General features: G+C 68.3%; 100 protein-coding genes, 2 tRNA genes and 2 pseudogenes (2 of these 104 running past the window's edge). 43 read left to right on the top strand and 61 right to left on the bottom strand.

Features of this window, described 5'->3' with window-relative positions:
• Nucleotides 1–1109, bottom strand: partial view of an aldehyde dehydrogenase gene (locus tag FO470_RS15760; protein WP_144343920.1) — the 5' portion only. 388 nt of this gene lie to the left of the window's left edge; the window shows 1109 of its 1497 coding nt (coding positions 1–1109); its start codon is at nucleotides 1107–1109; its stop codon lies beyond the left edge, outside the window.
• 250 nt (nucleotides 1110–1359) lie between these two features.
• Here FO470_RS15760 and hutC point away from each other — a divergent pair, with 250 nt between their 5' ends.
• Genes hutC through FO470_RS15720 form a run of 8 tightly spaced genes read left to right on the top strand, consistent with a single transcriptional unit; the run spans nucleotide 1360 to nucleotide 8203 of the window.
• Nucleotides 1360–2148, top strand: coding sequence for a histidine utilization repressor (gene hutC / locus FO470_RS15755; protein WP_144344079.1), 789 nt, complete (start codon nucleotides 1360–1362; stop codon nucleotides 2146–2148).
• On the top strand, nucleotides 2145–3464 hold the full coding sequence (locus tag FO470_RS15750; protein WP_144343919.1) for a UbiD family decarboxylase: 1320 nt from the start codon (nucleotides 2145–2147) through the stop codon (nucleotides 3462–3464). Before hutC ends, FO470_RS15750 begins: the two co-directional genes overlap by 4 nt.
• A gap of 14 nt (nucleotides 3465–3478) precedes the next feature.
• On the top strand, nucleotides 3479–4081 hold the full coding sequence (locus FO470_RS15745; protein WP_144343918.1) for a UbiX family flavin prenyltransferase: 603 nt from the start codon (nucleotides 3479–3481) through the stop codon (nucleotides 4079–4081).
• A gap of 12 nt (nucleotides 4082–4093) precedes the next feature.
• Nucleotides 4094–4837 (top strand): aspartate/glutamate racemase family protein, encoded by a 744-nt coding sequence (locus FO470_RS15740; RefSeq protein WP_144343917.1) that lies wholly within the window; start codon nucleotides 4094–4096, stop codon nucleotides 4835–4837.
• Nucleotides 4834–5949: an NAD(P)/FAD-dependent oxidoreductase gene (locus FO470_RS15735; protein ID WP_144343916.1), complete on the top strand. Its 1116-nt coding sequence runs from the start codon at nucleotides 4834–4836 to the stop codon at nucleotides 5947–5949. Before FO470_RS15740 ends, FO470_RS15735 begins: the two co-directional genes overlap by 4 nt.
• Complete coding sequence (locus FO470_RS15730; protein ID WP_144343915.1) at nucleotides 5933–6241, top strand: (2Fe-2S)-binding protein; 309 nt, start codon at nucleotides 5933–5935, stop codon at nucleotides 6239–6241. The genes FO470_RS15735 and FO470_RS15730 overlap by 17 nt, the downstream gene beginning before the upstream one ends.
• Entirely contained in the window at nucleotides 6231–7709 is a 1479-nt protein-coding gene (locus tag FO470_RS15725) for an FAD/NAD(P)-dependent oxidoreductase (RefSeq protein ID WP_246659613.1), read from the top strand. Before FO470_RS15730 ends, FO470_RS15725 begins: the two co-directional genes overlap by 11 nt.
• The gene (locus FO470_RS15720) at nucleotides 7709–8203 is read left to right on the top strand and encodes a TIGR02444 family protein (protein ID WP_246659620.1); all 495 of its coding nucleotides are present in this window, start codon (nucleotides 7709–7711) and stop codon (nucleotides 8201–8203) included. The genes FO470_RS15725 and FO470_RS15720 overlap by 1 nt, the downstream gene beginning before the upstream one ends.
• On the opposite strand, the gene FO470_RS19880 is transcribed toward FO470_RS15720, so the two are convergent.
• Nucleotides 8192–9505: a PAS domain S-box protein gene (locus FO470_RS19880; protein ID WP_144343913.1), complete on the bottom strand. Its 1314-nt coding sequence runs from the start codon at nucleotides 9503–9505 to the stop codon at nucleotides 8192–8194. The genes FO470_RS15720 and FO470_RS19880 overlap by 12 nt on opposite strands.
• A gap of 74 nt (nucleotides 9506–9579) precedes the next feature.
• Here FO470_RS19880 and FO470_RS15710 point away from each other — a divergent pair, with 74 nt between their 5' ends.
• Nucleotides 9580–10038 (top strand): RrF2 family transcriptional regulator, encoded by a 459-nt coding sequence (locus FO470_RS15710; protein WP_144343912.1) that lies wholly within the window; start codon nucleotides 9580–9582, stop codon nucleotides 10036–10038.
• A 151-nt stretch (nucleotides 10039–10189) separates the two neighbouring features.
• Nucleotides 10190–11227, top strand: coding sequence for an HPP family protein (locus FO470_RS15705; RefSeq protein WP_246659612.1), 1038 nt, complete (start codon nucleotides 10190–10192; stop codon nucleotides 11225–11227).
• A gap of 121 nt (nucleotides 11228–11348) precedes the next feature.
• Here FO470_RS15705 and FO470_RS15700 read toward each other — a convergent pair whose 3' ends face one another.
• The 4 genes from FO470_RS15700 to FO470_RS15685 all read right to left on the bottom strand — a co-directional run bounded on the left by FO470_RS15700 (nucleotide 11349) and on the right by FO470_RS15685 (nucleotide 15468).
• Complete coding sequence (locus tag FO470_RS15700; protein WP_144343911.1) at nucleotides 11349–12215, bottom strand: ABC transporter permease; 867 nt, start codon at nucleotides 12213–12215, stop codon at nucleotides 11349–11351.
• Nucleotides 12212–13063, bottom strand: coding sequence for an ABC transporter permease (locus FO470_RS15695; RefSeq protein WP_144343910.1), 852 nt, complete (start codon nucleotides 13061–13063; stop codon nucleotides 12212–12214). Before FO470_RS15695 ends, FO470_RS15700 begins: the two co-directional genes overlap by 4 nt.
• 91 nt (nucleotides 13064–13154) lie before the next feature.
• Complete coding sequence (locus tag FO470_RS15690) at nucleotides 13155–14336, bottom strand: ABC transporter substrate-binding protein (protein ID WP_186291991.1); 1182 nt, start codon at nucleotides 14334–14336, stop codon at nucleotides 13155–13157.
• 37 nt (nucleotides 14337–14373) lie between these two features.
• Nucleotides 14374–15468: an ABC transporter ATP-binding protein gene (locus tag FO470_RS15685; protein WP_186291990.1), complete on the bottom strand. Its 1095-nt coding sequence runs from the start codon at nucleotides 15466–15468 to the stop codon at nucleotides 14374–14376.
• Nucleotides 15469–15632: 164 nt separating this feature from the next.
• Between FO470_RS15685 and FO470_RS15680 the strand changes: the two genes are divergently transcribed.
• Both FO470_RS15680 and FO470_RS15675 read left to right on the top strand, forming a co-directional pair.
• Nucleotides 15633–17468, top strand: a complete 1836-nt coding sequence (locus FO470_RS15680) for a hydantoinase B/oxoprolinase family protein (RefSeq protein ID WP_246659611.1) — start codon at nucleotides 15633–15635, stop codon at nucleotides 17466–17468.
• Between the two features lie 20 nt (nucleotides 17469–17488).
• Nucleotides 17489–19543, top strand: a complete 2055-nt coding sequence (locus FO470_RS15675) for a hydantoinase/oxoprolinase family protein (protein ID WP_144343907.1) — start codon at nucleotides 17489–17491, stop codon at nucleotides 19541–19543.
• Nucleotides 19544–19649: 106 nt separating this feature from the next.
• On the opposite strand, the gene FO470_RS15670 is transcribed toward FO470_RS15675, so the two are convergent.
• Complete coding sequence (locus FO470_RS15670) at nucleotides 19650–21056, bottom strand: aminotransferase (protein WP_144343906.1); 1407 nt, start codon at nucleotides 21054–21056, stop codon at nucleotides 19650–19652.
• Between the two features lie 85 nt (nucleotides 21057–21141).
• Here FO470_RS15670 and FO470_RS15665 point away from each other — a divergent pair, with 85 nt between their 5' ends.
• Nucleotides 21142–22578: an aldehyde dehydrogenase family protein gene (locus FO470_RS15665; RefSeq protein WP_210244928.1), complete on the top strand. Its 1437-nt coding sequence runs from the start codon at nucleotides 21142–21144 to the stop codon at nucleotides 22576–22578.
• Nucleotides 22579–22602: 24 nt separating this feature from the next.
• Here FO470_RS15665 and FO470_RS15660 read toward each other — a convergent pair whose 3' ends face one another.
• Both FO470_RS15660 and FO470_RS15655 read right to left on the bottom strand, forming a co-directional pair.
• Nucleotides 22603–23301, bottom strand: coding sequence for a GntR family transcriptional regulator (locus FO470_RS15660; RefSeq protein WP_144343904.1), 699 nt, complete (start codon nucleotides 23299–23301; stop codon nucleotides 22603–22605).
• Between the two features lie 160 nt (nucleotides 23302–23461).
• The gene (locus tag FO470_RS15655; RefSeq protein ID WP_144343903.1) at nucleotides 23462–24085 is read right to left on the bottom strand and encodes a TetR/AcrR family transcriptional regulator; all 624 of its coding nucleotides are present in this window, start codon (nucleotides 24083–24085) and stop codon (nucleotides 23462–23464) included.
• Between the two features lie 76 nt (nucleotides 24086–24161).
• Here FO470_RS15655 and FO470_RS15650 point away from each other — a divergent pair, with 76 nt between their 5' ends.
• Complete coding sequence (locus FO470_RS15650; protein ID WP_144343902.1) at nucleotides 24162–24797, top strand: NAD(P)H-dependent oxidoreductase; 636 nt, start codon at nucleotides 24162–24164, stop codon at nucleotides 24795–24797.
• Between the two features lie 403 nt (nucleotides 24798–25200).
• On the opposite strand, the gene arsB is transcribed toward FO470_RS15650, so the two are convergent.
• The 7 genes from arsB to FO470_RS15605 all read right to left on the bottom strand — a co-directional run bounded on the left by arsB (nucleotide 25201) and on the right by FO470_RS15605 (nucleotide 31337).
• Nucleotides 25201–26256 carry an ACR3 family arsenite efflux transporter gene (gene arsB / locus FO470_RS15635; RefSeq protein ID WP_144343901.1) on the bottom strand — a complete coding sequence of 352 codons (1056 nt, stop codon included), beginning with the start codon at nucleotides 26254–26256 and terminating at the stop codon, nucleotides 25201–25203.
• A gap of 8 nt (nucleotides 26257–26264) precedes the next feature.
• Nucleotides 26265–26696, bottom strand: a complete 432-nt coding sequence (arsC, locus tag FO470_RS15630; protein WP_144343900.1) for an arsenate reductase (glutaredoxin) — start codon at nucleotides 26694–26696, stop codon at nucleotides 26265–26267.
• A gap of 10 nt (nucleotides 26697–26706) precedes the next feature.
• Complete coding sequence (locus FO470_RS15625) at nucleotides 26707–27249, bottom strand: arsenate reductase ArsC (RefSeq protein ID WP_144343899.1); 543 nt, start codon at nucleotides 27247–27249, stop codon at nucleotides 26707–26709.
• On the bottom strand, nucleotides 27242–27613 hold the full coding sequence (locus FO470_RS15620) for an ArsR/SmtB family transcription factor (protein WP_144343898.1): 372 nt from the start codon (nucleotides 27611–27613) through the stop codon (nucleotides 27242–27244). Before FO470_RS15620 ends, FO470_RS15625 begins: the two co-directional genes overlap by 8 nt.
• Nucleotides 27614–27852: 239 nt before the next feature.
• Complete coding sequence (locus FO470_RS15615) at nucleotides 27853–28638, bottom strand: sulfite exporter TauE/SafE family protein (RefSeq protein WP_144344075.1); 786 nt, start codon at nucleotides 28636–28638, stop codon at nucleotides 27853–27855.
• Complete coding sequence (locus FO470_RS15610) at nucleotides 28638–30323, bottom strand: bifunctional protein tyrosine phosphatase family protein/NAD(P)/FAD-dependent oxidoreductase (RefSeq protein ID WP_144343897.1); 1686 nt, start codon at nucleotides 30321–30323, stop codon at nucleotides 28638–28640. The genes FO470_RS15615 and FO470_RS15610 overlap by 1 nt, the downstream gene beginning before the upstream one ends.
• 72 nt (nucleotides 30324–30395) lie before the next feature.
• Nucleotides 30396–31337: an MBL fold metallo-hydrolase gene (locus FO470_RS15605; protein WP_144343896.1), complete on the bottom strand. Its 942-nt coding sequence runs from the start codon at nucleotides 31335–31337 to the stop codon at nucleotides 30396–30398.
• A 96-nt stretch (nucleotides 31338–31433) separates the two neighbouring features.
• Between FO470_RS15605 and FO470_RS15600 the strand changes: the two genes are divergently transcribed.
• Both FO470_RS15600 and FO470_RS15595 read left to right on the top strand, forming a co-directional pair.
• Nucleotides 31434–32087 (top strand): peroxiredoxin, encoded by a 654-nt coding sequence (locus FO470_RS15600; RefSeq protein ID WP_144343895.1) that lies wholly within the window; start codon nucleotides 31434–31436, stop codon nucleotides 32085–32087.
• Between the two features lie 4 nt (nucleotides 32088–32091).
• A complete protein-coding gene (locus FO470_RS15595; protein ID WP_144343894.1) occupies nucleotides 32092–32496 on the top strand; it encodes an ArsR/SmtB family transcription factor in 405 nt (134 codons plus the stop codon).
• Nucleotides 32497–32783: 287 nt separating this feature from the next.
• On the opposite strand, the gene FO470_RS15590 is transcribed toward FO470_RS15595, so the two are convergent.
• A complete protein-coding gene (locus FO470_RS15590) occupies nucleotides 32784–33173 on the bottom strand; it encodes a nuclear transport factor 2 family protein (RefSeq protein WP_186291989.1) in 390 nt (129 codons plus the stop codon).
• Between the two features lie 112 nt (nucleotides 33174–33285).
• Here FO470_RS15590 and FO470_RS15585 point away from each other — a divergent pair, with 112 nt between their 5' ends.
• The gene (locus FO470_RS15585) at nucleotides 33286–34365 is read left to right on the top strand and encodes a helix-turn-helix domain-containing protein (RefSeq protein ID WP_144343892.1); all 1080 of its coding nucleotides are present in this window, start codon (nucleotides 33286–33288) and stop codon (nucleotides 34363–34365) included.
• Nucleotides 34366–34415: 50 nt separating this feature from the next.
• Here FO470_RS15585 and FO470_RS15580 read toward each other — a convergent pair.
• The 10 genes and pseudogenes from FO470_RS15580 to FO470_RS15535 all read right to left on the bottom strand — a co-directional run.
• A pseudogene (locus tag FO470_RS15580) lies at nucleotides 34416–34625 on the bottom strand (IS3 family transposase); the annotation flags it as partial.
• Entirely contained in the window at nucleotides 34619–36988 is a 2370-nt protein-coding gene (locus FO470_RS15575; protein WP_144343891.1) for a tetratricopeptide repeat protein, read from the bottom strand. The gene FO470_RS15575 and the pseudogene FO470_RS15580, both read right to left, overlap by 7 nt.
• A gap of 8 nt (nucleotides 36989–36996) precedes the next feature.
• Entirely contained in the window at nucleotides 36997–37866 is an 870-nt protein-coding gene (locus FO470_RS15570; protein WP_144343890.1) for a hypothetical protein, read from the bottom strand.
• A gap of 87 nt (nucleotides 37867–37953) precedes the next feature.
• The gene (locus tag FO470_RS15565; protein WP_144344074.1) at nucleotides 37954–39612 is read right to left on the bottom strand and encodes an arylsulfatase; all 1659 of its coding nucleotides are present in this window, start codon (nucleotides 39610–39612) and stop codon (nucleotides 37954–37956) included.
• Nucleotides 39613–39893: 281 nt separating this feature from the next.
• Nucleotides 39894–40937: an HAD family hydrolase gene (locus tag FO470_RS15560; RefSeq protein WP_144343889.1), complete on the bottom strand. Its 1044-nt coding sequence runs from the start codon at nucleotides 40935–40937 to the stop codon at nucleotides 39894–39896.
• An 86-nt stretch (nucleotides 40938–41023) separates the two neighbouring features.
• The gene (locus tag FO470_RS15555) at nucleotides 41024–42775 is read right to left on the bottom strand and encodes an arylsulfatase (RefSeq protein ID WP_144344073.1); all 1752 of its coding nucleotides are present in this window, start codon (nucleotides 42773–42775) and stop codon (nucleotides 41024–41026) included.
• A gap of 221 nt (nucleotides 42776–42996) precedes the next feature.
• A pseudogene (locus tag FO470_RS15550) lies at nucleotides 42997–43307 on the bottom strand (DDE-type integrase/transposase/recombinase); the annotation flags it as partial.
• Nucleotides 43308–43367: 60 nt separating this feature from the next.
• Nucleotides 43368–43444: transfer RNA gene (locus FO470_RS15545), tRNA-Arg, on the bottom strand.
• Between the two features lie 171 nt (nucleotides 43445–43615).
• A complete protein-coding gene (locus FO470_RS15540; protein ID WP_246659609.1) occupies nucleotides 43616–44914 on the bottom strand; it encodes a glycoside hydrolase 5 family protein in 1299 nt (432 codons plus the stop codon).
• On the bottom strand, nucleotides 44907–46481 hold the full coding sequence (locus FO470_RS15535) for a sensor histidine kinase (protein WP_144343888.1): 1575 nt from the start codon (nucleotides 46479–46481) through the stop codon (nucleotides 44907–44909). Before FO470_RS15535 ends, FO470_RS15540 begins: the two co-directional genes overlap by 8 nt.
• Before the next feature lie 438 nt (nucleotides 46482–46919).
• On the opposite strand from FO470_RS15535, the gene rpmH reads away from it, so the two are divergent.
• The 5 genes from rpmH (at nucleotide 46920) to FO470_RS15510 (ending at nucleotide 51196) form a co-directional block, all read left to right on the top strand.
• Complete coding sequence (gene rpmH / locus FO470_RS15530) at nucleotides 46920–47054, top strand: 50S ribosomal protein L34 (RefSeq protein ID WP_013165198.1); 135 nt, start codon at nucleotides 46920–46922, stop codon at nucleotides 47052–47054.
• Nucleotides 47055–47119: 65 nt separating this feature from the next.
• The gene (gene rnpA / locus FO470_RS15525; protein ID WP_144343887.1) at nucleotides 47120–47521 is read left to right on the top strand and encodes a ribonuclease P protein component; all 402 of its coding nucleotides are present in this window, start codon (nucleotides 47120–47122) and stop codon (nucleotides 47519–47521) included.
• Complete coding sequence (yidC, locus tag FO470_RS15520; protein WP_144343886.1) at nucleotides 47518–49335, top strand: membrane protein insertase YidC; 1818 nt, start codon at nucleotides 47518–47520, stop codon at nucleotides 49333–49335. Before rnpA ends, yidC begins: the two co-directional genes overlap by 4 nt.
• A 4-nt stretch (nucleotides 49336–49339) precedes the next feature.
• Nucleotides 49340–50014 carry a ribosome biogenesis GTP-binding protein YihA/YsxC gene (gene yihA / locus FO470_RS15515; RefSeq protein WP_144343885.1) on the top strand — a complete coding sequence of 225 codons (675 nt, stop codon included), beginning with the start codon at nucleotides 49340–49342 and terminating at the stop codon, nucleotides 50012–50014.
• Nucleotides 50015–50122: 108 nt separating this feature from the next.
• Nucleotides 50123–51196, top strand: a complete 1074-nt coding sequence (locus FO470_RS15510; RefSeq protein ID WP_144343884.1) for an NAD(P)-dependent alcohol dehydrogenase — start codon at nucleotides 50123–50125, stop codon at nucleotides 51194–51196.
• A 197-nt stretch (nucleotides 51197–51393) separates the two neighbouring features.
• Here FO470_RS15510 and FO470_RS15505 read toward each other — a convergent pair whose 3' ends face one another.
• The 10 genes from FO470_RS15505 to FO470_RS15460 all read right to left on the bottom strand — a co-directional run bounded on the left by FO470_RS15505 (nucleotide 51394) and on the right by FO470_RS15460 (nucleotide 60025).
• Nucleotides 51394–51720: a helix-turn-helix domain-containing protein gene (locus FO470_RS15505; protein WP_144343883.1), complete on the bottom strand. Its 327-nt coding sequence runs from the start codon at nucleotides 51718–51720 to the stop codon at nucleotides 51394–51396.
• 132 nt (nucleotides 51721–51852) lie between these two features.
• The gene (gene ptsN / locus FO470_RS15500; protein WP_144343882.1) at nucleotides 51853–52317 is read right to left on the bottom strand and encodes a PTS IIA-like nitrogen regulatory protein PtsN; all 465 of its coding nucleotides are present in this window, start codon (nucleotides 52315–52317) and stop codon (nucleotides 51853–51855) included.
• Between the two features lie 135 nt (nucleotides 52318–52452).
• On the bottom strand, nucleotides 52453–53046 hold the full coding sequence (hpf, locus tag FO470_RS15495) for a ribosome hibernation-promoting factor, HPF/YfiA family (protein WP_144343881.1): 594 nt from the start codon (nucleotides 53044–53046) through the stop codon (nucleotides 52453–52455).
• A gap of 172 nt (nucleotides 53047–53218) precedes the next feature.
• Nucleotides 53219–54823, bottom strand: a complete 1605-nt coding sequence (rpoN, locus tag FO470_RS15490) for an RNA polymerase factor sigma-54 (RefSeq protein ID WP_144343880.1) — start codon at nucleotides 54821–54823, stop codon at nucleotides 53219–53221.
• A 54-nt stretch (nucleotides 54824–54877) separates the two neighbouring features.
• Nucleotides 54878–55828 (bottom strand): LPS export ABC transporter ATP-binding protein, encoded by a 951-nt coding sequence (gene lptB, locus FO470_RS15485; RefSeq protein ID WP_144343879.1) that lies wholly within the window; start codon nucleotides 55826–55828, stop codon nucleotides 54878–54880.
• Nucleotides 55829–56031: 203 nt separating this feature from the next.
• A complete protein-coding gene (locus FO470_RS15480) occupies nucleotides 56032–56694 on the bottom strand; it encodes an LptA/OstA family protein (protein WP_144343878.1) in 663 nt (220 codons plus the stop codon).
• A gap of 45 nt (nucleotides 56695–56739) precedes the next feature.
• Complete coding sequence (gene lptC / locus FO470_RS15475) at nucleotides 56740–57507, bottom strand: LPS export ABC transporter periplasmic protein LptC (RefSeq protein WP_246659608.1); 768 nt, start codon at nucleotides 57505–57507, stop codon at nucleotides 56740–56742.
• Nucleotides 57508–57661: 154 nt separating this feature from the next.
• Entirely contained in the window at nucleotides 57662–58294 is a 633-nt protein-coding gene (locus tag FO470_RS15470) for a ribonuclease D (RefSeq protein WP_144343877.1), read from the bottom strand.
• Between the two features lie 105 nt (nucleotides 58295–58399).
• The gene (ubiA, locus tag FO470_RS15465) at nucleotides 58400–59341 is read right to left on the bottom strand and encodes a 4-hydroxybenzoate octaprenyltransferase (RefSeq protein ID WP_144344070.1); all 942 of its coding nucleotides are present in this window, start codon (nucleotides 59339–59341) and stop codon (nucleotides 58400–58402) included.
• A 9-nt stretch (nucleotides 59342–59350) separates the two neighbouring features.
• Nucleotides 59351–60025 (bottom strand): hypothetical protein, encoded by a 675-nt coding sequence (locus tag FO470_RS15460; RefSeq protein WP_244616489.1) that lies wholly within the window; start codon nucleotides 60023–60025, stop codon nucleotides 59351–59353.
• 133 nt (nucleotides 60026–60158) lie between these two features.
• Between FO470_RS15460 and FO470_RS15455 the strand changes: the two genes are divergently transcribed.
• The gene (locus tag FO470_RS15455; RefSeq protein WP_144343876.1) at nucleotides 60159–60926 is read left to right on the top strand and encodes a 16S rRNA (uracil(1498)-N(3))-methyltransferase; all 768 of its coding nucleotides are present in this window, start codon (nucleotides 60159–60161) and stop codon (nucleotides 60924–60926) included.
• Between the two features lie 355 nt (nucleotides 60927–61281).
• Complete coding sequence (locus FO470_RS15450; protein ID WP_144343875.1) at nucleotides 61282–62406, top strand: carboxylate-amine ligase; 1125 nt, start codon at nucleotides 61282–61284, stop codon at nucleotides 62404–62406.
• A gap of 65 nt (nucleotides 62407–62471) precedes the next feature.
• Here FO470_RS15450 and FO470_RS15445 read toward each other — a convergent pair whose 3' ends face one another.
• Nucleotides 62472–63386 carry a LysR family transcriptional regulator gene (locus tag FO470_RS15445; protein WP_144343874.1) on the bottom strand — a complete coding sequence of 305 codons (915 nt, stop codon included), beginning with the start codon at nucleotides 63384–63386 and terminating at the stop codon, nucleotides 62472–62474.
• Nucleotides 63387–63497: 111 nt separating this feature from the next.
• Here FO470_RS15445 and FO470_RS15440 point away from each other — a divergent pair, with 111 nt between their 5' ends.
• Nucleotides 63498–64187: a L,D-transpeptidase gene (locus FO470_RS15440; protein ID WP_144343873.1), complete on the top strand. Its 690-nt coding sequence runs from the start codon at nucleotides 63498–63500 to the stop codon at nucleotides 64185–64187.
• A 118-nt stretch (nucleotides 64188–64305) separates the two neighbouring features.
• Complete coding sequence (locus tag FO470_RS15435) at nucleotides 64306–65676, top strand: glutamate--cysteine ligase (RefSeq protein ID WP_144343872.1); 1371 nt, start codon at nucleotides 64306–64308, stop codon at nucleotides 65674–65676.
• Between the two features lie 87 nt (nucleotides 65677–65763).
• Here the strand turns inward: FO470_RS15435 and FO470_RS15430 are convergent, their stop codons facing one another.
• Nucleotides 65764–66648 (bottom strand): LysR substrate-binding domain-containing protein, encoded by an 885-nt coding sequence (locus FO470_RS15430; RefSeq protein ID WP_144343871.1) that lies wholly within the window; start codon nucleotides 66646–66648, stop codon nucleotides 65764–65766.
• A 182-nt stretch (nucleotides 66649–66830) separates the two neighbouring features.
• Here FO470_RS15430 and FO470_RS15425 point away from each other — a divergent pair, with 182 nt between their 5' ends.
• Nucleotides 66831–67214 carry a DUF1127 domain-containing protein gene (locus tag FO470_RS15425; protein WP_244616487.1) on the top strand — a complete coding sequence of 128 codons (384 nt, stop codon included), beginning with the start codon at nucleotides 66831–66833 and terminating at the stop codon, nucleotides 67212–67214.
• A gap of 237 nt (nucleotides 67215–67451) precedes the next feature.
• Nucleotides 67452–68513, top strand: a complete 1062-nt coding sequence (locus tag FO470_RS15420; protein WP_144343870.1) for an LLM class flavin-dependent oxidoreductase — start codon at nucleotides 67452–67454, stop codon at nucleotides 68511–68513.
• A gap of 135 nt (nucleotides 68514–68648) precedes the next feature.
• Here FO470_RS15420 and FO470_RS15415 read toward each other — a convergent pair whose 3' ends face one another.
• Nucleotides 68649–70049 carry a glutamine synthetase family protein gene (locus FO470_RS15415; RefSeq protein WP_144343869.1) on the bottom strand — a complete coding sequence of 467 codons (1401 nt, stop codon included), beginning with the start codon at nucleotides 70047–70049 and terminating at the stop codon, nucleotides 68649–68651.
• A 191-nt stretch (nucleotides 70050–70240) separates the two neighbouring features.
• On the opposite strand from FO470_RS15415, the gene FO470_RS15410 reads away from it, so the two are divergent.
• The 8 genes from FO470_RS15410 to FO470_RS15375 all read left to right on the top strand — a co-directional run bounded on the left by FO470_RS15410 (nucleotide 70241) and on the right by FO470_RS15375 (nucleotide 78131).
• Nucleotides 70241–71416, top strand: a complete 1176-nt coding sequence (locus FO470_RS15410) for an ABC transporter ATP-binding protein (protein WP_144343868.1) — start codon at nucleotides 70241–70243, stop codon at nucleotides 71414–71416.
• A gap of 10 nt (nucleotides 71417–71426) precedes the next feature.
• Nucleotides 71427–72338 (top strand): ABC transporter permease subunit, encoded by a 912-nt coding sequence (locus FO470_RS15405; protein WP_144343867.1) that lies wholly within the window; start codon nucleotides 71427–71429, stop codon nucleotides 72336–72338.
• Nucleotides 72338–73159, top strand: coding sequence for an ABC transporter permease subunit (locus FO470_RS15400; protein WP_144343866.1), 822 nt, complete (start codon nucleotides 72338–72340; stop codon nucleotides 73157–73159). Before FO470_RS15405 ends, FO470_RS15400 begins: the two co-directional genes overlap by 1 nt.
• Before the next feature lie 136 nt (nucleotides 73160–73295).
• Nucleotides 73296–73577, top strand: coding sequence for an entry exclusion lipoprotein TrbK (trbK, locus tag FO470_RS19875; protein ID WP_144343865.1), 282 nt, complete (start codon nucleotides 73296–73298; stop codon nucleotides 73575–73577).
• A gap of 158 nt (nucleotides 73578–73735) precedes the next feature.
• The gene (gene mutL, locus FO470_RS15390) at nucleotides 73736–75688 is read left to right on the top strand and encodes a DNA mismatch repair endonuclease MutL (RefSeq protein ID WP_144343864.1); all 1953 of its coding nucleotides are present in this window, start codon (nucleotides 73736–73738) and stop codon (nucleotides 75686–75688) included.
• Nucleotides 75689–75709: 21 nt separating this feature from the next.
• A complete protein-coding gene (locus FO470_RS15385) occupies nucleotides 75710–76990 on the top strand; it encodes an NAD(P)/FAD-dependent oxidoreductase (RefSeq protein WP_144343863.1) in 1281 nt (426 codons plus the stop codon).
• A gap of 13 nt (nucleotides 76991–77003) precedes the next feature.
• The gene (locus FO470_RS15380; RefSeq protein ID WP_418655060.1) at nucleotides 77004–77525 is read left to right on the top strand and encodes a DedA family protein; all 522 of its coding nucleotides are present in this window, start codon (nucleotides 77004–77006) and stop codon (nucleotides 77523–77525) included.
• 84 nt (nucleotides 77526–77609) lie between these two features.
• Nucleotides 77610–78131, top strand: coding sequence for a macro domain-containing protein (locus FO470_RS15375; protein WP_144343861.1), 522 nt, complete (start codon nucleotides 77610–77612; stop codon nucleotides 78129–78131).
• Between the two features lie 80 nt (nucleotides 78132–78211).
• On the opposite strand, the gene ilvC is transcribed toward FO470_RS15375, so the two are convergent.
• The 4 genes from ilvC to FO470_RS15355 all read right to left on the bottom strand — a co-directional run bounded on the left by ilvC (nucleotide 78212) and on the right by FO470_RS15355 (nucleotide 82515).
• Nucleotides 78212–79231 carry a ketol-acid reductoisomerase gene (gene ilvC / locus FO470_RS15370; RefSeq protein WP_144343860.1) on the bottom strand — a complete coding sequence of 340 codons (1020 nt, stop codon included), beginning with the start codon at nucleotides 79229–79231 and terminating at the stop codon, nucleotides 78212–78214.
• A gap of 15 nt (nucleotides 79232–79246) precedes the next feature.
• A complete protein-coding gene (locus FO470_RS15365; RefSeq protein WP_144343859.1) occupies nucleotides 79247–79909 on the bottom strand; it encodes a TetR/AcrR family transcriptional regulator C-terminal domain-containing protein in 663 nt (220 codons plus the stop codon).
• Between the two features lie 186 nt (nucleotides 79910–80095).
• Nucleotides 80096–80611, bottom strand: a complete 516-nt coding sequence (gene ilvN / locus FO470_RS15360) for an acetolactate synthase small subunit (protein WP_144343858.1) — start codon at nucleotides 80609–80611, stop codon at nucleotides 80096–80098.
• A gap of 143 nt (nucleotides 80612–80754) precedes the next feature.
• Nucleotides 80755–82515, bottom strand: a complete 1761-nt coding sequence (locus FO470_RS15355) for an acetolactate synthase 3 large subunit (RefSeq protein ID WP_144343857.1) — start codon at nucleotides 82513–82515, stop codon at nucleotides 80755–80757.
• Between the two features lie 336 nt (nucleotides 82516–82851).
• Between FO470_RS15355 and dapB the strand changes: the two genes are divergently transcribed.
• The 3 genes from dapB to FO470_RS15340 are packed head-to-tail and all read left to right on the top strand — an operon-like array spanning nucleotide 82852 to nucleotide 84665.
• A complete protein-coding gene (dapB, locus tag FO470_RS15350; RefSeq protein WP_186291988.1) occupies nucleotides 82852–83667 on the top strand; it encodes a 4-hydroxy-tetrahydrodipicolinate reductase in 816 nt (271 codons plus the stop codon).
• Between the two features lie 19 nt (nucleotides 83668–83686).
• The gene (locus tag FO470_RS15345; RefSeq protein WP_144343856.1) at nucleotides 83687–84310 is read left to right on the top strand and encodes a 2,3-bisphosphoglycerate-dependent phosphoglycerate mutase; all 624 of its coding nucleotides are present in this window, start codon (nucleotides 83687–83689) and stop codon (nucleotides 84308–84310) included.
• A 13-nt stretch (nucleotides 84311–84323) separates the two neighbouring features.
• Nucleotides 84324–84665 carry an SMR family transporter gene (locus FO470_RS15340; protein ID WP_144343855.1) on the top strand — a complete coding sequence of 114 codons (342 nt, stop codon included), beginning with the start codon at nucleotides 84324–84326 and terminating at the stop codon, nucleotides 84663–84665.
• 13 nt (nucleotides 84666–84678) lie between these two features.
• On the opposite strand, the gene FO470_RS15335 is transcribed toward FO470_RS15340, so the two are convergent.
• Nucleotides 84679–85569 carry a methylated-DNA--[protein]-cysteine S-methyltransferase gene (locus FO470_RS15335; protein WP_144343854.1) on the bottom strand — a complete coding sequence of 297 codons (891 nt, stop codon included), beginning with the start codon at nucleotides 85567–85569 and terminating at the stop codon, nucleotides 84679–84681.
• A gap of 85 nt (nucleotides 85570–85654) precedes the next feature.
• Nucleotides 85655–86185: a DUF2244 domain-containing protein gene (locus FO470_RS15330; RefSeq protein ID WP_144343853.1), complete on the bottom strand. Its 531-nt coding sequence runs from the start codon at nucleotides 86183–86185 to the stop codon at nucleotides 85655–85657.
• A 22-nt stretch (nucleotides 86186–86207) separates the two neighbouring features.
• Here FO470_RS15330 and nth point away from each other — a divergent pair, with 22 nt between their 5' ends.
• The gene (nth, locus tag FO470_RS15325) at nucleotides 86208–87119 is read left to right on the top strand and encodes an endonuclease III (protein WP_144343852.1); all 912 of its coding nucleotides are present in this window, start codon (nucleotides 86208–86210) and stop codon (nucleotides 87117–87119) included.
• On the opposite strand, the gene FO470_RS15320 is transcribed toward nth, so the two are convergent.
• Complete coding sequence (locus FO470_RS15320) at nucleotides 87116–87781, bottom strand: sulfate transporter family protein (protein ID WP_144343851.1); 666 nt, start codon at nucleotides 87779–87781, stop codon at nucleotides 87116–87118. The two genes, nth and FO470_RS15320, sit on opposite strands and share 4 nt — an antisense overlap.
• Before the next feature lie 267 nt (nucleotides 87782–88048).
• Here FO470_RS15320 and FO470_RS15315 point away from each other — a divergent pair, with 267 nt between their 5' ends.
• Nucleotides 88049–89431 carry a flavin monoamine oxidase family protein gene (locus tag FO470_RS15315; protein WP_144343850.1) on the top strand — a complete coding sequence of 461 codons (1383 nt, stop codon included), beginning with the start codon at nucleotides 88049–88051 and terminating at the stop codon, nucleotides 89429–89431.
• Between the two features lie 236 nt (nucleotides 89432–89667).
• On the opposite strand, the gene pheT is transcribed toward FO470_RS15315, so the two are convergent.
• The 5 genes from pheT to FO470_RS15285 form a co-directional block, all read right to left on the bottom strand.
• Nucleotides 89668–92085 carry a phenylalanine--tRNA ligase subunit beta gene (gene pheT, locus FO470_RS15310; RefSeq protein WP_144343849.1) on the bottom strand — a complete coding sequence of 806 codons (2418 nt, stop codon included), beginning with the start codon at nucleotides 92083–92085 and terminating at the stop codon, nucleotides 89668–89670.
• A 21-nt stretch (nucleotides 92086–92106) separates the two neighbouring features.
• Nucleotides 92107–93207, bottom strand: a complete 1101-nt coding sequence (gene pheS, locus FO470_RS15305; RefSeq protein ID WP_144343848.1) for a phenylalanine--tRNA ligase subunit alpha — start codon at nucleotides 93205–93207, stop codon at nucleotides 92107–92109.
• Nucleotides 93208–93464: 257 nt separating this feature from the next.
• Entirely contained in the window at nucleotides 93465–93833 is a 369-nt protein-coding gene (gene rplT, locus FO470_RS15295) for a 50S ribosomal protein L20 (protein ID WP_144343846.1), read from the bottom strand.
• Nucleotides 93834–93864: 31 nt separating this feature from the next.
• The gene (gene rpmI / locus FO470_RS15290) at nucleotides 93865–94065 is read right to left on the bottom strand and encodes a 50S ribosomal protein L35 (protein ID WP_144343845.1); all 201 of its coding nucleotides are present in this window, start codon (nucleotides 94063–94065) and stop codon (nucleotides 93865–93867) included.
• Nucleotides 94066–94326: 261 nt separating this feature from the next.
• Nucleotides 94327–95259: an SH3 domain-containing protein gene (locus FO470_RS15285; protein WP_186291987.1), complete on the bottom strand. Its 933-nt coding sequence runs from the start codon at nucleotides 95257–95259 to the stop codon at nucleotides 94327–94329.
• 292 nt (nucleotides 95260–95551) lie between these two features.
• Between FO470_RS15285 and FO470_RS15280 the strand changes: the two genes are divergently transcribed.
• Nucleotides 95552–96358 carry an undecaprenyl-diphosphate phosphatase gene (locus tag FO470_RS15280; RefSeq protein ID WP_144343844.1) on the top strand — a complete coding sequence of 269 codons (807 nt, stop codon included), beginning with the start codon at nucleotides 95552–95554 and terminating at the stop codon, nucleotides 96356–96358.
• 115 nt (nucleotides 96359–96473) lie between these two features.
• On the opposite strand, the gene FO470_RS15275 is transcribed toward FO470_RS15280, so the two are convergent.
• Complete coding sequence (locus FO470_RS15275; protein ID WP_418655059.1) at nucleotides 96474–97430, bottom strand: complex I NDUFA9 subunit family protein; 957 nt, start codon at nucleotides 97428–97430, stop codon at nucleotides 96474–96476.
• A 307-nt stretch (nucleotides 97431–97737) separates the two neighbouring features.
• Between FO470_RS15275 and FO470_RS15270 the strand changes: the two genes are divergently transcribed.
• Nucleotides 97738–97822: transfer RNA gene (locus FO470_RS15270), tRNA-Leu, on the top strand.
• A 196-nt stretch (nucleotides 97823–98018) separates the two neighbouring features.
• Here the strand turns inward: FO470_RS15270 and FO470_RS15265 are convergent.
• The 8 genes from FO470_RS15265 to cysK form a co-directional block, all read right to left on the bottom strand.
• A complete protein-coding gene (locus tag FO470_RS15265; protein ID WP_144343842.1) occupies nucleotides 98019–99974 on the bottom strand; it encodes a sulfotransferase family protein in 1956 nt (651 codons plus the stop codon).
• A 412-nt stretch (nucleotides 99975–100386) separates the two neighbouring features.
• A complete protein-coding gene (gene trxA / locus FO470_RS15260) occupies nucleotides 100387–100707 on the bottom strand; it encodes a thioredoxin (RefSeq protein WP_144343841.1) in 321 nt (106 codons plus the stop codon).
• 81 nt (nucleotides 100708–100788) lie between these two features.
• Nucleotides 100789–104211 carry a double-strand break repair helicase AddA gene (gene addA, locus FO470_RS15255; RefSeq protein WP_144343840.1) on the bottom strand — a complete coding sequence of 1141 codons (3423 nt, stop codon included), beginning with the start codon at nucleotides 104209–104211 and terminating at the stop codon, nucleotides 100789–100791.
• Entirely contained in the window at nucleotides 104208–107252 is a 3045-nt protein-coding gene (gene addB / locus FO470_RS15250) for a double-strand break repair protein AddB (RefSeq protein WP_144343839.1), read from the bottom strand. Before addB ends, addA begins: the two co-directional genes overlap by 4 nt.
• Before the next feature lie 92 nt (nucleotides 107253–107344).
• Nucleotides 107345–108067 (bottom strand): nucleotidyltransferase family protein, encoded by a 723-nt coding sequence (locus FO470_RS15245; RefSeq protein ID WP_144343838.1) that lies wholly within the window; start codon nucleotides 108065–108067, stop codon nucleotides 107345–107347.
• Nucleotides 108064–109824: a tRNA (adenosine(37)-N6)-threonylcarbamoyltransferase complex ATPase subunit type 1 TsaE gene (gene tsaE, locus FO470_RS15240; protein WP_144343837.1), complete on the bottom strand. Its 1761-nt coding sequence runs from the start codon at nucleotides 109822–109824 to the stop codon at nucleotides 108064–108066. Before tsaE ends, FO470_RS15245 begins: the two co-directional genes overlap by 4 nt.
• Nucleotides 109825–109827: 3 nt before the next feature.
• Nucleotides 109828–112350 (bottom strand): sensor histidine kinase, encoded by a 2523-nt coding sequence (locus tag FO470_RS15235; RefSeq protein WP_144343836.1) that lies wholly within the window; start codon nucleotides 112348–112350, stop codon nucleotides 109828–109830.
• Between the two features lie 136 nt (nucleotides 112351–112486).
• Nucleotides 112487–113453, bottom strand: the 3' portion of a protein-coding gene (gene cysK / locus FO470_RS15230) for a cysteine synthase A (protein ID WP_144343835.1). 14 nt of this gene lie beyond the right edge of the window; 967 of the gene's 981 nt are visible here — the last part of the coding sequence; its start codon lies off the right edge, out of view; the stop codon is at nucleotides 112487–112489.

Genomic DNA, 113453 nt, shown 5'->3' with positions numbered 1-113453 from the left:
CCCTCGGCGCATTCCGCCTCGTCCGGCCGCTTGCCGCCGAGCACCAGCTCGGCACCCTCCTGCCGCGCGATGTCGATATAGCCGAGCACCTTGTCGTACTGCATGCGATTGGCGATCGGGCCGATCTGCGTGGCGGCGTTGCGCGGGTCGCCGATGCGGGCCGACTTGCTGAAGGCGGCGAGCTTCTCGACGAAGGCGTCGTGCACCTTGCGCTGGACCAGCAGGCGGGAGCCGGCGATGCAGGTCTGGCCCACCGCGCCGAAGATGCCGCCGACCACGCCGCGCACGGCATTGTCGAGGTCCGCGTCGTCGAAGACGATGTTCGGCGACTTGCCGCCCAGCTCCAGGCTGACGCGCTTCACGTCCTTCGCTGCCAGCGAATAGAGATGCGCGCCGGTGGCCGTCGAGCCGGTGAAGCCGACATGGCGGGTGAGCGGGTGGGTGACGAGCGGCTCGCCCACCTCCTTGCCATAGCCGGTCACGACGTTGATCACGCCGGGAGGGAAGCCCGCCTTCTCGACCAGCTCCATCAGCTTCAGCGCGGTGGCGGAGGTGTGCTCGGCGGGCTTCAGCACCACGGTGTTGCCGGCCGCCAGCGCGGCCGGAAGCTTCAGCGAGAGCAGGAACAGCGGCGCGTTCCACGGCACGATGCCCACGCACACGCCGAGCGGCTCGTGCCGAGAGAAGCTGAGGGCCGGCTTGTCGCAGGGGTGCACGGCGCCTTCGATCTTGTCGGCGAGACCGGCGTAATAATAGTACCAGTTCGGGATGTAGCGGATCTGGTGGCGCATCTCGGCGAGGAGGCGGCCATTGTCGCGCACCTCGATCTCGGCGAGTTCGTCGGCGTGCTGTTCGATGAGTTCGCCGAAGCGATGGATGATCCGACCGCGCTTGGAAGGGTGCATCCGTCGCCACGGGCCTTCGGTGAAGGCCTTGTGGGCGGCGCGGACGGCACGGTCGGCATCGGAGGCGTCACCGCGGGCGACGAGCGCCCACGGCTTGGCCGTGAACGGATCGATCGTCTCGAAATACTCGCCCGAAGCCGGCGCGACCCACTCGCCGCCGATATACATGTCGAGCTTCGGCAGCGCGTCCGTGCGCGATGTCATTCACACCTCTCCCATGACACTACCGCCGCCACACGACGGCGCAGGCACTCCCGCCGCAACGGATGCGCGGGCAACAAAACACTATTGATTGAGACCCATAATGATATCTCTTTGATCGAAACTGATATCATTATATGAGGCTGTCAAGGCGGTTTTGGATGTGTCCAAAGCCATTCCTGGCTGGACAGCGGGCTTTGAGCCGGCATATCGTTGTGAAAATGATATCTATTTCATGCCGCAAAGAGAGCCCATGAACGAGGTCGCCCCCGTCGATCAGCCCCTCTACGGCCGGATCAAATCCGCGATCGAAAAGCGCATCCGCGCCGCCGAATGGCCGGCGGACTTCCAGGTCCCGCGGGAGGAAGAGCTCGCCGAGGAATTCGGCGCCTCGCGCCTCACGGTACGCCGCGCCTTGCGCGAGCTGCAGACCGAGGGGATGCTGGTGCGCATCCAGGGACGTGGCACCTTCGTCATCGGCCCCAAGATGCAGTGCGCGGTCTTCGAGCTTCCGGACGTATCCGAGGAGATCGAGGACGGCGGCGGCGTCCATACGAGCGAAGTGATATCACTTCTCACGCTGCGGCCCGGCGACCCGCTCTCCAACCTGCTGCCGCTGCCCAATGACGGCGTGGTCTTCCACTCGCGCATCCTGCACAAGGAAGACGGGACGCCGATCCAGCTCGAGGACCGCTTCATCAATTCGGAGGAAGCGCCGGCCTATCTGGATCAGGACTTCACCCGCATCACGCCGCACACCTATCTGCTGCGCGAGACCGAGGTCACCTTCGTCGACAACACGATCCGCGCCATCCGGCCCGACGAGGAAAGCCGGGCGCTCCTGCAGATCGACGCCAACCAGCCCTGCCTGCTGCTCGACCGCCGCACCTGGCGCGGCGACGTCCCGGTGACGCGCAGCCGGTTCCTCTATCCGGGGGACCGCTATCGCCTGCGCAGTTCCCATGAAGCCACCACGGCCACCGCGCGGCCCCTGTCCGCCGGCCCGGCCACAATGAACCTGCCTCCCCGGAGAATTCGATGAGGGACTATATTGCGCGCCTGCGCGAGCGCGGCGACCTGCTCGTGGTCGACAAGGAGATCGACCCCTTTCACGAGCTCGCCGCCGTCACCCACGCCGCGCAGAAGCGCTGGGGCAAGCCCATCCTGTTCACCAATGTGAAGGGCACCCGCTTTCCGGTCGTCACCAATGTCTACGGTTCGCGCGAACGCCTCGCGGAAGTGATCGGCATCGACGCGAAGGATTTCTGCCGCCAGTGGAGCAACCTCGCCAATCTCGGCCAGGGCTCGGGCGAGCCCTTCGTCCACGCCGAGGATGATGGTCTCATCGAGGTGAAGCTCTCCGACCTCCCGCTGATCACCTATTCCGACCGCGACGCCGCGCCCTATTTCACCTCGGCGATGTTCATCGCCAAGGATCCCGAAACCGGGGTCGGCAACCTGTCCTATCACCGCTCGATGTATGTCAACGATCAGGAGCTGCGCTGCCGCCTCGCCCCGCGCCATCACCTCACCATCTACCACGAGAAGGCGGAGAAGATGGGCAAGCCGCTGGAAGCGGCGATGCTGATCGGCGCGCCGGCGACCTCCTTCCTCACGGCCGCCGCCCCCCTGCCCTACGACGTCGACGAGCTGGAGGTCGCCGCGCGGCTGAAGGGCAGCCCGATCGCCATGCGTAAGTGCAGACATATCGACCTCGAGGTCCCGGCCGATACCGAGATCGTCATCGAGGGCCGCTTCCTGCCCAACGAACGCCGCCCGGAAGGCCCGTTCGGCGAGTTCATGGGCTACTACGTGCCCGAGGGACCAAACGCAGTCTTCGAGGTGCTGGGCGTCACCGTACGCAAGGACGCGGTGTTCCACTCCATCCTGTGCGGTTCGGCGGAAGAGGTGCTGACGCTGGAGCTGTCGGTCTCGGCCAACATCTACCAGCGCCTGAGCGCCGCGCTGCCCGGCATTCTCGATGTGACGTGCCAGCCCTTCGTCACCCACGCCATCGTCAAGATCGACCCGCAGTTCGAGGGGCATGCGCGGCAGGTCATGCTGGCGACCATCGGCGCCGAGCCGATCTGGGCCAAGGTGATCACCGTCGTCGACGAGGACGTCGATATCTACAGCATGGACGACGTGATGTGGGCCGTGCTGACGCGCTGCCGGCCGGACAAGGACATGATCATCATTCCCGATACCCCGTCCTTCTATCGCGACGAGCAGAAGGACCACTGGGGCCGGCTGCTGATCGACGCCACCAAGCCGTTCCACCGGCGCGCCGAGTTCGAGCGCAAGAAGATCCGGCTCGCCGACACGGTGAACCTCGCCGACTGGTTCGCGAACGCCTGAGCGTGGACAGGGACATGAGCGGCACGCAGGAAAGACCCCGCATCGTCGTCGGCATCAGCGGCGCCTCCGGCGCCGTCTACGGCGTGCGGGCGCTGGAACTGCTGGAAGCGGCGGGCATCGAGACGCATCTCATCGTCACCCGCTCCGCCCATCTCACCCTCTCGCAGGAGCTGGGCCTCTCGCCGGCCGCGCTGGCGCGGAAGGCGAGCGTCGTCCACAACGTCGCCGATGTCGGGGCGACGATCTCCAGCGGCTCGTTCCGCACCCTCGGCATGCTGGTCGCACCCTGCTCGATCCGCACCATGTCGGAGATCGCCACCGGCGTAACGTCCAGCCTGATGAGCCGGGCCGCCGACGTGGTGCTGAAGGAGCGCCGCCGGCTGGTGCTCATGGTGCGCGAGACGCCGCTTCACCTCGGCCATTTGCGCACCATGACCGCACTCACCGAGATGGGCGCGATCATCATGCCGCCCGTGCCCGCCTTCTATGCCCTTCCGGGCTCGGTGGCGGAAATGGTCGACCATTCGGTGGGCCGGGCGCTCGATCTGTTCGACATCGACAACGACGCCTGCCGGCGCTGGGCCGGCATGCCCGCGGCGCGCCGGGCCGACGCGTAGGAGCACGGCGCGATGCCCCGCAGTCTTCTCACGCCGCGCCGGCCCCGGCCAGTCCACGGCACCATGATCGGCATCATGGTGCTCGACACCCGCTTCGAGCGGCTGCCCGGCGACATCGCCAACGCAGCAACCTGGCCGTTTCCCGTTCAGTTCCGCGTGGTGCGCGGCGTGCGCCCGCAGGATGTCATCGAAGGCAACCCGGCGGAGGCGCTGGCCCGCTTCTTCGAGGCGATCGACGATCTGGTGGCGACCGGCGTCGACGGCATCACCACAAGCTGCGGCTTCCTCGCCGCCGTGCATCCGGAGCTGAGGCGGCACAGTCCGGTGCCGATCGCGACCTCCAGCCTGATGCAGATCCCGCTCGCCCTGAGCCTCCTGCCGGAGGACCGCACGGTCGGCGTCATCGTCTCCGACAAGGCAGCCCTCAAGGACACCCATTTCCTCAATGTGGGCGCTCCGACCGGGCTGCCGCTCGGCGAGCTGGCGTTCGACGGGCCGATCCGCACCCATATGCGCACCAATGCGCCGCGCGCCGACGCCGCCGCGCAGGAGCGCGAGGTGCTGGATATCGTCGCGCGCATGCTGGAGGAGACGCCGTCCATCGGCGCCATCGTCTCCGAATGCGCCAATCTTCCTCCCTTCTCGGCCGCCATACGCGAGACGTTCGGCCTGCCGGTCTACGACATCGTCTCGCTGGTGGACTGGCTGCACGCCGGGTTGCGGCCCCGGCGGTTCGGGCCCGGCGCAGAGAGATGACCACCGGCCGGCAGCACGACCTGATCGTGGTCGGCGGCGGGCTGATCGGTTCCGCCATCGCCTGGGGGGCGGCGCGCACGGGTGCCGATGTCGCGTTGCTCGACGAGGGCGACGTCGCCCATCGCGCCGCGCGCGGCAATTTCGGCCTCGTCTGGCTGCAGGGAAAGGGCGTCGGCGCGCCCGCCTACATGCACTGGTCCCTGCGGGCCGGGCATCTGTGGCGGGATTTCGCGCAAGCGCTGGTCGACGAAACCGGCATCGACATCGGCTGGAGCCAGCCGGGCGGCCTGCAATTCTGCTTCTCGGAAACCGAACTCGACGCCCGGCGCCGCGTCGCCGCCGCGACACGCGCCGATGGCGGCGACATCGAGATCGAGATTCTCGACCGGGCGGCACTTCTCGAGCGCGTCCCCGCGATCGGTCCGCAGGTGGTCGGCGCCTCCTATTCCCTGCTGGATTCGCATGTGAGTCCGCTCTACCTGCTGCGTGCACTCCAGCAGGGACTTCAGACACGCGGAGGCACCTATTTCCCCACCGCCCGGGTCTCCGCCCTGCGCGCCGAGCCCGGCGGCTTCGCGGCCGACACGGCACGCGGCGTCGTCCGGGGCCGACGGATCGTCATCGCCGCCGGCCTCGGCGCGGCGGCCCTCGCCCCCCAGCTCGGGCTCTCCATGCCGGTGCGGCCGGAGCGCGGCCAGATCATCGTCACCGAGCGGGTGAAGCCCTTCTTTTCCTATGTCGGCAGCGGCGTGCGGCAAACGGCGGAAGGCTCCTTCCTCATCGGTTCCAGCCATGAGGAAGCCGGCTTCAGCGAGGAAACCGACGTGACCACCGCCGCGACGCTGTGCGCCGCGGCGGTGCGGGCCTTTCCGCAGATCGCCGACGTGAACGTCGTCCGGCAGTGGGGTTCGCTGCGCGTGATGACGCCGGACGGCAAGCCGATCTACGAGGAATCGCAGCGCCATCCCGGCGCTTTCGCCGCCACCTGCCACAGCGGGGTTACCCTGTGCAGCGCGCACGCCTTCGTGCTCGGCCCGGCCATCGCCACCGGCACGCTGCCTGACGCCGTGGCCTGTTTCCGGAGCGACAGATTCGATGTTCAGGCGCATTGAACCGGCACCGGCAGCCGGCACGCTGGTGTTCGACGGCCGATCGATCGCCTTCCAGGCAGGGGACAGCGTCGCCACGGCGCTCATCGCGGCAGGGGTGGAGCGCTTCCGCGATCACCCGCGCGATGCCGCGCCGCGCGCGCCCTACTGCATGATGGGCGTCTGCTTCGAATGCCTGGTCGAGATCGACGGACGCCAGAACCAGCAGGCCTGCCTCATTCCGGCGCGCGACGGCATGGTGGTGCACGTCCAGACGGGCGCGCGGCAGATTCCGGAGCGCGGCCATGACCGCTGACCGCATGGATACCGATCACATAGCCGCCGACCGGACGTCCCACGACTGGGACGCTGTCGTCATCGGCACCGGCCCGGCCGGCATGGCCGCGGCCGCGGCGCTCGCCGAGGGCGGGGCCCGCACGCTGGTCGTCGACGAGCAGCCGGAGATCGGTGGCCAGATCTACCGCGCCATCGAGCGCAACCGGAACCATTCGCGGCTCGCGCGCATTCTGGGTGCGGATTACCTGCGCGGCGCCCCGCTCGCCGAGCGCCTGCGCGCTAGCGGCGCCGAGATCTCGCTCGGCACGCTGGTCTGGCGCATCGACGAGGAGCGCGGCGTCTGGATCCGCCGGCACGGCGCGATCGAACGGGTGAGCGCGCGAGCCGTCGTCCTCGCGACCGGCGCCATGGAGCGTCCGGTGCCGACGCCCGGCTGGACATTGCCGGGGGTGATGGGAATCGGCGCACTGCAGATCGCGCTGAAATCCGGCGGCCTCGTCCCGGCCGGCCGGCTCGTCCTCGCCGGCAGCGGACCGCTGTTCCTGCTTTTCGCCCGGCAATGCCTCGCAGCGGGTGTCCGGGACATGGTGCTGCTCGACACCTCCGACAGCACGCATCTGTTGGGCGGGTTGCCGCTTCTGCCGCGGGCGCTGACGGGCGAGGGCTGGCGCTATCTGCTCAAGGGCGCCGGCCTGCTGGCGGCCCTGCGCCGTGCCGGCGTCCCCTTCTATCGCGGCGTACGCGACATTGCCCTGGAGGGCGAGCGTCATGTAACCGCGATACGTTTCGTCCATCGCGGCGGCGCGGCCCGGCTGGCATGCGACACGGTGGGGCTGCATGAGGGGGTGATCCCCCAGCAGCAGATCACCCGCTCCCTCGGCTGCGCCCATGAATTCAATCCGGCGCAGGGGAGCTTCCGGCCCGTACTCGGCGCTTCGGGAACGACGGACCTTCCGGGCATCCATGTCGCGGGAGATGCCGGCGGCATCATCGGCGCACAGGCGAGCGCGCATGACGGGAACATCGCGGCGCTGGCGATCCTCCGGGATATCGGCCGACTTGCGCCGGAGGCCGCGGAACGGCGCATCGCCGCGGAGACCCGTGCCAGGCACGCGCATCTCACGGTGCGCCCTTTCCTCGACCGCCTCTATCCGCCCCGCGCGGAAATTCTCGCCCCGGCGGACGACACCGTCATCTGCCGGTGCGAGAACGTGACCGCCGGCGCCCTGCGCGAGGCCGTCGGCCGCGGCGTCACCGGCCCCAATCAGGCCAAGGCGTTCCTGCGCTGCGGCATGGGCCCCTGCCAGGGACGGCTCTGCGGGCCGACCGCCACCGCCATCATCGCGGCAGCGACGCACCGGTCGCCGGAAGAGACCGGCTATTATCGCGTGCGCACCCCGCTTAAGCCCGTCACCGTCGGCGAGCTGGCCGGGCTCGCCGATCATGGCGCGCCGAACGCCGAACGCAACAGGGAAAGGCCCTCGTGATGACCACGTTTTGGGATTTCGCGCTGGATTTCTACGCCCGGCCCGGCGTCTCGGCCGCGTGTCTCACCCTGCAGGACGAGGCGGGTGCCGATGTCATCCTCCTCCTTACGGCCATCTATGCCGACATCCACGGCCGACCATTGGACGGCAATGCCGTGGAAGCGCTGCGGGAGGAAATGAAGGACTGGCGGGAGGGCGTCGTGCTGCCGCTGCGCGCGGCGCGCCGCCATCTCCGCGCGCCTCTTCCCGGTCGAGACGCGGAAAAGGAAAAGCTCCGCTCGGCCGTCAAGGCCGTGGAACTCAGCGCGGAGAAGTTGCAGCTCGCGCTGGCCGAAGCCTGGCTGCAGCGCCGCGCGCTACCGGCCGGTCGGCCCCTGCACGAGGTGATCGGCCATGTACTGGGTCCACGCGCCGCCTCGCCCGAGACAGAGGAAGCGGTCGAGCGGGCGCTCGCCACGATCCTCGCGGCACGCGCTCTCCCCTCAGCCCGGTGACGCCGCTTGCTCCTCCAGCGCCGCGACCCGCTTGCGCAGCGCCTTCGTCTCCTCGAACCGGGCGGTGACATCGCGGACCAAGGCGACCATGCCTGTCACCTTCCCGGCCGCGTCCTTCAGCAGCACGATGGTGAACTCGATCGAGATGCGCCGGCCGTCGCGGTGCAGGCCCGGCACGGCGAGCAGGTCGCCGGCGCCGTAGCGGCTCTGGCCGGAAGCCACCGTCTCGCGATAGCCCTCCCAATGCCGCGCGCGAAACGGCTCGGGAATGATGATGTCGAGCGACTGGCCGAGGGCTTCGTCCTCGGTGAAGCCGAAGATGCGCTCAGAGCCAGCGTTCCACAGCACGATGGCGCCTTCGGCATCGCTGGCGACGACCGCGTCGGCGGCGCTGTCGAGCAGCGCCGCGCCGATCGCCGCGCGCTCGAACCCGCCGATGGCCTGCGAGCGGCGCGCCGCCACTACCGCGCCGGAAGCAGGCGGGCTCTGCTGCGACGTCGCCTCGCCGAACAGGTCCTCGACATCGCCGAAGAACTCGTAATGCACCCGCTCCGGCGGCACGCCGCGCTGCACGAGGCCGGGCACGAAGCTGCGCAGGAAACGCAGCGGGCCGCAGACGAAATATTCCGCCGTGTCGAGCGGCGTGTGCCCGGCCAGCCAGTCGAGGCTCACATGGCCGGCGACGTCGAAGTCGCGCCCCGCCACATCAGCCGCGCGCGGCTGCGAATAGAAGAAGGTCGTGCGGATGCCGGCGCCCCCCGCCGCCAGCTCGCGCACATGCGGACCGAAGGCATGCGTCGCCCCGTCCCGCGTGCCGTGCACGAACAGCAGATCCCCCGCCCGCCGGTCGGCCGCTGCCGCCTCCAGCATCGCCACCATCGGCGTAAGCCCGACGCCGGCGCTGAGCATGACGACCGGGCGCGCATCGTCCGCCGGCAGGACGAAGCTGCCGTCGGGCGGCGCGACGCTCACCGGCGCGCCGGGCCGGGCCTCGTCATGGAGCCAGCGGGAGACCGTGCCCTGCGCCTCGCGCTTCACCGAGATCCGGTAGGTTCGGCCGTCGGGCGCGGAGGAGATCGTGTAGTTGCGCTTCTGCAGCCCCTGTCCCGGCACCTCCGCGAACAGTGTCATATGCTGGCCGGCGACATGCGGCCAGGGCGGGTTCCCATCCGTGGGCCTCAGCCGGAACGAGGTGATCGTCTCGCTTTCCGGATGGCGACTTTCGATGACGAACGGACGCGGCGCCCGCCCGAGATCGCCCGGCACCGGGAGCGTGTCGGTTGATGCCGTCGTGTCCGTCATGAGCTGGCCTCCCGATCAAATGATGTATATGGTATACATGTATTGGCTCGTTAGAAAAGCTCCAGGCACGCATCATGCGACTGACCCGCTACTCAGACTATGCGATGCGCGTCCTCCTCTACCTCGCGGCGCGAGACGACCAGCCCTGCTCGATCTCCGAAATGGCGGCGGCGTACGGCATCTCGCAGAATCACCTCATGAAGGTGCTCAACGATCTCGGCAGGGCGGGGTTCGTCGTCAGCACGCGCGGCCGCAACGGCGGCTTCCGCCTTGCGCGCCCCGCCGCTCAGATCAATGTCGGCCAATTGCTGCGGCATACGGAAGACGATCTGCAGCTGGTCGATTGCCCGAGCTGCGTCCTCTCTCCCGCCGGGTGCGGCCTGTCCTCGGTGCTGGACGAGGCGCTGATGGCGTTCCTCTCGGTGCTGGACGGCTACAGCCTCGCGGACCTGCTCACCCGCCGGCACGGCTTCGGCAGTCTCATCCAGTCCCTCGGCCGCGACCGGGCCTCCCCTCATCTGGCCCGGCAGTGATATCGCTTTCGCACCGTTCGCCTTCCGCGCCGGTCGGGCCGAGGGGCCCGGCAGGGCGTCTCGGCGGCCGGTCCTTCGCCGGGCCCCGCAGGCTTCCACTGCCAGCGGATGCCTCCAGTGCCTTTTCCTTACAGTGCCTTTGGAGTCGGTCTTGTCGGACTTTGCACGCATAAAGCTCTTCCGCCCCATTCTCGCGGGTGCCACGCTGCGCGACCGGCTGCTTGCCAGCCTCGGCGCCCTGATCGGCATCGGGCTCACCGCCTTCCTCACCGCCTTCGCGGCCGAGGACACGCGGCAGCTTCTGTGGATCGTCCCGCCGATGGGCGCTTCCGCCGTGCTGCTCTTCGCGGTGCCGGCGAGCCCGATGGCCCAGCCCTGGCCGGCCATCGGCGGCAACGTCATCTCCGCCTTCATCGGCGTCGTCATCGCCCATTTCATGCCGCTCTCGGCGCTGTCGGCGGCCCTCGCGGTGGGCGGCGCTATCGCCGCCATGTCGCTGCTGCGCTGCCTGCACCCGCCCGGAGGGGCGGCGGCGCTCGTCGGCCTGTTCGCCGGCGCCTCGTCGAGTTACCTCTTCCCGCTCCTCCCGGTCGGTACCAACGCCGTGATCCTGGTGGGAAGCGCGTGGATCTATCACCGGTTTTCCGGCCACGCCTACCCCCATGTGCCGGCCGCGCCGCCCTCGCCCGACACGCCGCCATGGACCTTCAGCCGCAGCGACGTGACGGAGGCCCTCGACGAACTCGGCGAGACCTTCGATATCAGCCCGGCGGACCTCGAGACCATCCTGCAGACCATCAAGCAGCGGGCGCTCGCGCGCTCCTACCGGCAGCTCGCCTGCCGCGACCTGATGACGCCCCACGTCATCTCGGTGGCCGCGTCGGCGTCCCCGGAAGAGGCGCGCGCGCGGCTCGTCGAGAAGGACGTGCGGCGGCTCCCGGTGCTCGACGACGACGGCCGCGTCGTCGGGGCGGTCGGCCTGCGCGAGCTCGTCCGGCCCGCCGCGACGGTCCGGGAAATCATGTCGCCGGCCTCGACCGCGGCGCCCACGCATCCCGCCATCGATCTCCTCGCGCGCTATGCGGAGGACCGCGTGCACGCTGTCTTCATCGTCGACCAGGACAGCCGCCCGGTCGGGGTCATCACCGAGGCCGACTGGCTGTCCGTGCTGACGCGCGGCCTGAAGTAAGGCGGGGCAATCCGGCGGCCGCGCAGCCGCGCGTGCCGCCGCCGCTATCGGGGCGGCCGCGGCAAAGCTCCGGCATTCATGGAAACCGGGCGCGAGACCTTCGGCCCACGCGTCTTCCCGCTTACCGGTCGGCCGCTCTCCCGAAGAGCATCCAGAACGAGACACCGATCAGCAGGAGACTGGCGAGCAGCACCAGCGTCGCGAGAGCGAAGATCAGCGGCACGTTGGAGGAGTGCGAGGTCGCCTGCGCCCATTCGAAAAGCGGCAGCGTCGTTGCCGTTCCGCGCAGCAGGATGGTTCGCGCGAGCTCGTTGAACGACAGCAGGAAGCCGAACAGCGCCGCCGAGACCACCCCCGGCATGATCAGCGGGAACTCGACATCGACGAAGCGCCGCCAGGGACCGGCCCCGAGATCGGCGGCGGCATCGTTCAGCCGCGTGTCGAAACGTGTGGTCGTCACCAGCAGCGCCAGCAGCGCGAAGGGATAAGCCCAGGCGAAATGGGCGAGGAAGACCGACCACCACCCCAGCCGCAGCCCGAGAAAGACACGCAGATAGAGGAAAAGCCCCGCCCCCAGCAGCACGCCGGGGATGAAGAGCGGCGCCAGGAAGGCGATGAGCAGGGCGCCACGCGCGCGCAGTTGCGGCAGTGCCCGTGCCACCAGCAGTCCCGAGGCCGCGCAGGCGAGGCCGACCACGGCGCCGCAGCCCATGCTGGCGAGCAGCGGGCCGACCCAGCGCCGATCGGTGAACAGCCGATCGTACCATTCCAGCGTGAAGGGCCCCGGCAGCCCGCCGAGCGGATCGGCGCTGACGGACATGATGCCGAGCCAAAGCATCGGCGCATAGGTGAGCGCGATCATGCCGAAGCCGCCGAGCGCAGCGAGCAGGCCGAGACGGTGCTCCAGCCGGCCGGCGCGAACGTGGACGGGACGAACCTCGGGCGGCGCGTCCGCCGCCATGCGCGTGATCGTGCCGGGTGCGCTCATCGCTTCATGCCCTCGAAGACGGCGGCGATGGAGCCGCCGCCGATGAGACGCAGCGCAATGAACAACGCCGCGAGGATGCCGAGCACCAGCGTGGAGAGCGCGGCGGCAACGGGATAGTTCAGCACCTGAAGCAGGCTGGAGATCGAGGCGCCGAGCATCGATACCCGTCCGCCGCCAAGGAGCTGTGGCACCACCGTCTCGCCCAGCAGCGGCACGAAGGTGAAAATGATGCCGGCGATGATGCCGGGCAGCGCCAGCGGTAGGATCACGTCGCCCAGCACCTTGGCCGGCGGTGCCCCGAGATCGCGCGCCGCCTCGATCAGCTCGTCGTCGATCAGCGAGATGGAGAGGAAGATCGGCAGCACCATGGTGGGAAAGGAGGGAGCCAGCAGGCCGAGATGAACCGAGAATTCGGAGAACAGCAGCCAGTCGACCGGCTGCTCGACGATGCCGAAATGCATGAGCGCCGTGTTCACGAGGCCGCTGCGCGACAGCACCGAACGCCAGACGATGGTGCGCGAGGCAAGGCTGATGAAGAAGGGAACGGTCAGCAGCGCCAGTACCATCGCCTTGAGCATGGATGAGCGCACGCCCTTGGCCAGCCACAGCGCGAAAGGCAGCGCGAGGCCCAGCTCGATGGCAGTCACGAGGCCGGCGATGCGCAAGGTGCGCAGGGTGACCTCGTAGCGGCCGGAATCGAAGACGGCGGCATAGGCGGCCGTGCTCAGGCCGGAAGAGAAGCTGTAGTCCTTCATTTCGAGAAAGGACCACAGCACCAGCAGCGCCACCGGCACCACGACAAAGACCGCCCATACGGCGATGAAGAGGATCAGGGTGGTGCGTAGCATCGGCCCGTGGATCGCAGGGGGTGAAGCGACTGGAACGCGCGGGCGGTGTTGCCGCCGCCCGCGCAATCATACGGCGTTAGCCGGCCCGGCATCAGGCCTGGCGGAAACGTTCCCATTCGGCCTCGATGGCCTGGAGGTTCGTCGGCGCGGCGTTCTGCCAGAACAGCGGGGCGGCGAACTTCTTCTCGATCTTGGCGATGTTGGCCTTGATCGACTCGATATCCTCCGCTGACATCTTCTGCGCCTCCGCGTAGGCGAGGCCCGCCTTGGCGTTGGCCGTCGCATAGCCGCGCAGAACGGCGATCTGCGCCGCATAGGCACCGCCGAGGAAGCCGGAGAGCGCCTTGGCGACGACCTCGGCGCGCCCGCCGGTGGCAGCCTCCTTCGGCACATAGGCGCAGATCATCCACTTGTTGTAGCCTTCCTTGGTGAAGGCGTAGCGCACGTCCTTGCCCTGCTTGCGCAGTTCCTTCACCGCCGGTTCCCAGCAGTTGATCGCCACCACTTCCTTGCGGGCCATCAGGTCGATGGATTCCTCGAAGGTCGACCAGAGCGCGCGGAACTGACCGGCCTTCTTGCGCGCGATGAGGAAGTCGACGACGGCCTTCGCCTCTTCCGGCGTCATGTTGGAGGGATCGCCGATCGCCTGCTTGCCGGCAACCTTGAGATAGGTGGCCGCCATCGGCAGGGACGTGAGCCAGGTATTCTCCAGCGCCACCTTTCCGAGCGTCTTGTCGCTCTCGAACAGCAGCGCGTAGGAGAGCGGCTCCTCCTCGCCGATCACCTCGGGATAATAGGCGAAGGAGTCGGCGTTCATCACCACCGGCATGCCGTATTGCTTGCCGTCGGGACCCTGTGCCAGCGGGGAGTTCATCACCGCCGCCGGTGCCTCGCTCCAACCCTTCACCTTGGCCGGATCGATGGGCGCGAAGAAGCCCTTGGCGCCGAGTTCATCCTCGATGCCGCCGTCCATCAGGAAGATGTCGATGCGCTCGCCGGCGGCATTGGCGACCACTTCCTGGCGGAAGATGCCGGGATCGGAATTAATGCCGGTGAACTCGACCTTCAGGCCGGTTTCCTTCTCGAAGGAGGACCAGTCATTGAGTGCCGCGGTTTCGACGCCCATGATCCGCACGGTGGACGCGGCGGCATGAGCCTGCCGGATCAGCGCCGGGGTGGTCAGCACGGCGGCGCCGGCGGCCGCGGCTTTGAGGACGGCACGGCGGCTGAGGCCCGGCCGGCCCTGCGGCGTGGTGAGGTCATGCCCGTTCATCTGCCTGTTCTCCTGGTTCTGGAAGGTTTTGTGGTCTTCATCCCTCTGCGGGGACGCATCTGGCATCGCCGGCGGACCAGCCGATCCGCACGGTATCGGAAGTGAGGTCTTCGTCGGTCCAGGCGCGGGCGTGGATCACGCCGACGCGGGTTTCCATTGCGACGTCGATGTATTTGCCCTTGTAGATCCGGGCGGTAATCCGCCCTTCGAAGCTGTCGGCGAACGCGGTCGTGCCGATGCGCAGCTTCTCGGCGCGCAGCAGCAGCGCCGCCGCCTGCCCGACGCGCGGGGGCTCAACGCCGGTCCAGAGGCCGTGGAAGATGCCGGCGGGCGTGGCGATCCCCGCTATGCCGTTGGCAAAATCGGCAACCGTGCCGTCGATGATGTTCTCGACACCCATGAAGGAGCCGGCGAAGCGCGAACAGGGCCGTTCGAACAGATCGCGCGGCGTGCCTTCCTGCGCGATGCGCCCTCCCCTCATCAGGATGACCCGGTCGCTCATGGTGAGCGCCTCTTCCTGGCTGTGGGTGATGAACACGAAGGTCATGCCGAGCCGGCGTTGCAGTTCCACGAGCTCGATCTGCATGTCGAGCCGCAGCCGCTCGTCGAGCGCGCCGAGCGGCTCGTCCAGCAGCAATACGTCCGGCTCGGTCAGGATGGAGCGGGCAAGGGCGACGCGCTGGCGCTCGCCACCGGAGAGCTGGTGGATGCGCCGGTCATATTTGTCGGTCAGCCGCACCGTGGCCAGCGCCGCCTCGGCACGGGTCCGGCGCTCGCTCGCGCCGACGCCCCGCAGCTTCAGGCCGTATTCCACGTTCTGCCCGACGCTCATATGCGGAAACAGGCCGTAATGCTGGAAGACGGTGGTGACGTTGCGCTTGTTCGGCGGCAGGCCGAGCACGTCCTTGCCGCCGATGCGGAGCGCGGCGACCGAGGTCGGATGGTCGAGCCCGGCGATGATGCGCAGGAGCGTGGTCTTGCCCGAGCCGCTCTGCCCGAGAATGGTAAGGAACTCGCCGCGCGCGGCGGTGACGGTTACGTCGTCCAGCCCCCTGACGGCGCCGAAATGGCGCGAGGCGCGGATGACCTCCAGCGCCGGCGCGTCGTTTGCTTTATCGGCAGGGCTGGGCATGGGCGCTTCCGAACAAGGGCAGGACCTCTCGATTTGGCGGCGTTCCGACGGCGGCGCGACAGGCATGACGAACGGTCGTTCCGTGCTTGAGCCGCCGCATCACTTCGCTTAGCATGACGCTATTCTGTGATCACTGATCGCAAAAAGCAACAAGAGGGATTTGCATGGCGACGAGAAATGCCCCCGCTGGCGGCATGGCGGGCGAAACCGTCACGACCATCGAGCCTTTCCTGCTCTCGGTGCTCTCGTCGCGGCTCTCCGCCATCGTGCGGGAAATGAACGCGACCCTGATGAAGTCGAGCCGCTCCGCGGTCATCAAGAACGCGCGCGACTTCTCCTGCGGCCTGCTGACCTACGATCACCGGCTGCTGTCGGTGGAGGACTGCATCCCCATCCACATCACCGCCCTCGACCTGACGACCAAGCCGATCACCGAATTCTTCGACGACATCCGGGAAGGCGATGCCTTCATCAACAACTGCCCCTACACCGGCAACACCCACCATGCGGACATGACCCTCTGCGTGCCGGTGTTCTGCGATGGCGAGCCGCTCTTCTGGACACTGGCCCGCGCCCACCATGCCGACATCGGCGCGCCGATCCCCACGACCTACCTGCCGGAAGCCAGGACCATCTACGAGGAAGGCATCCACCTTCCCTGCGTGCGCATCCAGGAAGGCTTCAAGGACAAGGCGGACATCATCCGCATGTGCCGGATGAAGATCCGCGTCTCCGATCTCTGGTACGGCGACTATCAGGCCCAGGTCGGCGCCTGCCGGGTCGGCGAAAGGCGACTCAAGGAATTGTGCGACCGCTACGGCCGCGCCACGGTGAAGGCGTTCATCGAGGAGTGGATGGCCTATGGCGAGCGCCGGATGATCGCCGAGGTCCGTTCGCTTCCCAAGGGTACATGGCGCTTCGAGACCCGTCACGACCCGGTGCCGAACGTCGCTGAGGACGGCATCCCGGTGCGCGTCACGCTGAGCATCGACCCGGACGAGGCGATGATCACCGTCGACGCCACCGACAATGTGGACTGCGTGCCGGGCGGGCTCAATCTCACCGAGGCGACGGCCCTGGCCGCCTGCCGCATCGGCGTGTTCTACAATCTCGATCCCGACCTGCCGCACAATGAGGGCAGCGCCTCGCGCATCCGCATCCTGCTGAAGGACGGCAGCGCGCTGGGGCGGCCCGCCTATCCGGTCGGCACCTCGGTCGCCACGACCAATCTGACGAGCCGCCTGATCACCGCGGTGGCGAGCTGCTTCTCGCAGATCGGCGAGCCACACGGCATGGGCGAGTTCGCCTATTCGCAGGCGCTCGGCGAAGCCGTCATTTCCGGCACCGACCCGACGCAGGGCGACCTGTCCAAGGGCGGGCAGCCTTATGTGAACCAGATCTTCCTCGGCTATGGCGGCAGTGCGGGCCTTTCCGGCTACGACGGCTGGCTGCTCTCGGGTGCCGGCTGCGACGGCGGGCAGATGTCCGTCGATTCCGTCGAGATCAACGAGGCCATGTACCCGATGCTCGTCGAGGAGCGGCGCGTGGCGGTCGATTCCGGCGGGCCGGGCGAGTTCGACGGTGCGCCCGGCATCGCCGGCACCTATCGCCCGCTGGTCGGCGCGATGACGGTCTACTGGGGCAGCGACGGCGACATCACCCCCGCGCGCGGCGTGCGCGGCGGCGGCGACGCGGCAACCTCCGGCAACTGGCATCGGAACCGCGACGGCGCGGTGACGCAGCTCGTGACCTTCGGCGACGTCACCATCGGCCCTGACGAGGCGGTGCTGTTCCGGGCCTGCGGCGGGGGCGGCTATGGCGATCCCTATGCGCGCGCGCCGGAAAGGGTGCTGCGCTCGGTCCGCCGGGGCTGGATCTCGCCCGAGCGCGCCCGCGAGGTCCATGGCGTCGTCGTCCGTCCGAGCCCCGCCATCGGCGGCTGGGACCTCGACGAGGCCGCGACCGCCGAACGACGCGCCAACCACTCCCCCTCCTCCTGACCATTCCGGCGGAATTTCCGATGAGTTTTTCCATCGCCATCGACATTGGCGGCACCTTCACCGACTGCATCGTCGAGGACGGGCAGGGTGAGCTTCACATCTTCAAGGCATCGTCGACGCCACCGGATTTCGAGACCGGCTTCATGAACGCCCTGAAGCTCGCGGCCGAGCAATTCGGGCTGGGCCTCGCCGACTTCCTCCGCCAGACCGGCCGCATCGTGCACGGCTCCACCGTTTCGACCAACGCGCTGGTGGAGCGCAAGTCGGCCCGCACCGGCTTCCTGTGCAATGCCGGGCACCCGGACATCCTCACCCTCCGTGAGGCGGTGCGCAAACCGGTCTTCAACTGGCGGCTCGACTTTCCCGATCCTTACGTCCTGCCCGCCGACACGGCGGAGATCCGCGGCCGCATCAGCGCGCGCGGCGACGTGATCGAGCCGCTGAACGAGGATGACGTGCGCGCCGCGGCCCTCCGGCTGAAGGCGCAAGGGGCCGAGGCGATCGGCATCTGCTTCCTCTGGTCGATCATCGACGGCAGCCATGAGCGGCGCGCCCGGGAGATCGTCCACGAGGTCTGGCCCGGCGTGCCGGTCACCTTGAGCCACGAGCTGAATCCCATAGGGCGCGAATATCGCCGCGCCATCTCCACCGTCATCGATGCCTCGCTGCTGCCCATCGTCAGCGACTATGTGACGAAGCTCACGGGCGCCTTGGAGGCCGCCGGCTTCCGCGACGAGCTGCTGCTCGCCAACTGCGTCGGCGGCATGATGCCGCCGGGCGACCTCATCGCGCGGCCGATCTTCTCCGTCATGTCGGGCCCGACGCTGGCGCCGGTCGCCGCCCAGCAGCTCACGCCGGAGCCGAACGTCATCGTCGTCGACATGGGCGGCACCACCTTCGACGTCTCGGCGATCCGCGACGGGCATTTCATCGTCTCGCAGGAGGCGATGATCGGCGACGACATGCTGGGCATTCCCAAGATCGACGTGCGCTCGGTCGGTGCCGGCGGCGGCTCCATCGCCTCCATCGATGCGGGCGGCATGCTCCATGTCGGGCCGCACAGCTCGGGAGCGCGTCCCGGCCCCGCCTGCTACGGGCGCGGCGGGCAGCGCCCGACCGTCACCGACGCCAATGTCGTGCTCGGCATCCTCGACCCGGACTATTTCCTCGGCGGACGGATGAAGCTCGACCGGCCGGCCGCGGAGCGGGTGATCGGCGAGATCGCGGACGGTCTCGGCGTGTCGCTGGAGGAGGCGGCCTATGCCATCTACACCACCAGCAACAATGTCATGGTCGGCGCCATCGAGGACATGACGGTGAAGGAGGGCATCGATCCGCGCGACAGCTTCATGGTGGTCGGGGGCGGCGCGACCGCGGCTCATATCTGCGAGATCGCCCAGGAGCTCGGCATCGGCCGGATGATGGTCCCGCGCTTCGCCGCCGGCCTTTCCGCCTATGGCGGCCTCATCTCCGACATACGCTGGGAAGAGCAGGCGACGGCGCTGACCTCCTCGGCCGCCTTCGATCCGGCGCGCATCAACGAGGCGGTGGCGCGCCTCACCGCACGTGGACGCGCCTTCCTGACCGAGGCGGGCGTGCCGGCGGAGCGCCAGCGCTTCGCGACCGTCTATCTCGGCCGCTACCAATACCAGTCCTGGGAGATCGAGGTACCCTTCGACCTGCCGGCGGCGGGACTGGGCGCGGACGACCTCGAACGCCTGGTGGCGGCCTTCCACGCCATGCATGAGCGCATCTATTCGGTGAAGGCCGAGACCGACGTGGTGGAATTCACCACCTGGAAGGTGCGGGCGATCGGGCTCGCGCCGGAACGGCCGGAGCGCGTCATCCGTCCCGCGCAGCAGGGCGCGCCGGCACCGAAGGCGCACCGGCGCGTCTATGTGCGCGAGGCGGGCGGGATCATCGACTGCCCGGTCTATGGCGGCGCCGATCTCGGCGCCGGCGCCCGTGTAACGGGCCCCGCCGTGATCGAGGAGCCGACCACGACGATCATGCTGCTGCCGCGCTGGAGCGCGACGGCCGACCGCGACGGCAATTACCGCCTCGAGCTGCACTGAAACGGAGCGGCCGCCGGCCGCTCCCCCTCTTCGAGGATCGACGCAAAAAGAAGGCCCCGGACATTGCGTCCGGGGCCTTTGCCTGGAGGGGGGCAGGCGCAGTGAATCAGTGCTTGCGGGAGAGCGCCCCCTCGCGCGCCAGCTCGTCCGCCACCGCGTCGACGGCGCGGCCGAGGCCCGTGACCAGTTCCTCGATGTTGGCGCTCGAAAGGGTGAGCGGCGGCGACATGGCGATCATGTTGCCGAGCGGGCGGACGATGACACCCTGCTCGTAGGCCTTGGCGACGATGCGCGCGCCGACCTTCAGCGACAGGTCGAAGGGGCGCTTGGTCGCACGGTCCGCCACCGTCTCCACCGCGAGCATCAGGCCGACGCCGCGAATGTCGCCGACCATCGCGTGATCGCCCAGCCGCTTCTGGAGCGCGCCCTTCAGCTCGGCACCCGCCTTGGCGGCGTTGCCGACGAGGTCCTCGCGCTCGACGATGTCGAGATTGGCGAGCGCTGCCGCCGCGGCAATCGGATGGGCCGAATAGGTGAAGCCGTGCGCGAAGGAGGCCACTTCGCCGGAGGTATCCTTCAGCACGTCCCAGATGCGGTTCGAGATCACGCTCGCCGAAATGGGCTGGTAGCCGGAGGACAGGCCCTTGGCCATGGTCATGATATCCGGCCGGATGCCGAAATGGGTGGTGCCGAAGGGCGCGCCGAGGCGCCCGAAGCCGCAGATCACCTCATCGGCGATCATCAGCACGTCGTGGCGGTCGAGCACTTCCTGCATCGCCTGGAAGTAACCCGCCGGCGGCACCAGCACGCCGCCCGTGCCCATCACCGGCTCGGCGATGAAGGCGGCGACCGTGTCCGGCCCTTCCTTGAGGATGAGGGCCTCCAGCTCGCTGGCGAGATAGGCGCTGAATTCCGCCTCGCTCATGCCTTCCGGCTTCTCGCGATACTGGTCGACCGAATGGGTGCGCAGGATCTGCGGCAGCGGCAGGTCGAAGAACTGGTGGCAGTAGCTCAGCCCGGTGAGGCTGCCGGCGCCGATGGTGACGCCGTGATAGGCGCGGTTGCGCGCGATGATCTTCTTCTTCGCGGGCTTGCCGCGCATGTTGTTGTAGTACCAGACGAGCTTGATGTTGGTGTCGTTGGCGTCCGAACCGGAATTGCCGAAGAACACCTTGCTCATATGGTCCGGCGCCCAGCGCAGCACGCGGTCGGCGAGACGGATCGACGGTTCGTTCGCCATCGAGGTGAACGAATGGAAGAAGGGCAGCGCCTCGGCCTGCCGCGTCATCGCCTCGACGATCTCCTGGCGGCCATAGCCGACATTGACGCACCAGAGCCCTGCGGCGCCGTCGAGATAGCGCCGGCCCTTGCTGTCGGTGACATGCACGCCGCTGGCCGAGCTCATGATGCGCGGCCCGTTGGCGAGATGGTCGCCGATGCTGGTGAAGGGATGGAACAGGCTGCGCTTGTCCATCTCCTCAAGTGACATGTTGTGGTGCGGTTCGAGGCTCATGCGCAGGCTCTCCGGCTGGACGGCATGTTGAAGCAGGTCGGAGGGCACTATAAAGTGTGATCACTGATCTCGCAATGAAGAGGGTCTGAACGTGCAGCGCAATTTCATCGGCGGGGCGTGGGTCGAAGGATCCGGTGCCCTGCGGAACGTGAATCCGTCCGACATTTCCGATGTGGTCGACGAGTTCTCCCTCGCCACGCCGGCCCAGGTCGCCGAGGCGATCGCGGCCGCGCGGGCGGCGCTTCCGGTCTGGGGCGCCATGACGCTGCAGGCCCGCAGCGAGGCTCTGGATGCCGTCGGCACGGCGATACTGACGCGCCGCGAGGCGCTCGGCCGCCTGCTGTCGCGCGAAGAGGGCAAGCCGCTCCCCGACGGGATCGGCGAGGTCACGCGCGCCGGCCAGCTCTTCAAGTTCTATGCGGGCGAGGTGCTCCGCCTCGCCGGTGAGCGCCTGCCCTCCATCCGGGCCGGCGTCGAGGTGGAGGTGATGCCCGAGCCTGTCGGGGTGATCGGGCTGATCACACCGTGGAACTATCCCTCATCCGTCCCCGCCAACAAGATCGCCCCGGCCATCGCCTACGGCAACGCGGTGGTACTGAAGCCTTCCGAACTGGTGCCGGCGAGCGCCGTGGCGCTGTTCGAGATCATGGAGCAGGCCGGTCTTCCGGCGGGGCTGGTCAATCTGGTGATCGGCGGGGCGGAAGTGGGCGAGGCGCTGGCCACCTCGCCGGAGATCAACGGCATCAGCTTCACCGGCTCGACCGTCACTGGACGGAAGGTAGCCGCCCATGCGGTGGCGAATGGCGCACGGGTGCAGCTCGAACTCGGCGGCAAGAACCCGCTCGTCGTGCTCGACGATGCGCCCTTCGACGTCGCGGTCGAATGCGCGGTGAACGGCGCCTTCTACCAGACCGGCCAGCGCTGCACGGCATCGAGCCGGCTCATCGTCACCGAAGGCGTGCATGACCGCTTCGTCGAGGCGGTGGCCGAGCGCGTGCGCAGCCTCAAGGTCGGCCATGCGCTGGAGGCCGGCACGCAGGTCGGCCCGGTGATCGACGAGCGGCAGCTCGCCAAGGACATGTCCTATGTCGACATCGCGCGCGGGGAAGGCGCGCGGCTGGTCGCCGGCGGCGAGCGGCTCAATCGCGACACCGAGGGATTCTATCTCTCGCCCGCGCTGTTCGCCGACACGCATCGCGACATGCGCATCAACCGCGAGGAAGTGTTCGGCCCCGTGGCCTCGGTGATCCGGGTGAAGGACTATGAGGAGGCGATCGAGGTCGCCAACGACACGACCTACGGCCTCTCCGCCGGCATCTGCACGACGACGATGAAATACGCCCACCATTTCCGTCGCCACGTGAAGGCCGGCATGACCATGCTGAACCTGCCGACGGCGGGTGTGGACTACCACGTGCCCTTCGGCGGCACGAAGGCGTCGGGCTACGGGCCGAAGGAGCAGGGGCGCGTCGCGCGCGACTTCTTCACCCAGACCAAGACGTCATACCTGCTGGAAGGCTGACCGTTGCGCCGGACGCCGGCCGGCTCATTTGCCGGTCGGCGGCTCCGTCGGCGCCTCGGCGAAGACGGCCACGCGCTTGAGGAAGACGGCGCCGCCGGCGACATCCTCCTCCATCGCCGCGCGGGCCGTCCGGCCATCCGCCCGGCGCAGCGCGGCGATCACCGCGTCGTAACGGTCGGTGTCGAGCTGGCCGCGGATGTCGGCCGCGTAATGGCGCATGAAAGGACCGATCTGCAGCCACAGCCGCTCGATCAGGTCTTCCAGCGCCGGCGCGCGCGCCGCCTTGAAGATGGCGAACTTGAACTGCTGGTTCAGGCGCAGATAGGCGTCGGCATCGTTCGCCTGGGCCGCCTCGTGCAGCTCTCCGGCGATCAGCTGGAGCGCCTCGATCTCCTCGTCGGTGATGACGCGCGCCGCCTTTTCCGTGGCAATGCCTTCCAGCAGCATGCGCAGCTCGATCAGTTCGTCGAACTGCTCGCGCGTCAGCAGCGGGATGGAGATGGTGCCGTTGGCGAGCGCCGTCACCGCCTTCTCCGCCGCCAATCGCGCGAACGCGGCACGTACCGGCATGGTGCTGACGCCGAAGGCCGATGAAATCGCGCGGACGGTCAGTTTCTGCCCGGGCTCGAAACGCGCAGCAATGATGGCGGAGCGAAGCTCGCGGTGCACGCGCTCATGGAGCGGATCCCTCTCGAGCTTTTCGAAAACTACCTGTTCGGTCATGAGATTCGAAGGGGCGCATCGCGCCTTGATGGGGGAATAGGCAACACATGCCACCTTTGTGATCACTAATCTAATCGGTTTCAAACGTGGATGCTACCCACCGGCAGCGATCGCAACAGCAAAGGTCCACCTTGCCCGTTCCGGTGGCCGGCACGGGCGCTCAGGAAGCCGCGATACCGTGGCTGCGGCCGACGAGCGCGAGAATCGTCCGGAACAATTCGCCTTCCGCCTCCTCCGCCGTGACATCGCCCTTCACGGCAGCGTCCGAAAGCGCGTCCGCGGCGCCGAGCATCGCCCAGAACGCCGCCGGCGCGATGCCGCGTGGACCCGTGAAAGGCGCGAGAAGGCCCCGGCATTTGGCGATGAAGGCCATCTGATAGGCGCGCTTGATCTTTTCGAGTTCCGCGGATCCGGCGAGCGCCGCCAGCACCCCCGGCATTTCCCGACCCTGGGTCAGCACGCATGCGACATAGGAGCAGGCGATGACCCCGGCCGTTGCGTCGAGGCCCGGCGCACTGGCCTGAATCGCGGCGTCCATCAACGCGGCCTGGCGTGCGTCGTAGTCCTGATAGAGGGCGATCAACAGGCCGTTGCGCGTTCCGAAGTGGTCGTAGACGACGGGCTTGGTGATACCCGCCTCCTCGGCGAGCCGTCCGAGCGTCAGCGCATCCGTCCCCTCCTCCCGCACAAGCCGCCAGGCGACGTGCATGAGCTGGCGCTGCCGTTCCTCGCGTGGAAGGCGGCGGCGCGGCGGGGGATCACGCTCCGGCGACGGCGTTGACATAGCTATATACCAAAAGTAACTTACTAAAAGTATATAACAATTACCCTGCCACGGCAATCGGACGGAAGTTTCTCCCATGCACGCGCTCATCGTGATCTCGCATCCCCATCCGGAATCACTGACACATTCGACGGCCCGCAAGATTGCCGAAGGCATTTCCGCGTCGGGCACGGAGCATTCGTTCGAGATTGCGGATCTCAACGCCGAGGGCTTCGATCCGCGCTTCAGCGCGGCCGACCTCGCGGCCCATCTGAGACAGGGACCGCCCCCCGCGGATGTCTCCCGCGAGCAGTCGCGCGTCGATCGCGCGGATGCGCTGGTCCTCGTCTATCCCGTCTATTGGTGGTCGATGCCCGGCCTGCTCAAAGGCTGGATCGACCGGGTGTTCGCCAATGGCTGGGCCTATGACGACAGCGCCTATGACGAAGGCGCCGATACCGGTCTGGTGAAAAAACTCGGTCGGCTCAGGGTCCACCTCGTCGCCATCGGCGGCGCGAGCCTGGGCACCTACACCCGGCACGGCTATCTCGGCGCCATGCGCACCCAGATCGATCACGGCATATTCGACTATTGCGGCGCGCAGGTTGCCGCGTCCGAATTACTCATTCCCTCCGCTACGGAACCGGCGGAGAGGCAGCTCGAAACCGCACGAGCGCTCGGACGCCATCTCTTTGCCAGGGACCGGCATCCGGACAGGCCGAAGGCCGTCTGAACCACGATCGCTGTCGCGATCGATCGGCCTCGAGTCCATAGAATCCGACGACCCGCCCCTCGGACTCGCGCCGGGCAAAGACCCATATCCCGATACGACCGGCGACTTGCGCCGGCCGATCAACGTCATGGCGGCAACGACGGACGCGGTCTCAGAGCCTGTTTCGATCAGCACGGAATAAAGGTGGAAGGTGAAGGCCGAGAACGCCGCGGAAGAGAACGCCGGCTGGCCCATCGCTCGAAAAACGATGCCATCCTAGCCCGCACCAGCATGCGGTAGATGAGAAGGCGAGCCGGACTGCCGATGGCCTCAAGTTGGCGAGCAGCTTGTTCGAGATTCATGGAAGTACGCTAGGCCGCAGGGGATAAGCGTCAAAGTTTATTTCGACGGTTATCGAAATTTGTCAGCGCGTCTCATGTGCGGCCTGCGGGACCGAACTCCCGCTCTCGTACCATCCCTTGGACCGGTTCACGATCCAGACGACGGACAGCATCACCGGCACCTCGATCAGCACGCCCACCACCGTCGCCAGCGCGGCGCCGGACTGGAACCCGAACAGGCTGATGGCGGCAGCCACGGCCAGCTCGAAGAAATTGGAGGCGCCGATCAGCGCGGAGGGCCCCGCCACGCAGTGCTTCTCGCCGGCGAGGCGATTGAGGAGGTAGGCAAGGCCCGAGTTCAGATAGACCTGGATCAGGATCGGCACCGCCAGCAAGGCGATCACCAGCGGCTGGGCCAGGATCTGTTCGCCCTGGAAGCCGAACAGCAGCACCAGCGTGGCGAGCAGAGCCACGAGGGAGAGCGGTTGCAGGCGCGTCAGCAAGGCATCGAGGCTCGCCTGCCCTCCCCGCGCCAGCAGCGCACGGCGCACGGCCTGCGCGACCACCACCGGCACGACGATATAGAGCACCACTGACAGCACCAGCGTGTCCCATGGGACGGTGATGGCGGACAGCCCCAGCAGAAGGCCTACGATCGGCGCGAAGGCGACCACCATGATCGCGTCATTGAGCGCCACCTGGGTCAGGGTGAAGTGCGGCTCGCCACGGGTCAGGTTCGACCAGACGAACACCATGGCCGTGCAGGGCGCGGCCGCCAGGATGATCAAACCGGCGATGTAGCTGTCGATCTGGTCGGCCGGGAGATAAGGGCGGAAGAGCCAGCCAATGAACAGCCAGCCGAGCGCGGCCATGGAGAACGGCTTCACCGCCCAGTTGATGAACAGCGTGACACCGATCCCGCGCCAATGCCGGGTGACCTCTCCCAGCGCGGCGAAATCGATGCGAAGCAGCATCGGCACGATCATCAGCCAGATCAACACCGCCACGGGCAGATTGACCCTGGCGATCTCCATCGCGCCGATCGAATGAAACACGCCCGGCAGAACATGACCGAGAGCGATGCCCACGACGATGCAGAGGGCGACCCAGACGGTGAGGTAGCGTTCGAAGGTCGACATGCCCGCTCCTATGCCGCCGCCACGCGGCGGCCGTCGGCATCCACGACCAGCTCGCCGTCTTCCTTGCGGAACGGGCCCCGCTGCGGAGCGGGGAGGATGTCGAGCACGGCCTCTGATGGGCGGCACAGCTTCACGCCGAGCGGCGTGATCACGATGGGCCGGTTGATGAGGATCGGGTGGGCCATCATGGCGTCGAGAAGATCGTCATCGGTGTGGCTCGGGTCATCCAGACCGAGTTCGGCAAAGGGTGTGCCCTTCTCGCGCATGATGGCGCGCACCGGCACACCCATGCGGGCGATCAGCCCCTTTAGTTCATCGCGGCTTGGCGGTGTCTTCAGGTACTCGATGATGGTTGGCTCGATACCGGCGTTGCGGATCAGGCCAAGCACGTTGCGTGACGTGCCGCAGGCCGGGTTGTGATAGATCGTTACGGACGACATCCAGGTTCCCCTAGGCCACGTTCGAGCGCGGGCTGGTCGCGCCTTCGCCGCGGCCGATCTCGTGCAGCTTGGCGCCGAGCGTCATGGTATCGAGGCTGCGGATCGGCAGGGCCGTGAAGGCGGCGATGCGATTCCTGAGATAACGGAAGGCGCGCGCGAAGGCGGCCTCTTTTTCGATGTCCGTGCCGGTCACGGCGGCGGGATCGTCGATCCCCCAATGCGCCGTCATGGGCTGCCCAGGCCAGACCGGACAGGTCTCCCCGGCCGCCGTGTCGCAAACCGTGAAGACGAAATCCATCACCGGCGCATCCGGAACTCCGAATTCGCCCCAACTTTTCGACCGTAGTCCGTCGGTCGGGTAGTCAAAGCTGCGCAGCGTGGTGAGCGTCAGCGGGTGCACTATACCCTTCGGCTGGCTACCGGCGGAGAACGCTCGGAACCTTCCACCACCTTCCTTCGTCAGGATGGACTCCGCCATCAGCGAGCGGGCCGAGTTTCCGGTGCAGAGGAACAGGACGTTGTAGACATGGCCGGATGACGTGAGATCAGGCATCGCTCGCCTCCCTGGCGGCATTGCTCGCTGGTGTGCAGCAGGGCTCGAGATCGGCGATCAGGGGAACGCACACCTCTGGCCTCCCGCCGCAACAATCCTTGAGGATGAAGGCGGCGAGCTCGCGCGCAGAGGTCAGCCGTACCCGGTAGATGATTTGGCGGCTCTGCCGTTCCGCCTTGATCAGGCCGGACCGAACGAGAATGCCGAGATGGCTGGAAAGTGTGTTGTGGGGAACGTCGAGTTGCCGAGCGACCTCTCCGGCCGGCAAACCTTCCGGCTCGTGCAAGACGAGCAGCCGGAAGACGTCAAGCCGAGTGGGCTGCGACAGTGCTGCGAAGGAAGCCAGAGCCTTATCCGTGTCCATATGTCGACGATATACGACACATGGACATAAATCAACGAGAAAGGCGATCTTGCTTCGACCGACAGCCGCAGGATCGGGCAGCCCCCAGGGAGCGCCACACCCTCATTTCCCCGTGCCCCGCCGCCGATTGTCGAGAACAATCGATGCTTTTTGAGCAGGGCTGAACCAGGACGTGATCGACCTGTATCAGCACATCCCGGACGGCATGAAGGTTGTGGTGCCGCCCGCCACTTGAGGGCTCAGGCCAGCAGCGCCGAGGCGCTCTTGAACAGCATGTAGCTGGCGACCACGAAGATCAGCGTCGCGAACACGGTGGTGAGGCGCCCGGTACGCCCGGAAAGCTGCCGGGCGAGTTTCATCCCGGCGATGCTGCCAAGCGCGCCGCCGGCGATGAAGGTGGCGGCCAGCGGCCAGTTCACGAGGCCGGACAGCGCGTAGTTGAGCGCGGTCGTGAGACCGAACGCCGTCACCGCCACCAGCGAAGTACCGACCGCATTGAGGATGGGCATGCCGGTGGAGCCGATGAGGCCGGGCACGATGAGGAAGCCGCCGCCAATGCCGAAGAAGCCGGAAAAGGCGCCGGTGCCGAGCCCGAAGCAGAGCACCTTCGGCGCCTTCGCGCGGTTGCACTCCGCGCCCGGCTCGCCGGGATTGCCGCGCCCGCGCAGCATCAGAACGCCGACAACCAGCATCAGCAGCGCGAACAGGAACAGCAGCTTCTCCCCGCCCACCAGCTTGCCGAGGCTCGAGCCGGCAAAGGCGCCGAGGATGCCGGCGGTGGCGTACATGCCACCGCAGCGCCATTTCACCGTGCCCGCGCGGGCATGCTGTAGCAGGCCGGCGGCGGCGTTGATCGCGACGGCGAAGGCACTGGTGCCGATGGCGACATGCGGATTGCGCACGCCGACGAGATAGACCATCAGCGGCACGGCGAGGATGGACCCGCCACCGCCCACCAGACCGAGGGTGAACCCCACCAGCACGCCGGCACCGGCGCCGAGGCCGTATTGCAGCGGCTCGAGCATCACGCGGCCTCTTTCGACGGGACCACCGGCTGGGGCTGGCACAGCCATTCCCGCCCCTTCAGCATGGCGTGCCAGTAGATCGGCGGCAGCATGCGGTCCTTGAGAAACCAGGCGAGCCGGGTCGGCCGGGAGCCGTCGAGAATCCAGCGCGGGAAGGTCGGCAGAAGCGCGCCGCCATAGCCGAATTCGGCCAGCACGATCTTGCCGCGCTCGACGGTGAGAGGGCAGGAGCCGTAGCCGTCATACTGGGCGGCGGGCGCCTTCCCTTCCAGTGCCGCCAGCACATTGACCGCCACGACAGGCGCCTGCTTGCGGGCGGCGGCGGCGGTCTTGGCGTTCGGCGTATCGGTGGCATCGCCAAGCGCGAAGATGTCGGGATGGCGAACATGGCGCAGCGTCGCCGGGTCGACCTCGATCCAGCCGCCCGCACCGGCCAGCGGGCTCGCGGCGACGACGTCGAGCGGCCTCTGCGGCGGCACGGCGTGCAGCATATCGAAGTCGCGCTCCACGCGCTCGGCGGTGCCGTCGCTTCCCTTGCGCTCGAAGGTCGCTACCCCGGCGTCGCCGTCGACGCCGACGAGGGTGGAGCCGAAATTGAGGCCGATGCCGTAGCGCTCCACATACTCCATCAGCGCCGGGACATAGGTCGGCACGCCGAACAGTACGCCGCCGGCATTGTGGAACTCGACCTCCATGCGCGGCAGCACGCCCGCCGTCCGCCAGATGTCGCAGGAGAGGTACATCGCCTTCTGCGGCGCGCCGGCGCATTTGATCGGCATGGCCGGCTGGGTGAACAGAGCCCTCCCCCCCTGCACCGTGCTGGCGAGGCGGAAGGTGTAAGGGGCGAGGTCGAAGCGGTAGTTCGAGGTGACGCCGTTGCGCCCCAGCGCCTCGGCCAGGCCAGGAATGGCCTCCCAGGCGAGCCGGAGGCCCGGCGCGGCCACGAGAATGCGGTAGCGCAGGAACGAGCCGTCGGCGAGCGCGACCTCCCGTGCGTCGGGCGCGAAACCGGCCGCCGCCTGCCGGATCCAGGTGACGCGGTCCGGCATCACCGCGCCCATCGGCACGCGGGTGGTCTCCGGCTGGAACACCCCGGCGCCGACCATGGTCCAGCCCGGCTGATAATAGTGGCACTCCGCCGGTTCGACGATGGCGATGTCGAGCGAAGGCCGGCGCTTGAGCAGGCTGGAGGCGGTGGCGATTCCGGCCGCGCCGCCGCCGACGATGACGACGTCATAGGTCTTCGGCGTGCCGGGGCGCGGGGCGACGGCACCGGCGGCAAGGCGGGGGCGCTGGGCGGAAAGGTCAAAGCCGGCGGCGTTCGCCAGCGTCAGGATCGCCTCCGGCGGACGAAGGCCCGCCTGCGCGAGCGCCCACAGCGTCGCCGCCCGCGTGCCGGTGCGGCAATAGCCAAGCACCGGGCCGGGGAGCCGGTCTAGCATGGTGCGCATCGTCGCCACGTCAGCATCGGCAAAGCTGCCGGGCGTCACCGGGATATGGACGAAGGCCATGCCGAGCGCCTCCGCCAGCGTGGCCATCTCCCTGGCCGGCAACTGTCCGGGCTCCTCGCCATCGGGACGGGCGCAGATGATCGCGCGAAAGCCGGCGGTGGCGGCGGCGGCAAGGTCCTGCATATCCAATGGGCCGCACACGTGAAATTCCGGCACGATCTGTTTCGGCGTCATGGGGGTTCCTCGATCTCGTTTTGGGCCGACGCGGCGGACCGGCCGGCGTTGGCGCGCCGGTCGGCGGCCGTTTCAGAGCGTGTCGAGCGGCAGCTTCAGGTAGCGTCGCCCGTTCTCTTCCGGATCGGGAAGGTGCCCCGCCCGCATGTTCACCTGCACGGAGGGGAGGATGAGCTTGGGCATGGCCAGCGTGGCGTCGCGCTTGGTGCGCATATCGACGAAGGCGTCCTCGTCCACCCCGTCGCGAGCATGGATATTGCCGGCACGTTCGGCACCGACCGTGGTTTCCCAGGCATAGCTATCGCGGCCCGGCGCCTTGTAGTCGTGGCACAGGAACAGCCGCGTCTCGTCCGGCAGCGTCAGCAGGCGGCGGATGGAATGGTAGAGCTGGCGGGCATCGCCGCCGGGAAAGTCGGCACGGGCCGTGCCGAAATCCGGCATGAACAGCGTGTCGCCGGTGAATACCACGTCGCCGATCACATAGGCCATGTCGGCCGGCGTATGGCCGGGCACATGCAGAACGATGGCGGGAATGGAGCCGAGGCTGAACGTGTCGCCATCCTCGAACAGGCGGTCGAACTCCGAACCGTCGCGGGCGAACTCGGTGCCGAAGTTGAAGATCTTCCCGAACACGTTCTGGACGGTGATGATCTCCCGCCCGATGGCGAGCTTGCCGCCGAGTTCGCGCTGGATATAGGGCGCGGCCGACAGATGGTCGGCGTGGGCATGGGTCTCCAGCAGCCAGTCGACGTTCAGACCTTCACGTCTCACGTAAGCAATGATCGCGTCCGCCGACGCCGTGGAGGTTCGCCCCGAGGCCGCGTCGAAATCCAGCACGCTGTCGACGATGGCCGCGCGACGGGTGGCGGGGTCGTGAATCACATAGCTCGCCGTATTGGTCGGTTCATCGAAGAAGGCTTCGACCGCGAGGCGGTTGCTGGTGGCACGGGCGGCCAGAACCTGGGCGGCGGCGGCTTCGAGAGACCGGTCAATGTCGAGATGGGTGGCGGACATGGCGTTCCTCCTGCGCTATTCAATTTCATAATTACATAAGTTGTGTAATTGTAAATGCGGATTGCACGGAAACCCGTCAAGAGGCAATCAAAGAGAATGACAGCCACCCCAGCCGCCGCTCATGATTCCTCGGTCGTTCCGCCCCGTCCGCTCCGGATCGGCGACGCCGCGCCCGTGTTCAGCGCCCGCTCCACGCAAGGGCAGGTGAAGCTCTCCGATTATCGGGGACGGTGGGTGGTGCTGTTCTCGCATCCCGCGGATTTCACCCCGGTCTGCACCAGCGAGTTCATCGCGCTGGCCCGGCTCGCACCGGAATTCGAGGCGCTCGGCGTGGGGCTGATCGGGCTGTCGGTGGACAGCCTGTTCTCGCATTTCGGCTGGTTGCGGGCGATCCACGGTGCCTTTGGCGTCGATGTGCCCTTCCCGGTGGTGGAGGACACCTCACTGGTCATCAGCCGCGCCTACGGCATGCTGGACGAGACCGCTCAGGATTCCTCCACCGTGCGGGCCAGCTATTTCATCGACCCGGAGGGCATTGTGCGGGCCATTCAGTGGTACCCGATGTCGGTCGGCCGCTCGGCGCGGGAGATGCTGCGGCTCGCCGCTGCGCTCAGGCGCGCCGAAGCGGGGGATGTGGTGACGCCCGAGGGCTGGCAGCCGGGCGATCCCGTTCTCCGCGCGCTGACCGATGAAAGCACGCCTTCTGAGGCGGATCCCGCCTGGTTCTGCCAGGTGGCGGAACGGGACTGAGCCGATGGCGCTGACACGCGAAGAGGCCGACAAGGCGGTCGAGAAGCTGCGCAGCTACACACAGGCGCAGAGGCTGATGGTTCTCTCCCATCTCCAGGCCGGCGAAATGACGGTGAGCGAGATCGACGCCGCCACCGGCATCGGACAGCCCGCGCTCAGCCAGCAGCTCGGCGAGTTGCGGCGGGCCGGCCTCGTCGCCACGCGGCGCGCCGCCAAGCAGGTCTATTACCGGCTGGCGGATGCCGGCGTGGCGCAGTGCGTGCGCAGCATCGAGGCGCAGTTCGGGAAAGGCGCTCCCGCGCTTCCCGCACCGGATCTTGCCCCGGCCGCGTTGCCTCCCCCCCGCGTACGCAATCGCAGCGCCGCGCTCTTCGCCCGCATCGTGGCGCCGGGGGAACCGTCCGCTTAAGGCTCGCTTAAGCTGCGCTTCGGATCAGCCGGGCTCGTCCCGTTCGTGCCCGGAGCCTGCCCTTCATGAGTACGCTCACCACCCTGCCGAGAATTTGTCGTATCGTTCTCTTAGACCGCGACCCGCGAAGCCTCGCTCAACCCGCGACCGCGACGCACAATCAACCGGTCTGAGCAATGCATGGTTCGAGACTACTGAAGCGATGACGGCCGAAGGGATTGCAGCCGCCTTGATGACTCCGAGCTCGTCCCTGTGGGCTACGGTCACAGATTGCGCCGCAAAGCCCGCTATCCTGTCGTGGCTTCCCGCACCAGCGCCGTATCGAGATGCGCGCGCCACAGCGTAACCAGGCCATTCCGAAGAAGCCATTCATGCGCGAAGCGGCTGCGGAACGACTTGCGCGACGCCCTGTAGGAGCCCGACACCACTCCAAGAACGATGACGCAACTATCCTGCGCGACGAACCTATCCGGAATCAGAGCGAGTTGATCCCAATCGGCCGCGACCCGGGACAGGGCCTCGACAACGCCAGCATGGCCCACATGACGACCGCCGACAGCCGGGTATCCTTCGGCTTCGAACCACTCGACCGCTGGATCGAGCCGCTCCAGGACCGCCGTAACATCGCCTCTGGCGAAGCTCTCATATAGCTGGCTTATGATAGTAGCGTTGTCCACGACGATCCTCTGACTCTGCCGGCGAAGCGGTGCTGGATGGTAACTTGGTCACGTCGATGGGGCTAGCGCAGTGCGGTCAGCGAGACCAGCGCAGGGGAATGAAGGAAATCCAGTGCAGGGCAGCGCGTACCGTGTCTTCGATACCGCCGAGGAGTATCTTCATACAGTCCGGGCGGCGCAGGTTCAGGCTGCGGTCCACGAACGCGGCACGTTCCGGGGCGAATTGGCGCGCATCGACTTCAGCCGACTATGGCTGCAACGTGGCTCGGAAAACCTGGCGCGCTCCCTGCATATTTCCATCCCCAAGGCCCGGGCGCCGATTTTCTTCCTGACCGATGCTGCTCAACCCTCGACCCGTCTCAGCGGGATAGAGGTCCAGCCCGGCGAATTGGTGTTTTGGGGACGCGAAAGCGAACAGTACCAACGCACCGACGCCGCCATCCGATGGGGAGCCATGTCCCTTGAGCCGGACGCGCTGATAAGGGCCGCCTTAGCCATTCTCGGTCACGAGATCTTCGTCCCGGCGAAAACGCTCGTCCTTCGGCCGAACGAGCATGCCATGCGCAGGCTTGTCGCGCTCCATCACTTCGCTGGAGCCCTCGCCAAATCGGCGCCGGATGTGATCGCGCACAAGGAGGTGGCCAACGCGCTGGAGCAGGCGATGGTGCACGCCATGCTGGCGGCCATCGACTGCAGTGAGGAGAAGGCCCCGGCAAGTGGACACAGGTACCGTCAGCATATCCTGGAAAGACTGGAGGCGTTCATCGCCAGGAACGCCGGCCGGCCGCTGTATCTCACGGAACTGTGCGAAAGCCTCGGCGCACCCGAACGTACCCTTCGTCGCGTGTTCACGGAACAGTTCGGCATAAGCCCGACCCGGTATCTCTGGCTTCGCCGCATGCATCTGGTCAATCGAGCCCTGCAACTTGCGGACCCGGCGTGCAGCTCCGTAACGGCGATCGCCATGGAGCATGGCTTCCCAGAACTCGGCCGGTTCGCCACGGCATATCGACAGCTCTTCGGCGAAGTGCCGTCAGCAACGCTGCGTAGGAAGCCCGACTTCGTGCCTCGGATACTGCCATCGAGCTATCTCGGCCTCATCCCCTTCGAGCTGCGAGGTCTGCCCGCTTCATCCACCGGTTCAACCCAGCCCGTTGAATCTGGACCAGACAGGGCGGAAGTTGGAGCATAGGCGTCGAGGGGGATGACAGCGCAGCGCGCTCGTGAATCGCCCCGAGTTTTCTAGACGCCCTCGGCTTTCGCTGTGTGCTGCCGTTCGAACTCGATGGGTGACAGCATCCCGTTCCGTGCGCGCTTCCGGGTCGGGTTGTAGAACATCTCGATGGAATCGAGCACGTCCCGGCGTGCCTCGTCGCGCGTGCGGTAGACCTTGCGGCGGCCGCCTTCGCGCTTGAGCAGGTTGTCATGACAGTGGCCGCGACGGCTCATCGAGGGCTACGCAACCGCTCGGCGAGCCGGGCGAGTTCGGCGTCGTCCGGGCGCAGGCTTACCAGTCGGGGAATAAGCGTCCGGGCCCGGTCGATGTCACCGGACTGAAGCGCCTCATTCAGTGCCAGCGTCAGCAGCGGGGCATCATTGGGCGTGCGACGGAGCGCGTCCGACACAACGGCCGCGCTCTCGGCCCGACGACCGGTCGAACTGAGCGCTACAGCGTAAACATAAGCGTAGCGCGGATTTTCCGGGGCGAGGGCCACGGCGCGCGCCAGGTGGTCCACGGCCTCCGGATAATGTCTCTGGCGAATAAGCGCGAGCGCCAAAGCATGGTATGGCGCGGCAGCCTCCGGCTGCGCGGCGATAGCGCGGCGAAGGGTCTCTCGCGCCTCGTCCTCGCGTCCCTGGAGACGATACAATTCGGCCAGATTGATCATCAGCCCCGCATTGGCCGGCTGGAGCTTCAGCCCGGCCAGGAATTCCATCTCCGCGCCGGCCACATCGCCACGCCGCAGCAGGAAATTGCCGAGATTGGCACGCGCCTCCGCGCGATCGGCGTTGAGCCGCTGCGCCGCCTCATATTCGCGCCAGGCCGCTTCCAACTTTGTCCTGTCCGCTTCCGTGAGCGTGGATGTCGGCTGATCGGCGAGCTGGCTCGCCGCCTCGATCCGCGCGCCCGCGACGGGATCCGCGAGCAGCGGTGAAACGCGGCGCCACCGGACGTCGAGCGGCTGCCCCGCCTGTCCGCGCAGGCCCGCGATGCGCACCAGCGGATCGGGATCCGCGAGGGCCCTGGCTATGGCCTCTTCGCTGGCAATGGAAGGAAAACCCGGCAGCTCGGAAACGGCCGTCGCCCGGACGATGGCCGGAACGGCGGCTTCGTTTGCCAGCGCGATCAGCTTCTCACGCGCGGCCGGCTCGCTGCGTCGGGCGTCGTGAAAGGCGTCCGCCCAGCTCTGGAAGCCTTTTCGCTCCGGCCCGTGCCAGCGCTCGATCGCCTCGGCCGCCCAGTCGGCGGGCTTGTCGGCATGGCAGTCATTGCAGGTGTTCGGGGTACCGAGGCGGGCGGAGACATCCGGCCGTGGAATGCGGAACGAATGATCATGCCGCTTGTCCACCACCATATAGGTCCGCGCGGGCATGTGGCAGGAGATGCAGTCGGGGGCGTTGGGGCCCGGCGCGTGGCCGGTATGGGCGGCCGTGTCGAAGCGTTCGGGCAGATGGCATTGCCCACACACCGCCGGTCCCGGCGCACGCAGTTTCGCGGAATGGGGCGCGTGGCAGTCGGAACAGGTCACGCCCTTCGCATACATCAGGCTCTGCTTGAAGGAGTGATCGTTGAACACCTCGTCCCGCATCACGCCATCCGCCTCGAACAGCCCTTCGGAGAGGAGGGTGGGCAGATGGGTGTCGGTGAGCGGCCGGCCGGGATGCCAGTTCTCCGAGAGGATGCCCCGCCGGGCATGGCAGCGGGCGCAGGTTTCGACCTCGTCGCCCGCCGGCCGGGAAACGCCGGCCTTCGGGCTTCCGGTCGCGGGATCGACCTCCCAGTCCGGGACGGGGCGCGAGGCGGCAACGGATGTGAAACCCCTGTGCGGGGTGGCGGCATCGCGCGCGCCCTTCGCCCAGTCGACATGCCCGCGCGCCGGTCCGTGGCAGGCCTCGCAGCCGACGCTGATCTCGGAAAAGCGGGTATCGAAACGATCCGTGGCCGCGTCATAATTCTTGCGCAGCGCGGTGGAGTGGCACTCCGCGCACATGAAATTCCAGTTCTGCTGCGCGCCCGTCCAGTGCAGCGGATCGGCGGGCGCGATCATCTGGTCCGGATAGAGGTGGAACCAGCGCTGGCCGCCCTCGCTCGCAGGGCGGACGTCATAGGCGAAGGGCAAGGCCTGTTTGCGGCCATCGGGAAAGCTGACCAGATATTGCTGGAGAGGCTCGAGACCGAAGGTATCCGTGACTTCGAAGGCCGCTGTCTTTCCGTCCGCCCCCTCGGTCTCGACCATGTAGCGCGCGCCGTCGCGATAGAAGCGGGCGGATGATCCGCGGTGCTCGATGCGCACGCCGCCGAAGTCGCCGAGCACCGTGTCCGGCGTAGCGCGGGCCATGGCGCGCGCGTGCTGCGATGCGAGCCAGTCGCGGGTTTGTGTCGCATGACAGGTGGCGCAGGAGGCCGAGCCGACGAAGCCCTCGGGCGCGAAGGCCTGCAACGCGCCGATCTCGCCGGGGCCCAGCGCGGCCGCTTCATCTGCCGCCTGGGAACGAATGGGAAAGAGCAGGCTCGCCAGAGCGATCACGCCGGTCGTGAGAAGACCCGCCGCCAGCGCGACAGCGAAGCTCCAGCTTGGCCGTGCGAACCACATCGTCGCGCTCAGAATCGCCAGGCCGCCGCCACCGTTGGCCCGTGCATGGTCGTATTGTAGCGGAAGGAACCGCTCCCCGTCCGTTCGCCGACGTAATCCTCATACAGGTAGCGATAGCCCAACGAGGTGGAGAAGCTGTCGGTCCACATGTAGCCCACGCCGAGATAGCCGGTACTGGAAAGCCTCGAGCCGACGCCGAACCCGCCAATGTCGGCGATGGCGTTGACGTACCATTTCTGGTTCAGCTCCCAATGGGCGAAGACGCCGACGGTGGGGTCGATCCACCATTCGCGCTGGCTTCCCGCGATGTCGACCGGCAGCGCGAAGGGATCGAAGCTCATCGCTCCCTTGACGCTCATGTAGCGCACGCCGCCGGTGATCGCGATATCGAGGTCGGACCGACCCGTCGGCAGCATGCGGCCGATAGCGCCGGTGGCGATGGTCTGCGTGACCTCCGCGTCGAGCCGGCTGCCGCCGAACGCGCCGAGGTCGCGCGCATCGGAGAGTTTGGCGAAGACGACATCGGCAAGGAGAATCCACTCGCCATTCTGGGCGAAGAACGAGCCCATCAGGGCGCCGTTGAGATGGTTCAGCACCTCGGAGAACGGCACGTCGATGGAGCTCGTCGGCAGATTGCGCACGCCGACATCGCCGACCAGCGAGGTCGCCCAGCCATAGAGCGAGAGCTGATATTCCCAGCCCGGGGCAGGAGCCGGCAGTCCCGCCGTCTGCGACGCCGGCGCCGCCGGGGCGGGACGATCCGCCGCCTGCGCCGTAGCGCCGGATATAAGACCGGCGATGAGAGCGGCCAGAGTGCCGATCCGCCCGGCGCAGCGCCCGAGGGCCGGCCGCGCCGTCGATGCGCGTGTCTTGTCCATTCATTCCCCCCGCGGCGTTGGTCGTAAATGAAGGGGCAGCGGACAGCCCACCCGCCGCTCCCCCTTCGTCATCCGTCGTGTCGCGGCTCAGTTGCCGGTCGGCAACGGCAGCGAGAAGCCCTGCTCCTTCAACGAGTCCTGAACGTTCTTGAAACGCTCGTAACCCGAGAGTGTGATGGGTCCGGAATAGGCCTCGCTCTGCGGCTTGCGAGGCGGATATTGGACATAGGTCTTCATGAGCTTGTTGACGGCCTCATTGGCCGGCACCAGCGCCCAGGTGCTCTCGGTGAAGGTCGTCATGAAGATGTCGTAACGCTCCTGCGGATCCGCCGGCAGGTCGAAAACCTGCGGAACCGTGGCGACATACTTCTCGGCACCCTTCCAGCCCAGATTGGTATCGACGGCAAGGCCGCCCGTATGGGCTCCGTCGTCACCGCGCAGGTTGAAGACATACTTGAAGTTGCCGACGCGGGCGGCACCGGGCGAAAGCTCGTTCTCGGTGAAGTAGAACCACTCCTGGCGCGGATTCTTGCCCGTGCGGAACCAGACCGGGGTCACATCGTAGCTGTCGAACATGATCGGTTCGCCGGCGCGATCCTTGGTCGGCAGCGGCAGCCCCGCGAGCGAGGCGAACGAAGCCATCAGGTCGAGACCGCCGAGGATATCGTCGCTCTTGGTGCCGGCCGGCACCTTGCCGGGGAAGCGGACCATGGAAGGAACGAGGTTGCCGCCCTCGCGCACCGTGCCCTTGGTGCCGCGGAACGGAGTGTAGCCGGCATCGGGGTACACGTCCTGCCACGCGCCGTTGTCTACGGTATAGAACACCAGCGTGTTGTCGGCGAGGCCAAGATCTTTGAGCTTCTTCAGCACATTACCGATGCGCGTATCGAGCTCGACCACTGAATCCGCATATTTGGACTTCGAGATCGACTTGCCGATGAATTCCGGCGCCGGCAGGTTCGGCTGATGGTTCTTCATGAAGTTGACGTTGATGAAGAACGGGGTTCCCTTGTTCTTGGCCGCATCGTCGAGAAATTCGAACGCGGCCTTCTCGACATACTCGTCGAGGAACGGAATGCCGACCACCCCCTGTTCCGGCGTGTTGACATACTCGCCGTTGACCTTGAAGTCCTGCGTGACGGGGCCGCCGGCATTGCCCGACAGCGAGCCCTTCGTGACTTTGTCGAACATCTCGCGAAGTTCGGGGCTCATGGCCGGGAACCACTTCGGATCGCCATAGGTATAGGCGTTGAGGTGGTACAGGAAGGCGTACTTCATCACGTCGTAGCCTTGGGCGTTCGGCAGGGCGTAGTCCGCCTCGCCAAGGTGCCACTTGCCGGTGAAGTAGGTCTTGTAGCCGCCCTGCTTCAACACCGAGGCCAGTGTCCATTCGGCGGCCGGCAGGCCGCCGCCTTGCCCCTGGAACGCGACCGTCGTCATGCCGGAACGGTTGGGGATGCGACCGGTCTGGATCGCGGCGCGGCCGGGCGTGCAGCTTGGCTGGCCGTAGAAATTGGTGAAGGTCATGCCTTCGGCAGCCAGCTCGTCGAGATTGGGCGTCGGCATGCCGCGACGTTCGCCGCCGAGATAGGTGCCAAGATCGCCCCACCCCGTGTCGTCGGAGACGATCAGCAGGATGTTGGGCTTCTTCGCCGGTGCCGTGCCCTGCGCGTGCGCGGCGCCGGTGAATGCCAGCAACGCGGTCGCGACGAGCGCCCCGAGTGACTTTTGAATAGGTAGGCCCATCGGCCCCTCCTTCATTTCAATAAGGCCTTGGCCGGTTCGCACCGACCTCACTGCACGTCTCGAAAGCCGCTTCCAGTCGTTCTTCATGTCGATGAGGATCCGGCTCCAGGCCGTCGTCATGTCCAAGGCCCATCGCGCCATTCGAAGGACCAATCGCGATCGGAAGCGATCGCGTTCGACGCCCGAGACAATGTGGATGGAAACCCGGCTCCCATACGCATGGGGGCTGCCCATGCCCTCCGGCACCGGACCACTCCTCAAGTTATGGCTGACGACCGTGCTTACGGCTTCGGCTTCGGAAATATGGTCGCCCAGTCATTCTTCATGCTGATCACCTCCCATGTGCGCGCCTTTGCCTCTTCCATGAGCGACTGGCTAAATGTGCCCACCTCGGTGTCGGGCAGGCCATTGGCCGGGCCGTAGGCAAATTCGCGCGCGGCATCGTCGTGGAGCACCAGAAGACCCAGCCGGGGGCCGTCCCCGGCGGTCGTCCATTCCAGCATCTGACGGTCGCCATCGGAATTGCCGAAGGCGATGATCGGACGCTTGCCGATGAACAGGTTGATGCCGATAGCCTTGCCGTCGAAATTGTCGTTGAAGAACAGCTTCGGCTCGCGCATCAGGACGGGCTTACCGTCTTTGAACTCGTACTTGGTCACGATGCTGGAACCGATGACCTGTTCGGCGGGAATACCATACACCGCATCGGAATAGGGCCGCACGAATTCCTGTCCGCCGCCGGTCACGATATAGGTGCTGAAGCCATTGGCACGCAGATAGGCCATCACTTCGAGCATGGGCTGATAGACGAGCTCCGTCACCGGGCGCTTCAGGATCGGGTTCTTCGATTTGGGCAGCCAGTCACGGACGATCTGCTCAAAATCAGCCGTGCTCATGCCGGCATGGGTGACGGCGACGATTTCAAGCCATTCCTTCTCGCTGAACTTCGAGATGGCGGCGTAGTCGCCGGCAAGGACCGACTTGAACGGCTCGACATTCTTCCACTCGGGATGCTGGGGCGCCAGCGTGGCCACCCGGTCGAGAGCGAAGAGCGCCTGACTATAGAGAGGATGTTCGGCCCATGTCGTACCGTCCTGGTCGAAGACCGCAATGCGGTCCGCCGGCACCACGAAACCGGAACCGCCCTGCGTCGTCGTCTGCCTAACCAGCTCGATGATCGCCTTCTTCGCGGCGCCCTCGTTCCATGACGGAAGAGGGTCCTGCTGGGCGAACGCCGAAAGGGGTGCGGCGGCGAGGCCGGAAATGATAATTGCGGTCGCCAGAAACGACCGTCGAGTAAAGAGATTCTCAATCAAGCGGAGCATCGAACTCTACCGGATGGGGCTGATCCGACCGGCCCACTCTCCAGAGCGGGTCGGTCGGATATCATGGCTTGTAAGGTTGGAGGCCGTCAGTCCCGCGTCGTCCCGGCCGCCTTTACCTGCTCGATGACCTGCGAAAGATTATAGCTGGCCGGAGACTGCATCGGAGGGAACTGATTGTAGGTTTCAAGCTCCTTCAGCCACAGCGCCTGACCGATCGGCAACATGTTCCAGTCATAGACATAGGCGGTGACTGGGGCGGCAAGCGCGCCGCCTACGCCGGTGAGCGTCTTCACCTGGGAACCGATTGAGGTTTCGAAGGGATCGCGCTTGATGTTGACGACCTGGGTCCAGTGGTAAGGGACCGGCCCCCGGGTAAATCCTGAGGGATCATCCGAGACCATCGAGAAGTACATCTTCCAGTTCTTGTAGCGAACCGCCGAAGGATCCTTGCCGGAATAGTAGAAGAACGTGTCGCGGGCCGACTTTTCCGACTTGCCTTCGAGATAAGCGCGTTGGTTGGTGCCATCCAGCGTGGTCTTGACGATGCCGGGATAGGCGCCCTTCTCGATCTGCGCCTTCAGCTCGTTGCCCTTCGGGCCGCCCGCGATCTCAACCAGGGTGGGCAGCCAGTCCAGCGAGGCGAAGATGTCCGTCTTGACGGTGCCGGGCTTGATATGGCCAGGCCAGCGGACGACCATCGGCGCGCGCATGCCGCCTTCCCACGTCGAAAGCTTGCCCCCCTTGAAGGGAGTGGTGCCGCCGTCGGGGAAAGTGATGGTCTCGGCGCCATTGTCCGTCGTGAAGACGATGATCGTGTTGTCGAGCTCGCCCATCTCCTCGAGCTTCTTCATGACGTAGCCGATGTTGTCGTCCATCTGCTTCATACCGGCTTCGTTGACGCCCCAGTCCTTGCCGCCGGGCTGGCCAACCATGCCGAGATACTTTTCCGACAGCATGGTGGTGATGTGCATGCGGGCCGGATTGTACCAGACGAAGAACGGCTTGCCGGTCTCCTTGGGATTGTTGCGGTCGAGGAAGTCGATGATGTGGCTCGAAATCTCCTCGTCGACGGTCTCCGAACGCTTCAGCGTCAGCGGGCCTTCATCCTTGCAGGTCTGTTTCGCCGCGGAACCGTCGCTGGACTTGCAGGCAATCACCGGACGCGGGGGCATCAGGCAGGTGGTGGTAGCCGGATCGACGCCGCCGGGGGTCGGGCTCAGGCCCGGAACCGGCGTGTTCTGACAAGGCGGCGCGACGGTCTGCTCGGTCGGCGTCTTGTTGATGTCCGGGAAGCTGACGCCCTGCATGGCGTCGAGGTGGTAGAGATAGCCCCAGAACTCCTGGAAACCATGCGCCGTCGGCAGGGCGTCCGTATGATCGCCAAGGTGGTTCTTGCCGAACTGTCCGGTAGAGTAGCCAAGATCGAACAGGAACTTGGCAATCGCCGGCGTGCCCGGCTTCAGGTAGGTCGGGCTTCCGGGAAGCTGCGGCATGATCATGCCGGTGCGCAGCGGATGCATTCCGGTGAAGAAGGCGTTGCGTCCGGCGGTGCAGCTCTGTTCCGCGTAGTAGTCCGTGAACAGCGCGCCTTCCTGGCCGATCCGGTCGATATTGGGCGTCTCACCGACCATCAGACCGCGATGATAGATGCTCGGCTGCATGTAGCCGATGTCATCGCCCATGATGAAGAGAATGTTGGGTCGGGCGGGCTGGGTTTGTGCCTGCGCAAGGCCCGGCGCCGTTACCCCAAGCGCGATGCCGAGCGCCGCGGCGCTCGACCTGGACCAGCCTCTTCGACGCCTCCTCGAAGCGTTTCGCGAACATGCAATTCCAAGCATCATCCCACGTCTCCTGCCTAGAAGCGGACGGCAGACCTGCCCCCCGCCGGATCACGGAAAGCGCCGGAATGATGGATCACGAGCCATGCAGCCCCGAGCACGGACATCGAACCGCTCGCTCAATTTCCCATCATTTAGGCGATTACGCTCTTTGCTTCACAAACGCATGAAGACGTGGCTGTCGCTATGCAGATTCGGCCAAGTCGCGATTTAGGAGGGCTATCCCGGCGTGCCTCGTCGCGCGTGCGGTAGACGTTGCGGCGGATGCGTTCGCGCTTGAGCAGGCTGAAGAAGCTCTCGGCGACGGCGTTGTCATGACAGTTGCCGCGACGGCTCATCGAGGGCTGCAGATCGTGGTGTTTCAGGAACGAAGCCCACTCGATGCCGGTGAACTGGCTCCCTGGCCCGAATGCACCAGCACACGGCCCCTCGGCTTGCGCCGCCGGACGGCGGCCAGCAACGCCTGAAGCACGACGTTGGTCGTCTGTCGGAACTGCATGGACCAGCCGACGACGCGGCGGAAGAAGAGGTCAGCAGGCCATTTGCGACAATGACCAACTGATACAACGCTCTGATTTCACGGAAGAAAAGGTGGCGCGCCCGAAAGGATTCGAACCTCTGACCCCCAGATTCGTAGTCTGGTGCTCTATCCAGCTGAGCTACGGGCGCCCGGCTTCTTTCCGCGTGGCGGAGGAAGCCTTGGTCGCGACGGACATGGCCGTTGCGAGGGCCCGTCAGCTACCCCGTTTCCGCGCACATTGCAAGACGTTCCGATGACGAGCGGAGGTTTCCACAGGCCAGTGTCGGTTCGCCCGGCCACGCCCCTCCCCTCCCGGCCGGCTATTTCACCTCGAACGGCATGTTCACCGTGGCCGCCGCGCCGCGGCCGTCCCGCACCTCCGCGAAGATGCGGTAGCGGCCGGGCTTGAGCCCGGAAACCCGCGCGCCCGTCGGCCCACCCTGGCGCACCGCCTCGGGGAAGAAGGGCGGCTCCTCCTCGCGGTCGCCGCCGACGCCCCGCGCCGTGCTCTCGCCCATCACGAACCAGCGCACCTCCATCAGGTCCTCGTCCGGATCGACCGCGTCGAGGGTGAACGAGCCCTCGTCGCCGGCGCTCCACGAGGCGAAGGGCGCGCTCGGGTCGTCCGCCACCCGCAGATAGGCGATGCGCGGCGCGTGGTTGCTCCCCGGCACCTGCCCGCCCCAGGCCTCCGCCATCGCCTCCGCCGCTTCCAGTCCGGTGCCGTCCGGCAGCAGCAGCCCGTGCCAGGTCGGTGTCACCTCCTGCTTCTGGCCCCACAGGAAGACGATGGCGCCGGCCTCCGCCTCGTCCAGCGCCTTGAGGTAGCGGCGCAGCTGGATCGCCTTCTGCGTCGACGAGGGCTCGAAGGGCGCACCCCAGGGTGCCTGTGCCGCCTGCCACTGGCCGAGCGCGCCGAGCTCGGTCACCACGATGGGACCCGTCCAGCCCTGCGCGCGGGCGCGGCCGGCAACCGAATAGAGCGCGTCGCCATAGGAATTGAGCCCGAGCACCTGCACGCTCGGAGCCTGCGCGATCAGCTTCTTCACCTTGGCGTCGCCGGTCTCGGCCAGCACGGCGAGCGTGGGATGCGCGGGGTCCACCCGCCGCACCATCCGCGCGACCTCCTCGATGGCGGGCCAGACCGGCGAATCGTCGGCGAGGTCGACCTCCACCTCGTTGCCGACACCCCACATCAGCAGCGCGGGGTGGTCCTTGTATTTCGCGACGATGGCCTCCAGCTCGGCGAGCTGGCGCTCGACGAAGGCCCGGTCGCCATAGTCCGCCCCCAGCCGCGGATGGCCGACCCACAGACCGGCGATCACCTTCAGCCCCGCCTTCTGCGCCTCGTCGAGCAGCGGTCCGGGATCGCCGCCATAGCTGCGCACGGTGGTGGCACCGAGGCCGGCGAGCGGCGCCAGGGGCGCTTCCACGGCGGCGCCGCGCACGGGAAAGGGCTGGCCGTCGACGAGGATCTGCCGGCCGGAGACGGTGACGTCGGCGGCGAGCACGGCGGTGCCGTGCGCGACGACGCCCGGCGCGGCGAGCAGCAGCCCGGCCGCGAGGGTCCCGGCGGTCCGCCGCGTCGCCCGCCGGCCCTGCGCGCCGCGCTCAGCCATGCGAGCGCAGCGCCCGGTGGGCGTCGAGATCGACCGGACGGTCCGGCACGCGGAGCTGGAAGGTGGCGCCGATGGTGCCGGGCACGAGCTGGATGTCGCCGCCATGCGCCTGCATCAGCTCGGCGGCGATGGCGAGGCCGAGCCCCGTGCCGCCGCGCCGCGCCGAGCCCTGGAAGGCCTCGAAGAGGTGCGCCCGCGCCCGCTCGGGCACGCCGGGGCCGGTATCGGCCACCTCGATGAAGACGATGGCGCCCTCGCGCCGGCCGGTGACGCGGATCTGGTCGCGGGCCGGGTCGTTCGGCGTCCGGGCGGACAGCGCCTCCATGGCGTTGCGGCAGAGATTGAGCAGCACGCGGAACAGCTGGTCGGGGTCGGCGTCGACCTTCAGGTCGCGGTCGACCGATTCGACGAAGCCGATGCCCGGCCCCTCCTCCGTCACGGCGCCGAGGCCGAGCGTGTCGCGCACCTCGGCGACCATCGGCGCCAGCGCCACCATGCGCCGCTCCGGCGCCGGCTCCTGCGCCCGGCCATAGGCCAGCGTGTGCTCGCAATAGGCGATGGCCCGGTCGAGCGCCGCTTCCAGCTTCGGGGTGAAGCGCTGCACCGCCGGGTCGCGGATGGCGGCGAGGCGGTCGGAGATGAGCTGCACCGAGGCCAGCAGGTTGCGCAGGTCGTGGTTGATCTTCGACACGGCGAGGCCGAGCGCGGCGAGGCGGTTCTTCTGCTGCAGCGTCTCGGCGATCTGCCGCTGCATGGCGGTCAGCTCGCGCTGCGCCTGGCCGATCTCGTCGAGACGGGCGGTGGCGTCGTATTCGGGGACCGGCAGCGAGGGATTCGCCCGGAAGGCGATCATGCGCTGGGTGAGCTGGCGCATCGGCTGGACGAACATCCAGGCCAGCCCGAGATAGACCAGCGCGCCGGTGAGCGCGGCAATCACCAGCGAGACCAGCAGCAGGTTGCCGGTGAAGCGCAGCATCGCCTTGCGCAGCGGCGTCTCGTCGATGACGATCTCGACGAAGCCGTCGCCGCGCGGCGGCGTGCCGACGGCGCGGATGACCCGCCCGTCGCGGGCCAGCAGCGTCTCGAAGGCTTCCGACACCGCCTGCCACGGGCCGACGTCGCGCACGTCGGCGTGGTGGTCGACCTCCGGGGGCATGTCGGAGGAGGCGAGCAGGCGGCGCGTGTCGTCGCGCTTCAAGGCCACGGTGATGGCGCCGACGCTGCGCAGCAGCTCCTGCGTCAGCTGCGGCGAGATCATGCCGTCCGGCGCGGCGTCGAGCACCAGCGCCGCCGTCCGCGCCCCGGCCAGCCGGTCGGACAGCCAGTTGAGCCGGAAGGCGGCGACCGCCGGCACGAGAATCAGCACCTCGGCCAGCAGCACGAAGGCCAGGGTGAAGGCGAGCAGCTTGCCGGAAAGGCCGAGATGGCGCGGCTGCCGGGGCGCCTCGGCCTCGGAGGGCCGGGTCGCGGCGGGCACCACGTCGGCGGCCGGGCGCGCGTCGGCACCCGCCGCCGCGACGGCGGCGAGGGCAACGGCTTCCGTTCCGGCTTCCGAACGCTTCTTCATCGCACCCCTTGACCGTGCAGTCCCTGCCCGGACGAGCGCCGGATTCAGGACCGTTTCCTATCCGACCCAACGAATGCGGCATGGAAACGACGCAGCGTCACCGCTGCGCACTTGTCGCCGTCGGACGGATTACCCCATTGCATGATGTATGGCGCCCCGGCGCGAGTGCCAGAGGGGGCCGTCACGATCCGTCGGCCGGCGGTCGGGGTCCCGGCCGTGGACACGTGCCGCGCGGCATGCACATGTCGGGCGGCCCGGATCGACTTCTCAAGTTGACTTGGGCAGGCGCCCCCCCTATAAGCCGCCTCCAATCACGGCTGCCTGCGCGGTCGGGTTGCCCCCTGCATGTTCGTTCATCGCCGCGACAGGTTCGCGGTGCCGGAGAGCAAGGGAGCATTCCGGCCCGGGGCGGCACATCGAACAAGCGGAGAAAGACCCGTGAAGCGCACTTATCAACCGAGCAAGCTCGTGCGCGCCCGCCGGCACGGCTTCCGTGCGCGCATGGCGACCCGCAACGGCCGCAAGATCATCAATGCCCGCCGGGCTCATGGCCGCAAGCGCCTGTCGGCCTGACCTCGCCTTTCGGCCCCGTATGGCTGGGGCGCGCCGCCCTGCCGCCTGAGGATCGGCGCCCCGCCATGCACCGGATCGTCAAGCGCAAGGACTTTCTGGCCGCGGCCTCCGGGCTGCGCGCCAATTCCGGCCCGCTGCTGCTGCAGGGCCGTGACCGCGCCGACGACACCTCGCCCCGTATCGGGCTCACCGTCACCAAGAAACACGGCAATGCCGTCGAGCGGAACCGCATCCGCCGCCGGCTGCGCGCGGCTGTCCGCGACGCCCTGCCGCGCGCCGGCAAGTCCGGTTTCGATTATGTGATCGTTGCCCGGCGCGCCGCGCTCGGCACTCCCTTTGCCGATCTCGTAAAAGACATCGAGCGGGGCATCGCCCGCCTTCACTCAGGAAGCCGGCGTCCGTCGAAGCCTGCGCGCGAGAACGCGCCGCAGCGCCCGGCGAACGCCGACGGAGAGACGCTGCCATGACCAGTGAAAACCGCAATATGATCCTCGCCATCGTGCTGTCGATGGCGGTGCTGATCGCCTGGCAGTACTTCTCCGGCATCCCGCAGATGGATCAGCAGCGCCAGCAGGCGGCGCAACAGCAGGCGGCGCAACAGGGCGCCCAGCCGCAGGGCCAGGCCGGAACGCCCGCCCCGGGCACCGCGGTGCCCGCCCCGTCGGCGACGCCCGCCACCGCGCTGACCCGCGCCGAGGCCCTCGCCCGCTCGCCGCGCATCGCCATCGACACGCCCCGCGTCGTCGGCTCCCTCGCCCTCAAGGGCGGCCGCATCGACGACCTGTCGCTCAAGGACTACCGCGAGACCGTCAGCCCCGACAGCCCGATCATCGTGCTGCTCTCGCCCTCGGGCGGCCCGAACCCCTTCTACGCCGAATTCGGCTGGGTGCCCGGCGCCGGCGCGAATGTCGCGGTGCCCGCCGCCGACACGCTCTGGACCGCCCCGGAAGGCGCCACCCTCACGCCGGACAAGCCGCTCGTCCTGACCTGGGACAACGGCGCCGGCCTCACCTTCCGCCGCACCCTCACCATCGACACCAACTACATGTTCCATGTGGTCGACGAGGTGGAGAACACGACCGCCGCCCCGGTGGCGCTGCACCCCTACGCGCTGGTCTCGCGCCACGGCACGCCCCACACGCTCGGCTACTACATCCTGCATGAGGGCCTGATCGGCGTGACCTCGGAGGGCGGCCTCCACGAGATCAAGTACAAGGACATCGCCGAGCGCAAGTCCGAGACCTTCCCCTCGGTCGGCGGCTGGCTCGGCATCACCGACAAGTACTGGGCCGCCACCGTCATCCCCGGTGCGGAAGAGAAGGTGCAGGCGCGCTTCTCCGCCGCGCAGGCCGGCAACGACCTGACCTACCAGACCGACTTCCTGGGCGACGCCGTCACCGTGGCGCCCGGCGCCAAGGCCACCACCGACGGGCGCCTCTTCGCCGGCGCCAAGGAAGTGCGCGTCGTCGACGGCTACCAGAAGACCTACAACATCGACCGCTTCGACCTGCTGATCGACTGGGGCTGGTTCTATTTCATCACCAAGCCGCTCTTCCTGCTGATCGACTGGATCTACAAGGGCGTCGGCAACTTCGGCGTCGCCATCCTGATCGTCACCGTGCTGATCAAGGGCGTCTTCTTCCCGCTCGCCAACAAGAGCTACGCCTCGATGGCGAAGATGAAGGCGGTGCAGCCGGAGATCCAGGCCCTGCGCGAGCGCTACGGCGACGACCGTGTGAAGCTCCAGCAGGAGATGATGGAGATCTACAAGAAGGAGAAGATCAATCCGGTCGCCGGCTGCCTGCCGATCCTGATCCAGATCCCGGTCTTCTTCGCGCTCTACAAGGTGCTGTTCGTCACCATCGAAATGCGGCACGCGCCGTTCTTCGGCTGGATCAAGGACCTTTCCGCGCCCGATCCGACGACGGTCTTCAACCTGTTCGGCCTCATCCCGTGGGATCCCGGCACGGTGCCGGTCATCGGCCACTTCCTGCTGCTCGGCGTGTGGCCGATCATCATGGGCATCACCATGTGGGTGCAGATGAAGCTGAACCCGGCCCCGCCGGATCCGACCCAGAAGGCGATCTTCGACTGGATGCCGCTGATCTTCACCTTCATGCTCGGCTCCTTCGCGTCCGGCCTCGTCATCTACTGGGCGTGGAACAACACCCTCTCGGTGCTCCAGCAGTCGATCATCATGCGCCGCAACGGCGTGAAGATCGAACTGTGGGACAATCTGCGGGACACCTTCTCCCGCAAGAAGAAGCCGAAGGCCGGCTGAGATCGTGGATCAGGCCGACGATAACGCCGCCGCGTCGGCCTTCACGCCCGACGAGCTCGAAGCCGGGCGCCGGCTCTTCGCGGGCGAGTGGAATTTCCTCTCGGCCGCGCCGACCATTCCCACGCTGCCGCCCATGCGCGGCATCGAGATCGCGTTTGCCGGCCGCTCGAATGTGGGCAAGTCGAGCCTCGTCAACGGGCTGACCGGCCGCAAGGCGCTCGCGCGCACCTCGGTGACGCCGGGGCGCACGCAGGAACTGATCTTCTTCGGCCTCGGACCGGAACTGACCCTGGTCGACATGCCGGGCTACGGCTTCGCCAAGGCGCCGAAGGACAAGGTCGACGCCTGGACCGCCACCATCCACGCCTATCTGCGCGGGCGCGCCAACCTCGCCCGCGTCTTCGTGCTGATCGATTCCCGCCACGGGCTGAAGCCCATCGACCTCGAGGTCCTCGACGGCCTCGACAAGGCGGCGGTCTCCTACGCCATCGTCCTGACCAAGGCCGACCAGCTCAAGCCCGCCGAGCTGGCGCAGCGCGTCGCCGCCACCGAGGCCGCGCTCGCCCGCCGGCCGGCGGCCTTCCCGATCGTGTTTCCCACATCCTCCCGCGACGGAAGTGGCATTCCCGAACTGCGCGCCGCGGTGATACGGCTGATGGCAGAGCGCGGGGTCGGCTGATCCGAATACCGTCGAACGAGCAAGTCCTTGGCCGGCTTTTGACGCTTGTCATGGTACGATGATCTCGGGTCGGCATTCTCCCGCGACGCCAAACGCAGGAGACGCCCAATGCCCAAGATGAAAGCCGCCATCTTCGTCGAACCCGGCCGCATCGTGCTCGACGAGAAGCCGATCCCGGAAGTCGGCCCGCTCGACGCGCTGATCCGCATCACCACCACCACGATCTGCGGCACCGACGTCCACATCCTCAAGGGCGAGTATCCGGTCGCCAAGGGCCTCACCATCGGCCATGAGCCGGTCGGCGTGATCGAAAAGCTCGGCTCGCAGGTGACCGGCTATCGCGAAGGCCAGCGCGTCATCGCCGGCGCCATCACGCCGAGCGGCCATTCCTATGCCTGCCTGTGCGGCTGCTCCTCGCAGGACGGCCCCGGCACCAAGCACGGCTTCAAGCCGATGGGCGGCTGGAAGTTCGGCAACACCATCGACGGCGCCCAGGCCGAATATGTGCTGGTGCCCGACGCCATCGCCAACCTCGCCCCGGTGCCGGACGAACTCACCGACGAGGAAGTGCTGATGTGCCCGGACATCATGTCCACGGGCTTCTCCGGCGCCGAGAGCGGCGCGGTGAAGATCGGCGACCATGTCGTGGTCTTCGCGCTCGGCCCGATCGGCCTGTGCGCCGTGGCCGGCGCCAAGCTGAAGGGCGCCACCCGCATCATCGGCGTCGACACCGTGCCGGCGCGGCTGGAGATCGCCCGCAAGCTCGGCTGCTCCGACGTGGTCGACTTCAAGCAGGGCGACGTCTACGAGCAGATCATGGCGCTCACCGACGGCCGCGGCGTGGACGTCGCCATCGAGGCGCTGGGCACCCAGAACACCTTCGAGACCGCGCTGCGCGTGCTGCGCCCGGGCGGCACGCTCTCCAGCCTCGGCGTCTATTCCACCGACCTGAAGATCCCGCTCGGCGCCTTCTCGGCCGGTCTCGGCGACAACAAGATCGTCACCACGCTCTGCCCCGGCGGCAAGGAGCGCATGCGCCGGCTGATCGACGTCATCGCCTCCGGCCGCGTCGACCTCAAGCCGCTGGTCACCCACCGCTTCAAGCTGGACGACATCGAGGCCGCCTACGACCTCTTCTCGCACCAGCGCGACGGCGTGCTCAAGGTGGCGATCACGCCGTAGGCTCCCGATAGCGGGACGTCATGGCCGGGCTCGACCCGGCCATCCACGGCTCTCGGCTCCGAGGAAGGCGTGGATGCCCGGCCCAAGGCCGGGCATGACAGCGGGCTTTTCGATGCTGTCATGGTTTCCCGGCCCCGCGGAGCCGCAGGCGAAGCGCCGGGCCGGGAAACGATCACCAGGGCAGGATCGCCACCATCTCACACGTCGTTGGCCGAACTCAGCCGCTCGGACGGGATATAGCCGGCCTTCTGCTTGATGCGCAGGCCCGGCCCGCCGCCGGTGCTCGCCTCGCCGGCGTCGAGGAAGTCGATGCCGGCCTCCTCCAGCACGCGGCGCAGCCGCTCCGCCTCGCCGGGGTCGACATCCTCGCCCGGCTCGCGGCCCTCCTCGAAGGCGTGCAGCCAGTCCAGCGTCACGCGCGCGCGCTCGGCGAGCTGCTGCGCGCTCCAGTCGAGCAGCGCGCGCGCCGCGCGGCACTGCTCCGACGCGAGGGCAAGATTGGCGGGAATCGACGTTTCGGCCATGGAGGTCTCTCCTGAGGAACGCTATCCGCCTTCTGACATAGGCGCTCGCCGCCGCAATGACAGCCGTCGCAGCGGGAAAGCCACCGCGACGGGAAAGCCGACCGGCCGGTGCGAAATCGCCCGGCCGCCGCCTCAGGCCGCGTCGGTCGCCGGCGCGCCGGTCAGGATGGCGTGGATCGAGGCCGCGTCGCGCGAATTGCGCAGCTTCTTGGCCACCTCCGGGTCGCGCAGCAGGCGGGCGACACGCGCCAGCGCCTTCAGATGGTCCGCGCCCGCCGCCTCCGGCGCCAGCAGCAGGAACACCAGATCGACCGGCTCGCCGTCCAGCGCCTCGAAGTCGATCGGCTTCTCCAGCCGCGCGAACATGCCGAACAGCTTGTCCATCTTGGCCAGCTTGCCGTGCGGAATGGCGATGCCGTTGCCGACGCCGGTGGAGCCGAGCCGCTCGCGCTGGTTCAGCGTCTCGAAGATCTCCCGCTCGTCCCGCTTCAGCAGCTCCGCCGCATGGGCCGACAGCTCCTGCAGGGCCTGCTTCTTGCTGCCGACCCGCAGGGTCGGGAACACGGCGGCCATCGCCAAAATGTCATTCAAAGCCATGACTCGATCCGTGGCTGACAATCCGGGGCATGACGGTGTGGGACATAACGGTCCGGGACATGGTGATCCGCGTCGCGGCGAGACGAAGCGCGCGGGCCGCTCTCACGGCCGCGCGCTTCCCGGAGACAGGGGCGATCAATGGACTTCTTCCGCCATGGCGCTGGTGGGCGGATCGACCCAGCCGACATGGCCGTCCCCACGCCGGTAGACGACGTTGATGCGGCCATGGCCGGCATGGCGGAACACCAGCGCGGAAGCACCGGTGAAGTCGAGCTCCAGCACCGCGTCGCTGACCGACAGGCGCGGCAGGTTGGCGGTCGCCTCGGCCACCACGGTCGGGCTCCAGCCCTCGATCAGCTCGGCGTCCTCGTGGTCGGGGGCGGTGAACACGGTCAGCGGCACCGTCTCGGCGAGCGCGCTGCCCTCCCCGTTCAGGGCGCGGCGCTTGATACGGCTCTTGTAGCGGCGCAGCCGCCGCTCGATCCGCTCCATGGCGGCGTCGGCGCTGGCATAGGGATCCTGTGCGTCCGCATGGGCCTGCAGCACCGTCCCGCTGTCGAGATGCAGCGCGCAGTCGGAGCGGTAGCCGGAGCCCTCGCGGGCCACCGTGACATGGCCGGACCAGCCGCCGTCGAAATACTTGCCCATGGCGCCGGCCACGCGGTCGGAAACCCGCTGCCTCAGCGCCTCGCCCACGTCGATGTTTTTTCCAGAAACCCGCAGCGGCATCGTGACTCGTCCCTCTGCTGGGGCAAGGCGCATGGCGGTCGATTCTGTCCGCCCCCTCCCTGCCCGAACCCCCTACATGCCCGGCCGGTGCCCTTAAGAGGTAGGAGCCGCGAGGGAATGTGTCAACGAGGGGCAGTGGATAGCTCGGCAAGCCACGCGGCGGCGGGCCTTTTCAGCCGGCCGAGAGGGCCGCTTGCTTCTCGCGGCGGCGCTGCACGGACGAGGGAATCCGCATCGCCTCGCGATATTTGGCGACGGTGCGGCGGGCGATGTCGATGCCGGCCTCGCGCAGGCGCTGCACCAGCGTGTCGTCGGAAAGCACGTCGTCGGGGCTCTCCGCGTCGATCATCTGCTTGATGCGGAAGCGCACCGACTCCGCCGAATGCGCCTCGCCGCCGTCGGAAGCGGAAATAGAAGACGAGAAGAAGTACTTCATCTCGAAGATCCCGCGCGGCGTCGCCATGTATTTGTTGGACGTCACGCGCGACACCGTCGATTCGTGCATGCCGATGGCGTCCGCCACCATGCGCAGGTTCAGCGGCCGCAGGTGCTGCACGCCGAGCGTGAGGAAGGCGTCCTGCTGGCGCACGATCTCGGTCGCCACCTTGAGGATGGTGCGGGCCCGCTGGTCGAGCGAGCGCGTGAGCCAGGTGGCGGTCTGCATGCAGTCGGAGAGGAACGCCTTCTCGCGCTCGTTGCGCGTCGTCTTCTGCACGCGGGAATAATAGGCCTGGTTCACCAGCACGCGCGGCAGCGTGTCGGCGTTCAGCTCCACCAGCCAGTTGTCCGGCGTGCCGCGCACGAACACGTCCGGCACGATCGGCTGGATGATTCCCGAGCCGAAGGCGAGGCCCGGCTTGGGGTTGAGCCGGCGGATCTCGCCGACCATCTCGGCAAGGTCCTCGTCGTCGACGCCGCATACCCGCTTCAGCGTGGTGAATTCGCGCCGGGCGAGCAGTTCGAGATGGCCGAGCAGCGCCGCCATGCAGGGGTCGTAGCGGTTGCGCTCCTTGAGCTGGATGGCGAGGCATTCGGCCAGCGAGCGCGCGCCGATGCCCGGCGGATCGAAGCTCTGCACCACGCCGAGCACCTTCTCCACCGTCTCCGGCGGGGCGCCCAGCCGTTCGGCGACGCCCGCGAGGTCGGCGGAGAGGTAGCCCGCCTCGTCGATGAGATCGATGAGGTTCTGGCCGATCAGCCGCTCCACGGGATCGCTCACCGCCAGGGCGAGCTGCCCTTCCAGATGGTCCGCCAGCGTCGTCTCGGCGGAAACGAAGGCTTCGAGGTTGTAGCCGTCATCGTCGCGCCCGCCGGTGCCGACGCCCGCCCATTCCGAATAGGCCGGCGCCTCGCCGGATGGGGCGAGGCCCGCCGGCTCGCGCCCGGAATCGTCCGGGTAGACGTTCTCCAGCGTGGTATCGAGCCGGTCCTCGATGGCGCTGCGGCTGGCGTCGAGCCGCTCCTCCAGCCAGTCGGAAACCCGCTCCTCACGCTCGCCGCCGGTGCCCTCGGCCTCGAAGCCATGGCCGGCGCGCGGGTCGAGATCGGCATCGGTGACGCGCTCGCCGCCTTCCCGCCCCTCGCCTTCCGCCTCGCCCGGCCGCTCGCCCTCCGGCTCCACCTGCCGCTCCAGCAGCGGGTTGCGCTCCAGTTCCGCCTCGACATAGGCCACCAGATCGAGATTGGAGAGCTGGAGCAGCTTGATCGCCTGCATGAGCTGCGGCGTCATCACCAGCGACTGGGTCTGGCGGAATTCGAGACGCGGGCTCAGCGACATGGCGCGCACTCTCCACGGACGGCATCGAGCGGGGCGGGCGGCGGCTTGTCCATGCTAGAGACGGAACTCCTCGCCCAAATAGAGCCGCCGCACCTCCTCGCTCGCCACGATTTCCTCGGGCGAGCCCTCCATCAGCACGGTGCCGGAATGGATGATGTAGGCGCGGTCGATCAGACCCAGCGTCTCGCGCACATTGTGGTCGGTGATCAGCACGCCGATGCCGCGCTCGGTGAGCTGGCGCACCAGCGCCTGGATGTCGCCGACCGCGATCGGGTCGATGCCGGCGAAGGGCTCGTCGAGCAGCATGAAGGTCGGGCGCGAGGCGAGCGCGCGGGCGATCTCGACGCGCCGCCGCTCGCCGCCGGACAGCGCGATGGAGGGCGACTTGCGCACATGGGTGACGCGGAATTCCTCCAGCAGCGCGTCGAGCTGGCGCTCGCGCTGCTTGCGGCTGGGCTCCACCACCTCCAGCACGGCGCGGATGTTGTTCTCCACCGAGAGCCCGCGGAAGATCGAGGCTTCCTGCGGCAGGTAGCCGACGCCGAGGCGCGCGCGGCGGTACATCGGCAGATGGGTGACGTCGTGGCCGTCGAGCTCGATCCGCCCGGCATCGGCCTTCACCAGCCCGGTGATCATGTAGAAGATCGTGGTCTTGCCGGCGCCGTTGGGGCCGAGCAGGCCGACCGCCTCGCCGCGCCGCACGTTCAGGCTGGCGCCGCGCACCACCTGCCGCCCGCCATAGCTCTTGGCGAGCCCCACCGCGCGCAGCATGCCCTGGTCGGTGGCCGGCGAGACCGAGGAGGACGCGGCGGCCGTCGCCGGCGCCGCGGGCCGCAGGCCGGTCGTCAGCGCCGCCTCGAATTCCGCCTCGAACCGGGCCTCGAGGGCGTCCGGGCGGGGGCCGGCGCGACCGCCGCTGCCGAAGCCGCGCGCGCGCGCTCCATCGGCCTGGGAACCCGGCGGCACCGATTTGCCGCGTCCGACGATGGTCGAGAAAAATCCCACGCGCACCTCCGTGGTGAAGTCACCACCCGGAAGGTGATAAACGCTCTAAACGCGGCTGGCAAATGGCAGATGCAAAATCCGGGCCGCAAGCGCCCGCATGTTGCGGATCCGCGCCGGTTCACGATGCGCAGGCGAACGACGCCGCGCCCCGGAAACGCTCCCCGGCACCCGCACGCCGTCGAGGGTGCCGGGCGCAAAACGCCTCAGGGCGTCGGCTTGGCGGGCTTCGCCCCCGGCTTGGGCGCCGCTCCCGGGGCGGCGGCGCCTTCCATCTGCTTCATGCTGTTGGGCACGATCAGGCTCTCGATGCGCCCGCCGTCGAAGCGCGACAGGCCGCTGGTCAGGTCGACGGTCAGCTTCTTGCCGCGGATCACGTTCGGCCCCGAGGTCAGCACCACCGGGCTCCCGGTGAGCGTGATGGTGTTCGAGGCGGTCTCGAACACGCCCTTCTCGCCGGTCGCCGTCTGCTCCTTGGTGGTCACGACCACCGAGTCGATGATCTCCAGCCGGCGGATGGCGGAGGAGTTGATCGGGCTGCCGGCGGCCAGCGCCTCGCCGCTCTTGGCCGCGCCGCCCGCTTCCTTGCCGTCGTAGAACACCACCAGCTTCTTGCAGCGCAGCGTCGTGTCGCCCTGCTGGACGACGACGTTGCCGGTGAAGATCGCCTGCTTCTCCTGGTCGCGCACTTCCAGGCTGTTGGCGTTGATCCGGATCGGCTGGTCGCGGTTGGCGGCGAAGCCCTGCAGGGCGTTCGGCACGTTGCGGCCCTGCTGCGCCAGCGCCTCCGTCGCCAGCGGGCCGAGGCCCGCGGCGGAGATCACGAGAAGGGCGAGGCCGGTGCCGGCGAAGCGGTTCAACATGTTCATGCTTGCCTGTCTAGCCGCGCCGCGGTGGCCGTTCAATGACGCAACTCACGGGGTGACGCCCACCGTTGTCGCACCCCGAAGCTTCGGCGCCTCGGTGCTCTTGCGCGTGTCGCCGTCGGCCGGCGGCATCTTGAAGTCGAGCTGCACGTTGCCGGTCAGCAGGGCGCGCGAATCCTTCTGGGTGACCTCGATGCTGTCGGCCGTCAGCTTGCCGTCCTGATAGGTCAGCTCCACCGGATGATTCGACACCAGCTTGCCGCCCTTGATGTCGATGGCGGCGTCCTTGAGTGTGCCGCCATAGCCCGAGGAGGTGTCGAAGCGGACCCCCTCGGTCAGTTCCAGCTGCTCGGTCTTGGTGTTGTAGTGGCCGGCATTCGCCGTCAGGTTGGCCCAGCCATTATTGGCCAGCTCCATCTTGGCGTCGATCTTGTCGAGGTTGATGCTGTCCGGCTTCGTCAGGTCCTGCGAGGCCGAGATCGCCGAGACGTTGTAGCTGCGGTTGTCGGCCGTGAAGCCGTGCAGGCGGGGGAATTCCATCTTCACCTGCGTGCCCGACAGCGACACCCGGCCCAGTTCGAAGGGCAGGTCGACGGCGATGCTGAACGGGTCGAGATAGTTCACCGCCACGGTGAGCCCGAGCATCGTCACCACGCCGACCGGCAGGGCCCAGCGAAAAAAGCGCACGCGCCGGCTGTGCCGCTGGGCGTCCTTGTAGCGATCGCCCCCCTTCGAGGCGAGCGCCGTCGCCCGACGAGCCAACGGCTCCGTCGCTCTCGCGCCGCGGCGCGCGGGAGGTTCGACGTATTTGTTCATGCGTGACGGTGTATCCCCGGCTGCGATGGACCCCCACCATCGCGTAAGATGGCGGCTTCCGCCCTGACGCGCAAGCACGGGGCGCTGCAACTCAACAAGCCCTGAGAAGTCGGCGAATCTCGGGCAGACCCCGGACGGCGCCGGGCGCCGCCGTTCAAGAATGCGCGAAGATGTCCTCTTCCGGCCAGCCGGCGAGGTCCAGCTTGGCGCGGGTCGGCAGGAAGCCGAAGCACGCCTCGGCCAGCTCGGTGCGCCCGTCGCGGGCCAGCATCGCGGCGAGCTTCGCCTGCAGGGCATGCAGGTGCAGCACGTCCGAGGCGGCGTATTGGAGCTGCGCCTCGCTCAGTTCCTCCGCCGCCCAGTCCGAGCTCTGCTGCTGCTTGGACAGGTCGACGCCGAGCAGCTCGCGCACCAGCTCCTTCAGCCCGTGCCGGTCGGTGTAGGTGCGGGTCAGGCGCGAAGCGATCTTGGTGCACCACACCGGCTCCACCGTCAGCCCGAACGTCTTGCCGAGCACGGCGACGTCGAAGCGGGCGAAGTGGAACAGCTTGGTGCTGCGCGGATCGGTGAGCAGCTTTTCGAGGTTCGGCGCGCTGCCGGGGCCGGCGCCGGCCGGAATCTGCACGATGTCGGCGGTGCCGTCGCCCGGCGAGAGCTGCACCACGCAGAGCCGGTCGCGATGCGGGTTGAGGCCCAGCGTCTCGGTGTCGATGGCGACGAAGGGCGCGTTCTCGGGCGTGTAGCGGGCGAGATCGACCAGGTCGCCGCGGTGCAGGCGGATGCTCATGGGAACCGTGCTTTCAAGGGTTTGCGGCTCCTTAGCACCGCCGGGGCCGCCCCCGCAACCGCGCAGCCTCGCGGGCACCCGCGTTCGGGCGCTCCGGCCCGCCGCTCAGGCCGCCAACGCCTGGACGGCCAGCCCCGCGAACAGGATCAGGCCGGCGTCGCGGTTGGAGAGGAACACCCGCAGGCAGTTCCCGCCGTCGTCGATGTCGACCCGCCGGATCTGCCAGGCGAGATGCGCCGCGAACAGGGCGAGCCCCAGCCAGGCGAAGACGCCGCCGCCCGCCGCGCCGATCGCCAGCGCGAACAGCACCACCGTGCCGCCATACAGGCCGACCAGCCACCGCTTGGTCGCGCCGGCGAAGAACCGCGCCGAGGACTTCACCCCGACCGTCTCGTCGTCCTCGCGGTCCTGATGCGCGTAGATGGTGTCGTAGCCGATCACCCAGAGCACCGAGCCCGCATAGAGCAGGAAGGCGGAGGGCGGCAGCGCCTCGATCAGCGCGGCGAAGCCCATCAGCGCGCCCCAGGAGAAGGCGAGCCCGAGCACCGCCTGCGGCACCCAGATCACCCGCTTCATCAGCGGATAGATCACCACCACGCCCAGCGAGGCGAGCGCCGTGGCGATGGCGAAGGGCGGCAGGCAGAGCAGCACGGCGAGGCCGGCGAGGCCCTGCACGCCGAGGAAGACGAAGGCGCCGGCCAGCGTCACCTGCCCGGCCGGCAGCGGGCGCGCGCGCGTGCGCTCCACGCGCCCGTCAATGTCGCGGTCGAGAATGTCGTTCCAGGTGCAGCCCGCCCCGCGCATGGCGACCGCGCCGATGGCGAAGAGCGCGATCAGCGCCGCCGCGTGCCCGTAGTCGGGCGCGCCGGCATCCGCCTGCAGGCGCAGGGCGAGCGCCACCGACCACAGGCAGGGAATGAGCAGCAGCCAGCTGCCGATCGGGCGATCGGCACGCGCCAGCCGCAGGAAAGGGCGCAGGAAGGAGGGCGCGCGCCGGTCGACCCAGTTTCCGGTGGTGTCGGCCGGAGCCGGGCCGGCGGGAAGCATCATGGCCGGTCAGCGCAACGCGTCGCCGCCGAGCGTGTCGAACACGCCGCCCGGCTCGGTGCCGACGCTGGGAAGGCCGCTCGGCAGGCCGAGGCCGGCGGAGACGGAACCCTGGGCCGGCGGACCGCTGGGGCCACCGCCGCCACCGCCGCCGCCGTTCTCCTGCATCTTCGCCACCTCGCAGACGCGGTTGCGTGTCGTGGCGACCTGGGAGTTGTTGGCCTTCAGCTTCTGCAGCACGTCGTCGGGCACGCCGCATTTGGCCTTGTTGCCGTTGAGGTAGGCATAGAAGGCCTGCTGGGCGGTGGCGAGGTTGCGGAACAGCGGGCACAGCTCGGACGGCGGGCGCTTGGCCTTCGCCGCCTTCTGCACGGCACCGCCGCGCGCCTCGAGGTCGGTGCGCAGCTTCTGCACGCTCGTCTGGCACTCGGCCATGTTGGGGTTGGCCTGCTGCGGAACGGGCTGCGGCGCCGGTTCGAAACCGGAGCCCAGGCCGCCCTGCATGCCGGGGGCCGGGGCCGGCGCGGTGATGGTCACATTGCCGGAGCCGGAGGCCCCGTCACCGGAACCGCCGGGCGTGCCGATCCATTGCGCGCCGGCCGGCGTCGCATGCAGCATCCCGACGATGAGCGCGCCAGCCAGCGCCGGCATGCCGGCGCGCGGGTGCTTCAGGCGAGCTTCCAATATTCAACCTCTCATCAGAACCGCCGGGCGGTGCCGTCTTATTGACCCAGCGTGATACAGGGGCCTTAAAGATTGGGCAACATCACGGCATATCTCACCGTGCCGGCTTATAAGCGAGAAAATGGCCCGCATCATGGCCCGAACTCAAGATGATTCCCTCGACCAGCCCTATGATTTCCGCGCCCAGCGCCTCTTCGTCGAGGATGGGCTGGCGGAAGGCGCGCTGGTCAGCCTCGACCGCGACCGGGCCCATTACGTCTCCGACGTGATCCGGCTGGAGGTCGGCGGGCACATCCATCTCTTCAACGGGCGCGACGGGGAATGGCGCGCCGTGCGCGAGGCCGGCGGCAGGCGCGAGGCGCTCCTGCGCTGCGAGGCGCGGCTGCGCCGGCAGACGCCGCCGCCCGATCTCGACTATGCCTTCGCCCCGCTCAAGCATGCCCGCCTCGACTACATGGTGCAGAAGGCGGTGGAGATGGGCGCCGGCCGGCTGGTGCCGGTGATGACCCGCCGCACCCAGGCGACGCGGGTGAACACCGAGCGCATGCGCGCCAATGTGATCGAGGCCGCCGAGCAGTGCGGCATCCTCAACCCGCCCGCCGTGCTGGAGCCGGAGCCGCTGGCCCGCTGGCTGGCCGGGCTGGCGCCGGAACGCCGGCTGGTGTTCTGCGACGAGGCCGCGCCCGAGGCCGACCCGATGGCGGCGCTGCGCCCGGCGATCGACGGGCCGCTCGCCGTGCTCATTGGCCCGGAAGGCGGCTTCGACGACGAGGAGCGGCGCCGGCTGGCCGCCCGCCCCGGCACCGTCGTGCTCTCGCTCGGCCCGCGCATCCTGCGCGCCGACACCGCCGCCGTGGCGGCCCTCGCCCTGGTGGAAGCGGCGCGGCACGCCGCCCGCTGAAAGAGCGGCGAAGCACGCGCCCGGCGGGAACCGGATTCGACCCTGCGCGTTAGCCGGCGTCACCGGGCACCCCGCCGCGGGAGCACCGGCTATCGGAAGACCGCCCTTGTGCCGCGCCGCTCCCCGGCCGCGGAAAGGCGGCTGCATGCCCAAGAAACGAGATGCCCACTACTGGTAGTAGCATCAATATAATTTTGACAATTATAATAAATTGACCTCGATACCCCTCCAATTCGGGGTCACATTCCGGTCTTACTTTTCAATCATCAAGCCACCGAAATCGACGCGGATTGATTCTGCGTCGGCTAAGCTATGCCTGCCTGCATCCTTATCGATGAGTGCGGAGAATGACGCCATGACGACAGAAGAATACCGCATCGGGATCGAGGAAGAATATTTCATCGTCGACGGGGAAACGCGCAGCGCGCTGCGCCGCATGCCGGGCGCCTTCATGGACAAGGTGCATGCGGAACTGGGGGGCGCGGTCTCCGGCGAGCTCCTGCAGTCGCAGATCGAGGTGATGACCCGCCCGCACGAGAGCGCCGCCGAGGCGCGCCGCCAGCTTCGCGGCCTGCGCCGTTCGCTGGGCGAGGTGGCCGCCGGCTTCGACCTCGCCTTCCTCGCTTCCGGCACGCACCCCACGGCGAGCTGGCAGACCGGCAAGGGCACGCAGACCCGCCGCTATGACGGGCTGATGCACGATCTCCAGATGCTCGGCGAGCGCAACATGCTCTGCGGCATGCATGTGCATGTGGAGCTGCCCGACGCCGACCAGCGCATCGACGTCATGCGCCGCATCCTGCCCTATCTGCCGATCTTCGTGGCGCTGTCGACCTCCTCGCCCTTCTGGGAATCCAAGCGCACCGGGCTGATGGGCTACCGGCTCGCCGCCTATGACGAGCTGCCCCGCACCGGCCTGCCCGAGCTGTTCGAGACCGCCAAGGACTATCAGGACTACATCGACGCCCTGGTGGCGGCGCGGGCGATCCGCGATTCGAGCTATGTGTGGTGGACCATCCGTCCCTCGGTGAAGCATCCGACGCTCGAGCTGCGGGCGCCCGACAGCTGCACGCGGGTGGAGGATTCCGTCGCCATCGCCGCGCTCTACCGCGCGCTGGTGCGCCATCTCGTGCGCAATCCCGGGCTCAACGCCGGCATCGACGCGGTGGACCGCGCCATCGCCTCGGAGAACAAGTGGCGGGCGCAGCGCTACGGCATCCATGGCAGCTTCGTCGACCGCGGCGCTCGCGAGGCCGTCCCGGTGGCGCAGGCGGTGGAGACGCTGATCGACCAGCTGCGCGACGACGCACAGGCGCTGGGCGGCGGCGAGGAACTGGAGCACCTGCGCACCATCCTCGGCGGCGGCACCAGCGCCGACGTGCAGATCGCCGTCTATCAGGAGGCCGCCCACCGCACCGGCAACCGCAACGAGGCGCTCAACGCGGTCAAGACCTGGCTGGCCCACGCCTCCGCGCAGTAGCCGGCGTCCTTTTATTACCTCTCCCCGCCGGGGAGAGGTCGCCCACGGAACCGGGCGGCGCCGGATCAGGTGATCCCTTCCGTCGCCCGCAGCGCCGGCACGGCGAAATCGGTGAAGGCCCGCACCACCGGACGCATGAAGCGCACCGAGGGATAGGCGAGGAACACCTCCGACGGGCGCACCTCGTATTCCGGCAGCAGCCGCACGAGGCGCCCCGCCGCCAGGTCGCGGGCGGCGAACAGCACCTGCACCGGCCCGGCCGCGTGGCCGCCCAGCAGCGTCTGCTCGATCACTTCGGCGGCATTGGTGCGCAGGATCGGGCGCACCGGCACCTCGATGGATTCGCCCAGCGGGTTCCCCGCGCGCTGCACGACCAGCATGTCGCGCGGCGATACCACGGCGGGCGTGGTGACGAGGTCGATCTGCGACAGGCGCTCCAGCGTGTCGACGGGGCCGCAGCGGGCCAGGAAGCTCGGCGCCGCCACCAGCACCCGCCGCACCAGCCCCAGCCGCCGGATGATCAGGTCCTGTCCTTCCGGCCGGCCATATTTCACCGCGAGGTCCAGATTCTCGTAGACGAGATCGACGCTGCGGTTCTCCAGGATGAGATCGACATTCACGCCCGGATGCGCCGCCTGGAACTCCAGGACGATACCGTGCAGCCGCCGGGCGCCGAGGCAGGCGGGCGCGTGGATGCGCAGCGTCCCCTCGATGGCGCCCATGTCGCGCCGCACGCCTTCCAGCGCCGAATCGATGGAGGCGAGCGCCGAGCGGCTCGTCTCGTAGAGCGCCGCGCCCTGCGGCGTCGGGCGCACGAGGCGCGCCGAACGCTCCAGCAGCCGCGCGCCGACATGGCGCTCCAGATTGCGCAGATGCTTGGTGACGGCCGGCTGCGTCACGGCGAGGTCCCGTGCCGCCGCCGTCACCGAGCCGCGCTCGACGGTGCGCACGAAGGCGCGCAGGGCGGCGGCGAGATCCATCCATGCCTCTTGGTTATGGAAGTGATTACCCCATAACATATGGACGCTTCCGGCGCCATCGCGCACCTAGGCCGCGACCCCATCGCATTCCTTCCGGAGGCACAGACGTCCATGGCCATCGACCGACGCGGTTTCCTTCTCGGCGCTCCCTTCCTTCTCGCCGGCTGCGCCACGGCGCGCCGGCCGGCGCCGGCGGAGGCCGCCCTTCCCCTTGCTTCCGCGCCCGCGCATGCGGCCTCCTATGAGGCCATCTACGCCGCGCTCGACGGCGAGCCCTATCCGGTCCCGGCCGTCGATCTGTCGCGGATCGATCCGCGCTTCCTGAGGCGCGAGGTCGCCTATGCCACCCGCGAGGAGCCCGGCACCATCGTCGTCGACGTCGAGGCCCGCTACGCCTATCTGGTCCGCGAGGGCGGCCGGGCGCTGCGCTACGGCGTCGGCGTCGGCCGGGAGGAAGGCTTCAACTTCCGCGGCGCCGCCACCATCGCCCGCAAGGCCGAGTGGCCGCGCTGGACGCCGACCCCGGACATGATTCGCCGCGAGCCCGAGCGCTACGGCAAATATGCCGGCGGCCTGCCGGGCGGCCCGGGCAACCCGCTCGGCCCGCGCGCGCTCTATCTCTACCGCGACGGGCGCGACACGCTGTACCGGCTGCACGGCACCGTCGAGCCGTGGACCATCGGCACCATGGTCTCCTCCGGCTGCATCCGGCTGCTGAACCAGGACATCATCGACCTCTACCGGCGGGTGCCGGCCGGCACCCGCGCCGTCGTCCTCGCCTCGTCCGCCGCCACCGGCTGAAACGGCCCGGCGCCGGCCCGCCATATTCCCCGATTTTCATCGGTAGTTACGGCGATTTGCGTCCAACGCCGGCCTGTGTATGGTCTCGCGCCCTGCCAGCCTGCCGCCGGAGTCCTTTATGGCGCGAGACCAGATCGACACGCAGCCCATCGAAAGCCGCGACGAGCTCGTCGCCTGGCTGGAAGCGGGCAGCAAGGCGCCGCAGAAGTTCCGCATCGGCACCGAGCACGAGAAGTTCCCCTTCACCCTGAAGGGCCACGATCCCGTGCCCTATGAAGGCGAGAACGGCATCCGCGCCCTGCTCGAAGGCATGCAGGCGCTGAGCTGCTGGGAGCCGATCATGGAGGGCTCCACCATCATCGGCCTCGCCGACAATGTCGGCGGCGGGGCGATCTCGCTGGAGCCCGGCGGGCAGTTCGAGCTTTCCGGCGCGCCGCTCGTCACCATCCACGAGACCTGCGCCGAGGTGAACACCCATCTCACCCATGTGCGCGAGGTGGCGACCCCGCTCGGCTTCGGCTTCCTCGGCCTCGGCATGAGCCCGAAATGGACGCTGGCGCAGACGCCGGTGATGCCCAAGGGCCGCTACAAGATCATGACCGGCTACATGCCGAAGGTCGGCACGCACGGCCTCGACATGATGTACCGGACCTGTACCGTGCAGGTGAATCTCGACTTCGCCTCGGAAGCCGACATGGTGAAGAAGCTGCGCGTCGGCCTCGCTTTGCAGCCGGTCGCCACCGCCCTGTTCGCCAACTCGCCCTTCACGGAAGGGCGGCCCAACGGCTTCCTCTCCTTCCGCTCGGAGATCTGGCGCGACACCGACAACAACCGCTCCGGCATGCTGCCCTTCGCCTTCGAGGACGGCATGGGCTTCGAGCGTTACGTCGACTACGCCCTCGACGTGCCGATGTACTTCATCAAGCGCGGCGACACCTATATCGACGTCGCCGGCTCCTCCTTCCGCGATCTTCTGGCGGGAAGGCACCCGGCGGTGCCGGGCGAGACCGCGACGGTCTCGGACTGGGCCAACCACCTCTCCACCATCTTCCCCGAGGTGCGGCTGAAACGTTACCTCGAAATGCGCGGCGCCGATGGCGGCCCGTGGCGCAATCTGTGCGCCCTGCCCGCGCTGTGGACCGGCCTGCTCTACGACACGACGAGCCTCGACGCCGGCTGGGACCTCGCCAGGGGCTGGAGCGCGCAGGAGCGCCAGAAGCTGCGCGACGACGTGCCCCGGCTCGGCTTCAAGGCGGAGATCGCCGGCCGCTCCATGCGCGAGCTCGCCCGCGAGGTGGTCGCCATCGCCCGCGACGGCCTCGCCCGCCGCGACTATCGCGACAGCCAGGGCCGCGACGAGACGCGCTTCCTCAAGCCGCTGGAAGAAAGCCTCGAGACCGGCCTCACCCCGGCCGAGGTGCTGCTGCGGCGCTACGAGACCGAATGGAACCGCTCGGTCGAGCCGATCTTCGACGAGTGCGCCTACTGAGCGGCGGCCTCGCCCCGCCGGCTTCCCGCGCCCGCACCGCGGCGGAGAGGTGGTTCCGCCCGCCCCCGGCATGAGAGGCGGCGGCGATCACTCCGCCGCGATGGCCGCCTCGGAGATGTTGTCGAGGCCCTGCACGATATGGTTCGCCAGCGCGTCGGCCAGCGCCGAGGCTTCATGCCGGTTGCGCAGCAGGCCGATGCGGCACGGCGCCAGCGCCGGGAAGCCGTCGGAGGGGCCGAGCACCCGCATCCCCGGCCGCAGCCCCGATTCCGGCAGCACCGAGATGGCGAGACCCGAGAGCACCGCCGCCGACACCGCCGTGCTGTTCGAGCTGGTATAGAGAATGCGGAACGGCCGCCCCACCGCCTGCAGCATGGAGATCGCCTCCTGCCGCCAGTTGCAGCTCTGCCGGCCCAGCGCCAGCGGCACCGGGTCCTCCAGATGCACCGAATGGCGGGTGGAGCCGATCCACAGGAGCTGCTCGCGGCGGATGATCTCCGTCTCGCGGTTGATCATCTCGCAGTCGGTGATGATGGCGAGGTCGAGGTCGCCGGTGTCGATGCGGTCGATGAGATCGGTCGAGGGATCGCAGACGACGGTCAGCTCGACATTGGGATGGGTCGCGGAGAAGCGCGCCATGATCTCCGGGAGGTAGCGGTCGGCGTAGTCGTCGGGCACGCCGAGGCGCACGCGGCCGGAGAGTTCGGCGCTGGCGAGGCTGGCCACCGCCTCCATGTTCAGCTTGACGATGCGCCGGGCGTAATCGAGCAGCCGCTCGCCCTCGTCGGTGAGGCGCGAGGAGCGCCCGTCGCGCGCGAAGATCGGCTTGCCGACCCTCTCCTCCAGCCGCTTCATCTGCATCGAGACCGCCGACTGGGTCTTGTGGACCACATCAGCCGCCTTGGTGAAACTGCCCGTTTCGGCGATGGCGATGAATGTTCTTAATTGATCAATGTCCAGCAACACGGTCATCGGCGGCGCTCCCGGCGGCGTATCATCAATCGGAATGATATCTTGGATCATAAACATTCGCTAGTGTGATCAATCCCGGTACGGCATAACGATCCCGCCGCGAACGGATGACGTCGATATCGGGTGGCTCCAGGGCCGCCGCGAGATCAGAAAACCCAGCGTCATCGCCGCGCGGCCGACAGATGGAGGAATCGATGTCGTATCTTGGCGAAGTCCGGAGAACCGCGTTCTCCTCATTCGGTACCGCGGCGAGCGGAGTGCTGATCGCCGTGTTCACGGGTAGCCTTCAGTTCATTCGGGCCGTTGGCCGCCGCCGTCATCTCGCCCAGCTCGGCGGGTTCGACGACCGCATGCTGCGCGACATCGGCCTCACGCGCGGCGATCTGCGCGATGCCTCGGCAGGTCCGCTCTGGCAGGATCCGACGGCCGTCCTCGTTGTCCGCTCGGTGGAGCGCCGCGCGGCCCGCCGCCTCGCCACGCGCGAGATGGTGCGCGAGGCCTCGCAGCAGGACCTCGCCCGCGCCGGCATGAAACCGCGCAACGACGACCTTGTTTCCTGCGGATGACGCGATGCGCACGCCGCGTCCCGCCCGAACTTACGGCGACATCGACCCCCTCGTGTCGCCGACTTGAAGCCCGCTGGTTCGTCCAGCGGGCTTTTTTCATGTCCCGGCACCGGCGGGAGGTACCGGCCGGACCTTGCAGAAGCGAAAGACCGTCCTTGCAGCCGAGGTGATGCGCGCGCCGCCGTGCCGGTCCATATGGGGATCGCCGGCGCGGAGCCGGCGGAAAGGCGGATGGTCATGGCACAGCATCTCGAACTCGGGCTCGACACCTTCGGCGACGTCACCAGCGGGGCGGACGGCAAGGCGCTGCCGCACGCGCAGGTCATCCGCAACCTCGTCGACGAGGCGGTGCTGGCGGACGAGGTCGGCATCGACTTCATCGGCGTCGGCGAGCATCACCGCGACGATTTCGCGGTCTCGGCCCCGGAAGTGGTGCTGGCGGGCATGGCCACGCGCACCAGGCGCATCCGTCTCGGCTCGGCCGTTACCGTGCTCTCCTCGGACGATCCGATCCGCGTCTTCCAGCACTTCTCCACCGTCGACGCGCTGTCGAACGGGCGCGCGGAGGTGATCCTCGGGCGCGGCTCCTTCACCGAATCCTTCCCGCTGTTCGGCTTCGACCTGAAGGACTACGAGACGCTGTTCACCGAGAAGCTCGACCTGTTCGCCGCGCTGCTGCGCGATAACGGAACGCCCGAGGGCGTGACGTGGCAGGGCAGCAAGCGCCCGCCGCTGGTGAAGCAGCACGTCTTCCCGCCGATCGCCAACGGCACGTTGAAAACCTGGATCGGCGTCGGCGGCAGCCCGGAATCGGTGGTGCGCGCCGCGCGCTACGGCCTGCCGCTGATGCTTGCCATCATCGGCGGCAATCCCGGCCGCTTCGCGCCTTATGTCGACCTCTATCACAAGGCCATCGAGCAGCTCGGCGGCGAGAGCCTGCCGGTCGGCGTGCATTCGCATGGCTATGTCGCGGAGACCGACGAGGCGGCGCGCGCGGAGTTCTACGACGACTACAAGCGCATGCACGACCGCATCGGCGCCGAGCGCGGCTGGCCGGCCTATGGCCGCGACGCCTTCGAGCGCGAGATCGAGCACGGCTCGCTCTATCTCGGCTCGCCCGAGACGGTGGCCCGCAAGATCGCGAACACGGTCAAAACCCTCGGCGCCGCGCGCTTCGACATGAAGTACAGCGCCGGCCCGCTGCCGCACGAGAAGATGATGCGCTGCATCGAGCTCTACGGCACGCGGGTGATCCCGCGCGTGCGGGAAATCCTCGCGGAGGAAAAGGTCGAGGCATAAGGCCCGCCTTTTCACACCAACAACGTCATCCCCGGGCTCGGCCCGGGGATTCACGCCTTCGTCATGCGGCCAAGACGTGGATGGCCGGGACAAGCCCGGCCATGACGATGTTCACGCGGGACGCGCCCAACGCCCTCACACGTTCAGCAGCAGATATTCCCGCTCCCAGGGCGAGATCACCCGCATGAAGGTGTCGAACTCCTGCTGCTTCACCGCCGTGTAGGTCTTCACGAAGGACGGACCCAGCACGTTGGTGATCTCCTCGGAATACTGCATCGCCGCCACCGCCTCGAGCAGGCCGCGCGGCAGCTCGAAATCGAGGCCCTTGGCGTCGGATTCCAGCGGCTCGGTCGGGCGCAGGCCCTCGACGAGGCCGAGATAGCCGCAGGCCAGCGAGGCGGCGATGACGAGATAGGGGTTGGCGTCCGAGGACGGCACCCGGTTCTCGACGCGCCGCGCCGCCGGCGAGGAGGGCGGCACGCGCAGCCCGGCCGTGCGGTTGTCGTAGCCCCACTGCACGTTGATCGGCGCCATGGAGTCGCGCGTCAGCCGGCGGTAGGAGTTCACATAGGGCGCGAGGATCGACATCACCGCCGGCAGGTAGCGCTGCTGGCCGGCGATGAAGGAGAAGAACTCCGGCGTCGGGTCGCCATCCGCGTCGGAGAAGATGTTCTTGCCCGTCTCGCCGTCGACGATCGACTGATGCAGGTGCATGGCCGAGCCGGGCTCGTCGGCGATCGGCTTGGCCATGAAGGTGGCGTAGATCTTGTGCTGCAGCGCCGCCTCGCGGATCGTGCGCTTGAACAGGTACACCTGGTCGGCGAGCGTCACCGGGTCGCCGTGCAGCAGGTTGATCTCCATCTGCGCCGCGCCGTCCTCGTGGATCAGCGTGTCGATCTCCAGACCCTGCGCCTCGGAGTAGTCGTACATGTCCTCGAACAGCGCATCGAACTCGTTCACCGCCTGGATCGAATAGGACTGCCGGCCGATCTCCGGCCGCCCGGAGCGACCGATCGGCGGCTTGAGCGGGTAGTCGGCATCGGTGTTGGGCTCGACGAGATAGAACTCGATCTCCGGCGCCACGACCGCCTTCCACCCCTTCTTCGCGTAGAGGTCGACGACGTTCCGCAGCACCTGCCGCGGGGCGAGATCCACCGGGCGCCCGTCGCGGTGATAGGCGTCGTGGATGAGCTGCGCGGTCGGGTCCTGCGCCCAGGGCACGACGGCGAGGGTGGAGAAGTCGGGCTCCATCACGAGATCGCTGTCGGCGACCACGGAGTCGACGAGGTCGTCATAGGGCGGGTAGTCGCCCGAGATGGTCTGGAAGAACACGCTGAGCGGCAGGTTCATCGTGGGACCGGAAAGGAATTTGGACACCGGCATGATCTTGCCGCGCCCGACCCCCGCGAGATCGGGCACCGCGCATTCGATCTCGGTGATGCCCCGTGCCGCCATCCACGCCTTCGCCTCGGCGAGCGAGGTGACGCCGCGGGGCGCTTCAACCACGTCCTTCTCAGAACGCTTCTTCTTGGCCATGATTGCCTTCCTGATGCGCGATTTGCGCCGCCTTGAGGCAATCACGGCCCCCTTGCGGCCGTCAAGGCGGGGCGCCCGTGCCCGTTTCCGTGCATGATAAAATAGTTTGCACGGTCCCCGTTGAGCCGCCGCGCGAAGCCGGTTAGCGTTCGGGAGCCGACGCATCGAGCGGTACAACGGGACCAGTCAGCATGAGCACCGGCGTCGCCGAGAAGACGCAGAAGACCATCGGTGGCATCCGCCGCAAATTCGCTCCCTGGAACGACCCGCAGGCCGTCCCGCTGATCCGCTACCAGAACGTGACCAAGCGTTTCGGCGAGTTCACGGCCGTCGACAACCTCTCCCTCGACATCTATGAGCGCGAATTCTTCGCCCTGCTCGGCCCGTCGGGCTGCGGCAAGACCACGCTCATGCGCATGCTGGCCGGCTTCGAGGAGCCGACCGAGGGCAAGATCACCCTCGCCGGCGAGGATCTCGTCGGCACGCCGCCCTACAAGCGGCAGACCAACATGATGTTCCAGTCCTACGCGCTGTTCCCGCATATGAGCGTATGGGACAACATCGCCTTCGGCCTCCGGCAGGACCGCATGGAGAAGGGCGCCGTCGCCGCCCGCGTCGAGGAGATGCTCAAGCTCGTCAAGCTGGAGAAGTTCGCCAAGCGCAAGCCGCACCAGCTCTCCGGCGGCCAGCGCCAGCGCGTCGCCCTCGCCCGCTCGCTCGCCAAGCGCCCCAAGGTGCTGCTGCTCGACGAGCCGCTCGGCGCGCTCGACAAGAAGCTGCGCGAGGAGACCCAGTTCGAGCTCATGGACATCCAGATGGAGCTCGGCATGACCTTCCTGATCGTCACCCACGATCAGGAGGAGGCGATGACCGTGGCCGACCGCATCGCGGTGATGAACCACGGCAAGCTGGTGCAGGTCGCCCCGCCGGCCATCATCTACGAGCAGCCCAATTCCCGCTACGTCGCCGATTTCGTGGGCGACGTGAACATCCTCGACGCCAGGGTCGAGTCGATCGCCCCCGGCGCCGTCACGCTGCGCGCCGAGGCCGCGCCCGACATGTCGATCCGCGTCTCGCAGGAATGCCCCGCCAAGGTCGGCGACACCGTCGCCGTCGCCCTGCGCCCGGAAAAGCTGCGGGTCGAGCTCGACCCGCCGGCCGATCCGAGCGTCAACTGCCTCTCCGGCACGATCTGGGACATCGGCTATCTCGGCGACCTCTCGATCTACCATGTGGAGCTGCCCAACGGCACGCGCGTGAAGGCGGCCAAGCCCAACCTCACCCGCATGGTCGAGCGGCCGATCACCTGGGACGACAAGGTCTACGTCTCCTTCACGCCCGATGCGGGCGTGGTGCTGACGAGCTGAGGAGGCGTCCATGGCGGTGAAGTCGCGCGGGCGCTGGCTGGTCCTCGCCATCCCCTATCTGTGGCTCGTGGCGCTGTTCCTGGTGCCGTTCCTGATCGTCTTCAAGATCAGCCTCTCCCAGGACGCCATCGCCCAGCCTCCCTATGAGCCGATCTTCGACCTGTCGGCCGGCTGGGAGGCCTTCAAGGATGCGTTCTCCCAGCTCTCCTTCGAGAATTACTCCTACGTCCTGAGCTGGGACAACGAGTTCATCGAGGCCTACGGCTCCAGCCTCTGGATCGCCGGCATCTCGACCCTGCTGCTGCTCATCGTCGGCTATCCCATCGCCTACGGCATGGCGCGGGCGCCGAAGTCGATCCGCCCGACGCTCTTGATGCTGGTCATCCTGCCGTTCTGGACCTCGTTCCTGATCCGCGTCTATGCGTGGATCGGCATCCTGTCGCCGGAAGGGCTGCTCAACCAGCTGTTGATGGCGCTCGGCATCATCTCGCCGGACGCGCCGCTGCAGATCCTCGCCACCAACACGGCGGTCTATATCGGCATCGTCTATTCCTACCTGCCCTTCATGATCCTGCCGCTCTATTCGGCGCTGGAGAAGATGGACGACACGCTCCTGGAGGCCGCCGCCGACCTCGGATGCCCCCCCTTCGCCGCCTTCTGGAAGATCACCTGGCCGCTCTCGCTGCCGGGCGTCTTCGCCGGCAGCCTGCTGTGCTTCATCCCGGCGGTGGGCGAATTCGTCATCCCCGACCTGCTCGGCGGCTCGGACACGCTGATGATCGGCAAGGTGCTGTGGACCGAGTTCTCGGTGAACCGCTCGTGGACCGTGTCCTCGGCGGTGGCGGTGCTTCTCCTCATGGTGCTGGTGATACCCATCGTCTTCTACCAGAACCTCCAGGCCCGCGAAGTGGAGGGACGCTGATGCGCAAGGGTCTCTCCTGGTTCAACGTCACCTCGATCGCGCTCGGCTTCGCGTTCCTCTACATCCCGATCATCCTGCTGGTGATCTACTCCTTCAACGCCTCGCGGCTGGTGACGGTGTGGGCGGGCTTCTCCACCCACTGGTACTGGCAGCTGTTCCAGAACCAGCAGCTGCTCGACGCCGCGTGGGTGACGCTGCGCGTCGCCTTCCTCACCGCGACCATCGCCACCGTGCTCGGCACGCTGGCGGCGATCACCCTCACCCGCTACGGGCGCTTCATCGGCCGCACGCTGTTCTCCGGCATGGTCTACGCGCCGCTCGTCATGCCGGAGGTGATCACCGGCCTGTCGCTGCTGCTGCTGTTCGTCGCCATCGGTCTCGACCGCGGCTTCTGGACCATCACGCTGGCGCACATCACCTTCACCATGTGCTTCGTCTCCGTGGTGGTGCAGTCGCGCCTCGTCACCTTCGACCGGAGCCTCGAGGAAGCCGCGCTCGATCTCGGCTGCACGCCGTTCAAGACCTTCTTCGTCGTCACCCTGCCGATCATCCTGCCGGCGGTGATCTCCGGCTGGATGCTGGCCTTCACCCTGTCGCTGGACGATCTCGTCATCGCCAGCTTCACCACCGGGCCGGGCGCCACCACGCTGCCCATGCGCATCTACTCGCAGGTGCGCCTCGGCGTGACGCCGGAGATCAACGCCGCCTGCACCATCCTGATCGCCATCGTCACGGTCGTCGTCATCATCGCCTCGGTGATGACCAAGCGGCAGGAAATGGAACGGCAAAAGGCGGAGCGGCTGGCGGCGGCGGAGGCATAGAGGCGTTTCCCGCCTCGTGCATTCGCGTCATGGCCGGGCTCGTCCCGGCCATCCACGCCTTTGATGAAACGGCAATAAATTATCGAATAGAGGCGAGTTTTTTGCCGTCCATACGGACATATGGCAGTCATCAGCAATGATCCGTACGATCTTATTAATAATAATGGCCATTTTTCTGTCAGGATGCATCGAGAGTCGCGGCACGACTCTTGCCCAGTGCCAACTCGATGCGATGAAGCAAGCCAGAGACAACCTGGAGCAGCTTCGTTTCACTAATGTTTGCATGCGAGCAAAGGGGTATCTTCGCATCGAAAATTGCTGGAAACCGTACGATATTAACGAAGACGCGAAATGCTTCGCCAGCGCTAACCAGCTTGCGCAGGCGCTTGATACCCTTCGCGACACCCTCGGTCGCTAGCTGCCGACGAGCAATGGAATCGTGCACGCTTCGGCCGAGTCCAGAGATGATGGGGGGACGATAGGGCGTGCTGATCCGGAGAATGGCGAGCCTGCAGGGCATGCCGGCCGCCACCCTGCTATAGTCGGCCCTGACGCCGTTTCGAATCGAGCCTTCCCATGCCGCTGCGCCTGCTCCCCTCCACCCTCGTCGACCGCATCGCCGCGGGCGAGGTGGTCGAGCGCCCGGCGGCGGCGTTGAAGGAGATCGTCGAGAACGCCCTCGACGCCGGCGCCACCCGCATCGAGATCGTCATCGACGGCGGCGGCCGCCGGCTGATGCGCGTGACCGACGACGGAAGCGGCATGAGCGCGGAGGAGCTTGCCCTCGCCGTCGAGCGCCACGCCACCTCCAAGCTCGACAGCGAGGACCTGCTTTCCATCGCCACCCTCGGCTTCCGCGGCGAGGCCCTGCCCTCCATCGGCTCGGTGGCGCGGCTGTCCATCACCAGCCGCCCGCGCGGCGCCGACACCGCGCACGAGATCCGCGTCGAGGGCGGCGTGAAGTCGCCGGTGAAGCCCGCCGCGCTCGGCTTCGGCACGCGGGTGGAGGTGCGCGACCTGTTCTTCGCCACCCCGGCGCGGCTGAAATTCCTGAAATCCGAGCGCGCCGAGACGGCGGCGGCGGTGGATGCGGTGAAGCGCCTGGCGCTGGCCCGCCCCGAGGTCGGCTTCACCCTCGTCACCGACGAGCGCCCGCCCGTCACCTGGCCGGCGCGCACGCCGGATGCTAGCGGCCAGCGGGCCCGCATCGCCGACGTGCTCGGCCAGGAGGTCGGCACCAACGCGCTCGACGTGGACGGCCTGCGCGAAGGCGCCCGGCTCACCGGCCTCGCCGGCCTGCCGACCTATTCCAAGGCCAATTCGCTGTCGCAGTACCTGTTCGTCAACGGCCGGCCGGTGCGCGACAAGGTGCTGATCGGCGCCATCCGCGCCGCCTATGCCGACCTGCTGCCGTCCGACCGGCATCCGGTGACGGCGCTCTTCCTCGACCTCGACCCGCGCGAGGTCGACGTCAACGTCCATCCCGCCAAGACCGAGGTGCGCTTCCGCGATGCCGGCAATGTCCGCGCCCTCATCGTACGCACCCTCACCGACGCGCTGACCGCCGGCGTGCCGCGCACCGCCTCGACGGCGGCGGACCGCCTCGCCCAGTTCGCCCGCCGGGATTTCGGCCCGGAGGGGCACGGCGCGGCCCGGCCGGGCAATTACGACTGGACGCGCTCCTGGGCCATGCCGGCGACGCCGGACGGCGAAGCGCTACTCCCTGCGACACCGGGGGGCGAAACGCTACCTGACGCTACCTTCCGGGGCGCGAATGCTACGCATTTTGCTACCCTGCCGGCGGATGGGTTCCGCGAGGCGCCGGCGCGCTTCGATTTCGGCCCGCCCGGCCTGACCTCCGGCGGCCGCGAAGGCGCGCTGGGCCTTGATTTCGCGCCTTCCGCCGATGCCCGCGCGAACGCCGCGCCGGCGGCGCCCGACCTCATGGAGCGCCCGCTCGGCGCCGCCCGCGCGCAGCTGCACGAAACCTACATCATCGCCCAGACGAAGGACGGCGTCGTCGTCATCGACCAGCACGCCGCCCATGAGCGCATCGTCTATGAGCGGCTGAAGGCGGCCATGGAGCGCGACGGCCTCGCCCGCCAGATGCTGCTGGTGCCGCTCGTCGTCGAGCTCGATCCTTCCGACGCCGCAAGGCTTTACGAGCGTTCCGCGGCGCTGGAGACGCTGGGCCTCGTCGTCGAGCCCTTCGGTCCCGGCGCGGTTCTGGTGCGCGAGGTGCCGGCGCTGCTCGGCGGTGCCGACGTCACCGCGCTGGTGCGCGAGCTGGCCGAGCACGCGGCGGAATGGGACGACGCGCTGCCGCTGGAGCGGCGCCTGCTCCACATCGCCGCTACCATGGCCTGCCACGGCTCCGTCCGCGCCGGCCGCCGCCTCAAGGTCGAGGAGATGAACGCCCTGCTGCGCGAGATGGAGGAGACGCCCAACGCCGCGCAGTGCAATCATGGGCGGCCGACCTTCGTCACCCTGGCGCTGGCCGACATCGAACGGCTCTTCGCGCGTCGCTGAGCATTGGCGTAAGGTTCTGTAATGGCGTCCGAAATCGACCATCCCCAAAGCTGGTACGCCGCCACGGCGCATCACCTTCCCCCCTGCCCCGCGCTCGCCGGCACGGTGAAGGCGGATGTCTGCGTCATCGGCGGCGGCTACACCGGCCTCTCCGCCGCGCTGCACATGGCCGAGGCCGGGCTCGACGTGGTGCTGCTGGAAGCCACCCGCCTCGGCTCCGGCGCCTCGGGCCGCAATGGCGGCCAGATCCACAGCGGCCAGCGCCGCGATCAGGACTGGCTGGAAAGCCATGTCGGCCTTGACGACGCCAAGGCGCTGTGGCGGCTGGCGGAGGACGCCAAGGCCTTCCTCCACGCCCTCATCGCCCGCCATCGCATCGATTGCGACGTGCGCCCCGGCCTGATCGTCGCCGATCACAAGCCGGCCTACGTCGCCCACAGCCACGCCTATGCGCGCAGGCTGCGCGAGGTCTACGGCTACCCGCATGCTACCCCCCTCTCCCGCGAAGAACTCCGCGCGCTGGTCGGGACGGATGTCTATCACGGCGGCATGATCGACCATGGCGCCGGCCACCTGCACCCGCTCAACCTGGCACTGGGGCTGGCGCGGGCGGCGCAGGGCGCCGGGGCACGATTGTTCGAGCAGTCGCGGGCGCTGCGCATCGAGGAAAGCGCGAAGGTGCGCGTCGTCACGGCACAGGGCGCGGTCGAGGCGGACTGGGTTCTGGAATGCGGCGACGGGCTGCAGGACGGGCTCGACCGGCGCGTCGACAATTACGTCATGCCCATCGCCAACTACATCGCCGCCACCGAGCCGCTGGGCGCGCGCGCGCGCGACATCATCGCCAACGACGCGGCGGTCGCCGACAGCCGCTTCGTCGTCAACTACTACCGCCTCTCCGGCGACGGGCGGCTGCTCTTCGGCGGCGGAGAGAGCTACACGCGCCGGCTGCGGCCGAGCCCCGGCGCCTTCGTGCGCCCCTACATGCTGCGCATCTTTCCCCAGCTGGCCGATGTGCGTATCGATTATGGCTGGGGCGGCATTCTCGGCATCACCATGACGCGCATGCCTTTCGTGCGCCGGCTCTCCTCCCGCGTGCTCACGGCGGCGGGCTATTCCGGCCAGGGGGTGATGCTGGCGCCCTATTTCGGCAAGCTGCTGGGAGAGGCGGTGAAGGGCCAGCTCGGCGAGTTCGACCTGCTGGAGCGGCTGCCGGTGCCGGCCTTCCCCGGCGGGCCGCTGATGCGCTGGCCGCTTCTGGTCGCCGGCCTGAGCTATTACGCGCTGCGCGACCGGCTGTGAGGGCACCGGCGTGATCGAGCTGGAAGCCTATGCGCGCGAGGCGCTCGCCTTCGTCGAGGCGCATGCGCACTGGGCGCCCTATGTCGCTTTCATCCTCGCCTTCGGCGAATCCTTCGCCGTGCTGTCGCTGTTCTTCCCCGCTACCTTCGTGCTGATCGGGCTCGGGCCGATCATCGAGGCCGGCGGCGTCGCCTTCCTGCCGGTCTGGTTCGGCGCGGCTGCGGGCGCGGCGCTGGGCGACGCCATCTCCTACTGGATCGGCCACTATTTCAAGGACAGCGTGCGGCGCATCTGGCCGCTGCGCAACTATCCGGAGATGATGGAGCGCGGCGAGCGCTTCTTCCACCGCTTCGGTTCGTGGAGCGTGTTCATCGGGCGCTTCTTCGGCCCGCTGCGCGCGGTGATCCCGCTCATCGCCGGCATGTTCGCCATGCCGCATTTCATCTTCCAGATGGCCAACATCGCCTCCGCCATGGCATGGGCACTGCTGCTGCTCGGCCCCGGCGCGGCGGCGATGAAGCTCATGGGGTGGTGAGGAGACGTTGCGTTTCCTCAAAGACCTGCCTCGTCCGTTCGCCGAAACAGGATCGAACGACAGTGAGGTAAGGAAGGAAGACCCATGGCGAACATCCACGAAGTCGAAGGCGACATCCTGCTGAGCGGCGCGCAGGCGATCGCCCATGGCGTGGCTCCCGGCGACCATTTCGACACCGGCCTCGCTTTGGCGCTGCGCGAGCGCTGGCCCTCGCTCGCCAAGGATTTCCGCCACTATTGCCGCATCGACCACCCCAAGGCGGGGGAGATCTGGACGTGGGGCGGCGTGTCGGCGGAAGGCGGCCCGGTGCGCATCGTCAACCTGCTGACGCAGGAGCCGGCCGAGAACGCCATCGGCCGCCCGGGCAAGGCGAGCCTCGAACATGTCGGCCACGCGCTGCGCGCCCTTGCGCGCCACGCGAGGGAGGAAGGCGTCACCAGCCTCGCCCTGCCGCGCCTCGCCACCGGCGTCGGTGGCCTCGAATGGGCGGACGTGAAACCGCTGATCGAGCGCCACCTCGCGGAGCTGAACATCCCGGTCTACGTCTACGTCGTCTACCACAAGGGCGAGAAGGCGAAGGAGCCGGGCCTGACCGCCGCCGTCTGACCGGCTCCACGCCGAAGCGGATACGGAAAGGGCGGCCCGAAGGCCGCCCTTTTTTTCGGTCGTCGACCGGATGGTCGCGATCAGTTCTTCGCCCTGTCGACCAGCTTGTTGGCCGAGATCCACGGCATCATGCCGCGCAGCTTCTCGCCGACCTGCTCGATCTGGTGGGAGTCGTTCAGGCGGCGGATGCCCTTGAAGCGGGCGGCGCCAGCGCGATACTCCTGCATCCAATCCGAGGTGAACTTGCCGGTCTGGATGTCCTTGAGGACGCGCTTCATCTCTTCCTTGGTCTCGGCGGTGATGATGCGCGGACCAGAGACGTACTCGCCCCACTCGGCGGTGTTGGAGATCGAGTAGTTCATGTTGGCGATGCCGCCCTCATAGATGAGGTCGACGATCAGCTTCACTTCGTGCAGGCACTCGAAATAGGCCATCTCCGGGGCGTAGCCGGCTTCCACCAGCGTCTCGAAGCCGGCGCGGATCAGCTCCACGAGGCCGCCGCAGAGCACGACCTGCTCGCCGAACAGGTCGGTCTCGCATTCTTCCTTGAAGGTCGTCTCGATGATGCCCGAGCGGCCGCCGCCGACGCCGCAGGCATAGGACAGGCCGAGGTCGAGCGCGTTGCCCGAGGCGTCCTGGTGCACGGCCACGAGGCACGGCACGCCGCCGCCCTTCTGGTACTCGCCGCGCACGGTGTGGCCGGGGCCCTTGGGGGCGACCATCAGCACGTCGACGGTCGACTTCGGCTCGATCAGGCCGAAATGCACGTTGAGGCCATGGGCGAAGGCGATCGCGGCGCCGTCGCGGATGTTCGGGGCGATCTCGTCGCGGTAGATGTCGGCCTGCAGCTCGTCCGGGGTGGCCATCATCATCAGGTCCGCCCACTTGGCGGCCTCGGCGACGGTCAGCACCTTGAGGCCATCGGCCTCCACCTTCTTGGCGGTCGCCGAACCCGGCTTCAGGCCGATGGCGATCTCCTTGGCGCCGGAATCCTTGAGGTTGAGCGCATGGGCGCGGCCCTGCGAGCCGTAGCCGATGATGGCGACCTTCTTGCCCTTGATCAGGTTCAGGTCGGCATCGCGATCATAGTAAACGCGCATGGGTGTCTCCTTGTGTCACGCGTTAGTCGGGTTCCGGCCGGGAGCGGTCTTCTCCGTGCCGTAGAGGGTGAGAAACTGGTCGGTGGCGCGGGCCGCGTCGCGCTCGATCTCGGTGGCGGCGAGGTTCAGCCGGTCGCCGAGCAGCAGGCGGATCTGCACGTCGCGGCCGACGAGGCCGATGAAGGTGCGGAAGGCGGTCTCGGTATCGTCGAAGGAGATCAGCCCGGCCTCCCGGCCCGCATCGAGCACCGGCTTCAGCCGCTCGCCGATGGCGAAGCGACCATTGGCCAGCATGATGGCGCCGAGATTGGAACCCCGCGCGCCCGCCTGGGCGATGGCGAAGCGGTTCAGCGCGATGGAGGTCGGGCTGGAGATCACGCCCAGCCAGTTGGCGGCGAAGCGGATCAGGCTGTCGCGCAAGGCGAGGGCGTCGAGCCTCTGGCGGTCGTAATTGCCGGCCCGCACCTTGGAAGCCTGCCAGCGCACGGTCGCCGTCAGCAGCCCCTCGCGGTCGCCGAACCACTTGTAGAGCGTTTCCTTGGAGCAGCTGGCGCGCCGGGCCACCGCCGTCATGGTGAGGTCGCCGCCCTGCTCCACCATGAGGGCGAGCACGGCGTCGAGAACGGCCTGCTGCCGTTCCGTCAGCGTCTCGCCGCTCGGGTCGGGATGCGTCGCCATAAGCGTGGATACCGCCTCTGAAATCCGTACCGTACGTTACGGTTCCGTCGTAGCCGAGACACTGCCCCTCCGCAAGACGCGCCAGGCACGAAGATGAGCCACCGCATCTCGGCGAGGGTATCGGGCGGAAAGGGTATCGGGCAGACGGACGGACCGGCGCGCTCGTCACCACGCCGGTCCGTCGCATCACATCCCGTCCGGCCCGCGGCCGATGGCGGCGACGCCGGTGCGCGAGACCTCGACGAGGCCCAGCGGCTCCAGCAGCGAGACGAACTGGTCGATCTTCTCCGGCTTGCCGGTGATCTCGAACACGAAGCTCTCCAGCGTCGTGTCGACGGTGCGGGCGCGGAAACTGTCGGCGATCAGCAGCGCCTCCTGCCGGATCTCTCCCTTGCCGCGGACCTTGATGAGCGCAAGCTCGCGCTCCACCGCCTTGCCGACCACGGTAAGATCGACGACGCGGTGCACCGGCACCAGCCGGTCGAGCTGGCTCTTGATCTGCTCGATGATCGGCGGCGCGCCGGTGGTCACCACCGTGATGCGCGAGAGCTTGGTGTCGTGGCTGACCTCGGAGACGGTCAGGCTGTCGATGTTGTAGCCGCGTCCCGAGAACAGGCCGACGATGCGGGCGAGCACGCCCGGCTCGTTGTCGACCAGCAGGGAGAGGGTGTGGCGTTCGGCGGGTTCTTGGACCGGGGGCATGGGGAACTCTGACGTATTGTAACGAGCAAGAAGGCTTTCTGGTCGTCATCCCCGGGCTTGGCCCGGGGATCCACGAATTCGGTATGACAAGTCGTGGATGGCCGGGCCAAGCCCGGCCATGACGTGGTTACGGGGAAGCCGGATCACACCAGCATCTTGCCTTCCTCGTCGATGGCCTCGTCGAGCGCCGCGGCGTTGTCGGGCAGGATCATCTCGTTGTGCGGCTTGCCCGACGGGATCATCGGCAGGCAGTTCTCCATCTTGTCGACGAGGCAATCGAACAGCACGGGCCGGTCGACGCTGATCATCTCCTGGATGGCGCCGTCGAGATCGGCGGGGTTCGAGCAGCGGATGCCGACGCCGCCATAGGCTTCGGCGAGCTTCACGAAGTCCGGCAGCGATTCCGAGTAGGAGTGCGAATAGCGCCCGCCATGCAGCAGGTCCTGCCACTGGCGCACCATGCCCATGTACTCGTTGTTCAGCACGAAGATCTTGACCGGCAGGTTGAACTGCAAGGCCGTCGAAAGCTCCTGCAGGCACATCTGGATCGAGGCCTCGCCGGCGATGTCGACGACGAGGCTGTTCGGGTGCGCCACCTGCACGCCGATCGCCGCCGGCAGGCCGTAGCCCATGGTGCCGAGGCCGCCCGAGGTCATCCAGCGGTTCGGCTCCTCGAAGTGGAAGTGCTGGGCCGCCCACATCTGGTGCTGGCCGACCTCGGTGGTGATGTAGACGTCCTTGTCCTTCACCGCGTTGTAGAGCGCCTTGACCGCCTGCTGCGGCTTGATGATGCGGTCGCCCGGCTGGAACGACAGCGACTTGCGGGCGCGCCAGCGGTCGATCTGGCCCCACCAGCCGGCAATCGCCTGCCGGTCCGGCTCCACCTTCATGGAGCGCCAGACGGTCAGGATGTCGTCCAGCACATGCCGGACGTCGCCGATGATCGGCAGGTCGACCTTGACGTTCTTGTTGATCGAGGACGGGTCGATGTCGATGTGGATCTTCTTCGAGTTCGGCGAGAAGGCGTCGACGCGGCCGGTGATGCGGTCGTCGAAGCGCGCGCCGATGCACAGCATGACGTCGCAGTCATGCATCGCCATGTTGGCCTCGTAGGTGCCGTGCATGCCCAGCATGCCCAGCCACTGCTTGTCGGAGGCCGGGAAGGCGCCCAGCCCCATCAGCGTCGAGGTGACGGGATAGCCGGACAGCCGGGCGAACTCGCGCAGCAGGCGGCTCGCCTCGGGGCCGGAATTGATGACGCCGCCGCCGGTGTAGAGGATCGGGCGCTTGGCCTTGGCCAGCAGCTCGACGGCGGTGCGGATCTTCTCCGGGTCGCCCTTCAGGCGCGGCTGGTAGGTCTTGTGCTGGATGTTCTCGGGGCCGATGTACATCCCCTTGGCGAACTGCACGTCCTTCGGGATGTCGACGACGACCGGGCCCGGACGCCCGTTCTGCGCCACGTAGAACGCCTCGTGCATGATGCGCGCGAGGTCGTTGACGTCGCGGACCAGGTAGTTGTGCTTGGTGCAGGGCCGGGTGATGCCGACCGTGTCGCATTCCTGGAACGCGTCGGTGCCGATGAGGTGCGTCGGCACCTGGCCGGTGATGCAGACGAGCGGGATGGAATCCAGCAGCGCGTCGGTCAGGCCGGTCACCGCGTTGGTGGCGCCGGGACCGGAGGTGACGAGCACGACGCCGACCTTGCCGGAGGAGCGGGCATAGCCTTCCGCCATGTGCACGGCGCCCTGCTCGTGGCGCACGAGGATGTGCTTCACCTGGTTCTGGTGGAACATGGCGTCGTAGATCGGCAGCACGGCGCCGCCGGGATAGCCGAACATGTGCTCGACGCCCTGATCGATCAGGGCCTGCATCACCATTTCGGCGCCGGTCATCTCGCGCATCATGGTCTTGTTCCTTTTGAACTCGTCGGTCTCAAGCTGGGAATGTCGAAGAGCGGTCCAGAAAATCAAAAGGCCCCGTCAGGGGCCATTTTCCGCGCGTCACCGGTGAGCGGAGCAGCCGTCAGGCAAGCTCCGCGGCGACGCGCCGTCCTACGATAAGGATAATTTTCTTGCGCATCTCGGCGCCACTCCTTCGTAAAGTTGCGCGACCTGTACAGGCGCACGTCACGCGCGTCAAGCCGAAGGCCGCCGCAATGCGAAGATTGTACGACGATCGCGCACTTTTCGTGGCAGTCGAAGGCCGCTATACCCCGCCGGGGACCGAGGGAGCTTGAGTACATGACGCAGATGCGGCTCGTCGTCGTCGGGGCATCAGGACGCATGGGCCGCGTGCTGATGCGCACCATCAGCGAGGCACCCGATCTCCTTCTCGTCGGCGCCGTCGACCAGCCCGGCAGCGAGTTCGTCGGCCGGGACGCCGGGGAGCTCGCCGGACTGCCGGCGAACGGGCTCAAGATCTCCGACGACGCGCTCACCCTCTTCGCCGCCGCCGACGGCGTGATCGACTTCACCGTTCCGGCCGCGAGCGTGGGCTACGCCGCCTTCGCCGCGCAGGCCCGCATCGTGCACGTCATCGGCACGACCGGCCTTTCCCCGGAGGACGACGCGAAGATCGCCGCGGCCGCGCGTCACGCGACCATCGTCAAGTCCGGCAATATGAGCCTCGGCGTGAACCTTCTGGCGGCGCTGGTGCGGCGCGTGGCCCGCACGCTCGACGAAGGCTTCGACATCGAGGTGCTGGAAATGCACCACAACCGCAAGATCGACGCGCCCTCCGGCACGGCGCTGCTGCTCGGCGAGGCTGCCGCGCAGGGGCGCGGCGTGACGCTGGAGGAGAACGGCGTGTTCTCCCGGCACGGCTATACCGGGCCGCGCAAGGCGGGCGACATCGGCTTCGCCACGCTGCGCGGCGGCACGGTGGTGGGAGAGCACAACGTGATCTTCGCCGGCGCCGGCGAGCGGATCGAACTCGGCCACCGGGCCGAGGATCGCGGCATCTTCGCGCGCGGCGCGCTGGCCGCGGCGCGCTGGGCCCGCGGGCGCAAGCCGGGCCTCTATTCCATGACCGACGTTCTCGGCCTCACCGACTTCTGACCGCACGGAGCACGCACCGATGTCCGAACGCCTCCTCGTCCTCGTCCGCCACGGCCAGAGCGAGTGGAACCTGAAGAACCTCTTCACCGGCTGGCGCGACCCGGACCTGACGCCGCAGGGCGTGGAGGAGGCCAAGCGCGCCGGCAAGCGGCTGAAGGAGGAAGGCTACCAGTTCGACCTCGCCTTCACCTCCGACCTCAGCCGCGCCCAGAAGACGCTCGATCTGGCGCTGGCCGAGCTCGGCCAGACCGGCCTGCCGGTGGTGAAGAATCTCGCGCTGAACGAGCGCGACTATGGCGACCTGTCAGGCCTCAACAAGGACGACGCGCGCGCCAAATGGGGCGAGGAGCAGGTGCATGTCTGGCGCCGCTCCTATGACGTTCCCCCGCCCGGCGGCGAGAGCCTGAAGGACACGGTGGCCCGCGCCCTGCCCTACTACGTCACCGAGATCCTGCCGAAGGTGCTGCAGGGCAACCGGGTTCTGGTGGCCGCGCACGGCAATTCGCTGCGCGCGCTCATCATGGTGCTGGAGAAGCACACGCCCGAGAGCATCATGAAGCGCGAGCTCGCCACCGGCGCGCCGGTCGTCTACCGGCTGAAGGCGGATTCGACGGTCGAGAGCGTCGTCGACCTCGCCGGCTGAGGCGGAACACCCGATGGCCTCCTTCGCCACCTACGCCCTGCTGCTGGTCGCGATCACCGCCGAGGTGATCGCGACGACGGCGCTGTCGCGCTCGGACGGGCTCACACGTCTCGTGCCGAGCCTGATCACCCTGCTGGGCTACGGCATCGCCTTCTGGTGCCTCGCCATCGTGCTGCGCACCATACCGACCGGCATCGCCTATGCCGTATGGTCGGGCTTCGGCATCGTCCTGATCACCGCCGTGGCGTGGCTGTTCTACGGCCAGAAACTGGATACGCCGGCGATCATCGGCCTGGGCCTGATCATCGCCGGCGTGCTGGTCGTCAACCTGTTCTCGAAATCGGTCGCGCACTGAGCGCGGGCGGCGCTCAGCTGCCGCCCTCGCTGCACAGCTGGCCCGCCTCCCAGCCGAGGATGGCCCGCTTGCGGGTCAGGCCCCAGTGGTAGCCGGTGAGATCGCCGTTCTTGCCGAGCACGCGGTGGCACGGCACGACGAAGGACATCGGGTTCTTGCCCACCGCCGCGCCGATGGCGCGCGCCGCCTTCGGCCGCTCCACGCAATTGGCGATGCTGGAATAGGTGGTGGCCTTGCCGAACGGGATGCGCATCAGCGTCTCCCACACCTTCACCTCGAAATCGGTGCCGATGAACACGATGCGCAGCGGATCGTCCGGGCTCCAGGTGCCGCGGTCGAAGATGCGCGCCGCGTAGGGCGCGGTCGCCAGCGGATCCTCGATATAGATGGCGTTCGGCCAGCGCCGGCGCATGTCGGCGAGCGCCTTGTCCTCCTCGCCCTCATCGGCGAAGGCGAGGCCGCACAGGCCGCGCGGCGTGACCATGGCCAGCGCCATGCCGAACTGCGAGGCGTGGAAGCCGTAGCGCACCACCAGTCCGGCGCCGCCGGTCTTCCACTCACCCGGCGACATGGATTCGTGCACCACGAACAGGTCGTGCAGCCGCCCCGGGCCGGACAGCCCCAGCTCATAGGCCGCGTCGAGCACATTGTCGGATTCGGACAGCACGCGCCGGGCGGCGTCGATCGTCACCGCCTGGAGGAAATCCTTCGGGGTGAGCCCGCACCAGCGGCGGAACAGGTCGGTCAGCGCGCGCGGATTGACCCCGGAGGCGCGGGCGATCTCCTCGACCTCCGGCTGGTCGCGGAAGCGCAGATTCACATATTCGACCGCCCGGCGCACGATCTCGTAGTCGGCGGCGGCGATCTCCAGCGGATGGGCGGCATCGAGATTGGGCGCTAGCACGGGCGTTCTCCTCCTGCTGGACCTATCCGACCACGCCCCGCAGGCCGGGGCCACCCGATTTCGACACGGCCCCAGAGGGCGGACCTCAGAACGCCGAGCGCACCACGCCGCGCTTGGCCTCGTTCAGCGCCAGCGACAGCCGGTCCGCCAGCTCCTCGCGCTGCGCCGTGTGTAGGAAGCTGCCGATTACATAGGGCCGGCCGCGCATCTCCAGCGTCAGCCGCTGCAGACCGTAATCCTCGTGCAGCTCGCGGTTCAGCCGGGTCCAGAGCGGGTTCAGCTCCTCCTGGTATTCCGTGCCGTCCGGCGTCACGTGGCGCAGCCGGATAAGGCTCGGCGTCACGACGATCTCCTCGCAGGTGCGCGCCGCGCGGAAATTCATCCGGAACGCCCACCAGATCGCCAGCACGTCGAGCCCGAACAGGCCGAAGACCGGCCACGCGCCCATCAGCAGAAAGGCGAGGCCGCAGACGAAGCTGATGCCGGCGACGATGATCATCACGATCATGAAGCCGCGCTCGTCCAGCGAGCGATAGGGATGGTACCGCGCCTCGAACAGCGTCGGCTCGGCATCATCGCGGTCGTCGCGACCGGATGCGGTATTGGCAGCGCTCATGGGCCGGCATTATAGGTCGAAAATGGCTGATGGGGACAGGGATTCGGCGCGCCGCCCGGCGCGCGCAGGCGCCAGGGGCAAGCTCGCCGGAGCCGCCGCCACCGGCGGGCGCGCGGCCGGCAAGGCCGGAGTCAAGGGGAACCCCAAGGTGGACCCCACGGCGGACACCAAGACGGCCGCCAAGAGAACAGCCGCCGGCGCCAAGGTCGCCCTCGCCACGCCGGTCGCCAGCCCGCCCGCACGCCGGCGCGCCGTCGCCAATGCCGCCGCGGCGGCGATCGGCGGCGCCTTCCGTCCGTGGACGGCGCAGGAGGTGGAAACCGCCTTCTCGCGCTTCGAGGCAGCCAATCCGCACCCCGAAGGCGAGCTCGAATATCACGATCCCTACACTCTTCTGGTCGCCGTGGTGCTCTCCGCTCAGGCCACCGACACCGGGGTGAACAAGGCGACGCGCGGCCTGTTCAAGGCGGCGCCGACGCCGGCGAAGATGGTGGCGTTGGGCGAGGAGGGCGTCGCGCAGCACATCCGCACGCTTGGCCTCTACCGTGGCAAGGCGAAGAACGTGGTGGAGCTTTCCCGCCGCCTGATCGCCGAGCACGGCGGCGAGGTGCCGGCGGACCGCGAGGCGCTGGAGAAGCTGCCCGGGGTCGGCCGCAAGACGGCGAATGTCGTGCTCAACATCGCCTTCCACATGCCGACCATCGCCGTCGACACCCATCTCTTCCGGGTCGCCAACCGCACCGGCCTCGCTCCCGGCAAGACGCCGCTGGAGGTCGAGCTGGGGCTGGAGCGCGTCATCCCCGAGCGCTTCAAGCTGCACGCCCATCACTGGCTGATCCTGCACGGGCGCTACATCTGCAAGGCGATCCGCCCGGATTGCCCGCGCTGCCTGATCGCGGATCTCTGCCGCTGGCCGGAGAAGACGCCGGCCTAGTAGTCGGCCCGCGTCAGGCGCTTGTGCAGGCGCACCATGAAGATGGTGGCGAAGACCGGGGTGATGAGGTTGAGGATCGGCACCGACACCACGGCGGCGATGATGAGGCCGGCGAGGAACACCGCACCGGAATGATGGCGGCGCAGCAGCGCCACCTGGTCTTCGTCGCGAAAGCGCATGGCGGCCAGCTGGAAATATTCGCGCCCCAGCAGGTAGCCGTTGGCGACGTAGAAGACGACGAGATTGACGCCCGGCACCAGCAGCAACAGCAGGGCGACGAGGTTCACCGCCAGCATCACGCCGAAGAACCTGACGGTGAGCACCAGCGAGCGCCCGATCGGCAGCGCCTTGCCCTCCGGCTCGCCGGGGAAATCGGTGCGCTCCACCAGCGCGGCCACATCGTCCAGGAACAGACCGGCGATGAGCGAGGTCACCGGCGGAACGAGGAAGACAGCGCCTATGATGATGCCGAAGGCGGCGAGGATATCGAGCGTGATCTGCGCCCAGCGCACGTCCAGCGCCACGAAATAGGTGAGCGCGTAATGCGCGCCGATGCCCAGCGCGACGAGCAGGCCGACGGCGAGACCGATGGAGCGAAGCAGGACCCGGCGATATTCCGGCGAAAAGGTCTGGAGAAAGGCCTTGAATGCGTCCCGCAGCATGATGATCCCCGATGGCGACCGTCCCTAGGTAAGGCGCCGCGGCGTTCCTCTCAAGCCGTTCGCTCCGGCAAATGAATCGGCCGGGGCCGGCCGGGGACTTGCAATTCCCGAATCAGTTCGCGAGTCCTGATTCGTTCCGCCGCGAACAAAGCATGATTCGCGGGGCTTCGCAGGCCGCTGCGCGTCCAGCCGGCTTCGCCGCAGGGGGCCGCCATGCTAGCGTGCCGCCCACACCTTCTTCCGAATCCGACGCATGACGTCCGCCGTATGACCGAAACGCCGCCCTTCTCCGGCTCCCTTACCCGCCGCCGCTTTCTGGCCGCCGCCTCCGCCGCCCTGCTGCCGGCGCCCGCCTTCGCGCAGGCGATGGGCGAGGGCAATGTCGACATCGCCATTGTCGGCGGCGGCGCGGCCGGCATCGCGGCGGCGCGCAAAGTGGCCGACGCCAAGCGCTCCTATGTGCTGCTGGAGGCCGGGCCGAAGCTCGGCGGCCGGGCGCGGACGCTGAACGTCTTCGGCCAGAACGTCGACCTCGGCGCGAGCGGCTTTGCGCGCGGCGATGGCACGCTGGCGGAAAGCGCGCAGGCGGCCGGACAAGGCCTCGTCGCCCTGCCCTCCGGGCGCCGGCTGTTCGACGGGCGGCGCGAGGCTCACGAGAGCGGCTATGATGCCTTCGCCGCCGCGCTCGGCAAGGCGCGGCGCGATCTGCTCGTGGCGGCCGATTCCGGCAAGGACCCGGCAGCCGCGACCATTCTCGCCGCGGCATCGGGCGCTCCCGCGACCGTCAGCGGCTGGTCCGCGACGGCCGCCGCCTTCCTCGGGCCGATGAGCTGCGGGCGCCCTCTGGCAAGCCTGTCGGCACTCGATCTGGCGCTGCGCGACGCCCCGCCCGACGACACCACCGGCCCGGCCGGCATGGGCGCGCTGATGGAAGCGCTCGGCGCCTGGCTGAACGTGCAGACCGACGCGCCGGTGACGCAGATCACCAATGCCGGCCGCCTGCACATGCTCACCGTCCGCAACCAGCGCACGCCGATCCGCGCCCGCGCCATCATTCTGGCGGTGCCCGCGCCGGTGATCGCGGCGGGTGCGATACGCTTCAACCCGGCGCTGCCGCCCCGTTTCGCCAATGCCTTCCGCGCCATTCCGGCCGGCGCGCTGGAGCAGGTGGCGTTCCTGCTGCCGGGCAATCCGCTCGGGCTGGAGCCGAACGAGACGGTGCTCGCCAGGGTCGGGGCTGACGGCAAGGTGCCGCCCGCCCTGCTGCGCGGGCGCATCAATGGCAGCGACGTGCATGTGCTGACCTTCGCCGATGCGCAGGCCCGCGAGATCGCCGAGAAGGGTGAGACGGCCGCGCTGGCGCTCGTGCGGACCTATCTCGGCGCGACCTTCGGCATTGCCGGCGATACGGTGAAGGAGGTCTCCGCGTCGCGCTGGACCAGCGACCCGCTGTTCCGGGGGGCGCTGGCGGCGGCCTCGCCGGGACAGGGCGCGCAACGTCGCGTCTTCGCCGATCCGCTGCAGAACCGCATCTTCCTCGCCGGCGATTATGTGGACACGAGCGGCTGGGGCACGCTGACCGCCGCCTGGAGCGCCGGCGAAGCCGCCGCCACAAGAGCGTTGCGCCTCGTCGGCGACGGGCCAGCGTAACCGTGTCCCGGACAAGCCGTGCGCAGCACGGCGCCGATCCGGGATCCAGGAGAGGCTCGCCGAAGCCCGCCACCCACCAAGGCGTTTCGGCTCGTCGGCGACGGCCGGCGTGAGCCCCTCTACGACATGATCGGCGTCATGGCCGGGCTTGGCCCGGCCATCCGCGACTTCTCGTTCCGGACCGAAGTAAGACGTGGATCCCCGGGACAAGCCCGGGGATCACGTTCATTGGGTGGCTACCCGCGCAGGGTGGCGCCAGTCTTCTTCGCCACTTCCGCGACGATCCTGCCCGCCACCGCCTCGATCTCGGCGTCGGTGAGGGTCTTCTCGCGCGGCTGGAGCGTGACCGAAAGCGCCACCGACTTCTTGTCGGCGTCGATTCCCGGCCCCTCATAGAGGTCGAACACGTTCACCGCCGTGATGAGCTTGCGATCGACGCCAGCGGCGGCCTTCACCATGTCGCCCGCCGCGACGCTGCGCGGCACCACGAAGGCGAAATCGCGCTCCACCGGCTGGAAGGCCGCGAGTTCAAGCAGCGGCTTGACCCGGGTCGCCTTGGCCTTGGGCTCGGGCACGCGGTCGAGCAGCACCTCGAAGCCCACCAGCGGCGACTTCCCGTCTCCCGCCGCATCGAGCGCTTCCAGCACGGAAGGGTGCAGCTCGCCGAAATGGCCGATGACGTTGGCGCCGAGGCGGAAGGTGCCGGAGCGGCCGGGATGGAACCATTCCGGCGCGTCGGTCGAAATCTGCAGGTTCGCCACCGGCGCGCCCGCCGCCGCCAGCACGGCCAGCGCGTCGGCCTTGGCGTCGAAGGCATCGACCGCCTCGGCCTTGCCGGACCAGTGACGCCCGGCGCCCGCCGGCTTGGCGGTGGCGCGGCGGATGCCCGTGGCGGCGATGAACTGGTCCTGCGGCCGGTCGCCCTTGAAGACCTGACCGACCTCGAACAGGGCCGCGTCACCGAAGCCGCGATCTGCATTGGTCTGAGCCGAACGGACCAGCCCCGGCAGCAGGCTCGGACGCATGTCGGAGAGGTCGGAGGCGATGGGGTTGGCGAGCGCCAGCGCCGCGCTGCCGCCGCCGAACAGTTCCGCCTCCGCCTTCGCCACGAAGGACCAGGTAACCGCCTCGACGAGGCCGCGTGCCGCGAGGGCGCGCTTGGCCTTGCGGGTGCGCAGTTGCAGCGTGGTGAGCACCGGCTTGCGGGCGTTCTCGTCGCGCGGGAAGGGCAGCGAGGGCACGCGGTCGAGGCCGACGATGCGGATGACCTCCTCCACGAGATCGGCCTTGCCCTCGATGTCGCCGCGCCAGCTCGGCGGCGTCACCCGCACGGTGCCAGACGTGCCCTCGACCCTGAAGCCGAGCGTGGCGAGCGTCTCGACCTGTTCGGTGTCGGTAGCGACGAGGCCGGTCAGCTTCTCGGTAAGGCTCAGCGGGAACTCGATCACGCGGGTAGTGTCAGGAATGGCGCCGGCCAGCACCACCTCGGACGCTTCGCCGCCGCAGAGATCGAGGATCAGCTTGGTCGCCAGCTCCAGCCCGGCCAAGGTGAAGGCCGGGTCGATGCCGCGCTCGAAGCGGAAGCGGGCGTCGGAGTTCAGCCCCAGCTTGCGGCCGGTCTGGGCGATGTTGATCGGCTCCCAGAGCGCCGATTCGACCAGCACGTCGGTCGTCGCCTCGTCGCAGCCGCTCTCCTCGCCGCCCATCACGCCGGCGAGCGATTCGACCGCCTTGTCGTCGGCGATGACGCACATGCCCTCGTCCAGCGCATAGGTCTTGCCGTCGAGCGCCAGCAGGCTCTCGCCCGCCTTCGCCCGGCGCACGACGAGATTGCCGTGCACCTTCTTCGCGTCGAAGACGTGCAGCGGGCGGTTCTGGTCGAAGGTCAGCAAATTGGTCACATCGACCAATGCGTTGATCGGACGCAGCCCGATGGCCCGCAGCTTGGCCTGCAGCCAGTCGGGCGACGGGCCGTTCCTCACCCCGCGCACGAGCCGCAGCGCGAAGGCGGGACAGGGCGCCCCGTCCGCGATCGTCACCGAGACCGGGCACGGATAGGCGCCCTTCACCGGCACGATCTCGTCCTCCACCAGCCGGCCGAGCCCGGCGGCGGCGAGATCGCGCGCCACGCCGTGCACGCCGAGCGCGTCGGCGCGGTTCGGGGTGACGGCGATCTCGATCACCGGGTCGTTCAGGCCGATCCAGTCGACGTAAGGAACGCCGACCGGCGCATCTTCGGCCAAGTCGATGATGCCGTCATGGTCCTCGGAGAGCTGCAGCTCGGCCGCCGAGCACAGCATGCCCCGGCTCTCGACGCCGCGTATGGTGCCGACGCCGAGCGTGATGTCCTTGCCGGGAATGTAGGTGCCGGGCGGCGAGAACACGCTCTTCATGCCGGTGCGGGCGTTCGGCGCGCCGCACACCACCTGCACCGGCGCGCCGGCGCCGGTGTCGACCATGCACACCCGCAGCTTGTCCGCGTTGGGATGCTGAACGGCGGAGATCACATAGGCGATAGTGAAGCCCTTGAGCTTGGCCGCCTTGTCCTCGACGCCCTCGACCTCCAGCCCGATGCGGTTCAGCGCATCGAGGACGTCCTGCAGCGAGGCGTCGGTGTCGAGGTGCTCCTTGAGCCAGGAGAGGGTGAATTTCATGGGACTAGCTCCTCTCCGCGATCAGTTCGACAGGCCGCCGGCCAGCGTCGGGAAGTCGAGCGGGCGGAAGCCGTAATGGGAGAGCCAGCGGACATCCGCCTCGAAGAAGGCGCGCAGGTCCGGCATGCCGTATTTCAGCATGGCGATGCGGTCGATCCCCATGCCCCAGGCGAAGCCCTGGTACTCGTCCGGATCGAGGCCGCAATTCCTCAGCACGTTCGGGTGCACCATGCCGCAGCCGAGGATCTCCAGCCAGTCCGAGCCCTCGCCGAAGCGGATCTCGCCGGGGCGCGAGCGGTCGCACTGGATGTCGACCTCCATCGAGGGCTCGGTGAAGGGGAAGAAGGAGGGGCGGAACCGCATCTTCACATTGTCGACCTCGAAGAAGGCCTTGCAGAACTCCTCGAGGATCCATTTCAGGTGGCCGAGATTCGAGCCCTTGTCGATGACGAGGCCCTCGACCTGATGGAACATCGGCGTGTGGGTCTGGTCGCTGTCGGAGCGATAGGTGCGGCCGGGGCAGATGACGCGGATCGGCGGCTTCTTCGACATCATGGTGCGCACCTGCACCGGCGAGGTGTGGGTGCGCAGCACGAGGCGCGAGCCGTCCTCCTTGGTGGGCAGGTAGAAGGTGTCGTGCATCTCGCGCGCCGGATGCCCCTCGGGAAAGTTCAGCGCCGTGAAATTGTGGAAGTCGTCCTCGATATCCGGGCCCTCGGCCACCGAGAAGCCCATGTCGGCGAAGATGGCGGTGAGCTCGTCGATCACCTGGCTGATCGGGTGAACGCGGCCGGCTTCCGCCGGCGCCTCCCGCAACGGCAGCGTGACGTCGACGCGCTCGGTTTCGAGCCGCCTGGCGAGGCTCGCGGCCTTCAGCTCGGCCCGGCGGGCGGTCAGCGCCGCGTTGACCCGGTCGCGCAGGCCGTTGATGGCGGGGCCGGCGGTCTTGCGCTCCTCCGGGCTCATGCCGCCCAGGCTCTTCAGCAGCTCGGAGACGGAGCCCTTCTTGCCGAGCGCGCTCACGCGGATCGCCTCCAGCGCCGCCTCGTCGGCGGCGGCGGCGATGCCGGCGGTCAGTTCGCGCTCCAGCGCGTCGAGATCGGGAAGGGCGGCGACGGACATGATCGTTTCTTCTCGGATGGACAGAGGTATCTGGTCTGCCGTCATCCCCGGGCTTGGCTCGGGGTTCCACGCCTTTCACCGTGCGGCGGAAGTCGTGGATGGCCGGAACAGGTCCGGCCATGACGTCGTTCGGGCGGGCAGGCGGCTTGCGCGGGCTTATAGCTGCCCGGAACCGACGCGCAAAGCCGCCAACGCAAAAAGCCCCAACGCTTGCGCGCGGGGCTCCTCGCATTTCGGTCCCGGCATGCGGGAGGAGATCAGGCGGCCTGCTTTTCCAGCGCGGCCTTGGCCTGCTCGACCAGCGCCTTGAAGGCGTCGGGCTCGTGGATGGCGATATCCGAGAGCACCTTGCGGTCGACCTCGATCCCGGCCTTGCCGAGACCGTCGATAAATCGACCATAAGTGAAGCCGAGCTCGCGGGTCGCGGCGTTGATGCGCTGGATCCAGAGAGCGCGGAAATTGCGCTTCTTCGCCTTGCGGTCGCGATAGGCGTACTGCTGCGCCTTCTCGACCGCCTGCTTCGCGACGCGGATGGTATTCTTGCGGCGGCCGAAATAGCCCTTCGCCGCCTTGAGCACTTTCTTGTGCTTGGCGTGAGAAGTTACGCCGCGCTTGACACGTGCCATGGGAGTTTCTCCTGGTACTGGCTAGGGGGCGTCAGCCGTTGGGCAGATAGAACTTGCGAACGTTGAAGGCATCACGCTCAGACATGGTCGTGGTGCCGCGCTGATCGCGGATCTGCTTGTTGGTGCGCTTGATCATGCCGTGGCGCTTATTGGCCTGGGCCATGATCACCTTGCCGGTGCCGGAGAGCTTGAAGCGCTTCTTCGCTCCGGACTTGGTCTTCATCTTGGGCATTTGGCTCGATCTCCACGGCCGGCAACTTCCCCGGAGGGACGCCCGGCCCAATCTAGTGTGAGCAATCGAACCGCCACGGCAGCCCTTATTAGCCGGGCGGTTCTTGAAGGCCGCACCCTCTACAGGAGCGGCCCGAATATTTCAAGTCCACGACAGACCGGCGGCGCCTGCCGGCGGGGACCGCCAAGCATTTCCCGCCGAGCATTCCCCACCGGGCGTCCGCCGGCACTCCCCACAGGAGATACCGGCGGACGACGCGGTTCAGTTCGGGCAGCCGGGCGTATTCGGCTGGCAGGGCTGGCCGCGGGAGCCCGGACGCTGCCCCTGCGGCTGCGCCTGCTGGAGGCGCTGCATGTACTGGTTACGCTGGTTCTGCAGGTTCTGCGGCACCGGCTGGCCCTGCTGAGGCGGGCGCTGGCCCTGCTGGGGCGGCCGCTGACCCTGCTGGGGCGGCCGCTGGCCCTGTTGCGGCGGTCGCTGGCCCTGTTGCGGCGGACGATTGTCACCACCCCAGTTGCCCTGCGGCGGGCGCCCGTTGCCATTCCATCCGCCTTGGGGGGGACGACCATTGCCGCCCCAGTTGCCCTGCTGGGGCGGACGGCCATTGCCGTTCCACCCGCCTTGCGGCGGACGGCCGTTGCCACCCCAGTTGCCCTGCTGGGGCGGACGGCCATTGCCGTTCCACCCGCCATGCGGCGGACGGCCGTCGTTCCAGCCGGGACCACCCCAGCTGCCGGGCGGGCGACCGCCGTTCCAGCCGGGACCGCCCGGACCGCCCCAGCCGCCCGGCGGCGGGGGACGGCGCGGCGGCCCCCAGCGGTCATAGGTCGAGTACCAGGGCCGACCGCGATAGTAGCGGCCCCAATAGTCATTGAAGCTGAAGGCGATGATCGGCACGCCGATGGTCGGCGCGTAGTCGTAGAACTCGACACGCCGGCCACGGTAATCCGCCTCGATATAGCGGGCGGCAACCCAGCCGCGCACATCGTCCCACTCGACGTCGCACCAGCTATAGTCGTCGAGGCACCCGAAGATCTCGAGCGGCGTCCCCTCGCCAAGGACCACCACCGCCGGATAGGCGGTGCCGGGACCGGCACGCAGGTTGACATCCGTCGTCACGAAACCGCGGCCCTGCGCGAACGCCGAACCGCCGAGCGCCAGAAGCATCATGGCGCCGGCAAACAAACTTCTCATCAAGAACTCCCAAACGTTGCCGTTTCCGAACAACGCCGACCGCTTTGAATGGAGCGGCCATGTTAGGCGGATTCATGATGGCGGCGTGTCGGGAAGGCGCCGTGACGAAAAAACGACGGGAAAAGTCCGGAAATGGAAATACCGCGGGGTCGTCCGGGAAAAATCCCTTGGAAAAGCGCCCGCGTCCTGACACAGCGTCACGTTGATCGCGCGTCGCGAAGCGGACAGGATGCGCGCGCCGCGTGCGTCGCGGGCCGTCCCCTCCTCCACGGAATTGTCCACGGAACACCCCATGTCGTTCGGCACCCTGCTCGAAGCCTTCCTTCTTGGTCTCCTGGAAGGCTTCACCGAGTTCCTGCCCGTCTCCTCGACCGGCCACATCCTGCTCGCAGGGCATTTCCTCGGCTTCGAGAGCGAAGGCAAGGTGTTCGAGGTGGTGATCCAGCTCGGCGCCATCCTCGCCATCGTCGTCGTCTACTTCCAGCGCTTCCTGCAGATCCTGCTGTCGCTGCCCACCAGCCCGCGCTCGCGCAACTTCGTCATCGGCATCCTCATCGCCTTCCTGCCGGCGGCGGTGATCGGCGCCTTCGCGCACGGCTTCATCAAGAGCGTGCTGTTCGAGACGCCGGTGCTGATCTGCATCATGCTGATTCTCGGCGGCATCGTGCTTTTGTGGGTCGACACGCTGAAGCTGCGCCCGGTACACGACGACGCCATGGCCTTCCCGCCCCTGCTGGCCTTGAAGATCGGCTTCATCCAGTGCCTCGCCATGATTCCCGGCGTGTCGCGCTCGGGTTCCACCATCGTGGGCGGGCTGCTGCTGGGCGCCAGCAAGCCGGCGGCGGCCGAGTTCTCCTTCTTCCTCGCCCTGCCGACCATGACCGGCGCCTTCGCCTACGATCTCTACAAGAATCGCGACGCGCTGAATTCCGACGACGCGATGCTCATCGCGGTGGGCTTCGTCGCCGCTTTCCTCGCCGCCATTACCGTGGTGCGGGGGCTGATCGCCTTCGTCTCGCGCCATGGCTACACGCCGTTCGGCTGGTGGCGCATCGCGGTGGGCGGCATCGGCCTCGTGGCGCTGGCTCTGGTGGGCTGAGCGCACGCATTGGCGGGGGCGAGCGTCCCGCCGGCCGGATACGGAAAAGCCGCCGGGCGGGACGCTCCGGCGGCTTTTCCTTTAAGCGGAATGTTGTGGCGGGGCGATGCCGGGATCAGGCAGCTTCCGGACGGGTGAACTGGCCGGCCTTGCGGTAGCGCCAGAGATAGCCCGGCAGGATGGCGCCGAGCGCGGTCGGCTGGATGCCCAGCCCTTCCAGCGTGCGCCCTTCCGCCTTGGCCGCTTCCGAGACCACGTTGTCGTAGCCCAGAAGGCGCACCTGATCGCGCGTGAGTAGCGGATTGGGCAGCAGCTCCAGCAGCCGCGCATTGAAGGAGGCGATGGCGGCCGGCATCGGCACCAGCAGCCGCTTGCGGTCGATCTCGGCGAGCATCAGCTCCATGAGCTGCTTGAAGGTGAGCACTTCCGGCCCGCCGAGCTCGTAGACCGTGCCCGGACGGGCGAGGCCGTCCACCGCCTTGGCGAAGGCCGCCGCGACATCGCCGACGAAGACCGGCTGGAAGCGGGTATGGCCGCCGGCGATCAGCGGCAGCACCGGCGAGAGCCGCGACAGCGCGGCGAACCGGTTGAAGAAGTTGTCCTCGGGGCCGAACACGACGGAGGGTCGCAGGATGACCGCTTCCGGCACCGCTTCCAGCGCTACCGTCTCGCCGGCGGCCTTGCTCTTGGCGTAGAACGCCTCGGAGCCAGCATCCGCGCCGATCGCCGAGCCGTGGATCAGCCGCGCGCCGACCTCCCGCGCCGCCTGCGCTACCTGCTTGCTACCAAAAGCATGCACCGCCTCAAAACTCTGCCGGCCGCCCTCGTGCAGGATACCGACAAGATTGATGACGACCTCGGCACCTTCGGCCGCGCGCAGCACTGAGGCGGGATAACGCAGATTCGCCTGCACCGCGGTGATCTGCCCGACCGCGCCAAGCGGCTGGAGATGGCCGGCGAGATCCGGCCGGCGGACGGCGACGCGCACGCGCCAGCCCAGACGCGCAAGCGCGCGCACCACATGGCGACCAATGAAGCCCGAGCCGCCATAGATGGTGACGAGGCGCTCCATCGGCGCGGCGCGCTGTTCCAGTTCGGCCTCGCTTTCGAGCGGCAACTCGTTGGAATCGGCGGCATCGACCATCATTCTCTCCCGACCCGGCATATGGGATGCCAGACGATTAGCGCGCCATCGCCCGAGCGTCCAGCGTTGCTGGGCAACGTCTGACCTCCATCGGCTCGGCAACCCGCTTCAGACGGCTCTTCCACGGCAAAGTGGTGACAAATCCACCTCGCCGGCCGCGGAAGCGCGAAAGGCGCGTTGACAAGATGGAGGGTGCCCGACTATGTGTCGCCGCCATGTTGCTCCGGCGGCATGTGCCCAGGTGGCGGAATTGGTAGACGCGCTGGTTTCAGGTACCAGTGGGTAACACCGTGGAGGTTCGAGTCCTCTCCTGGGCACCATCGCACCACTGTCATGTGGTGCTCCGAACGGGATAATCCCGTTCGGACGCTGATGCTGCCAGATTAACAGCACCGTGCTAGCTTAATCGATCGGCGCCGGCCCCTTGCGACGGTCGATGGGTCCCACTGCTGAACCAAAGGCGAAACAGCCTCTCCTCTGCCGCCGCGCTGACCGAAGCCCGCCCGACGGCAGGCATCAGCGGAAGAGGCGACCTTCCTTCTGACCATATTGCAGATAGTGCGATTCGCCGGAGCGAAGCGCCCCTGCTGCCACCGCCTCTGCAATGTCCGGATTCAGCTCAAGATACCGGCGCTCGTTGAAGAAGGGGCAACCGTTACGTCCTTCGACCGTGCCGGAACGGGAAAAATGCTCGAAGGCACACACGAGTTCGCCCCGTTCGATCGCCGCCGCGACATCGGGGTTATGGTGCAGATAGTAGGCCTCGTCGAAAATCCAGCTCGGCGAGATCTGTCGGGGCAGACCCAGTTCGGCATAATGATGCAGCGGAGTCGGGCTGCTGGCTTCATCGATGGAACCTGACATGAAGCGGTAGTAACGCACGTCGAAGAAGCGGTTGCCGCTCATTTCGACATCCCAGCCACGACCGATGAACTCCATCCAGAGCTTGTCCGGATCGGTCTCCGGCGTTCCTGTTCCCGCCTGATAATACTCCAGGTCGAATATGGACCGTGCCATCATGTCGATCTGCGCCGACGTCAGTCCGCGCATGACGGGATCGATACCCTCCCCCTCCTGAGGCGTGGAGTCGTGACGCGCGCCCATGGAACGCTCCAGGCGGCGGATGCGCAGATCGGCCGAGCGCAGCAACCGGGCGACATCCTCGCTCAAGCCCGCCCCATCGTGCAGTACCGTCAGCGCATCGGCCGTTCCCGGCATGGCGACAAGAGGCGTCGCGCCCTCGGTCATGCCAGAGAGCGAGAGGGCGCGATCGAGCTGACGCTTGAGGACATCCTTTTCCTCGCGTGCCTCCTCAAGGGCGAGCCGCAGCATGCGCTCGGTGTCGTCCGTCACGGCGAGCCGGGAACGTGCATAGTGCAAATCGGCGGTGAGACGCTCGACATCGGCTCGGGCAAGAGCCGCCGCATCGCGCTCCTCCTCGATCCGCAACCGGCTTTCCTCGTCACGCGAGAGCGCACCCATAAGCGCTTCGCCATAGGGATTGTTTGCCTGACAGAGGTCAAAAAACGCGATGGCCGCGTCGACAGCGGGCCAACGCGAAGGATCAGCTTCAAGAGCCTTCAGGGCCCCATAAAGATCGGAAACGACTGAAGAACCAGCTCCGGAGCGCGTCTTCGAAACACCGTGGTTGAGCTCCGGCTGAATGAGGTCGAAGACGTCCGGAGGGATGGGTTTGCGCACCTCCGGCATCACGAAGTCCCGCAGCCGCTCGATCGTGCGCTGGGGCTCATTGAACCAACTCTCATACGTCACGAGAAGCGCACCGTCGCGCACATGCCGGAAGCAGTCCGCATTGTAGGTCAGCCAGCGATACTCGCCCGCCGCTACCGGCAGATCATCCCGACGCTTCAACGACAGGGCGACGTCGATGGGGTCGCGTACACAGATAACGAACCGTGGCTCCAGATCGAGCCGCTCGATGATCTCCATCCAGAGCGGCAGGAGCCGGCAGGTGCGAGGATCCTTGAAGCCGAAAAGCTGCCCCGGATACATGCGCTCCTTGAGGAACGTCTCGATGTCCCGCCGAACGGCATGCGCAACAGGCAGGGCCCGCCAGCCACGCGGCAGCGGCAGATCGTGACGCAGCTCATATCCGCGAGGGTTGTTGTAGGGTCGTTCCAGCGCCAGCAAAAGACGATCGTGCAGGTCGACCAGTTCCCACCGTTCCCAGTGACCGTCGACATTCGCCGGGCCATGCCCCACATCGTCGGCCATATCGACGCCGAGCGCGCTCAGAATATGGGAACAGAGCGAGGTACCGCTGCGGTGCATCCCAAGCACGATGACGATGGGTTGCTTGGCCGGCGGCACAGGGACAGCCGCAGCCTCCGTGATGTCGATGTCGTTCGATGAAGAGAGATCTTCGCCCTGATCCACGGTGAGATCCGCACTGTCTGAAAAATGATCGGGGAACGCAGAACCGATCCGATCGGCGTTCCGGATGAGCAGCATTCAAATGACGGAACGAGTCAGCTTCCCCGAGCTCAAAACCCGTATTCCCGACGTGCCTGAAAGCAAAAAGCGCAACATCAGTGCCGCGGCAACCTTGCGCTCATAGCATCCGCCACGTCGTTTCAGTGCTGGAAGATGAGGGCTCCGCAAGGCCGCCACTGCGTTGCTCGCGGGCGCCACTCAAGACGCCGGAACATATCCGCCGGCCTCTCGAACGTCAGAGAAATGCTGGACATGACAGATAGACCATTTTTGACTGCATCCCGATATTTTAGAATTATACCATACAAATGAAGGAGCAGTTCGGCAACGTCCAGCCATCCCCTGTAAAATATGCGACAACGGCGCCCACAAAAGAAAACCCCGGCGCGGGAACCGCGCCGGGGTTTCGTTCTTTCCGGACGAGATCTGATCAGATCGCGCTGTTGATCCACTGCAGCATCTTGGCCTTCGGCGCCGCGCCGACCTGACGCGAGGCGAGCTGTCCGTCCTTGAACAGCAGCAGCGTCGGGATCGACATGATGCCGTACTTGGAAGCGGTGGCCGGATTCTCGTCGACGTTCAGCTTGACGATCTTCAGCTTGTCACCAAGCTCGCCCGCCACCTCGTCGAGGACCGGGGCCACCATGCGGCAGGGACCGCACCACTCCGCCCAGAAGTCCACGAGGACAGGACCGGAGGAATTGATCACGTCGGATTCGAAGCTCTGATCCGACACCTTTTCGACGCCCATTGGGACACCTTTCAGAATCTTGAGATTCAACGGAAGTTGACCGCAAGGTAGGTATCCGCCCCCCACCCCGTCAAGGCAGCGTCACACCGAAGTGACGCTTTCCATCAAGCGTTCCAGCGCGTCGGAATCGAGCGCATGCGCGAATGGACCAGCCGTATAGACGAGCAAGGCACGGATTTCCCGGCCCGGGAACAATGTGCGCAACAGCCGGGCGTAGAGCGCGACCTGGCGGACATGCGCAAGCGGCATGGCAGAGGGTAAGCGCGGTACATGGCGATCCGTCTTGAAGTCGGCGACGACGACATGATCAGGCCGCACCACGAGCCGGTCGATACGCCCGGAAACCGGCGTACCATCGTCAAGCGCGCCGACCAGCGGCACCTCGGCGAGGCTTCCGGGCGCGAACAGTCCGGCCAGCTCCGGCAAGGCGAGAACGCCCAGCGCCTCCGCGAGCAGTTCCTCGCGCGGTTCGGGCGGCCAGTCGGAGGCGGCGGCGAGCAGCCGGCGCCCCGGTTCGACGCGCGCCTCCGGCGGCAGATTGGCGAGTGCGGCCATCAGCCGGTGCAGCAGGTCACCACGTTCCAGAGCACGGGCAGCGGCTTCGTCGGGGATCGGAGCGATGAGCCCGGACGCCGAGGGGCGCAGGCTGACGCGTAGCGCCTCCTCCTCGACGGGGCGGGCAAGAGAGCGTGCGAGCGCGCGTTCGACCTCGTCAACCACCATTAGATCCGGGGAGGCAATGGCGGCGGGCTCATTTTCCGTCCGCGCCCCGCCAGCGCGCCACCGGCGTACGGTTCCGGCGAAACCGGTGGCCGGCTGCTCGACCGCTTCGGGCTCCAGGGCGCCGTGGACGAGATCATACCAGCAGTCCGCCGGGCGCTTGCGCCCACCTTCCGCTCCGCACAACACCAGCGCACTCTCGGCACGGGTCAGCGCGACGTAGAGCAGACGACGATATTCATCCTGCTGGGCGTCGTCGCCACGCTGGCGGGCCGCCGCCATGGCGGGCGTATCGGCCTTCTTGGCGGGAGCGTGCAGCGCGACCCGCCGGCCGCCCGACAGCTCGACACGCAACAGGCCCGCACTGCGGCGGGTCATCGGGCCGGAAGTCGTGTCGGCGAGGATGACGTAGGGCGCTTCCAGCCCCTTGGCGCCGTGCACGGTCATGACGCGCACCTCGTCGCGCCCCGCCTCCATGTCGCGCTTGGCCTCGGCGCCGCCACGTCTCAAGAAGGCGAGGAAGCCGGCAAGCGAGGGCACCTCGACATTCTCATAGGCACGGGCCAACGCCAGCATCTCGTCGAGCGCGTCGGCCGCCTCCGGGCCGAGGCGCGCCAGCATGCCAGCGCGGCCGCGCTCGCGACCCAGCACGCGGGTATAGAAATCGAAGGGCCGCAGCCGCCGCGCCTCCGAACGCAGCCGCGCCAGCCGCTCCGCCGCCGCGCGCCATCTCGGATTCTCGCCGGCACGGGCGACGAGCGCATCCTCCAGGAGGCCGGGGCGCTCCGGCGCCAGATTCATCAAATCGGCGTCATCGAGGCCGAAGAGCGGGCTCTTCAGTGTTTCTGCCAGCGCCAATTCGTCGTCGCGAGCGAGTAGCGCGTCGCCGAGGGCCATCAGGTCCATGACGGCGATGTGCTCGGCGACGGTGAGGCGGTCGGCGCCGGCGACGGGGACCTGCGCGCCCTTCAATTCCCTAATGATTGCCTCGAAAAGCGAGTCGCGGCGACGCACCAGGATGAGGAAATCGCCCGGCCGCGCCGGACGGGTGCCGTGCCGGCCGGTGACCGGAAAACCCTCGCGAATCCGGGTAGCAATATGCGTAGCAATCTTGCGGGCGAGGCGCCCCTTCGGGTCGTCCGTAGCAGGAGCATCGAGCGGGCGTTGCCACGCGTCGATGTCGACCTTCTCGCTGGGCGCCTCGGGCTCCCACAGCTCCACCAGCGCCGGCAGCGCCGCATGGATGGCCTCGTGCACCGGCGCCACGCCCTCGGCGGAGAGGCCGTGATGGGCGGCCTCGGCGTGGAACACCGTGTCCACCGCCTCCAGAATGCCGGGCGCGGAGCGGAAGGAATGGCGCAGCTCGATATGGGCGAAGCTGTCGCCGGCCGCCGCCTCGAGTTCCCGCCGCACCGTGTCGAAGCGGCGCGGATCGGCGCCCTGGAAGGAGAAGATCGACTGCTTCTCGTCGCCGACGACGAAGAGCGTGCGCGGCAGGTTGCGCGCCCCGTAGCCCGCCCCCTCTCCGGCGAAAAACTCGGCGACGAGCGGGCGGATCACCTCCCACTGCTCGGGGCTGGTGTCCTGCGCCTCGTCCAGCAGCACGTGGTCGATGCCCTGGTCGAGCTTGTAGTGCACCCAGGCGGAGGCTCCCGACGCGAGCAGGCGCCGGGCCGCGTCCACGAGGTCGGCAAAGTCGAGCACGCCCCGCGCCGCCTTGGCGCGCTCGTAGCGGCGCGCCGCGTCGCGGCCGAGGGCGAGCACGGCGCGGCTGCGCTCGAAGGCGCGGGCGGCGGCGAGTTCGCGGGCCAGCGGGGCGATGCGGTCGCGCTCGGCAAGGAGCTGAGGGTACTTGTCCCGGATCGCCGCGGGGCCGAACTGGCTGTCGCTATAAGGCTCGCCATCCTCCTTGAGGAAGACCCGGGCATAGGCGTCCGCGACGCCGTCATCGGGCGCGCCGGCCGCTTCGAGGAGCGCGCGGCCCCGGCGGGCGCAGTTGCCGCCCTCCGCGATCAGCGCCTCCGCAAGCCCCATCCACGTGCCGCGTCCGATGAGGGCACCGGCGATGATGCGGCGCTCGATGTCTTCCGAAGCAACCGGCCCGTCGAGGCCCACGGCGGCGGCGAGCTCCGCCTCGGTGGCGTCGAGCGCCGCCGGATCGGACACCAGCTCCTCGATCAGCCGGTCGATGCCGTCGTCGGAGGTGGTGCCGACGATGAGGGCCAGCGCCCGGCCGAGCGCGCTGTCCGGAGCCCCGGCCGCCGTGAGCACCACATCGGCCCGCACGCGGGCCAGCAGTTCGAGGCGCGCCGCCTCCTCCAGTTCGCCGAAGCCGGCCGGCACGCCGGCCTCGAAGGGGAAGGCGTGCAGCAGCGCGCCGCAGAAGGCGTGGATGGTCTGGATCTTCAGCCCTCCCGGCGTCTCCAGCGCCTGCGCAAACAGGCGTCGCGCCTGCGCGCGCCGCAGCGCGTCGGAACGCCCGCCATCGGTCTTCACGATCTCGGCGTCGAGCGTGGCGTCGTCGAGCGTCGTCCATTTGCGCAGCTCGCCGAGCACGCGGTTGGCCATGTTGGCCGCCGCCGCCTTCGTATAGGTGAGGCAGAGGATGCGGCCGGGCGGCACCCCGCGCATCAGCAAGCGGATCACCCGGCGCGCGAGCACATGGGTCTTTCCCGATCCGGCATTGGCCGAAACCCAGGCGGACAGACGCGGGTCGGAAGCCGTGGTCTGCAAGGCGGTGGCCGCGCGCAGCGGGCCAGGGGCGAGTTCGGTCAGGTCGTTCATTCCTCGCCCTCCCCACCGGTCGACCATTCCTTCACCCGGGCGAGGTGGTCATAGTCCCCGAAGCGGCCACGGAACATCGGGCGGGCCAGCGAGGCATAGCCGCGCGAGGGATTCTCGAAGGCGGCCACGAGCCCCTCCAGCCGCTCCAGCGTCGAGGCGCCGAGCCCGAGAGCGGTTTCGTCCCTGTCGACGGCGCTGACCTCCTTCAGCTCGGCCGTGCCGAGGCGCACATAGACGAGCGCGGCCGCCTCCTCCGCCGGCACGTCCGGGAAACCGCCGCGCGCCGCCATCGCCGCTTCCAGCGGAAGCTGCGGCGAATAATGCGCGGCGGTCTGCTTCGCGGTGGGCACCGCGCCGGTCTTGAAATCGACGATGGCGAGACCGCCGGCGCGCAGTTGCTCGATACGGTCGGCGCGGCCGGTGAGCGTGAAGCGGCCGCCGGCGAGCGACATGCGCCCGGCCTGCTCGGCGAAGACGCGCCGGGTCAGCGCGCGGCGGGAACGCTCCCAGCCGATATAGCGGGGGACCAGGCGCTCGAAGCGCGCCCACCAGAGGGCGTGCTCCGCCGGGAAGGCTTCCAGCGGCCGGAAGGCCTGCCGGCCATAATCCAGCAGCACCGCCTCGGGGTCGGCCGGCAGGGCCTCGGGGAAGGCTTCCGCGAAAGCGCCCAGCGCCTCGTGGATGGCGGTGCCGCGCTCGGCGGCGCCGGGCGCCTCGTCCAGCCTGTCGAGCGGGCGCAGGCGCAGCACGTGGCGGGCATAGATGGTGTAGGGATCGCGCAGCCAGGTCTCGATCTCGGTCACGGACAGGCGCCGGGGGCGCAGCTCGACCGGCGGCGCGGGCTCGGGACGGGCAATGCGGGGGGCGGCGGGCTCCTCCTCGATGAGGGCCGCGAGGCGGCGGAAGCGATCACCGCGGGCAATGGCCGCCTTCCAGCGCCCCTCCCCGCTGACCGCTTCGAGCCGCTGGAGGAAGCGCGAGGGCACGGTGGGCGCGCCGCCGAGCTTGCGCGGATGGGAGAGGATGAGCTCCGGCGCGCCGCAGCCCTGCACGAAGTCATGGGCGGAGAGGCCGGTGCGCCGTTCCGGCGCTTCCAGCCCCAGCGCCGCGCGCATCGGCCGACTGAGCCAGGGATCGGTGCGCACCGCCGCCGGCCAGGTCTGCTCCACGAGGCCCGCCAGCACCACGCGATCGACGCTCACGAGACGCGCTTCCAGCGGGCCCAGGATGCGCAGCCGCGCACCGGCCAGCAGCGGCGGCCGTACCGGGCGGTCGGCCAGCAGCAGCGGCAGCGCGGCGGCGTAATCGGCGAGCGTCATGGCCGGGGCCTGGGCGGCGCCCTCGGCCATGGCATCGAAGGCGCGCGCCAGCTCGGCCAGCGCGGTCTCGTCCTCGGGCGCGCCGGCGTCCGGGCCGCTCCAGGCCGCCTGCACGGCCGCGCGGTGGGCCTCCAGCAGCGCGCCGAAGGCATGCTCGCCCTGCCCCAGCGCCAGCAGCGGCGCGAGGCCCCGCGCGATGCGGCCGGCGAGGGCGGCGGCACGGGCGCGGGCGTCCTCGTCCATCCCCGCGCGGGGGTCGCTCGGATGGTAGGCGGAGGGGCTGAAGGCGGCGACCGCCTCGACCAGCCCGGAAGCGCCGGCCGCCGGACGCGGCCCGCGCAGCACCATCATCTCCAGCGCGTCGGCGCCGGCATCGAGCGCGGCGCGCTCCAGCCCGAAGCGCGCCAGCACGTGACGCAGCAGCGCGGAAAGCGGGACCGGCGCCAGTTCCTCGTGGCAGACATCGGCCACGAGCCGGGCGAACCGGCCGGGCACGCTCTCCGACAGCGGCTCGCCGGCGGAATCGTCGATGCGCACCCGGAAGCGCAGCAGCTCGGCGGCGACGCGGCGGGCGAGGTCCCGATCGGGGGTAATGAGGGCGGCGGTACGGCCCGGCACCTCCAGCACCTCGCGCAGGGCGACGGCGATGGCGAGGGCTTCCTCCCGCGCATCGTCCGCCTCGATGAGGCCGACCTGCGCGAGGGCGACGTCGATCTCCCCGGCGCCGAGGCGCTCGGGCAGGCTCGCCCACGCCTCCGTGGAGGCGACGGGACGCAGCGCCTCGGAGAGCAGCCGCTCGCGCCCATACGGCGCCGGCGGGGCGAGCTCGCGCACCGCTTCCCGGTCGACGCGCATGTAGCGCCGGAGCAGGAGCGCGAGGCCGTATTGGGGATGGCTGAACGCCGGGGCCTCGTCGTCGGTCAGCACGTCCCAGGAGCGGGCGTCGAGATGGAGATCGAGGCCGGGCAGCACCACGGCGCCGCGCGGCAGATGGGCCACGGCGGCCAGCAGGCGCGCGGTGGCCGACATGGAGCCGGTGGAGCCGGCCGCGATGACCGGGCCGGCATCCGGCAGGCCCGCCAGTCGCGCCGCCTCCGCCGCGATGAGCCGGTCGCGCCGCACGCTGGCATCGACCGCGCCGAGCTCGGCGAGCTGCGCCGGCCAGAAATCGCGGGCGATCTTGAGGAAGTCGAGCGCCATGTCCCAGTAGCGGTCATGCTGGCCGGGCACGAGCGTGTCGAGCCGTTCCCACGGCACCTCCTGCGCCGCCATCTCGTCGATGAGATGGGCCAGCGCGTCGGCGAGGGCGAACTCGGCGCCGGGGCCGGCGGCCACGGCGACACGGCCGTCATCCCCGGCGAGCAGGCGCCGCCAGCGGCGGATGAGGCTGGCGAGCGCGAGGCGGCGGGTGGTCGGCGGCACGGCGCGCGGCGGATCGGTGAAGCTCTCGGCGAAGGCGAGCGCGTCCTCGTCCACATCGCCCAGCGGCACGATGCGCGGCAGCAGGGTGACACCGCCCGCCATGCGGGCGCGCAGGGCCTCGCCCAGCAGGCGGCCGGCGCGGCGGGTCGGCAGGAAGACGGTGGCGGAGGCGAGCGCCAGCGGATCGCCGCGCGGCGCGAAGCCCTCCACGAGGCGGCCGTCCAGCAGCGCGTCCGCCAGCGTCGCGAGGAACGGCGCGGAGGACGGGATGGTGAGGAGGTTCGGCGCGCGGCAGCTCATGCAGCGGTCATGCGCCGGTTGGGCGCGCGCCACAAGGGGGCGCTGGCGCGGCGGTATAGGGATTGGTAGGACGGGGCATGGCCGCGCTCCGCTCAATCCTTGGAGCGCTCGATCGCCTCCTCGGCCTCGGCGATGGCTTCCGGCGTGCCGACATGCATCCACACCCCTTCCATGCGCTCGCCGTACAGGCGGCCCGCCTCGGCGGCACGCACGAACAGACGGCTCAGCGAGAACGATCCCTCCGGCGAGTCCTCGAAGATGGCGGGCGAGACGACGGCGGCGCCGGCATAGACGAACGGCGCCATGACGCGCTCGGGACGGGGCGTGAGGCGGCTCTCGCCGTCCATGAGGAAATCGCCGTTGCCCTCATAGCCGATGGAGGCCGCGGTCGAGGCGACGAGCAGGCGGAAATCCATCGCCGCGGGGTCGAAGTCCTCCGCCAGCGCCGCGAGGTTGGGGCGGATGCCCTCGATCCAGATGGTGTCGGCGTTCATCACGTAGAACGGGCCGGGGCCAAGCTCGGGGAGCGCCTTGCGGATGCCGCCGCCGGTCTCCAGCAGCTCGCCGCGCTCGTCGGAGAGGACGATACGCGGCGGGTTGCGGCGCCCGGCCAGATGCCGCTCCAGCACGTCGGCGTGCCAGTGCACGTTGACCACCGCCTTCTCGACGCCGGCCGCCTCGAGCCGGTCGAGCACATGGTCGATCAGCGGGCGGCCGTTCACCGCCACCATCGGCTTGGGAATGCGGTCGGTAAGGGGGCGCATGCGCTTGCCGAGGCCGGCAGCGAGCACCATGGCGGTCCTGATCGCGCTCATGTCGGGTTGGATTCGCTCGGCGTTTCGGACGGCGCGCTCGGCGCGGGGGCCTCGGGCGAGGCCGTTCCGGCGGCGGACGGCGGGGTTTCGGAAGGCGGAGCCTCGGGCACCTCCGGCGCGGCGGGCTCCGAGGCCTCTGCCGGCGGCGACGGCTCGGCGGGAGGCTGGGGAACCGGGCGCACGCCCTCGGCGCGCGGGCGGCCGCCAGGCGGGGGCACGTGGTCCTTGTACCAGCCCGACAGCGCCTCCAGATCGGTGAAGGCGAGGCAGCGCTGGAGATAGTTCCAGATGCGCGGGATGTGCCTGAGATAACCCGGCTTGCGGTCGCGGTGGTTGAGCCGGGCGAAGATGCCGAGGATCTTGGTGGCGCGCTGGGCGCCCATCACCGCGTAGGAAGCGGCGAAGGCCCGCATGTCGAAATCGGGATCGGCCAGCCGGCGCGCCTTCACGTAGCGGCCGAGCAGCGCCAGCTCGAGCGGCTCGGACACGTCGACGCGCGCATCCTGCGTCAGCGAGATGAGGTCGTAGGCCGGCGGGCCCATCACCGCGTCCTGGAAATCGAGCAGGCCGATGCGCTCCAGACCCTCGCGCTCGGGTAGCCACATCAGGTTCGGCGAATGGTAGTCGCGCATCACCCAGACCGGCTTCTGCGCCAGCGAGGGCGCCAGCGCCGCCGCCCAGAGCTGGCGGAACGACTGGCGGGCATCGGCGGCGATCGACGCGCCGCAATGCGGCAGATACCAGTCGAGCAGCAGCTCCGCCTCGATGAGCAGCGCGTCGACGTCATAGGCCGGCAGACGATGCTCGATGCCGGCGGTGACCGGCAGCGTCGCCGAAAGGTCGAGGCCGTGCAGGGCGGCCAGCACGTCCACCGACGCCTCGTAGCGCTCGGTCACCGGCGCGGGCGGGCTGCCGGCGAGCACGCCTTCGGTGCCGAGATCCTCGATGATCAGCAGGCCGGCATCAAGATCGCCGCCATAGATGGCCGGCGCCGAGAAGCCCCGCGCGCGCAACGCCAGCGCCATGGCGACGAAGGGCTTCACGTCCTCGGCGAGATGGGCGATGGCGCTGTAGGGACGGCCGCCGCGCACCGGCGGGCCGTCCGGCCGGCGCGGCGCGTTCATCAGCACCGCGTTGCGCTTCGGACCGATGAGACGCTCATAGGCGCGGGTCGAGGCGTCACCCTGCAGATGCTGGCGGCGGGCCGGGCCGAAGCCGGTCTTGTCGATGAGCGAGCGGATCGCCTTCATGCGGTAGAGCGCGCCGGCGAGCCGGCCATAGCCGAACAGGCGCACGCGCCGGCGCGTTTCCCCGCCCTCCGGCGGAATGGTGATCTGCACTTCCAGCCGGTCCGGCTGGAGCACCGCGCCCTCGGCCCGCTCAGGCCATTCGACCAGCGTCACCGCGCCGTCGGTCTGGTCCTGCCAGCCGAGTTCGTCGAGCTCGGACGCATCGGCCAGCCGGTAGAGATCGGCATGGACGACCCGGTGGCGCGGCAGGTCGTAGGTCTGCATCAGGGTGAAGGTCGGGCTCGGCACTTCGAGCTCGGGATCGCCGGCCATCTCGCGGATCAGCGCCCGCGCCAGAGTCGTCTTGCCGGCGCCCAGATCGCCGCCGAGCGTGACGAGATCGCCGGGCCGGAGCGTCGCGGCGAGGTCCATGGCGAGGCGGCCGGTGGCGGATTCGTCCGGCAGTACGACGTCCCAATGGGCCACGGGCATGGTCGGGACGGCGCCGGTGTTGCGGCTGTCGATCATCGGTTACTCCGCCGCGTCCCGGCTCGCGCCGGCTTCCAGCGGGAAGGTGCAGGTGACGAGCGTGCCGCCGCCCTGCGCCGGGGCGATGCTCACCGTGCCGCCATGCAGCGCCACCAGCGACCGGACGATGGACAGCCCGAGCCCGACGCCGCGATGGCGCGAGCCGGCCGTGTGGCTCTCGAAGCGGTCGAAGATGCGGGCGCCGATCTCCGGCGGAATGCCCGGCCCCATGTCGCGGACCCGGAAGATCACCTTGTCGTCGCGGCGCTCGGCCGAGAGCGTGACGGCGGACCCCTCCGGCGCGAAACCGACGGCGTTCGACAGCAGATTGTAGAGGATCTGCCGCACCCGCTTGGCATCGGCACGGAAGCTGCCGGCGGCGTTCTGCAGCTCGATGGACAAGCGGATGCCACCCTCGGCAAGACGGTCGCGCACGCCCTCGGCGGCCGCTTCCATCGCCGCCCGCACATCGACATCGGCGAGGTCGAGAGCCATGGCGCCGGCGTCGATGGTGGCGAGGTCGAGAATGTCATTGATGATGGCGAGCAGCGCCGCCGAGCTCTCGGTGATGTGGTTCACATAGGCGCGCTGCTTGGTGTTGAGCGGGCCGATGCCGGTGTCGTCGAGGAGCTGCGCGAAGCCGATGATGGTGGTGAGCGGTGAGCGCAGCTCGTAGGAGACGTGGCTGACGAAGGTGCTCTTGAGGTGGTCGGCGGCGACGAGCGCCTCGTTGCGCTCCACCAGCGCGCGCTCGACATGCACGGTGTCGGTGACGTCGCGCAGCGTGACCAGCGTGCCGCCGTCCGGCAGCGGCTGGGTGGAGCCGTCGAGGATCGTGCCGTCGCTGCGCTCCATGCGGAATTCCATCGGCACGCGCGCCTCGATGCCGGTGACGGCGGCGCCGAGCCGCGTCCACACGGAAACATCGGTGGTGAGCGGCCGGCACGCCTGCGCCACGGCGTCGATGTGCGGATGGGAATCGAGCATGGCCGCGTCGAGGTGCCAGAGCCGGCCGAAAGCGGAATTGGAGAGACCGAGCCGGCCGTCGCTGCCGAACACCGCCACGGCCTCGGCCAGCGCGTCCAGCGTCTCGCTCTGGATGCGGGTGAGCGAATTGTAGCGACTTTCCAGCGCGAGGCGCTCCGTCACCTCGTCGAACAGATAGGTGATGCCGCCTTCGGGGTTCGGCGCCGTGACGACGCGCAGCGTGCGCCCGCCCGGCAGGTGCCACCAGTGCTCGCGCGGCTCGATGGCGCGGTAGGCGGAATGCAGATCCTCGCGCCACACGCGGAAATCCGCCTGTTCGGGCAGGCGGCGGGCGGCGCGCAGCCGGTCGAGCACCGCGCCGTCGGTCGGGCGGTCGTCGAGGAAGGCCGGATCGAGCTCGAACAGGCTGGCATAGGCGGCGTTGTGGAAGACGAGGCGCTGGTCGGCGCCGAAGATCGCCACGGCGGTGGCAAGCTGGTCCAGCGTGCGCCGGTGCGCACCGACGACATGGGCAAGCTCGGCCCGCACCGTTTCGGCTTCCGTCGCATCGAGCGCGATGCCGGCCGCGCCACCGCCGGCGGGAACCTCCAGCACGTCGAGCACGTGGCGCGAGCCGGCGACGACCACCGGCAGGCGCGCCTTGAAGGGCAGATAGGCGGCATGCGCCTTCTGCGCCTGGGCACGGCTCTGCTGATCGAGCAGCGAAAGGTCGCGAAGCGCGGCGTCCTGCCCGTCCCGGGCTTCCACCGCATGCGCATAGGCGGCGTTGCTCCAGCGCAGCCGGCCGCCCTCCCCGCCGATCCAGACCGGCGCGGGGAGCGCGTCGAGCAGGGTGCGCATCGCCGAGCTTTCCTCATCGAGAGCGCGATAGGCTTCCTGCAGGCGCGCCTGATCGAGCCGCACGCCGGTGATGTCGCGCAGGCGCAGCACCACGGCCGAGCCGACGGGGCGCCCGTCCACCTCGACGAAACGGCCGTCCTGCGTGGCGAGGGTGGCGGCGAGCGGCGTGCCACGGCTGCGCAGACGGTCCACCGCCGCCTCGATCTCGCGCGCCGAGGCCGGCGTGAGCCAGGAGCCGAAGGCGAGGATGCGGGCGGGGGCGGCGACGCCGGTGAAGGCGGGGGTGTTGCCGATGACCTCGGGATCGGCGGCGGGATCGCGCCAGACGACGACGATCTGCGGCTCGGCCATCAGCAGGGCGCGTGCCTCGTCGATCTGGGCTTCGAGCCGGGAAATCTCGCCGAACGCCTCGGCCTCGCGGTGCAGCGACTGGCGGCGGAAACGCAGATGGACGATGGCGGTGGTGGTGGCGAAGACGATGAGGCCGACGACCAGAGCAAGGCCGATCAGCGTGCTCGGCTCCTGCACCGCGAGGACGGCGAAGACCTCCGACGAGGCGGGAGGCGCGGCCTGCGCGAGGGCGCCGGAACTGAGCAGGGACGGGAGCGCGAGGCCGGACAGGGCGACGGCGCGCGCCGCGCGGCGCCCTTCGCCCCAGCTTCCGTTACCAGCTCCGCCCTTGCCGGCCGGATGCGCCATCCGCGCCCGCCTCCCCTTGCCGACTGCCGTCCCCTCGGCCGGTGCACGCCTCGCGGACGAACACCGAATCACCGAGACTTTACCGAAGCGGGAGTCGCACTAGAAGGGCCGGAGGCGCCGCCGGCCGCCCGAAGTGTCAGAGCCCCTCGAAGAGCGGAGTAGAAAGGTAGCGTTCGGCGAAGGACGGGATGATGACGACGATGGTCTTGCCTTCGTTTTCCGGACGCGCGCCGACCTCCAGCGCCGCCGCGATGGCCGCGCCCGAGGAGATGCCGACCGGGATGCCTTCCAGCCGCGCGATGGCGCGGGCGGTCTCGAAGGCGGTCTGGTTGCCGACCGTCACCACCTCGTCGATCACCGAGCGGTCGAGCACCTCCGGCACGAAGCCGGCGCCGATGCCCTGGATCTTGTGCGGGCCGGGCTGGCCGCCGGACAGCACCGGGCTGTCCTCCGGCTCGACGGCGACGATGCGCAGCCCCGGCTTGCGCGGCTTGAGCACCTGGCCGAGGCCGGTGATGGTGCCGCCCGTGCCGACGCCGGCGACGACCACGTCGACCTCGCCCTGGGTGTCGTTCCAGATCTCCTCGGCCGTGGTGCGGCGGTGGACGGCCGGATTGGCGGGATTGCGGAACTGCTGCGGGATGATGGCGTCCGGCAGTTCCTTCACCAGCTCCTCGGCGCGGGCGACGGCGCCGCGCATGCCCTGCGCCGCCGGGGTGAGCACCAGCTCGGCGCCGAGCAGGGCCAGCATCTTGCGGCGCTCGACCGACATCGATTCCGGCATCACCAAGATGAGGCGGTAGCCATGGGCGGCGGCGACAAAGGCGAGCGCGATGCCGGTGTTGCCGGAGGTGGGCTCAACCAGCACCGTGCCGGGACGGATCACCCCCGCCTCTTCCAGCGACTGGATCATCGAGACGCCGATGCGGTCCTTCACGCTGCCGATCGGGTTGAAGAATTCGAGCTTGGCGAGGATGCGCGCCTTCACGCCCCGTTCCGCGGGCAGCCGGTTGAGCTGCACCAGCGGCGTGTTGCCGATGGTCTCCGTGATGGAGTTGTAAACGCGGCCACGGCCGACCTTTTCGGCGGGCGGGGTCTTCAGG

The sequence above is a fragment of the Ancylobacter moscoviensis genome, from assembly GCF_007559435.1.
Taxonomy (GTDB): Bacteria; Pseudomonadota; Alphaproteobacteria; order Rhizobiales; family Xanthobacteraceae; genus Ancylobacter; species Ancylobacter moscoviensis.
Note: the sequence above shows the minus strand (reverse complement) of the source record. Positions and strands in the feature narration are given on the sequence as shown.

Coding starts and splice junctions, on each gene's coding strand:
- hutC (WP_144344079.1), top strand. CDS start 1,360: ATGAACGAGGTCGCCCCCGTCGATCAGCCCCTCTACGGCCGGATCAAA.
- FO470_RS15750 (WP_144343919.1), top strand. CDS start 2,145: ATGAGGGACTATATTGCGCGCCTGCGCGAGCGCGGCGACCTGCTCGTG.
- FO470_RS15745 (WP_144343918.1), top strand. CDS start 3,479: ATGAGCGGCACGCAGGAAAGACCCCGCATCGTCGTCGGCATCAGCGGC.
- FO470_RS15740 (WP_144343917.1), top strand. CDS start 4,094: ATGCCCCGCAGTCTTCTCACGCCGCGCCGGCCCCGGCCAGTCCACGGC.
- FO470_RS15735 (WP_144343916.1), top strand. CDS start 4,834: ATGACCACCGGCCGGCAGCACGACCTGATCGTGGTCGGCGGCGGGCTG.
- FO470_RS15730 (WP_144343915.1), top strand. CDS start 5,933: ATGTTCAGGCGCATTGAACCGGCACCGGCAGCCGGCACGCTGGTGTTC.
- FO470_RS15725 (WP_246659613.1), top strand. CDS start 6,231: ATGACCGCTGACCGCATGGATACCGATCACATAGCCGCCGACCGGACG.
- FO470_RS15720 (WP_246659620.1), top strand. CDS start 7,709: ATGACCACGTTTTGGGATTTCGCGCTGGATTTCTACGCCCGGCCCGGC.
- FO470_RS19880 (WP_144343913.1), bottom strand. CDS start 9,505: ATGACGGACACGACGGCATCAACCGACACGCTCCCGGTGCCGGGCGAT.
- FO470_RS15710 (WP_144343912.1), top strand. CDS start 9,580: ATGCGACTGACCCGCTACTCAGACTATGCGATGCGCGTCCTCCTCTAC.
- FO470_RS15700 (WP_144343911.1), bottom strand. CDS start 12,215: ATGAGCGCACCCGGCACGATCACGCGCATGGCGGCGGACGCGCCGCCC.
- FO470_RS15695 (WP_144343910.1), bottom strand. CDS start 13,063: ATGCTACGCACCACCCTGATCCTCTTCATCGCCGTATGGGCGGTCTTT.
- FO470_RS15690 (WP_186291991.1), bottom strand. CDS start 14,336: ATGAACGGGCATGACCTCACCACGCCGCAGGGCCGGCCGGGCCTCAGC.
- FO470_RS15685 (WP_186291990.1), bottom strand. CDS start 15,468: ATGCCCAGCCCTGCCGATAAAGCAAACGACGCGCCGGCGCTGGAGGTC.
- FO470_RS15680 (WP_246659611.1), top strand. CDS start 15,633: ATGGCGACGAGAAATGCCCCCGCTGGCGGCATGGCGGGCGAAACCGTC.
- FO470_RS15675 (WP_144343907.1), top strand. CDS start 17,489: ATGAGTTTTTCCATCGCCATCGACATTGGCGGCACCTTCACCGACTGC.
- FO470_RS15670 (WP_144343906.1), bottom strand. CDS start 21,056: ATGAGCCTCGAACCGCACCACAACATGTCACTTGAGGAGATGGACAAG.
- FO470_RS15660 (WP_144343904.1), bottom strand. CDS start 23,301: ATGACCGAACAGGTAGTTTTCGAAAAGCTCGAGAGGGATCCGCTCCAT.
- FO470_RS15655 (WP_144343903.1), bottom strand. CDS start 24,085: ATGTCAACGCCGTCGCCGGAGCGTGATCCCCCGCCGCGCCGCCGCCTT.
- FO470_RS15650 (WP_144343902.1), top strand. CDS start 24,162: ATGCACGCGCTCATCGTGATCTCGCATCCCCATCCGGAATCACTGACA.
- arsB (WP_144343901.1), bottom strand. CDS start 26,256: ATGTCGACCTTCGAACGCTACCTCACCGTCTGGGTCGCCCTCTGCATC.
- arsC (WP_144343900.1), bottom strand. CDS start 26,696: ATGTCGTCCGTAACGATCTATCACAACCCGGCCTGCGGCACGTCACGC.
- FO470_RS15625 (WP_144343899.1), bottom strand. CDS start 27,249: ATGCCTGATCTCACGTCATCCGGCCATGTCTACAACGTCCTGTTCCTC.
- FO470_RS15620 (WP_144343898.1), bottom strand. CDS start 27,613: ATGGACACGGATAAGGCTCTGGCTTCCTTCGCAGCACTGTCGCAGCCC.
- FO470_RS15615 (WP_144344075.1), bottom strand. CDS start 28,638: ATGCTCGAGCCGCTGCAATACGGCCTCGGCGCCGGTGCCGGCGTGCTG.
- FO470_RS15610 (WP_144343897.1), bottom strand. CDS start 30,323: ATGACGCCGAAACAGATCGTGCCGGAATTTCACGTGTGCGGCCCATTG.
- FO470_RS15605 (WP_144343896.1), bottom strand. CDS start 31,337: ATGTCCGCCACCCATCTCGACATTGACCGGTCTCTCGAAGCCGCCGCC.
- FO470_RS15600 (WP_144343895.1), top strand. CDS start 31,434: ATGACAGCCACCCCAGCCGCCGCTCATGATTCCTCGGTCGTTCCGCCC.
- FO470_RS15595 (WP_144343894.1), top strand. CDS start 32,092: ATGGCGCTGACACGCGAAGAGGCCGACAAGGCGGTCGAGAAGCTGCGC.
- FO470_RS15575 (WP_144343891.1), bottom strand. CDS start 36,988: ATGTGGTTCGCACGGCCAAGCTGGAGCTTCGCTGTCGCGCTGGCGGCG.
- FO470_RS15570 (WP_144343890.1), bottom strand. CDS start 37,866: ATGGACAAGACACGCGCATCGACGGCGCGGCCGGCCCTCGGGCGCTGC.
- FO470_RS15565 (WP_144344074.1), bottom strand. CDS start 39,612: ATGGGCCTACCTATTCAAAAGTCACTCGGGGCGCTCGTCGCGACCGCG.
- FO470_RS15560 (WP_144343889.1), bottom strand. CDS start 40,937: ATGCTCCGCTTGATTGAGAATCTCTTTACTCGACGGTCGTTTCTGGCG.
- FO470_RS15555 (WP_144344073.1), bottom strand. CDS start 42,775: ATGCTTGGAATTGCATGTTCGCGAAACGCTTCGAGGAGGCGTCGAAGA.
- FO470_RS15540 (WP_246659609.1), bottom strand. CDS start 44,914: ATGGCTGAGCGCGGCGCGCAGGGCCGGCGGGCGACGCGGCGGACCGCC.
- FO470_RS15535 (WP_144343888.1), bottom strand. CDS start 46,481: ATGAAGAAGCGTTCGGAAGCCGGAACGGAAGCCGTTGCCCTCGCCGCC.
- rnpA (WP_144343887.1), top strand. CDS start 47,120: ATGCACCGGATCGTCAAGCGCAAGGACTTTCTGGCCGCGGCCTCCGGG.
- yidC (WP_144343886.1), top strand. CDS start 47,518: ATGACCAGTGAAAACCGCAATATGATCCTCGCCATCGTGCTGTCGATG.
- FO470_RS15510 (WP_144343884.1), top strand. CDS start 50,123: ATGCCCAAGATGAAAGCCGCCATCTTCGTCGAACCCGGCCGCATCGTG.
- FO470_RS15505 (WP_144343883.1), bottom strand. CDS start 51,720: ATGGCCGAAACGTCGATTCCCGCCAATCTTGCCCTCGCGTCGGAGCAG.
- ptsN (WP_144343882.1), bottom strand. CDS start 52,317: ATGGCTTTGAATGACATTTTGGCGATGGCCGCCGTGTTCCCGACCCTG.
- hpf (WP_144343881.1), bottom strand. CDS start 53,046: ATGCCGCTGCGGGTTTCTGGAAAAAACATCGACGTGGGCGAGGCGCTG.
- rpoN (WP_144343880.1), bottom strand. CDS start 54,823: ATGTCGCTGAGCCCGCGTCTCGAATTCCGCCAGACCCAGTCGCTGGTG.
- FO470_RS15480 (WP_144343878.1), bottom strand. CDS start 56,694: ATGAACATGTTGAACCGCTTCGCCGGCACCGGCCTCGCCCTTCTCGTG.
- lptC (WP_246659608.1), bottom strand. CDS start 57,507: ATGAACAAATACGTCGAACCTCCCGCGCGCCGCGGCGCGAGAGCGACG.
- FO470_RS15470 (WP_144343877.1), bottom strand. CDS start 58,294: ATGAGCATCCGCCTGCACCGCGGCGACCTGGTCGATCTCGCCCGCTAC.
- ubiA (WP_144344070.1), bottom strand. CDS start 59,341: ATGCTTCCCGCCGGCCCGGCTCCGGCCGACACCACCGGAAACTGGGTC.
- FO470_RS15455 (WP_144343876.1), top strand. CDS start 60,159: ATGGCCCGAACTCAAGATGATTCCCTCGACCAGCCCTATGATTTCCGC.
- FO470_RS15450 (WP_144343875.1), top strand. CDS start 61,282: ATGACGACAGAAGAATACCGCATCGGGATCGAGGAAGAATATTTCATC.
- FO470_RS15445 (WP_144343874.1), bottom strand. CDS start 63,386: ATGGATCTCGCCGCCGCCCTGCGCGCCTTCGTGCGCACCGTCGAGCGC.
- FO470_RS15440 (WP_144343873.1), top strand. CDS start 63,498: ATGGCCATCGACCGACGCGGTTTCCTTCTCGGCGCTCCCTTCCTTCTC.
- FO470_RS15435 (WP_144343872.1), top strand. CDS start 64,306: ATGGCGCGAGACCAGATCGACACGCAGCCCATCGAAAGCCGCGACGAG.
- FO470_RS15430 (WP_144343871.1), bottom strand. CDS start 66,648: ATGACCGTGTTGCTGGACATTGATCAATTAAGAACATTCATCGCCATC.
- FO470_RS15425 (WP_244616487.1), top strand. CDS start 66,831: ATGGAGGAATCGATGTCGTATCTTGGCGAAGTCCGGAGAACCGCGTTC.
- FO470_RS15420 (WP_144343870.1), top strand. CDS start 67,452: ATGGCACAGCATCTCGAACTCGGGCTCGACACCTTCGGCGACGTCACC.
- FO470_RS15415 (WP_144343869.1), bottom strand. CDS start 70,049: ATGGCCAAGAAGAAGCGTTCTGAGAAGGACGTGGTTGAAGCGCCCCGC.
- FO470_RS15410 (WP_144343868.1), top strand. CDS start 70,241: ATGAGCACCGGCGTCGCCGAGAAGACGCAGAAGACCATCGGTGGCATC.
- FO470_RS15405 (WP_144343867.1), top strand. CDS start 71,427: ATGGCGGTGAAGTCGCGCGGGCGCTGGCTGGTCCTCGCCATCCCCTAT.
- FO470_RS15400 (WP_144343866.1), top strand. CDS start 72,338: ATGCGCAAGGGTCTCTCCTGGTTCAACGTCACCTCGATCGCGCTCGGC.
- trbK (WP_144343865.1), top strand. CDS start 73,296: ATGATCCGTACGATCTTATTAATAATAATGGCCATTTTTCTGTCAGGA.
- mutL (WP_144343864.1), top strand. CDS start 73,736: ATGCCGCTGCGCCTGCTCCCCTCCACCCTCGTCGACCGCATCGCCGCG.
- FO470_RS15385 (WP_144343863.1), top strand. CDS start 75,710: ATGGCGTCCGAAATCGACCATCCCCAAAGCTGGTACGCCGCCACGGCG.
- FO470_RS15375 (WP_144343861.1), top strand. CDS start 77,610: ATGGCGAACATCCACGAAGTCGAAGGCGACATCCTGCTGAGCGGCGCG.
- ilvC (WP_144343860.1), bottom strand. CDS start 79,231: ATGCGCGTTTACTATGATCGCGATGCCGACCTGAACCTGATCAAGGGC.
- FO470_RS15365 (WP_144343859.1), bottom strand. CDS start 79,909: ATGGCGACGCATCCCGACCCGAGCGGCGAGACGCTGACGGAACGGCAG.
- ilvN (WP_144343858.1), bottom strand. CDS start 80,611: ATGCCCCCGGTCCAAGAACCCGCCGAACGCCACACCCTCTCCCTGCTG.
- FO470_RS15355 (WP_144343857.1), bottom strand. CDS start 82,515: ATGATGCGCGAGATGACCGGCGCCGAAATGGTGATGCAGGCCCTGATC.
- dapB (WP_186291988.1), top strand. CDS start 82,852: ATGACGCAGATGCGGCTCGTCGTCGTCGGGGCATCAGGACGCATGGGC.
- FO470_RS15345 (WP_144343856.1), top strand. CDS start 83,687: ATGTCCGAACGCCTCCTCGTCCTCGTCCGCCACGGCCAGAGCGAGTGG.
- FO470_RS15340 (WP_144343855.1), top strand. CDS start 84,324: ATGGCCTCCTTCGCCACCTACGCCCTGCTGCTGGTCGCGATCACCGCC.
- FO470_RS15330 (WP_144343853.1), bottom strand. CDS start 86,185: ATGAGCGCTGCCAATACCGCATCCGGTCGCGACGACCGCGATGATGCC.
- nth (WP_144343852.1), top strand. CDS start 86,208: ATGGCTGATGGGGACAGGGATTCGGCGCGCCGCCCGGCGCGCGCAGGC.
- FO470_RS15320 (WP_144343851.1), bottom strand. CDS start 87,781: ATGCTGCGGGACGCATTCAAGGCCTTTCTCCAGACCTTTTCGCCGGAA.
- FO470_RS15315 (WP_144343850.1), top strand. CDS start 88,049: ATGACCGAAACGCCGCCCTTCTCCGGCTCCCTTACCCGCCGCCGCTTT.
- pheT (WP_144343849.1), bottom strand. CDS start 92,085: ATGAAATTCACCCTCTCCTGGCTCAAGGAGCACCTCGACACCGACGCC.
- pheS (WP_144343848.1), bottom strand. CDS start 93,207: ATGTCCGTCGCCGCCCTTCCCGATCTCGACGCGCTGGAGCGCGAACTG.
- rplT (WP_144343846.1), bottom strand. CDS start 93,833: ATGGCACGTGTCAAGCGCGGCGTAACTTCTCACGCCAAGCACAAGAAA.
- rpmI (WP_144343845.1), bottom strand. CDS start 94,065: ATGCCCAAGATGAAGACCAAGTCCGGAGCGAAGAAGCGCTTCAAGCTC.
- FO470_RS15285 (WP_186291987.1), bottom strand. CDS start 95,259: ATGAGAAGTTTGTTTGCCGGCGCCATGATGCTTCTGGCGCTCGGCGGT.
- FO470_RS15280 (WP_144343844.1), top strand. CDS start 95,552: ATGTCGTTCGGCACCCTGCTCGAAGCCTTCCTTCTTGGTCTCCTGGAA.
- FO470_RS15275 (WP_418655059.1), bottom strand. CDS start 97,430: ATGGAGCGCCTCGTCACCATCTATGGCGGCTCGGGCTTCATTGGTCGC.
- FO470_RS15265 (WP_144343842.1), bottom strand. CDS start 99,974: ATGCTGCTCATCCGGAACGCCGATCGGATCGGTTCTGCGTTCCCCGAT.
- trxA (WP_144343841.1), bottom strand. CDS start 100,707: ATGGGCGTCGAAAAGGTGTCGGATCAGAGCTTCGAATCCGACGTGATC.
- addA (WP_144343840.1), bottom strand. CDS start 104,211: ATGAACGACCTGACCGAACTCGCCCCTGGCCCGCTGCGCGCGGCCACC.
- addB (WP_144343839.1), bottom strand. CDS start 107,252: ATGAGCTGCCGCGCGCCGAACCTCCTCACCATCCCGTCCTCCGCGCCG.
- FO470_RS15245 (WP_144343838.1), bottom strand. CDS start 108,067: ATGAGCGCGATCAGGACCGCCATGGTGCTCGCTGCCGGCCTCGGCAAG.
- tsaE (WP_144343837.1), bottom strand. CDS start 109,824: ATGATCGACAGCCGCAACACCGGCGCCGTCCCGACCATGCCCGTGGCC.
- FO470_RS15235 (WP_144343836.1), bottom strand. CDS start 112,350: ATGGCGCATCCGGCCGGCAAGGGCGGAGCTGGTAACGGAAGCTGGGGC.